Raw genomic sequence first — 107,291 nt, forward strand, 5'->3', positions numbered from 1 at the left:
GAATCAAGTCTTTTATCAGTTCCCACTGGTTATCGGTTAAGTCTGTGGGGTATGATTTCTTTGTTGCTTCCATAAGGCTGTCTTTGTTTTTGTATATTGACAGGCTATACCTTTGGGAGCTTTTTTTCACCTTTTTTTATTGCCAAAAACTTCTCAAACACGCTCTTAACTATTTTAATTCAACGCCTTGCTTTGCAAAGCGTTGAATTTGGTTTATTCAGGTAAAAAATCGGGATTTAGAGTCTGTTCTTGGCTAAAAGGTGATTCAGAGGGAAAAGTAGAAATATTTAAACCTGTTTCAATGGCGGCTTTTCTGCGCCCTTCTTGATAGCATTCATCAAAGACTTGTTTTAAATGTGGTTTGAGGCTTGGGCTTACTTTGATGGCTTTGAGAATGCGACTACGGTGTTCATCAATGGTATATTGCCAACTAGAAGTCCTTTTATTAACTTGATATTGATATTTGAGCAGGTGCATCAATAGCACTTCTAAATTACTTTCTAAAGCAACTTTTTCTTTTCGCGCCATTGATTCAATTTCTTCTAAAAGGTTCTCAATATCTAAATTTTCTAGTTTCCCTGTGCGGAGTTGTTCGCTAGTCATTTCTAACCACAGTAGGTAGTCCTGTTCGTAGACTCTATTTAAAGCTGGTTTTACATTTGCGATTGTCATCAGAGTTGCTCCATTGACGATGTTTTTATTCTACTGTAGACCCTACCTAACAGGTAATTTACGGATGCGAATACTCTCATCTTGGATTGTAATCGCAGAACCTTCTTTTAAGGATTCTTCTATTTGAGGCAGTACATCTAACAGTTTTTGGGTCACGATGTCGGGTTTTGCTGATGAAAGGCGCAAGGTGATTAAGCTGGGCTGACTGTATCTGCTAAGTGCTACTAACATTGAGAAGTCTAAATCTTGAGTCAGTACAACCCAGTTTTCACTTCTGGCAAATTCTAAAATCTGGCAAATTCTAAAATATTGATGTCTGGTGCGTTGGCAGGTAAGACTTCTGAGCTACGCATAATTTCATAGCCTTGTTTTTGCAGGTCTGCAACTGTTTTGGGTGAGATGTGAACATCTGCAAGTAAACGGATACTTTTCACGCGAGAACACCGTGAGTTTGATCTGAGACTGCCCAAGCTGCATAGTTGAGGACTTGTCTGATGTCTTCAAGTTCTAGCTCAGGATAGGCTTCTAAAATTTCTGGGACGGATAGGTCGCTGGCTAAAAGTTTGAGAATAAAGGCTACGGTAATTCTCAATCCTCTGACAGTCGGCTGTCCGAGACAGACATCTGGTTTAATGACAATTCGATCTAATCCTAGAGTTTTCATTTTTGTTGCTCAACGATTATTTTATGGTTGGTTGCGACGAATAAGTTCTATATTAGATAATTTTAGTAATGGTTTTGTGGCAGGTTTTATTTTTACTAATTTAGAAGAAGATAATTTAGCAGCAATCAGGCTCAATCAGCTTAAAGAGCCTCACCCCCATTAGCGTAACGTTCCGTAAAAGAATGCGCCACCATTTTGGAGATCACCTCAGCCAAGCCACCGCTAACATTAGCGCGGTGTCGCCATAAAATTGCACCCGTATTAGCATCCGTCTCAAAGCCATCGGGACAGGGACATTCACGGATCAACATTTCAATCGCAATGCAACCAATCGCATAAACATCACTGGCAAACCGCGTTTTACCCGCCGTCTGCTCATCAGGCATATAGCCCTCAGTGCCAAGCGCCCATGTAATCCCCACCTCTGAGTTGATGGTAGGTTTTTTCACCAGTCTCACACCGCCAAAGTCCGTCAGTACCAATTTTCCATTTACACTACTGCGGATGATATTCTCTGGCTTGAGATCGCGGTGAATTACCCTTTTTTAGGCTTTCTGCTTCTGACCTAAATAGCTGGCGCGTTTTTTGAATGAGTTGGGGTTCAGTCGGCAAAACCAACTGCTTAACCACACATAAGCCTGCACCAACCCCAACGTGGAGATCCTTGGCTAAAAAAGTCGCTCCAGAAGCACCTTGACCAAGGTTGTCAATAATTAGAAAGCGATCGCCTTTGAGTTTTTGCCCTTTCATGACCAAATTCCTACACCAAGCCGCCACACGTTAGCATATCACGATGTTTTGGCAGTCCTGCAACCGTTGCGGCGATCCCTCTAGTGTGTTGTATAGGCATGGCTCAACCAAGTTTTGCTGGCTGTGTGGATTTAGTTTAACTCATTTTAGGATATACTTAGGCTATACATTTTTGCAATAATAATTATCAAAAGTTATGTTGGTCAAAGTTCAGAAATGGGGGAATAGTCAGGGAATTAGACTCAGTAAAGAGGTTTTAGCTGAGGCTAATATTTTGGTTGGTGATGCACTAGAGATTGTCACCACCAAGGAGCAGATTGTAATCAAACCTATCCGTAAGATCCGAGGTAAGTACGATCTTAAAGATCTAGTTTCCCAAATTCCCTCTAACTATAAGATTCCAGAAGAGGATTGGGGATCGCCTGTAGGTTTGGAAGTTTGGTAAATGGCTAGTTACATTCCCAAAAAGGGCGATTTGATTATCCTCACTTTCGATCCGCAGTCTGGGCATGAGCAGAAAGGTCGGCGACCTGCTTTGGTGGTGAGTAATACGCTGTTTAATCAGCATACGGGTTTGGCAATTGTCTGTCCGATTACAAATACGAAGCGCGATTTTCCTTTTCATGTGACGATCTCTAACAGTAAAAAGCTAACTGGCTATGTGATGGTGGAACAGGTGAAGTCTATCGATTACAAGTCGAGAAAGGTAAAGTTGATAGAGGCTGCTTCAGATGACCTTCTGGATGAGGTTTTGAGTATTTTGGATGCTTGTATTTATTGAATGTCGCCTAATACCAAATCACAAAATGGCTACGCCATTTTGTGATTTTAAAACCCTTACTGGGTTTGGTTTTTAATTCCCAAAAGTGTAGCCACACTTTTGGGAATTGGTATAAATCACGATAGCAGCAAGCCATCACAAGCTTTTTTGTTGTATAGCTGTCGCCAAGTGTATTAGGACATAAACCCCAAGAATTGATTGGCGGCGCGAAGCGCCGCCAATCAATTCTTGGGGTTTGATTTGTCCTAAGTCAAGTGACTGTAGCTATAAAGCAAGATACTTAGATAAACTAATAATTAGTATTCCGCATATTTGTAATCTAGAAGACATCGATTTTGAACATGGCTATGTCAGACTTTGATCATTAATCTACGGCAACCCAATCGGGTAACGAGTATATTCAAGGAGCCATCCATGAGCAAATATAGCCGCCTAAGTACTTCGCCTTCCGCCGCATTGAAAGCGAAGCTTGACTATCCAGTAATCGATACCGATATCCATACTAACGACTTCACTCCCGACTTTGAAGACTACATAGCTAACTATGGCGGTTCCAAATTAGTTGATGAACTGCGTAAAGCGGAATTTGGTCGCCTCAATCCTAAGTCTGAAGGTAAAGACTGGTATCAACAAACCCCCGAAGAGCGTCAATATCACCGTACTTTGCGATCGCCTTGGTGGGCTAGAGTTACCAAGAACACTTTGGATCTTGCTACCTATACTCTTCCTTCTCTACTCGCCGAACGCCTTGCTGAGCAAGGTTCTGATTATTCAGTACTTTTCCCTAACAACGTGTTAGCGGCGGCTGGTGCTAGTAATGAGAATCGTCAAGCTCTACAACGGGCGATTAATCACTACCATGCTGACCTCTATCGCAAATATAGCGATCGCCTTACACCTGTAGCGGGAATTCTTTTGAACACGCCTGAAGAAGCGATCGAGGAGCTAGAATTTGCGGTCAATACTTTGGGCTTGAAGGTAATCAATATCCCCGGTGGTGTCAAGCGTCCCATTAAGGCGATCGCTGATAAATATCCCGCCGACAAGTATCCTGAAATCGCGCGTCATGCTTCCTACATTGATTTCTACGGTATCGATAGCGAGTATGACTACGATCCCTTCTGGGCAAAGGTTGTCGAACTAGGCGTACCCATCGCCACCCATTACGGTAGCCAAGGTTGGACGGGGCGCTCTTCCATCAGCAACTACATGAACAACCACATCGGACATTTTGCCGATGGTTCCGAAGCTTTTGCCAAGGCTCTGTTCTTTGGTGGTGTCACCAAGCGCTTCCCACAATTGCGTGTGGCTCTGCTCGAAGGTGGTGCGGATTGGGGCGCTCATGTTTATATTCACTTGGTCGATCGCTTCTTAAAGCGCAACCTTGAAGGTTTGAAGAACTACGATCCAACTGAAGCTAATGCTGATGAGTTGCTTGATATCTTCGAGAAATATGGTCAAGAATTGACGAAGGGCAGATCCTTCACTAAAGAAGAATTGCTCCAAACCGTTCTCGGTTCTTCGTTCCTACGCCATAGCCGTTCTCCTGTCGGTGATGAGCTAGAAGACTTCGGCAAGGCAGGTATTGAGAAGATTGAAGATATTCGCGATCGCTGGGTCGATAACTTCTACTTTGGCTCTGAGTCTGACGATCGCACAATTGCGGCTGCTTTCAATGACAAGGCAAATCCCTTGGGTGTGAAGATCAACGCGATCTACTCCTCCGATGTCGGTCACTGGGATGTTCCCGATCTTACTCAGCCTCTTGCTGAAAGCTGGAGCTTGGTAGAAGAAGGTGTGATTACAGAAGCTGATTTCAAGGCTTATGTATTCTCAAATCCTTACAAGTTCTACACTCAAGCTAATGCGAACTTCTTCAAGGGTACGCAGATTGAAGCGAAGTTGAACAAGTTTCAACCTACCACTGCTGCTGCAAAACCTGTACAGAAAGTAGCTGTTTCCGTTTAGCGATCGCTGCTCTATAAATTTTTATTCCTTGAACTCCAAAATTTTAATCAGTTAGGAAAAGCTTCTAAGAGCAGGGCTTTTCCTAACTGATTTTATGCGAATCGGAAAAATTGGTAACACTTTAGAGGCAAAGCATTCCCGCAACAATCTATCTCTGATAATGGGATGTTATTGAATTCAAAAATACTTCAATGTGTAATTTTTGATTGTGACGGAACTCTCGTTGATAGTGAGTTGTGTTGCTTCGAGCGCTCCTTTGGAAAAGATCGATCAAGCTCTACGAATAACCAATTTAAGTAGTTTTTTTGGTTGTAATATCTTTAGCTCCTATATAGTGCAAAGCTGGAAGCCAGAACCAGATTTGTTTCTTCATGCTGCTAAAACTATGAATTATCAGCCAGCAGAATGTGCTGTAGTTGAAGATAGTGAGGTCGGTTTGATCGCAGCTACAAGAGCTGGGATGAAAACCTATTTCTTTAATCCAGAAAACTTAGCGCCGCCAATCAATAATGTTATCTCTTTCAATAATATGAAACAGTTACCGTCATTATTAAGGTGAATTGTATGTCTATAGTTCTCTGTGGTGGCTGTCTTTGTGGAGCAGTGAAATATGAATATGACGGCGAGTTAGGTGCAGCCAACTATTGTCATTGCCGTGACTGTAAACGAGTGACGGGTAGTGCTTTCAATATTGGTGTTCGCCTTCAAGCTGAAAAACTGCATATCACTGGTCAGGTGAAATCCTTTACTAAAAATGGAACTAGCGGCAATGCGATCGCCCGTGAGTTCTGTCCTGAATGCGGTTCACCCCTTTTCACAAGAGCGCCATCAAGCCCTGAATTTGTCTGGCTCAGAGCAGGAAGCTTGGATGATTCTAGTTTGATCAAACCGATTTATCAAAGCTGGACTGATTCAGCCGTGCCTTGGGCATATATCGCTGACAATTTACCCAAATATTCTGGCAATCGCTTTGTTTCCTAAGAGATCCCCCTCAATCCCCCTTGTAAAGGGGGAAGAAGATAATTAATTGATTCTCCCCCCTTTACAAGGGCTGGGGGGGATCTAAACTTCAAAACGCAGACAAAAATACTTTAATCGACACAATATTTATGACAATTCCCTACATAAAATTTGGTAACACTGGTTTAACTGTCTCCAAACTCGTCCTCGGTACGATGACCTTTGGACTGCAAACCGATGAAGAGACTTCCATCAAAATTCTCGATACTTCTGCTGAAGCGGGAATCAACTTTCTCGATACCGCCGATGTTTATCCCCTAGGTGGTGGACTTACGAACGCAGGACGCACCGAAGAAATTATCGGACGCTGGTTGAAAGGAAAACGCGATCGCTTTATTTTGGCAACTAAGGCAGTCGGTAAAGTCGGTAATGCTCCTTGGGATCAAGGCTCATCACGCAAACATTTATTTGATGCGATCGATCTTTCTCTGCGCCGCTTGCAGACCGATTATGTCGATCTTTATCAACTCCATTCCGATGATACGAATACACCCCTTGATGAAACTATTGAAGCTTTGGATGCGATCGTCAAATCGGGCAAAGTTCGCTATATCGGTGTTTCTAATTTTCTTGCCTATCGCCTCAGCCGTGCTTTGGGCAAAGCGGACACGCGCAGATTGACCAGATTTATCTCCGTGCAACCTCGCTATAATCTCCTATTTCGTCAAATCGAAAGAGAACTCTTGCCCCTCGCCCAAGAAGAAGGATTAGCCGTAATTCCTTACAATCCTCTTGCGGGTGGATTGCTGACGGGTAAACATAATCCTAATCAAGAACCAGCATCAGGAACACGCTTTACTCTGGCTGCTGCTGCCAAGGTCTATCAAGATCGCTATTGGCGCGATCGCGAATTTAGCACTGTCCAAAAATTACAGGATGTGGCAAAGGAAGCGGGAATTCCCCTCACTACCTTGTCCCTTGCTTGGGTATTGGCAAATCCGATCATCACCGCACCGATTATTGGCGCGAGTCGCCCTGAACAGCTTGCCGATAATTTCAAGGCGTTAGAAATCCAGTTAGATACTGACTTAAAAGCCAAGCTAGATCATATTTCGGCTGAATATCGCCTCGGTGATGCCTTGCGGTAATTTGAGAGTTTTGATTTTGTCTACGGCAAAATCAAAACTCTAGTTGGGTTGAATTTTTAGGAACTTAAATGACCACAAAAAATCGTTCGTCACATCGTAAAAGTTTCAAACATAATTTGCGATCGCATCTCAGATCCCAAGCGTTTCAACGCGCCGCCGATGCTCCCGATCTTCCCGCGACTCCTTTCCGTTTTGTCTGGTATTTTGTCAGTCAATTTCGCTGGTGGTATGTGGCGATGGTGGCTCTCGAAGCGCTCCATGCCATTTGTGGGATTATGCTCCCCTTTGCGATCGGCGAGATTATGCGTGGTGTTACTAGAGCTAGTCAGCATGGCGCAGGGATAGAAGCGATTTGGAATCCTTTCATTTTGTTCGCCTTTTTAAGCATTGGTGAAGTGATCTTTGGCAAAACCTCTGGGCTAGTGATGATTTTGCTACAGCCCGTTTTGCGGCAGCATGTAGCCCGAAATCTTTACGCCTATTTACAGCACCATTCCCATCGCTACATTAGCAACAGTTTCGCAGGAGCCTTAGCCCATCGCATTGGCGAAACTTCCCTTGGCGTTGCCCGCACTTTATATTCTCTCATTTTTGATTTCATGCCTGTGGGTATTGTGATGACAGTGGCGATCGCTCTACTAGCTCGCGTAAATTCAGGACTAGCCCTATTTGTGGGTATTTGGGCTTTTTCCTTTGTTTCCGTATCCTACTGGCTTGCCTCCCGCAGTCGTCCCTACGAGCTAGCTGCATCCTCCGCAAGAAGTGAAACGATCGGACAGATTGTCGATACTGTGACTAATCTCAGCAGTGTGCGTTTATTTGCTCGATTGGGTTTTGAGCGCAAGTATTTACGCGATCGCCATGCGGTCGAACTCAAGGATGTGAGAAGAGCGAACTGGTATTCGGAGCGTGTAAAATTGTTCCAATTCATCGCAGGAGCCGCCCTCAAAATTGGTACGCTTTACTATGCCCTGACCCTATGGAGTCAAGGGAAAATCGAAGTTGCAGATTTTGTGATGGCAAGTAGTATTGCACTTTTGATTATTTCTGAAGCGAAGAATTTGAGTCGTCGCTTTTTAGAATTTTTTGAGCATATTGGCAATGTCAGCAATGGCGTGTATACAATCATTCAGCCCCATGAAATTGTCGATCGCGATCGCCCAATTAACCACTACATTAACCAAGGTAAAATTGAATTTTTTGATGTGGAATTTAGCTATTCCGAGGAAAAGAAAGTTTTTGATCGCCTTTCAGTGACAATTGAATCGGGGCAAAGAGTAGGATTAGTGGGGTTATCGGGTTCGGGCAAATCTACTTTTGTAAATTTAGTATTGCGCCTCTTCGATCCACAATCGGGACGGATCGCGATCGATGGTGTGGATATTCGCGACATGACCCAAGAAGCTCTCCATGCCCAAATCAGCCTCATTCCTCAAGATCCTTCCTTATTCCATCGCACGCTCCTCGAAAATATTCGCTATGGGCGTTTAGAGGCAAGCGATCGGGAAGTAGTGGAAGCCGCAAAAAAAGCTAATGCCCATGAATTTATCGAACAAATTCGCGAAGGCTATGACTCAATGGTGGGAGAGCGTGGTGTCAAGCTATCGGGTGGTCAGCGTCAAAGAATTGCGATCGCCAGAGTCATTCTCAAAGATGCACCAATTCTGATTCTCGATGAAGCCACTTCCAGCCTTGATTCGATTACCGAACGCGCCATTCAAGATACTCTCGACAAAGAGATGAATGGTAAAACCGTCATTGTCGTAGCGCACCGTCTTTCCACAATTTCCCATTTAGATCGAATTTTAGTATTCCATCATGGACAAATCATCGAAGATGGTTCCCATACAGACTTGCTAGCGCTAAAAGGAGCATACCATCGTCTATGGCAGATGCAAGCAGGCGGATTCTTACCTGAAAATCTTAGCGATCGCGATTTCCCTAATCAACCTCAAAATAATGGTTCTAAAAACGGTTTTCAAATTGGTGCGATCGCCTCTCATTCTAGTTCCGAGTTAATTCAAGATTAGAAATTTGATTAGCTTTCTTTTTTAGCTTTCTTTTTTAGCTTTCTTTTTATGTCGATGTTTTGTTTCTCCCTCATTTTGTATACCAGTTAACTTGCATTTTATTTTGACCCGTGGGAAGATTATTGATATAAACTACGGTATTTACGTGTATATTTAGTAGATTATTTAGAATCCTTAATTTACAAAGGATATACAGAATTTACAGAATTTTCCATAACTCGCTAGACAAGTCCATGAAAGAACTGCCTCCATTGTTTAAGGTCTTCACTCGCCCTGATCAAATCCAAAAAATTAAACGACGATCGCTATTATTTTCCGCTGCCTATAGCCTTGTTTTATCCACTGCTTTAATTGGTTGCGCATCCACTCCTACAGCCTCAACTTCAACCGATTCTAAAACTGGATCAACATCACCTACCGCAAAAACTACTGAAGCCAGCAAACCTACTGCTAGTGCGGAGAAAAAAGTCATTCGGATTGTGCGCTCTAAACAACTCACAGCTTTAGCAGTTCTAGAGAAACAAGGTACATTAGAAAAAGCCTTTCAACCCCTTGGCTATGAAGTGAAATGGGCGGAATTTACCGCAGGACCTCAACAACTTGAAGCCTTGAATGCTAATGGGCTCGATATTGCTTCTACTGCTGAATCACCACCTGTATTTTCCCAAGCCGCAGGTAGTCCGCTTGTCTATTTAGGAGCCACAGCAACTAATGGCAAACCCGTAGCGCTCTTAGTCGCCAAAGATTCGACCTATAAAAGTGCGGCTGATCTTAAAGGCAAAAAGATTGCTTTCCAGAAAGCATCAATCGGTCACTACTTAGCGGTCAAAGCTTTTGAGAAAGAAGGGCTATCCAATAGTGATTTTGAATCTATCTTTTTACCTCCTGCCGATGCCAGCGCCGCTTTTAGTCAAGGCAAAGTTGATGGTTGGTTCATCTGGGATCCCTTCGTCACTCGTACAGAATTAAGTGGGATTGGACGAGTATTACTTGATGGAGAAAAGCTCCGTGATACTCGTAACTTCTACACTACAACTCGTAAATATTATGAGGGGAATAAAGATGCCATTAAGCTTTTCTTTGAAGAGCTAGAAAAGGCTGATGCATGGGTAAAAGCAAATCCTAAGGAAGTTGCCGCTCTACTAAGTGATGTCACTAAAGTTGATGCACCCATCTTAGAAAAGATGCACGCTAAGTATGAATATGGCTTGCGTCCAATTACTGAAGATGTGATTAAGGAGCAAGAGAAAGTAGCTGAGTTTTGGTTCAAATATAAGTTGATTCCGAATAAGCCCGATGTTCGTGCTGGCTTCTTAAAACCTGAAGAGTACGAATACATTACTCCCAAAAATGTACTTGCACTTGCCAAAGAAACCAAGTCTTAATCTGTAACCTCAAACCAAATTTTCTGATTACCAATTTGGAATATTGCACTTAAAAATATGACTGTCACCCTTCCCGCGATCGCTTTAAATACAGCACAGGAGGTAAGTATTACGCCTCTAGATGCACCTTTAGGAGCCGTCGTTACTGGTTTAGATGCGAGTAAACCTGTCGATCCCACCACGATTTTGCGCCTCAAGCAAGCCCATCGCAACTATCACATTCTCATTTTTAAAAATCAGAAATTAACTGACGAGCAGCTCAAGAATTTTGCCTATTACTTTGGCGATCTATTCGTTCCCCTTGACGAAACTCCCGTCCTCGCTTCTAAAACAGGGTTTACACCAGTGGTCATTCCCGTAGCAAATATCGAAGGTGGTTTTACGGGAACTGGAGAACTTTCTTTTCATGCCGATCACCATTGGACACCCTATCCTTCAAGTGGTTCATTTCTTTATGCCGAAGAAGTAACAACTAAGGGGGGTGAAACAGCTTGGCTCAACCTCAATCTTGCCTATGAATCCCTCGATGCTGAAACTAAGGAACGGATTAAAGATTTACAGTTGATTACCTACAATCCCTTTGTTCGCAATCCTAATTCGCCTAGGCGCTTATATCGCACTGATACGAGCACGCCACTGGTCGCCCCTGTATTTCCCCATCCCCTTGTGCGTACTCATCCTGAAAGTGGATTAAAGGTTCTCAGTCTCGGCTATGAAACAGAAGTATCCTTAGTGGGAGTTGATCCAGAGGAAGGTTCGGCGCTCATTGCTCAATTACGCCAGCATCTCAACCAGTCCAAGTTCTATTACGAGCATAAGTGGTCTGTGGGCGATATTGTGTATTGGGATAACCAATCAACTCTGCATCGTCGCACTGCCTTCGATCCTAGTGAACGCAGAGTCCTGAAGCGCATTAGCCTTGCTGGTAGCCGTCCATTTTAGATAATTTTGGGCAGGCAAATTCTTAGATTTCCCTGCCCAAAATTATAGTTAATAAATAGTTAATAAGTAGCTAGGCATAAGTAAACTTAAACCCTAGAAGAGGATACCGCCCGCGCAGCGGGCGGTATCCTCTCTGGTTTTATTTTTTAATTATGCCGAACTACTTACCAATTCACGAAAGTGTGAGAACACTTTTGGGAATTAAGAACTAAACCTAGTAAAGGTTTGCAAGTTAAGAAATGGCTACGCCATTTCTTAACTTGGTGTAAGAAGCAATATTAGCCTTGTTCGGAGCTGTTATCTTTCATGGTCACATTGGTTAAGCAAATTCAACAATCTCAACGAAACTCAATCTTCAAACAAATTACCCTATTGGTAATTCCTAGTGTGATAGCCCTATCAACTGCTTTAACGAGTTGTAGCAATTCTTCAAACCAAGGGGCGATATCGCCCCCATCGACCTCTAAGAATGAAGCAAAACCAGTTGTCATCAAAACCAAAGTGGTTCGTTTGGGCTATCAGACTGCTGGCGATATCGTCAAGGTCAAAGGAGTCCTAGAAAAGCGACTAGAGCCACTGGGCGTAAAGGTTGAATGGTCGCAGTTCGCCGCTGGTCCTCAATTGATGGAAGCACTTAATGTGGGCAAGATCGATCTGGGCTCTGTCGGTGAGACCCCACCAATTTTTGCCCAAGCCGCAGGTTCTTCACTAGTGTATGTTTCAGGGCGTAGACCTAGTGAAGGCAAGGGAAGCGCAATTATTGTTCAGAAAGATTCACCCATCAAGAGTGTTGCTGACCTCAAGGGACAAAAAGTCGTTTTCCAAAAGGGTTCCGCTTCCCATTACCTATTGATTAAGGCATTAGATGAAGTGGGGCTCAAGTATAGCGATATTCAGGCTGTAACCTTGCCTCCTGTAGATGCGAGAGAAGCGTTTATTCAAGGTCGAATTGATGCTTGGGTAACATGGGATCCTTATTTGGCTTTCGTGCAGTCAAAAGCTGAAGCGCGTGTGCTTAGGGATGCGAACAAGATTGCAACTCAAGGGGGATTTTATATTGCCTCGCGTAGTTTTGCGACCGAAAATCCTGAGGCATTGCGAATTATTTTAGAAGAGATTGACAAAAATGGTGAATGGGCTGAAGCAAACCGTCCTGAAGTTGTGAAGTTAGTCGCTCCAATCCTGAAGATCGATCCCCAAATTTATGAGATTGTTTCTAGCCGTGCGAGCTATCGCTTGCGTGCTATCACTCCTCAAGTACTAGAGGAACAGCAAAATATTGCCGATTTGTTCACGCAAGAGAAAGTGATTCCCAAGAAGATCGATATCAAGGATGCGGCTCTAACAACCGAGCAGTATGCTGCGATTATCCCTGAATCCCTCAAAATTGTAGCTAACAAGTAAAGCATACCTAGAAGAGCATATCGCCCACTATGCGATCGCTACAATCTCTGGTTTTGGTTTTTAATACACAATATTTCACGCAGTATATACGCATTATAAATTATGACTACTGGAACTATTAATCCAACTCAAGATAATCCAACTCAAGATAACTCTAAGATTCGGACCTCTCGCGTACAGATCGCTAATGGTGATTTGCTAATTGATGCTTACCTTGCCGAACCCGATCGCGTAGGTACTTTCCCCGCAGTGGTTGTTGTACAAGAGATCTTTGGTGTGAATATTCATATTCGGGAGGTAGCGGAACGTTTGGCAAAGGAAGGATATGTGGCGATCGCCCCTGCCCTATTTCAACGCACTGCTCCTAATTTTGAGTCAAATTATGCCCCTGAAGATATCCAAGTAGGACGAGGGTTGAAGGATCGGACTAAGGCGGATGAAATCCTTGGCGATATTCAAGCAGCGATCGCTTATCTCAAGGGCTTGCCTAAGGTCAAGGGTGAAGCGATCGGCGCGATTGGCTTCTGCTTTGGGGGGCATGTGGTGTATTTGACTGCGACATTACCAGAGATTAAAGCAACTGCCTCCTTTTATGGTGGCGGTATTCCTAGCTCTACTCTTGGCAACTCTAGCGGCGAACCGACGATTAACCGTACTGCGGAAATTAAAGCACCAATCTATGCTTTCTTTGGTGAAGAAGATCAGGGAATTCCGCTTACGGATGTGGATAAGATAGAATCAGCTTTAGTGGCAGCAAAAATCTCCCATAAAATTTTTCGATATGCCAAGGCTGGTCATGGTTTCTTCTGCGATCGTCGGGGCAGTTACCATCCCGAAGCGGCGGCGGATGCTTGGACTCATGTTTTGGAATTGTTTCAAGAGAATCTAAAGTAAAGAACCTTATTTTGATAGAGCAGCAAAGCTGCTCTATCAAAATAAATATCAATAAATGGCGAAATGGTGCGCAAAATCAGTGAAAGCATTATTACCTAAAGAATTTGCCGATCGCTTAGAACCACATTTGATACCAAGTTAAGAAATGGCTACGCCATTTCTTAACTTGGTATTAATTAGCTAGGTTCAATTAAATATAACTACCAAAAAGCCTAAAGTGTAAACTGCGCGTACACTTTAGGCTTTTTGCGGTTAATTATGCCCAGCTACTTAGTTATTTATACTTAAGATTTAAGATATAGTGATACTTCATCTTCATTTCATTTTTTGGCTTTAAGCTTTTATTTAGCCAATAAATTTCCATATTATGCATCTTAAGAAACTTAACATCTTATCCCATAGCTTAGGTTTAGCAGCGATCGCCTCGATGGCAACAGTTGCCCTATCAGCCTGTAATGCCACACCTAATCCTGAAGCATCTTCTAGCCCAGCAGCTACACCTGCTATTGTCCCTAGCTCTAGCCCTATGGCTAAGGTGACGCTGCACAATGGAGGTAATATGCACATGGCAATGGATTTGGGAATAGCTGATGCGAACTTTGATCTGCGCTTTATCGATGCGATGATTCCCCATCATCAAGGAGCCTTAGAGATGGCAAAAGACGCTAAGGGCAAATCTCAACGTCCTGAAATTCAAAAGCTAGCTGATGAAATTATTAAGGCACAAACTAAAGAGATTGCCAATCTGCAAGCTTGGCGCAAACAATGGTATCCCTCGGCTAGTGATATGCCGATGGCATATAATGCCCAGATGGGACATATGATGGAGATGAGTCCTGATCAAATCAAGGGCATGATGATGAGACAAGATTTAGGGGCAAAGGATGCCGAATTCGATTTCAGGTTTATCAATGCCATGATTCCGCATCATGAAGGGGCTGTGTTAATGGCAAAAGATGCATCAACTAAGTCTACCCGAACAGAAATTAAGAAGCTTGCCCAAGATATTATTTCTTCACAACAAGTAGAAATCAAGCAAATGCAGGAATGGAAGAAAGCTTGGTATAAAAAATAAGTAGCTTTGCTGCGCTCAGCCAGAGATTTCTGAGCGCAGTCGAAGTTTACTATCTATCGAAATACTGAACTAGGCTTCCGAGCAGTTAACCATCCAAGGAATTCCAAAGCGATCGACAAACATGCCAAACCGTTTAGCCCAGAAGGTTTCCTGAAGCGGCATCCTTATTGTTCCACTGTCTGCCAATGCCTGAAATACTCGTTCTGCTTCAGTTACATCTTCAAATTGAAGATTGACGTAGAAACCCTGTGGTTTTTCTAAGTAATCAGAGGGAGCATCAGAACCCATCAAAACGATGTCACCAATGGTTAATTGGGCATGGAGAATTTTATCGCGCCATGCTTCGGCAGTTTGTTCTGCCATAGGTGATTCGCCGTGGGTCATCATCATTACGATTTTGCCACCCAAACACTGCTCGTAAAATTTAAAGGCGGCTTCACATTGACCATTGAAGGTTAGATAGGGATTCAATTGCATAATGTACTCCTTAGGTTAATAAATTAGGTTAATCAATGATTGCGAGATCTATGCGTAGGACGCTTAAAACAGGCTGAATGCTTAAACTTTGAGCTTTTCCGCCGCTGCACGGATGCGTTCTTCCTGTTCCCGAAGTGCGGGTGTAAATTCGTCGCCAAAATCTGCCGCCTCAAAAAGCGGACGAATCTCAATCTCTGATTCTGATGGCATGGGATTGGGACAGCGTTTGACCCAAGCGATCGCCTCTTCCATCGACTGTACTTGCCAGATCCAGTAGCCAGCCACTAGCTCCTTTGTCTCTGTGAATGGTCCATCGATGACGCTGCGATTTGCTCCTGAAAATCTTACCCGCACTCCCTTCGAGCTAGGGTGTAGACCATCCCCAGCTAGCATAATTCCTGCTTTGACCAATTCTTCGTTGAATTTACCCATGTCAGTTAGCAGTTGTTCGCTGGGCATCACGCCAGCTTCTGAGTCTTTGGTCGCTTTGACCATAACCATAACTTTCATCTTTCAATCTCCTATTTACTATTGCTATGTAAGTAGCTAGGCGCAATTGAATATAAAACCCCCAAAGCTGTGGCGCACGCGCAGCGTGCGCCACAGCTTTGGTTTTTGTTTTTTTATTATGCTTAGCTACTTAGAGTTAAGAGAGGCTCAACCTTTGCTTCATGATCTAGTCGAATGGGATGACAAGCGATCGACAGATTGAGCAATTTTTCTAGAAAAGTTTTTAAAAAGCTGATGAGAAATTAGAAGCGCGTTCTGTTTATGGAGACTACTTGTCTGATGGCAAGTCTGACAGCTCTAGAATTGGGCGAATTTCAACTGTGCCTTTATGAACTGAGGGAATGCGTTCGGCGATCGCGATCGCTTCTTCGAGATTGGTCGCATCGATCAAGAAGTAGCCACCGAGTTGTTCCCGTGTTTCAGCAAAGGGACCATCAGTTACCATCCGTTTGCCGTCACGCATCCTCACACTAGTTGCTTTGGCAACGGATTGTAGTGGTGAAGCGCCCAAGTATTGTCCGTTCGCATTCAGTTCTTGGGTGAGATGCACTGACTCCTTAAAGCATTGCTCTCTCTCATTTTCTGTCCATGCAGTTTCGTCGATGTAAACGAGCAATATATATTTCATGATTGATCCTCTTGACCTATAATTAGTGTACACTAATCATAGGTCAATCTCCAAATGAGTTACATGCAAACCCAAACCAAGGAAATTTTTGAAAGCCTTGCTTTGCAAGGCTTTCAAAAATTTCCTTGTGGTTCGTTTGATTGATAATTGCTATATATTTCAGGATCGATCGCTAAATATTTGTTGCGAGCTAATGCTTGCGCCGATAATGCGCTGTCATGAACTGCTGCCACTTGCCATCATCACCAAGAATCTGCGATCGCATGATCCGATGATCATCACTAACAAACTCAATGATGTCCTGATACTTGGCGATCGCACTCTGGCTAAAGTTTAGTCCTTCTGTATCGAGTGTGAGAATCTTTTCAGACTCATCAAGAGCGCCATTGTAAATCCAGAGATGCGTCATCATTGAGCCGATAAACGTTCCCACATACCGATTGATTTTTGGGTCATAGCCTAACGTCATAATGGTCTTGCCAAGATTACCGTCTGGCATCTCACACTCGCCTTCTGCCAACACCCAAAGCCCGCCAAGCGATCGGACTATCTCCGTTCCTTGATTCTTCGATGGTGGTTGGTCATCTCCCATCATACATTCGACTTCCGAAATCCATTCACCAACGAATTTATCGAGCCACTGATGTTCTTTTTGAGGTTCAGTGTCCATATTTTTCTCCTAGTTTTGCTCCTAAATGGTTAATCAGATTTTTCCAGTCTTCTCTTACAGATCTCGCGCGGCAACCATTGCATTAATCTGCTCATCAGCGCCCCGAATCTCAAAGGCTCCGTTGCGAACTCCTGGGTGTTGGGACATCAATTGGATGGCATGGTTCAGATCTCTAGCTTCAAGAAAGAGGATACCGCCTAGATGTTCCTTCGTTTCAGCGTAGGGACCATCGGTAATCGTGACCTTCCCGTTCTGATACCTTAGCGTTGTGGCATTACGGATACTTTGGAGAGCTTCGCCACCAACAAAGTGTCCGCCTCGGCGTAGCTCATCGTCATAGGCGAAATATTCCTCCATTAGAGTAGTGCGATCGCTTTCGGTCATTTGCTCCCATTGCGCCTCATCCATATATCCAAGGCATATAAATTTCATCGTTGCCTCCAGAGTTTTAGCTAAAATTAGCTACCTTCATCTTGTAGTCGTTTGGTGAAGCTATAAATCGACAAGGCGGCAAAATATTTTTTGTTAGACAACTAAAGGCGGCGCGAAGCGCCGCCTTTAGTTGTCTTTTTAATTTAATTCTTGGAGACGCTTTTCGAGAAACCGCCGCTCTGGTTCTTGCTTAACGAGTATAAGGGCGCGTTGGTAAGATTCTCTTGCCTCTGACTTTCTGCCCAAGCGCCGACAGAGATCGGCTTTTGCGGCATGGGCTAAGTGGTAATCGGCTAAATCGCCATTCGCTAAGATCGCATCGATCCGTTGCAATCCCGCTAGAAAACCATCCCGCATCGCCACTGCCACGGCTCTATTTAAATCCACCACTGGTGATGGCTCTGCTCGCATGAGTAGGTCATACAAGGCGACAATCTGTGCCCAGTCCGTTGCCTCAGCACTTGTGGCTTCAGAATGTACTGCGGCGATCGCTGCCTGAATTGTGTAGGAGCCGAACTGTGGCGATGACAGCGCTTGCCGCACCAGTGTCCTACCTTCGGCAATATATGCTTGGTTCCAGAGGGAGCGATCCTGATCTTCTAGCAGAATTAAATCTCCTGTGGCAGATGTGCGGGCAGTACGTCGCGATTCTTGCATGAGCATCAGGGCTAACAATCCGATCGCTTCCGCATCGGGTAATAGCTCCACGACTAATCGCCCTAAGCGAATTGCTTCTTCTGAGAGATCGGTTCTCGTTAATGCTGTCCCCGATGAAGCGGCGTATCCTTCGTTAAACACCAAGTAGATCGTTTGCAATACTGTATCTAAGCGATCGGGTAGTTCAGCGATCGCGGGTACTTGATAGGGAATATGCGCGTCGCGAATTTTTGCTTTGGCGCGGACGATGCGCTGGGCTAAGGTGGGAGGCGCGATCAGAAAGGCACTGGCAATTTCTTCGGTGGTAAGTCCACAGACTTCTCGAAGGGTTAAGGCAACTTGAGCTTCTCGCGATAGGGCTGGATGGCAGCAGGTGAAGATTAGGCGCAGGCGATCGTCTTCGACATCCTCATCCTCTGTAACTGAGTTATCGCTTGTGTCGAGATGTTGAGCTAGTTCCGCTAAAGATGCATCAAAGCGAGTACGGCGACGAATCGTATCAATGGCTTTGAAGCGTCCCACGGAGACAAGCCAAGCTTTAGGATTGGCAGGGATGCCGTCACGCAGCCATTGTTTGACGGCTACGGCGAAGGCTTCATGCATCGCTTCTTCTGCAAGGTCAAAGTCGCCAATTAAGCGAATCAGAGTAGCAAAAATACTGCGAGATTCTTGACGATAAACCTCATTGACGCGATCGCGGATCTGACGAGCATTGTTCTCATTCATTTTCTCATTCATAAAGTGCGATTGTGATTGCTGCGGATGCTAAAATTGCTGATATCGTCCGCACATGGTTCCAGACTGTCCAATTGGCAAGATAATTAGCCCATAGACTCGCACCATTAGCACTATCTGGATCGGCGATCGCTAGGGCTTCATTTAGCGGCACATTGAACAAGATCGTTACGCCAAATGCCCCGACAAGATAGAACAGGCTGCCGATGAGTAAGTAAGCGGACTTGGATGGATACCAGTTTAACAGTGAAGCTCCAGCTATAAAAATACAGGTCACGGCTGTTCCCACAAATATGCCCATGAATAACGGATTGATCGCCGTAATATTGATGGATTGCATAGCAGTCATCCCTTCCTTCGGTTGAAGTCTGGCAAGAGCATTCATGACAAAAGTCGAGAAAGCGAAGAAGACCCCAGCCACAAGCCCACAGCCCAATGCGGAGAAAAGTTTCAATACAAAATAATGTTGTGGAGTGAATTGCATCATTTTTCTTTCTAATTCTTAAGTAGCTAGGCATAAGTAAGACCAATTTCCAAAATGGCGTTGCCATTTTGGAAATCTCAAAACCCTAATGGGTTTGGTGTTTAATTCACAAAAGTGTTGTCACACTTTCGTGAATTGGTAACCCAGAAGAGCATACCGCCCGCGTAGCGGGCGGTATGCTCTCTGTTTTTGTTTTTTTATTATGCCGAACTACTTAATCATTTACCATTAACCGTCGCTTCCATCAATCTACAAAGCTCATGTAGGTGAAATATAGCCTTTAACCTACCCTCAATCGCATCGGGGAGTAATTTAAATCCCAACTTCCGACAGATACTTTGCATTTTGTAATTGCTATTGAGAATATAACCCACGATCGCTTCCAATTGCTCCTCCTTGCCAATTTCCAGTAGCCGAGTTAGTAGTTCTGTTCCCAGACCCTGATTTTGATAGCGATCGCTAACGATTAACGCAAATTCAGCTTCGTTTGTACCATGCAATTTACTTAGCCTTGCTACGGCTAATATCTCATGTTCTAAATTTTGGAGATTTTGAGCATCGGCTTTACGATCGGCGACAAGAATCATTTCGCGATCGTAATCGATAAAGCAAATACGAGTCAACCGTTCATGGGCGATGCGTTTATTTAATTTCACCATATGGGCATAACGCAAGTAGACGCTTTCTTCGGAAAGGTTTTGGTGAAACTGCACCATGAGAGGTTCATCTTCGGGACGGATCGGACGAATATTTAAGCGATCGCCCTTGCGCGATTCCCAATGCTGAACATATTTAGTGGGATAGGGGCGAATTGCAGGCAGTGGGCGATCAGCAAAGGATGATTGAGTATGCAGCAGTATCCGAGCATCTAAAGCAATCATTCCTTCGGGGGAAACTAGCAAAGGATTGATATCAATTTCGCGGATCTGGGGCTGTTCGACTATTAACTGACTGAAGCTCACCAACAACTGTTCAAGTTTTGCCATATCGATCGCTTTTCTTCCCCGAATGCCTTGTAATGCTTGATAAATGCGGGTTTGCTCCATCATGCGCCGCGCTAGTGTCGTGTTTAAGGGCGGTAAGGCAAGCGATCGATCTTGAAACACTTCTACCAATTGCCCTCCCATACCAAATAATATTACTGCCCCAAATTGCGGATCGAGGCTACTACCCAAAATTAGTTCATAACCTTCCATTTTGATCATCGGCTGCACAGTTACCCCTAAAAATGCCGCAGGATCAATGGAATTCACTTTTGATTTAATCTGGGCAAACGCACGGCTAACGTCAGCAGCATCGGCTAGATTTAGACGGACACCACCGACATCAGTTTTGTGGGTAATAATTTCTGAATGGAGCTTTAGAACGACGGGATAGCCGAAGCGATCGGCGATTTCTACGGCTTCCAGATCGCTCTTGGCAATTTCTGTCGCAATCGTGGGAAGACCATAGGCGGCAAGAAGTTGTTTCGATTCATGTTCCGTTAATAGCGTGCGATCGCTCTTAATTGCCTTAGCCAGAATTTGCTCTACCAAACGGCGATCGGGTGTGAACCAATCCGAATCCGCAGGTAACGATGGAGTTTCATAAATACCGCGCAGATTATAGCTATAGCGCCACATATAGTTAAACAGTCGCACGGCGGTGTCTGGATAGGGAAAGGTGGGAATATTCGCTTGATTGAGAATCTGCGTACCTGCGGCTACTTCATGACCACCCATCCAACTTGAGAGAATTGGCTTGCCTAGTTGACTATACGCCTTCAGCTTTTCGGCGGTTTGGGTAGGATCGGTCATCGCTTGGGGAGTCAGAATTACTAATAACCCATCACTATTGGGATCTTCAGCGACTACTTCTAAGGTCTGGGCATAGCGATCGCAACTGGCATCACCGAGAATATCAATGGGATTGTGATGACTCCATTGCGCGGGCAAAAAGCGATCAAGTTCTGTTAGAGTTTCGGGTGCTAGTTCCGATAATGCACCGCCACCACTAATGAGCGCATCGGTAGCGATCGCCCCAGGTCCCCCAGCGTTAGTGACAATCGAAAGCCGATTTCCCTTTGGGCGCGGTTGCTTCGCCAGAATTTCCGCCATATCAAATAGGTCAGAAATTGTATGGACTCGCAACACCCCACAGCGACGGAAAGCGGCATTCAGCACTTCATCGCGACCAGTCAAAGCCCCTGTATGGGAAGCGGCGGCTTTTGCGGCGGCTTCCGTATGTCCAACTTTCAGAACAATGATGGGTTTATCCATTGCCACCTCCCGCGCCGCCGAGAGAAATGCATGGGCATCACCAATGGATTCCATATATAAAACAATGCTGTTGGTATGGGGATCGTCGCCAAGATATTCAATCAGATCTCCCCAACCCACATCCAACATCGATCCAATGGAAACGAAGGCACTAAAACCCACATTTTCCCCCAAACTCCAATCCAAAATCGAAGTACAAAGCGCACCACTTTGACTAATAAAGGCGACATTTCCCGCCCGAGCGATCGCCCCTGCAAAGGTAGCATTTAAGCCCCCAAGCGGATTCATTAAACCAAGACAGTTGGGGCCAATAATTCGCATCCCTCCTTTTCTAGCTTCCGTTAAAATTTCTCGCTCTAACGCCGCCCCCGCTTCACCGATTTCTTTAAAGCCAGCCGAAACAATAATTGCACCTTTTACTCCTACCGCCACACATTCGCGAATCACCTGTGGAACTGTCGCCGCAGGGGTGGCAATTACTGCCAGATCGACAACTTCTGGAACATTGGCAATGTCTGGATAGGACTTGATGCCCAAGATGCTATGACGTTGGGGATTGACTGGAAAAACTGTGCCACCAAAGGGACTACGAATCAAATTCCATAGCAACGTACGCCCAACACTTCCTTCCCTTTCACTTGCACCAATCACTGCCACGGAGCGAGGGTGAAATATGCAATCAAGGGGATGACGTTGCCCCTTCCAAATATCATGGGCAGGGTCGTTACATTCCAGTAATTTATTCTGCATAGTATCCTCCTAAAAAGCCTACGACTTAAACAACCCAAATATTGTTTAAACTTGCTTAGAATTACCCCCAAACAGATATTCAGCTAGTGTTAAATCTTAATTATTCTGATTGCATCTTCGGCATGACTTGATATTCCCAATTGTAGTCATTACGGAGAGACTGCACAGTTAACTTTTGTAATAAATAAGCTGGCATTTCCTGAGGAACTGAGTATTAAACCTACAATAGAAGTAGCGATAAAACATCAGTATAGTCAGTATAAATTGTATAGATTATATAGATTGTTGTGGCGCTGTAAATTAAATCTATTAGCTTATCATCCATTAGAGGCAAAGCTATGTATCTCGAATGGCAAGGATTTACGGAAGGTATTTGGACAAGGGAAGTTAACGTTAGAGACTTTATCCAAAAGAATTACAGTCCCTATGAAGGTAATGCTGAGTTTTTGACTGCACCGACGACTAGAACTCAGCAACTTTGGCATGAGGTTTCGGAACTGATGAAAGCAGAACGCCAAAAGGGAATATTGGATGCAGACACAAAGATCCCGACCTCAATTACGGCGCATGATGCGGGATATATCGATCGCGAGTTAGAACAAATTGTTGGATTGCAAACTGATCAGCCTTTAAAACGAGCGATCATGCCCTATGGTGGTATTCGCGTGGTCAAAGCGGGGCTAGCCGCCTATGGCTATGAACTTGATCCTCAGACTGAAGAAGTTTTTACTAAATATCGTAAAACCCATAATGATGGCGTGTTTGATGTCTATACCAATGAAATGCGGAAGGCAAGAAAATCGGGGATCATCACTGGTTTACCCGATGCCTACGGAAGGGGACGGATCATTGGTGACTATCGTCGTGTGGCTCTCTATGGAGTCGATCGCCTAATTGACGACAAGAAGACGCAGAAAGAATCCCTTGATGTCGATGTGATGGATGAAGAAACCATTCGTCTCAGGGAGGAGCTATCGGAACAAATCAGGGCGCTGTTTGAACTCAAGGAAATGGCAGCGAAGTATGGCTTTGATATTGGTCGTCCTGCTATGACCGCCAAAGAAGCGGTGCAATGGCTGTATTTTGGCTATCTCGGTGCAGTCAAAGAACAAAATGGGGCAGCAATGTCCCTCGGTCGAGTTTCAACGTTTTTAGACATATATTTTGATCGCGATTTACGCAATGGTTTGATCGCCGAAACTGAATTACAGGAACTCATCGATCATTTTGTGATGAAGTTGCGCATGGTGCGGTTCTTGCGTACGCCTGACTACAATGACCTATTCTCAGGCGATCCCACATGGGTGACGGAAGCGATCGGCGGTATGAGTGCGGATGGTCGGACTTTAGTGACCAAAAATAGCTATCGTTTTTTGCATACTCTCTCCAATCTGGGAGCAGCACCAGAACCTAATCTCACCGTTTTATGGTCAGAGCATTTACCCGAAAACTTCAAACAGTTCTGCGCCAAGATTTCTAGCGACACTAGTTCCATTCAGTATGAAAATGACGATCTGATGCGTCCCACCTATGGCGATGACTATGCGATCGCCTGTTGCGTATCGGTGATGCGAATTGGTAAACAGATGCAGTTCTTTGGTGCGCGGGTGAACTTAGCGAAGACGCTGCTCTATGCGATTAACGGTGGTAAGGATGAGAAGTCTGGGGATCAAGTCGCTCCCAACTTTGCACCAATTACCAGTGAGTATCTAGATTATCAAGAAGTCAACGATCGCTTGCAGCAAATGATGTCATGGCTGGCGAAGGCTTATATTAATACGCTCAATGTCATTCACTATATGCATGACAAGTATTGCTACGAGCGGATCGAAATGGCGTTGCACGATCGCGATGTCTATCGGACGATGGCTTGTGGGATCGCTGGTTTATCAGTAATTACCGATTCCCTCTCGGCAATTAAACATGCCAAGGTGAAAGTAATTCGCAACGAGCAGGGCTTGGCGGTAGATTATGTCACTGAAGGCGAATATCCGCAGTATGGCAATAACGACGATCGCGCCGATAATATCGCGATCGACCTTGTGGCAAGGTTCATGAACGAAATTCGTAAGCATCCCACCTATCGCCATGCGGTTCCCACCCAGTCAGTGCTGACGATTACTTCCAATGTCGTCTATGGCAAAAAAACGGGTAACACTCCCGATGGGCGCAGGGCTGGCGAACCCTTTGCTCCAGGAGCGAATCCCATGCATGGACGCGATCACTGTGGTGCGATCGCTTCGCTCTCATCGGTATCGAAATTACCCTACAGCGACTGTCAAGATGGTATTTCTAATACTTTCTCGATAGTACCCATGGCGCTAGGTAGACAGGAAAGCGATCGCACCAATAATCTGGTTGGGTTGCTAGATGGCTATTTCCACGATGGCGGTCATCATATTAATGTGAATGCGATCGATCGCAGTACCCTACTCGATGCGATGGAACATCCTGAAAACTATCCACAGCTTACAATTCGAGTTTCGGGCTATGCGGTGAACTTTATTAAGCTCACCCGTGAGCAGCAGATGGATGTAATTAAGCGCACGTTCCATGAACGTGTCTAGTTTTAACAATTGTCGCTTTGCGACAATTGTTAAAAACACAGAGGAAATATCATGTCGGGAACTGGACGCATTCATTCAATCGAAACTCTTGGGACAGTTGACGGACCTGGAATCAGATTTATCGTTTTCACTCAAGGCTGTCCCCTCCGCTGTCTCTATTGCCATAATCCCGATTGTCGGAACGCCCATGATGGGAAGGAAGTCACCGTCGATTATCTAATTGATGAAATTACCAAATGCAAATCCTACATCCGCAAAGGAGGCGTAACCGTAAGTGGTGGTGAACCCCTAATGCAACCTGAATTTACCAGAGAGATCTTCAAGCGTTGCCATCAACTAGGTTTGCATACGGCTCTTGACACATCGGGTTATTGTGCGATCGAGGTAGCAAAACCAGTTCTTGAGGAAACCGACTTGGTTCTTCTCGATATAAAGTCCTATATTCCTGAACTTTATTACCAATTGACCAGTGTTTCAGTCGCACCAACTTTAGCGATCGCCAAATATCTCAGTGATATCAATAAGCCTGTATGGATCAGGTTCGTTCTAGTCCCCCATCTCACCGATAATCTGACTAATATCAATCAACTTGCCGATTTTATTGCCACCCTTAAAAATGTCGAAAGATTGGAAGTTCTACCGTTTCATAAGATGGGCGAATATAAATGGGAGCAATTGGGATTACCCTATGCCCTCAAAGATACGCCACCTGCGCCTCCCGAACTGGTGCAGCAAACGGTTGATATATTTTGCGATCGCGGAATTAATGCACTGGGGGCGGTAGGGATTTAGATGGTTTTATTTAGCGGTTAGCGGTTAGCTTTTAGCGGTTAGCTTTGTAAGTTTGGTTATTGGTTATTGGTAGTTGGTGATTGGTGATTGGTGATTGGTATCAGATTTCTAATTCTAGTGTAGTTAAAAAGCTAAGAGCTAATGGCTAAAAGCTAAAAGCTAAAAGCTAATGGCTAATAGCTAAGGGCTAATTGCTAAAAAACAAAAATGAGGAGTATTTACAAATGAAAGTTACGAATGTTGAAGAATTGGAATTGTTGATTCAGAGGGTGAAAGTTGCCCAAGCGGAATATGCGAATTTTAGCCAAGAGCAGGTCGATCGCATTTTCAAACAGGCGGCGCTGGCAGCGAATGCGGCGCGGATTCCTTTGGCGAAGGCGGCGGTAAAAGAATCGGGAATGGGGGTAATCGAAGATAAGGCGATCAAGAATCACTTTGCTTCGGAAATGATTTACAACAAGTATAAGAACGATAAAACCTGTGGGGTGATTGAATCGGACAAGCATTTTGGCTATGAACGCATTGCTGAACCTGTAGGGCTGTTAGCGGGGATCGTACCTGTGACTAATCCCACTTCTACGACTATCTTTAAGTCTCTGATTGCACTCAAGACCCGTAACGGCATCATCTTCTCGCCCCATCCCCATGCTAAGGAATGCACGATCGCCGCAGCGAAAATCGTTCTTGATGCTGCCGTAGCCGCAGGTGCGCCTCCCGATATTATCGGCTGGATTGATGAGCCGACCGTACCGCTTTCTCAAGCCCTGATGCAAAACCCGAATATTAAACTAATTTTGGCAACGGGGGGACCTGGCATGGTCAAGGCGGCTTACTCTTCGGGGCATCCTTCCATCGGTGTTGGTGCTGGGAATACGCCTGCGATTATCGATGAAACCGCCCATATTCAGATGGCAGTAAGTTCGATCATTCTCAGTAAAACCTTTGACAATGGCACGATTTGCGCTTCTGAACAGTCGGTGGTGGTAGTTGATGCAATTTATGAGACGGTGCGCGAGGAGTTTATCAAACGCGGGGCGTATTTCCTGAATGTAGAAGAACGGGATCAAATTCGCAAGGTGATTTTGACCGATGGACGCTTGAATGCTGCGATCGTTGGACAGTCGGTACTCAAAATTGCGGAGATTGCAGGTTTTAAGATTCCTGAGAATACAAGGGTTTTGATTGGTGAAGTAGAAGCGATTTCTAAGGATGAACCCTTTGCCTTTGAGAAGCTTTCGCCAATTTTAGCGATGTATCGCGCTCAGGATTTCCATGATGCTGTCGATAAGGCTGAAGAATTAGTTCTATTTGGTGGACATGGACATACTTCGGTTCTCTATACTGCTCCTAGCAATCATGAGCATATTCACTACTTTGAGCACAAGCTAGAAACCTCACGGGTGTTGATTAATACGCCATCTTCACAGGGGGCGATCGGCGATCTCTATAACTTCCGTCTCGATCCATCGCTGACCCTTGGTTGTGGTAGCTGGGGCGGTAACTCGGTTTCGGCAAATGTGACTCCCCATCATTTGTTAAATATCAAAACCGCCGCCGAACGCCGTGAGAATATGCTCTGGTTTCGCATCCCACCCAAGATTTACTTCAAAGCTGGCTGCTTGCCTGTCGCTTTGCGCGATCTCATGGGTCGAAAACGCGCCTTGATCGTCACCGATCGCCCTTTGTTTGAATTGGGCTTAACCAAAGAAGTCACTGACAGTTTAGAAGAAATCGGCATTGCTCACTATACCTTTTATGATGTCGAACCCGATCCTTCGCTTGCTACAGTCCGTAAAGGATTAGCAATCTGTAACAGTTTCCATCCCGATGTAATTATTGCCTTTGGTGGCGGTTCGCCCATGGATGCTGCCAAAATCATGTGGCTGCTTTACGAACATCCCGATATTGAATTTGAAGGTTTGGCAATGCGATTTATGGATATTCGCAAGCGGGTTTATGAGTTGCCACCTTTGGGCGCGAAAGCAATGATGGTCGCGATCCCCACCACATCGGGAACTGGGTCAGAAGTTACGCCTTTTGCTGTCGTCACCGATGAGAAATCTGGGATCAAATATCCCCTTGCCGACTATGCCCTGACCCCGAATATGGCGATCGTCGATCCCGAACTGACGATGAATATTCCCAAACGGTTAACGGCCTATGGCGGTATTGATGCCCTCACCCATGCGATCGAGGCTTACGTTTCCGTACTTGCTTCGGAATATACCAATGGCTTAGCTCTCGAAGCAATTCGTTTGTTGTTCAAGTATCTGCCTAGTGCTTACAAAAATGGAGCCAAAGATCCTAAAGCGCGGGAAAAAGTTCATTATGCCGCCACGATCGCAGGGATGGCTTTTGCGAATGCTTTCTTAGGAGTATGTCACTCGATCGCGCACCAATTGGGCGGCACTTGTCATATTGCTCACGGTTTAGCCAATGCGCTGATGATTTCCCACGTGATTCGCTACAATGCGACCGATACTCCCTTTAAGCAAGCAATTTTCTCGCAAAATAAATATCCCAATAGTAAATGGCGCTATGCCCAGATTGCTAATTATCTAAATTTGGGTGGTGATACCGATGATGAAAAAGTAGAAAGATTGATTGCGGCCGTAGAAGATCTCAAACGCCAAGTGGATATTCCGAAAACCATTAAGGATGTTCTTGACGAACAGGGGATGAGCCAAGATTATTTCATGGCTCATGTGGAAGAAATGGCAGATCGAGCCTTTGACGATCAATGTACGGGCGCAAATCCTCGCTATCCATTAATTGCCGATCTCAAGCAATTAATGCTACAAGCATAGAGAAAATATGAGTGGTAAGTAGTTCGGCATAATTAAAAACCAAACCCAGAAGAGAGTACCGCCCGCGTAGCGGGTGGTACTCTCTTCTGGGTTTTAAGTTTACTTATGCTGAACTACTTATTGCCTAGCTAACGAGCGACTGTAACTTGGAACAAGCTTTAGAAATTGCCTCAATGCTTCCAGGGTTGACTAATCCGTAATAGTCAAAGGTGTAAACGCGATCGCTAGTTACGGCATCAAGCTTATTCCAAAAAGGAGCCTCTTTAAGTTTATTGATTGCACCATCGCCCATATCAACCAGAATTAGAACTTTGGGATTTGCTTCTAAAACCTTCTCAGCAGAAAGAGTAATGTAACCGCGTTGGGGGCTTTGACCTTGTAACTCGGCAGCCGCGTTATTAATTTGGAACTGGGTTAGCAAATCACCTGCCCAACTATTTTTGTTAGGTGCTAGGATTGGTTGCGAACTGACTAAGACGAGAGTTGAATCGGGTTTAGTGGCTTTTTGGGCAATTAAAGACTGATAGGATTTAATCAGCGCAGTGGGTTCAGCCTTGATTTCAGTAGCGATCTCTTTAGTCAATTCCTCTAATGATTTCCAGCTAGTAATACTAGAAGTCATTGTCCTAATACCCAGCCCTTTTAGCTTTTCCAGAACTTGATCATGGAATCCAGTTGCACCAATTACCAAGTCAGGTTTAAGAGCAATAATTTTCTCTAAATTTGGCGGTGTTTGCCCTTCGCTGACTTGGGTGATTTTGGAGATTTCAGCATTCTCTCTCAACAAGCGACTTCCAGGGATACCGACTAATTTGGTTTTATCTAAGCGATAGATAATATCTGCTGACAGCGAAGTTAAGGCAACCACTTTAGAAGCAACCGTAGGTTTGACTTCGGTTGTTTGAGGACTATTAGCTATTGGAGCCGTAGATTGGGAAGGGATAGCTGGATTGCAAGCTACGGTGAATATGGCGATTAGGGTAATAATTACCCAATTTCTGAGCGATCGCATGAATTGAAATACTCGATAAATCATCTTTATTTAATATAGCGGTTAGAGTTTTAAAAACCGTTTTTTGTGGGGCGGCTTTGCCGCCCCACAAAAAACACACCTATTTATTTAGGACATTAGCGATCGCCTGTTTCTGCTCATCGTCATAGCCCCATTTTTCAAAGAATGCTGCATACTCTCCACTGTTTGAGGTTGCTGAATTCAGCATCTGGCTGGCAATTGCGCAGACTTCGGGTAGATCGACCTTCTCGATTAACAAAACCGTGCGTTTAGCCACGCGATCAGAATCATCGGCTTGATCGGGGCTTCCATTGCGTCGGTGGGTAATTGCCATTGCGGTGGACATGGCGAGATTTTTGACCAGCAATTCCGCGATCGCATTAGGTTCAGCTTGCAATGCTTGAATGATTGCAGGGCTGGGATTGTCGGCGAGTTCCCATTCTCCTGTTAAGAAGCAAACAAAAAAGCCTCTGGCTCCATTGGAAGTTTTGACAAGGTTGGTAATTTCTGATTGCAGTTGAGCGTCATCAAGATATTTACGCGCAAGTAAAGTCTCAGTATAGGCGATCGCTTCTTCAAAGGTCAGTGGTTGCTCAGTTGCTTTTTTAGGTTGCAGCAAACTGATTATGTGACCTTCGGGCGATCGCATGGCGGCAACTTTGCCAAAGGAAGGTTCGCGCACACGACCTTGTAAGGATGCACCGAGGGACTCTAATTTAGCGATCGTTTCCAGCAAATCAGCGACATGAAAACTGAGGATAGGCGATCCGCCGACTTCGGCTTGATTTTCAGCACCATGAATGATGATTTTTGTCCCATTTGCATCTAACTCTGCCATGTTGGGACTTGCATTGACTACCGTTAGCCCTAAGCCTTCCTGATAGAACTTCACCGCCGCAGGCACATCTTGGATCATCAGCATAATGTGACGGAATTGAATAGTCATTTTTAATTTCTCCTTTAGTATGGGGGGCACTTTGCGCTACTTGTATTTAGAACTTATATTTAGAATACGAACGTTAATCCAGCCCTTACACTGATTCCTGGTTGAGCATATCTGGCGAGATCGCTCGGAGCAGGAGCCGTGATTAGAGGACGGACATCGGAATAGAGGAAATACTGATTATTGAGTAGATTGAATACACCAAGGTTGAGAGTTAATCTTGGGGTGATTTTGTAAAATCCTGTCAAGTCAACAACTGTATAACCTTGAGGGGTGTAGGAATTTGCAGGGCGATCGCTGGCTAGTCGAGGTTGCCCTGCAAAAGTGGCAATCAAATCCGCACCCCAAATATTTTCGGGAGCGCGATAGCGCAAGCCTGTCACTAACTTGAGCGGATCGATGGTGTCAAGGGGTTGATTTGTGGTCAGATTATCGCCAATGGTTAATCCGAGCGCGGCGATTAGGCTAAGTCCATCATTTTCAGGACTAAATTTGTACTCTCCGCCCAGCTCAAAGCCATAGGTAATCGCACGCGCCACATTTTGAGTTTGAAATAGATTGACACCAGGAATGCCATTTACAGTCGCAATTCCTGCGGAAGCATTGGACTGAATGAAGTTATTGTAACTATTGTAAAATCCCGTCAAACTCGCTTTTAACTGTGGATAGTCGGCTCTGATTCCTATCTCAAAGGTGTCACTGGTCTCTGGTTTCAAATTCGGATTGGAGAGAGTTTGATAACGAAAGCCAGGGCTGGTGAGATTGGTGAATCCAGAGTTGATTTCGCTATATAAGGGAGTCCGAAAGCCCTTGGCATAACGCCCTACTAATGTCCATTCTGGAGTAGTTTGCCAGACAAATCCAAGACTAGGAGATATTGCCGAGTCATTAAAATTAGCGGCTACTACACTAGGAGAATTGCGAAGATAAAGTTCGTCCAATGTCGTATTCAGTTGATAGGAGTCAAATCGAATCCCTGGAATGAGAGTGAAGGTATTACTAAGAGCGATTTCGTTTTGAGCATAGATCCCTAAACGAAAAGTACTGGAATCTGGAAAATCCTTGACAGGAAAGTTATCTGCACCAACAACATTGGTAGTGAGAATATTTGTGCCAGCAGCATTAAAGCGGTTTTCGACACCATTGCGGACTCTCTCGTTCCGAGTATTGGAAATATCAATACCATAGGTTAATTGGTTCAGAATCTCATTGATTTTGAAGCGGCTTTGTAGTTGGACTTCAGCACCCAAGACTTGATCGAGAAAGCGGTTATTGAGACTTCGCACCCGTCTTTGATCGACACCAGCACCAGTTCGCACAAAGTCTTGAGTACGGAACTCAGTTACTTCGGCATTTTGATAATACAACTGAGCTTTTGCAGCATTCAAAAATCCTGTGCTGTTAGGATCGTTGAAGTCATAGGAAATACTAAAGCGATCGCGGGATGTATTGTAATTAACCGTCTCATCCTGTCCGCGAAAGCCTGTGGGACCGAGTAAACCTGCTGCTGTGATCGGCGCAACCGCAAAGTTATCACGATTACGGAAAATCTCCGCCGCAAAGCCAATTTTGCTGTTTTGATCAATACGATAAACCAATTTGCCGATCCAGTTATTACGCGCATTGCTACGGCTATCGACAAACTCATTACCAGTGGGAACCCTTGCCTCGGCTCCATCACGGCGCGTATAGCCAAGCAATCCTTCAAAATTGCCCTCCCGAAATGCGATCGCGGCAGTATTTGTAAAACTGCGATCGGTGGTTTCGTAATTAGTTGATAAACTCGTAACAACCGATTGAGAAGGAATCTTTTTGAGTAAATCCTCTGGGTCAATGGTACGGAAGCTAACTACGCCGCCCAAAGCGTCACTGCCATAAAGTGCCGAAGCGGGACCGCGCACAACTTCTACCCGTTGCAAACTCTCAATATCCACATAGTCGCGCCCAATCGAAGGCGTACCAAAGGAAAACTGTGTGGGAACGCGAATGCCATCATTGAGAATGAGAACGCGATTACCACCTAGCCCACGAATATTAATATCCTGCAATCCATAGCGGCGATCGTTACCCACAGAAACATTTGGTTCATAACGGAAGACATCGCGCAAATCCTGAGATAGAGTTTGATCGAGTTTTTCGGCATCAATGACAGCGATCGAACCAGGGGTTAGGCGGGTTGGTCTAGGGTTTCTAGTGCCAGTGATCGTCATTTCCTCTTCAGGTTCACCATCACGATTAAGACTAAAAAGCTGTCCTTGATTTTTCAACGAGACTTCTTGAGTTGGTGGTTTGCCGATACCAAACACATTGACCCGCAGAGTATTCGCGTCAAGTTGGGTGATGTTGATTTGGCTAATTTCAGCAGTAGGATTGGCGGTGTTAAATTCTTTTTGATCGGGAATTGCCAGTAACGCATTGGGAATATCTGCGATAAGATTATTGCCCTCAATCCGAAATTTATTACTATCAATCTGAAGTGGTCGCCCCTCTGCGGTTTCCAGAACAATCTCTAATCTAGAACTAGTAGGATTAATCTGAACATTGGTAACTTTAACAGTTGATGCTTGGGAAATTTGTGGGGCAAGGGGCTTAAATTCCTTGTTTTCCGTGGGAATTGCTGAATTGTTGGGAACTTTTTCAGCGATCGCTAGTTCTACGAATAAAAGCGATAGGGAAATGCTAAACAATAAGAATGTAGCATTCTTGAGCAGAATGGGATGAAATTTCATTATGATTGTTGATGTCGATTTGATGTCGATAATTTGAGGGGCAAGTTGACGCTTGCCCTTTTTTGTTAGATCCCCCTCAATCCCTCTTATAAAGGGGGAAGAAGAAAATTTAATTAATTCTCCCCTCTTTACAAGGGAGGGCTGGGGGGATCTAATGGGCTGTAGGATCGCGACTCCTAACTAAATTATGAGATGGCGAGAGCAAACAGATCTGTAAACCCACAGGGGTAATGACTGTCACTGCTTCCACATCAAAAACTTCACGGAGATTTTCGGGCGTGATCACATCTGCCGAAGTACCGATCGCTTTGATCACACCATGCTTTAACATGGCTAGGCGATCGCTATAACGCACCGCCAGATTAATGTCATGTAGCACCGTAATAATTGACAATTGGCGCTCTTGGTTGAGATTTTTCAAAAGTTCTAATAGCTCTAACTGATGATGCAAATCCAAAAATGTGGTTGGCTCATCCAGTAAAAGCACCTGTGGATCTTGAGCTAAAGTCAGCGCTAGAAAAGCCCTTTGCCGCTCACCTCCTGAAAGCTGCTCGACGGGGCGATCGCTTAATTCTGTTAATTGAGTTTGGGCGATCGCAGTTTCCACCATTTGCCGATCTTCTAAATCCAAATCCCATTGCCACCAAGGCTGATGGGGAGTGCGTCCAAGGCTGACCAGTTGCCGCACCGTCAAGCCCGATGGGATAGTCTGCTGTTGTGGCAAAATCGCTAACTGTCGTGCTACAGACTGTGCTGATTGTTGATGAATCGCTTTGCCATCCAGTAGCACTGTCCCCGTTTGCGGTGAGAGAATCCGACTACATAATTTCAATAAAGTTGATTTACCCGAACCATTTGCCCCCACTAAACTTAGCCATTCGCCTTTATGGAGAGATAGGGAAACATTCTGCAAAATCGTCTGTTTGCCATAGCCACCGACTAGGTTTTGAGCTTCTAGCAAAGCTTCTGGAAGATTATAGGAATCATGATTATCCATTTCTAACCTCTCTTACCCCGCCGATAGAGCAACCAAATAAATAATGGCGAACCCAGTAGCGCTGTCACTGCACCCACAGGTAATTCCACCGTGCCAAGTCGCGATAATAAATCCGCCAGCGTCAGCACCCATGCGCCACCGATCGCTGAACATGGCAAAATCCAACGGTAGTCAGAACCGACTAACAAGCGGACACCGTGAGGCACAACTAAACCGACAAAACCAATTAGTCCCGCCATACTCACAGCACTTGCCGCCAGTAAACTCGCCACTGCACCAATTGCCAAACGCGATCGCACCAACGAAGTTCCCAAACCCGAAGCCATGTCGTCACCGAGATTGAGTAAATTCAGGGGACGCGCTAATAGACAGCCTGCGATCAGAGCCATTCCCACATAAGGTCCCACATTATTTACCTCAGCCCAGCCGCGCCCATTTAGACTTCCAATCAGCCAATTTAGCGCCGCCTGAATCCTGCCATCATCAGCCAGTAAGAGCAACGTAGTTTGGATTGCACCAAACATGGAACTAATCGCCACACCCGCCAAAATCAAACGCTCAACCGATAGTCCACCACCCAAATAGCCAAGGGTATAAACGAGTATTGCCGTAGCGATCGCGCCAATCCAAGCGCCTAATGGAACCAAAGTTTGGACTACGCCGAGGGTAATCATGGCGATCGCTACGAGTCCAGCACCTGCGGAAATGCCCAACACAAAGGGATCGGCAAGTCCATTTCGCAACATTCCCTGTAGCAAAGCCCCTGACATTCCCAACGCTGCACCGACCACCATCGCCGCAATGATACGCGGTAATCGCAATTCCCAAATAATCGTTTGATTAATTGGTTCGCCTTGATGCCAGAGTGCTTGCCAGAGTTGCTGACCACTAAGGGGTACGGCTCCTCGACATAGAGAAACTGCCATCGTTAGGAACAGTCCAATCGTTAGTAAAACTAATGTGGGCAGGAAGCGATCGCGCAACAGCGAATGATTAAATTTAACTTTCTGAACTATCATCAACCCAAACTAACCTAATAACTACGAATTCTCGGCAATCCTCCATAAAACACCTGACGGATCGATCACAACAAAGTCGCGCATTTTCCATTCTTGCTGTTTTGGGGGAACAACTCTCACATTATACCTTTCAGCAATGTTGCGGTTCTGGACTTCAGCCCACCAGCTATCCACATCTTCAACCAACAAGTGCATCATTAGATTTTCGGCAAGTTCCTTTACATAAAAGTTCTGCAAGAAAAAGCCAATACCTGTATTGCCGACATTAAAAACAGCTAGTTCTGCATCTTCATAAAATATTTCAAAACCAAGATCTAGATAGAATGACTTGGAAAGATTGAAATCTTTAGCAGGAACAAAGGCTCTCAAGTTTATCGCATTTAGGTTATGCACCAAACTCAGACCTCAACAGTGCTACCCACTTTTTCAATCTCTCCTCGGTCAAGATTGACCAGATAAGTTAATTCGGCAAAATGAGCATTTTCAGCCCACCAATCAAATTTAATATTAGGATTTTCAGAGATTTGCATAGATATTTTATGGCGATAAACGGCAACTAAAAATCTCAGCTATTATCATAGCTAATAAGAATTATTTGCAATAAGCTTTATTGTCTAATCCTACTAGAAAACTCCTTATTGAGAATTTCTATCATTAGAATCTTAACAAAACTTAATCATCCAATTCCCTACTTGCTCCATTCGATCTCCAAAATTCTAAATAGCAATCGCTGTCCTGCGTATGTCAGGAGTAGCCATAGGTAAGCGCGATTTTATGATGCATTTAGTCCCTTTCGTAAAATATCAAAGCAATTAATTTCTCATCCCTAGATTTAATCAAATCCTGTACTTCAGTAATTGCCCTAGTAGCATGGGTTAGCGCAGCGTTTGGACTGTCTCTTAGACCAGTAAACTACAGCACTTTGTGCTCAAATCCAAACCAAGAAGATTTTTGAAAGCGTTGCGAAGCAACGCTTTCAAAAAGTTCTTTCTAGCTACTTATTACAGCCAATTACCCACCAAGACAAAGGATGACCAAAAGAATGGATCGGTGAAATTCTTGTCGGAGAGGATAGAAATTTGGGCTTGACGTAATGCTTCAGCTTTGGAAACGTGGGGTTTACCTAAATCTTGGTATAGCTTCACCATTAAACGTGAAGCGACATTATCCTTTACAGGCCAGAGGGTCGCGATCGTCGATCGCGCTCCCGACTTTAACGCTAATCCTGCTAGTCCCAAGACAGCGCGATCGTCGCCTGCGGCCGTATCGCAAGCACTCAACACCAGTAAATCAATGGCTCCTGATTGCCCTGTTTCTCGCTTTTGCAATAGTTCGGACAGCTCGCGGATGTTCAATCTTCCATCCCAAGTTAATAGGAACGTATCTTCTTGTTTAGAACTAAACTGACCGTGGGTAGCTAGATGCACCACATTAGCCGTTTTGGATTCGATACTTTTTGATAAAGCGTTAGGAGTAAATTCTTGATTTAGTAGTTTACTGCCAGAGGTGGATTGAGAAATTGCTACAACCTCTGTCTCCACAGCGGGTAAGGCATTGAAACCATTGCGGGCGGTACTAATACCTGCGACAACCGATCGAATCTGTTTCTGCTCTAGTGATTGAGTCTCTAACAGTTTTAATCCAGGAGATAGGGCTACAGCATAATTTTCAATGAGGTATTGTTTCCCATCGTATAGCGCTGCCATAGGGATTTTTCGTAATAATCCATCTAGCACAAAAACTAGGGTTTGTTTTTCCTTTAGGGCTTGACTGGATACGGCAGGACGAATCAACCAGTTGTAAATTTTCTGGGAAAGTAGTTTCTGACTTTTATTATCAGAAGCAGGGTGAATGGAACCTAGGTACGAACGAATAGTTTGTTCAGCTTCTTCCTTAGGGACGGGGCTACTATAATAGGTCAAAGGCTGTCCTGCGGTAGAGAGAATCACCGCGATCCGATTGGGCAGCATGATGGCATAAACAACGGCAGCCTTGGTATCGATCTGATCGATTTGCAGAGGTTGGGAATTAAGGCAAGATTCTCGGAAGAAATTATCTAGTTCCGCCAGTTGCAGAGCCTCAATTAGTTCGCGTGCTTTAACTAGAGCAGATTGGTCGGGATTCTCATCAATCAGTAGACTAACGAATTCGCGGTATACAGGTTCAATACTTTCTCGGAAAGAAAATTGTACTTCTTGATTGATGCCCACCAGATCGCTGCGAAGATTTTGCAGCGCATCAACTGCTTCCCCATAGGCGGCGATCGCTGCTTGTTTTTGTCCCTGTTGATGGAGCAAGCGACCTAATTTCCATGCTGACTGCGACAGAATATTTTTGGATTGAATAGACTGTGACAGTTGCATAGATTGTTGAAGGAGTCGAATTCCCTCATTGGGTTGTCCGTTATTGGCAACTAGTTGCCCCCATTGCGAGAGGAGATAGGCTTCAGCTTGAGCATCATTGACCTTCCTTGCGGACTGTACCGACTTGTCTAAAAGCTGGATAATTGTGCTAGAGGGAATGGGTTGATCCTGTGGGGGAAGCTTTGAGAGATTGCTCGCAAAGTTAACGATCGCATATAGAGAAGCCCGACTGGGTGGGATCTCGCTGAGTTCTTGCAGGATATTGGGGGCGAGGGTCGCGATGGCTTGGGTCTGCCCCATATTCACATAAACCTGTAATTGGTTGAGTTTTGATTCAATGCGATCGCTGGCTTTGGTTGCAGCTTTCTCCGCTTCGATAAAGTGTTGCAGCGCTACGTCAAAATTGCGCGTATCGGCAGCGTTATTGCCTAAGCCAATGAGAATTGGACTTAATTCATTGAGGGCGTTGAGATTTTTGGCGATCGCTAACCCCCATGACAGGGATTTGTAGCTTGCCTCATTATCGCCTAGCACGCGCAGGGCATTCCCCACGCTCCGTAAGCCGCTCACTTTCAAAAGTGAGTCATCGCTTTTTTCGAGTTGCTGGTTAATGTCATCTAGGATTTGTCGCGATCGCCGATAAAAACCTAAACTTTGTAAAGCCTGAGCCTGATTGATCTCCGTCCCTAGCACACCTTGCACATCGCCTGCTTGCTGGTAGTAACCTTGAGCTTGTTTCCATGTGTCAACCGCCGTTTGCGATTGCCCAATTTGTTGCTGGAGGATGGCTTTAGTATTCAAAATCTGCGCCCAGAGAATTGCATCGACAGGCTTGACTCCATTTAGAATCGCTAAACTTTCGTCAATGCTATTTTGAGCGGCATTCCATTGATTTAATTGCTGGTAAGCCAGCGAGAGATAGCTGAGGGTGAGGGCTTGGTTAGGGCGATCGCCTTGAGAGCCGTAGCTCTGTGCGGTCATCTGCCAAACCTGTACGGCTTCAGCAAATTGCCCCGCATCATATAAATTACGCCCTCGATCTAGACTGCTATTGCTTGAGGTAGCGTTTGAGGATGCGATCAGCGCAGGTGACTCCTGCGGAGTCTTGAGAGAAATCGCATGGGAACGATCTATTCCCAAGGAAAGAGCTAAACAAAGTCCTATTAGTCCTAGCAGACTATAACGGACGATCTTTTTTATCAGCACAAGATTTATCAACACAATAGTGACTCCAAATTATAGGTTAAATGTAGGTATGCCCTTACAGTTGACATCAGAAAACGCTGAAGTAGAAGGATCGGAGCTTGTGGCATAGATTTCCACCTCACCCTTCGCATTGAATCGCCAACCAATAGCTTCCACAATGGGCAGTGCCGCATTCGCCGATTGCTTTTCGGACTGGCTTGTAGTTGCGAGATTATTGGGATTGCGGAGAGATGCGGGGTCGCGGATATCGATCCAAGGATGATTACCGCTGGGGCGATCGCTAGGATTGTCAGCAACTCCGCCGCGACCAGTAACGATAAAGCGACTATTGCCATAGGTTCGGCAACCTTGGACAATGCGCTGACTCGGATCGATCACATCCGTAGGCAATTCGATTAACCCAGCAGCGGGAGTAAAAGTGAGGTTATTAATATTCACCGTGCCACTCAATCCAAATTGCGAACTAGCAGTGATATCGTTATCATCGGTGCGATAAGGACGGTATTTCAACCCAAAGATGCCATTGGTACTAATTTGGATATTCCCCCCATTGCCTTGAAAGGCATTAGCCACTATGTCACTATTGCCTAAACCAATAATGAAAGGACTACTAATCGTAATATTACCGCCATTGCCCTTACCACCCGCTTCCGCCGATAACAAACTTTCATTCCGCAACAAGAGCAATTCCCCAAGGGAGAAATTCAGGTTGCCACCATTACCAAAGTTGGTTTGGGCATTAATTTGGGAAGCACCATTTAAAAATAGCGATCGCGCATTGACTTGAATAGTGCCACCATCACCCGTACCTTGACTGCGACTAGTGATTTGGGAACGATTCCCAAGGGTAATTTGTTGAGCTTCGATGCTAATGTTGCCAGCTTTACCCAGCCCTGATGAAGCTGTAGAAAGTTGGGCATTGTCTGTTAACGCGAGTTGGGAAGTACGTAGGTCTAAGGAACCACTATTACCACTACCTGAGGATTGACTGCTAATGATGCTTCCTCGAACAGTGACATTCTTGGCAGAGATCTCCACATTACCAGCATTGCCACTACCTTGAGTAGATGTAGAGATTTCGGAACCATTGAATAGGGAAAGCGAACCCTTGGGAATGGTGAGATTCACCTCCCCCGCAGATCCAGAGCTAGAGGTATTAGAAGAGACCCTTGCCCGATCCATGATTACATCATCAGCGTTGATGCTAATGTTACCAGCTCGACCGCTTCCAGAGGTGGATGCTGACAGTTCCGCCCCATCTCGTAGGATTAATGACCCAGTGCTGATACCAATGTTGCCAGCATTGCCACTGCTACTGGTGAGCGCCGCAAGGCGGCTATTGTTGCCGATATCAATACCTTGGCTAGCCTTGAGGTTGATATTGCCAGCCAGCCCTGCATTGCTAGTACTACTGGTAATTTGGCTATTATCAAAGCGAATCAATCCGTTACTAGTGAGGGAGACATTGCCAGCGGAGCCCAGCCCTTTGGTATCACTTTCGATGCGACTGTTGTTGAGGGTGAGATTGCCCAAACTATTGATATTGACATCGCCCGAACGTCCTGTGCCATTTGTCGAAATATTAACTGTTCCCGTAAATGGAGTGGAAATGGAAATCTGTTTACTGGTTAGAACCACGGTATCGGCGATCGCTAAATCCCCATGTCCCAAAATCGACACCGACCCCGCCTGAGCGGAAGAGGATGTCGTTAATAATGTCAGTCCCGATATCTGGTTTTGGGCTTCCAATCTAATCGCACCACCATTGCTAGATGTTCCGTTAGGCGCAACAGAGAAAGTATTTAGGCTGCTCTTATTGCCAAGGATATTCCCTTTTGGAGCAATTAGATTGATGTCACCACCATACCCGCTATTACCTCTCAGTGCAATGGATGAGGAATACAGATCCCTCTGGTTAGAAATATTACCGTTAGTTGTAGAAAAGGTAATATGGCCGCCATTGCCACTATTCATAAATCCTAGAGACAAGGAGTATAAATACCCTTGGTTAGAAAGGTTGCCATTATTCGCAGACAAGGTAATATTGCCACCATTGCCACTATTCACTAGCCCGAAGGATAAAGAGTATAAATACCCTTGGTTAGAAAGATTGCCATTATTCGTAGACAAGGTAATATTGCCTCCATTGCCACTATTCATAGCCCCTAGGGAATAGGAGGACAAACTACTCTGATTAAAAAGGTTCCCATTGCTCACAGAAAGTGTAATATTGCCTCCATTGCCACTATTATCAGCTGAGAAGGAATCAGAGGACATACTGCCTTGGCTAAAAAGGTTCCCATTAATCGCAGAAAGGGTGATATCGCCTCCATTACCATTTTTCCCTGAGAACGAAGAGGATAAGGATCCATTAAAAGAGAGATTACCGTTAGTTGCAGAAAGGCTAATTGCACCTCCTTTCCCTGTACCTAGGCTAGTTGCTCCTGAAGATAAGGATCCATTAAAAGAGAGATTACCGTTAGTTGCAGAAAGGCTAATTGCACCTCCTTTCCCTGTACCTGTACCTAGGATAGCTGCTCCTGAAGATAAGGATCCGATAAAAGAGAGATTGCCATTAGTCGTGGCAATCGTGATATCGCCCCCATGCCCACTATTTCCTGTCGAAGTAGTGACTGAGGTCACATCACCATTAATTGAGATATTGCCATTGGCAAGAATGTTGATGCTGCCACCATTCACGCCATCGCCAACAACGGATGACTGTAAACTTCCCGTTACAATATCCCCAGCAGCCTTCAGAATGATGGAACCCCCATCCCCACCCGTAGAATTGGAGGTGTTAATACTGGCAACCCTAATGCTACCAGCAGGCAGTCCCGCCACTGTCCCCGATGTAAAATTGGTGGATCCCACTCCCATTTGGGGCACATTCGCTGTAGGTAAAGTTTTCACCCCTGCTCGTAAAATTGCTGCCCGCTGAGTCGTTAGGGTCATAAAATCTGGGTCACTACTAGGAATGGTGCTATCGGGAGCCGTAATGGTAATATTCCCGGCCTCAATGCTCCCCATCGCTTCCACCTTCAGAGCTACGCCTGTATAGTCTCCAAATACCACATCCCCATGGGCATAAATGATCGGGTCGAATAGGCTGATAAACTTGCCTCGCTTACCTGTTAACGTCTGAAATGAGACATTTCCCCCACTGACAAAATGGGCATCCCCAGAAATACTCCCATTGCTGATCAAGCTCAGATTTCCCCCACTTCGCAAGGCTCCACCACTATTCTTTAAGGCGAGGATATCAACATTCTGATTCCCCTGAATCGTTAGGTTCCTTCCTGCTTGGGCGAGGAATGGTTTTGTCACAGTATCTCGGATTTTTACGGTATCCTGTGCTTTTAAGGTAATATCTCTCCCTGCTATCAATTCTCCTTGCAAATCTAGGCGACCGCCTTCCAGTATTAGATCTGCTCCTGTGGTGAGATTGCTCCGTACTGTTATCGGTGCTGCATTGGCTCCCATCTGTAACCCAATTGGCGAACTAATTGTTAACAATGGTGGGTTATTAGTACTCACCGCACTAAACTCTGTTCCATCAATAAACTTGACGCTATTGGCAGTTGTTCCGACAAACGATCCGCCAATATTTAGCCTTGCATTGGCTCCAAAAATAATCCCATTAGGATTGAGCAGAAACAAACTGACGGGATTGCTGTTATTTGTGGTCTGAATCAAGCCATCAATATTGGAAACATTGCCTCCCGTCACCCGACTAAAAATCGTCGTAATATTTGGTGTGTTAACCAGATTAAAAGTTGCTGAACCTCCTGTCGGCACTGTGAACTGACTAAAACTATGGAATAGATTTGCTCCACTATTAGGTTGATTGCCATTGGTAATCGTAAAGTTGAGATTGTCTGGACTGGTGACTGTTGTTGACAGCGTACCATCGGATGTTACGCTCTGTGCTGCGACAGCTACGGGTAAAAGCATTCCCATTCCCATAAATAGAAAACTGGGATACCACCATAGTCTTTGTTTAAGTCTTTGCCTAATTCTTCGCCTAAAACTCATTGGACATTACCTCTTTAAATAGATTTGGTGCGATCGCTAGGAACCCCCTACAGTCCGTTACGGTTGCTTCTCTTATCGCGCTATTGATAGTATAGATCTCTACTTCGCCCTTGACATTAAGTCGCCAACCCGTAGCTTCTATAATGGGCAGGGTCGCTTTTACTGCTTGCTTTTCGGATTGACTTGCAGTTGCGAGATTATTGGGATTGCGGAAAGATGCGGGATCACGGATATCTGTCCAAGGACGATCGCCACTGCGGCGATCGCTAGGATTTTCGGGCAATCCGCCACGACCTGTAGCGATAAAGCGGCTATTACCATAGGTTAGACAGCCTTGGGCAATGTGCTGACTCGGATCGTCGATATCGCTGGGCAGTTGAATCAATCCAGCGATTGGAGTAAAAGTGAGGTTATTAATATTCACCGTGCCACTCAATCCAAATTGCGAACTTGCCGTGATGTCACTCTCAGGGGTTAATTGCGATCGAAATTTCAATCCAAATAAGCCTTGTGTAGTGATATTGATATTCCCACCCGCTCCAAGTATCGCATTCGCAGTAATATCACTATTTTCCGATGGAACCGCTACGATAAATGCCGCGTTGATGTTGATGTTACCTCCTGTGGCATTCCCTGTGGCATTGGTGCTAATTTGACTGCCATGTCGCAGCAGCAGCACATCAGTGTTAATCGAGATATTGCCGCGATCGCCTGCCGAGACTTCTGAAAGTAGACTTCCCCCTTGTTCGAGCTTGATTTGGTTGGCATTAATGCGCAAGTTCCCAGAATTGCCACCACCTGTATTGCTGACAGAAATTTGTCCATGATCAAGAACATTGAGTTGATTAACCGCTAGATTAACTGAACCAGCATCAGAGGTTGTAGTAGAAACTGCTCTAATGGCGCTTGGAAGAATGCGACCATCAGTTAAGGGTTGGGAATTCCCCTCTAAGGTTAGATTGTTGACTTGTAAGTTAACATTACCCGCCGCACCGTTGCCATCTGTAGAGGAGGTTATTTGTCCACCGTTGAAGACTCTTAAGTTATCTGCTGTTAAGTTAATAGTGCCCCCCGAACCAACTACATTTTTACCTACGGAGGTATTAATGCCAGTCACCAACTGACTAAAAGGCTCGATAACTGGGTCGCTGACAGTGACATCTGTGGCTCGGATAGTGACATTTCCAGCAGTACCATTTCCTGCTAGGGTACTACGAATCGAACCGCCATTACTCAACTTTAATATTCCCGTCTCAATAGCGATATTTCCTCCTTGACCTGTACTCGATGGTTGTATTGAAGTTGTAACCCCAGAGCTTAAAAATCCTGTTCCACCTGCAATTTCAAAAATCTCGGTAGCTTGGATAGAAATATTGCCAGCTTTGCCTAATGTACCTGCAAAAATATCGGAACTGATTAAACCACCATTCACAGTACGCAGTTGAGTAGTTTCAATGGTAATATTGCCACCCTCATTGTTGTTTCCACCAGAAATTAATGTAGTAATATCAGTAGGTAGGTAAATAGTGCCAAAAGCAGGGAATGGATTAGTGCCAAAAACTTCTATATCTGTGGCTTGAATCGTTATATCTCCCGATCTAGAGTTGTTGCCAGAGGTTGTAGATTGAAGCCTAGCTCCATTAGTAATCCGTAAGTTCCTAGTTTCAATCTTTATATCTCCAGCTCGACCTGTTGCTCCACTGTTTATAAATGTTCCTAAACCAAGATTGATTTGTCCTGGACTAGAAGATCCCAATAGGTCAACAAATTCGGTGGTATTAACAATAATTCCCCCACCCTGACCAGATGAAGTAGTAGAACTAATATTTGAGCCATCCTGTAAGGTCAGCCCCCTTCCACGGATATTAATTGCTCCACCATTGGTTCCACTGGTATCAATGGTGGAGGCTTGACTGAGCGAGATATTTCCCCAATTCACAATGCTAGGGTCAGAAGCAAGTTGCCAGCTCGTTTGATTATTGAGGGCGATTTGGGCATTCTGAGCTGCCCAAAGTTCCACTCGTCCATCTGATACGATTAGGTTGGCTCCTGTCATGTCGATTTGACTGCCCACTAAAGCCAAGGTATTTCCTTGAGCCACTTGTAGATTAGCCGTTTTCTGCAAACTAATTGCTCCTGCATTTGCCTCAAGTTGCAACCCAATAGGAGCGCTCACGGTTAATAGGGGCGGCGAGGTGAGGTCGTTGGCGCTAAACTTCACTCCATCACTAAAAATGACACTATTGGCTGTCGTACCGATAAATGATCCGCCAATATTTAGACTAGCATTGGCTCCAAAGATAATTCCATTGGGATTAATTAAAAACAAACTGACGGGATTATTGTTATTAATAGTCTGAATCAAGCCATCAATATTGGAGGCACTTCCTCCCGTCACCCGACTGAAAATCGTCGTAATATTTGGTGTATTTACTAGATTGAAAGTTGCTGAACCTCCCGTCGGTACTGTGAACTGACTAAAACTATGGAATAGATTGCCTCCACTATTGGGCTGATTGCCATTGGTAATCGTAAAGTTGAGATTATCGGGACTGGTGACTGTTGTAGATAGTGTGCCATCGGCTGTCACGCTCTGTGCAGAAACATTTGTGGGTAAAAGCATTCCCAAGAACAGAAAGCTAGACCCACACCACCATAGCCTTTGACTAAAACTCATTGGACATTACCTCTTTAAATAGATTTGGTGCGATCGCTAAGAACCCCCCACAGTCCGTTACGGTTGCTTCTCTTATCGCGCTATTGATAGTATAGATCTCTACTTCGCCCTTGACATTAAGTCGCCAACCCGTAGCTTCTACGATAGGAGGTGTCGCCTTCACCGCTTGCTTTTCGGATTGACTTGTAGTTGCGAGACTATTGAGATTGCGGAAAGATGCGGGATCACGGATATCTGTCCAAGGACGATCGCCACTGCGGCGATCGCTAGGATTATCAGGTAATCCCCCACGACCAGTGGCGACAAAGCGACTATTGCCATAGGTTCGACAACCTTGAGCAATGCGCTGGCTCGGATCATCGATATTGCTAGGCAGTTGAATCAATCCAGCGGTTGGAGTAAAAGCGAGGTTATTAATATTCACCGTGCCACTCAATCCAAATTGCGAACTTGCCGTGATATCGCTCTCAGGGGTCAATTGCGGTCGAAACTTCAGTCCAAATAGACCTTGGGTAGTGATATTGATATTCCCACCCGCTCCAAGTATCGCATTCGCAGTGATATCACTATTTTCCGATGGAACTGCTACGATAAATTTCCCATTGATGTTGATGTTACCTCCTGTGGCATTCCCTGTGGCATTGGTGCTAATTTGACTACCATGCCGCAGCAGCAACACATCAGCGTTAATCGAGATATTACCGCGATCGCCTGCGGAGACTTCCGATCGCAGACTTCCCCCGTAATCCAGTTGAACGCGAGAAGCGCTAACGCTCAAGTTACCTGCATTGCCACCACCAGTATTACTAACAGAAATTTCACCACGATTACGAACATCAAGGCGATCGCCAACTATATTCACCGAACCAGCATCAGCTTTGGTAGAAGAAGTCGCAGCGATCGTACTGGGCAGAATTTGACCATTGGATAAAGTTTTAGAGATACCATCTACCGTAATGTTCTTGACTTGTAGATTGATATTACCCGCAGCAACATTGCCATTGGTTGAAGAGGTAATTTGACCTCCATTAAATAGTCGCAGGCTATCTGCCGTTAGGTTAATATTCCCACCTGTTCCCTCTGAATTAGCCCCGATAGAAACCGTAATACCTCCAGATAATTGAGTAAGACCATCAAGTTCTGGATCGCTGATGGCTACCTCTTTAGCCTGAATGTTAATATTCCCCGCTTTTCCTGTTCCCGATAGCGTATTGCGAACAGTCCCTCCATTAAAGACTTGTAAACTGCCAGTCTCGATGGTGATATTTCCCCCTTCTCCCTTTGTTAGGTCAATTGCCGTAGACACTCCAGATAGCAGTTTGGCAGGTGTATATCCCGATATTATAAGGCTCTCTGTTGCGCGAATCGAAATATCTCCAGCCTTACCCGTAGGAGGAGAGGAAAGACCTAGGTAAACTAGCGATGTACTAACAATTCCCCCATCTTGCACGCGAATCCGCTCTGCATCGATGGTAATTTTGCCACTCTCATTATTAGTGCCAGTAAATAGAACTGTGCTAATAGCTGTCGGCGCATTAGTACCAAATGGATTAGATCCCACTACCTCCACATCTTTAGCTTTAATGATAATATCTCCCGATCGGGAATTGTCACCATTAGAAGAGGACTGAAGCCTAGCTGCATTACTCAACCGTAAACTCCCCGTCTCAACGGTCACATCCCCCGCGCGTCCACTTCCTGGAGCGCCAAACAATATACCCACGGAAGTCGAAATTCCAGGAGAAAATTGACCTGCTTGGGAAGCGCCCAGCAGGTCAACAAAGTCAGTGGTTTGGACGGTAATTCCCTTCCCTTGCCCAGCCAAAGTAATAGAACGAACATTTGAGCCACCCTGCAAGGTTAGCCCCCGTCCACGGATATTAATTGCTCCACCATTGGTTCCACTGGTATCAACTAAGGAGGCTTGACTGAGCGAAATATTCCCCCAATTCACAATGCTAGGATCAGAAGTAAGTTGCCATCTCGCTTGATTATTGAGAGCGATTTGGGCATTCTGCGCTGCCCACATTTCCACTCGTCCATCTGATGCGATTAGGTTGGCTCCTGTCATGTCGATTTGACTGCCCACTAAAGCCAAGGTATTTCCTTGAGCCACTTGTAGATTAGCCGTTTTCTGCAAACTAATTGCTCCTGCATTTGCCTCAAGTTGTAGCCCAATAGGAGCGCTCACAGTTAACAGGGGCGGCGAGGTGAGATCGTTGGCGCTAAACTTCACTCCATCACTAAAAATGACGCTATTGGCTGTCGTACCGATAAATGATCCGCCGATGTTCAAACTGGCATTTTTGCCAAAGATAATTCCATTGGGATTGAGCAGAAACAAACTGACGGGATTATTGTTATTTGTGGTCTGAATCAAGCCATCGATGTTAGAAACACTGCCGCCTGTCACTCGACTAAAAATTGTCGAAATATTTGGTGTGTTCACTAGATTAAAAGTTGCTGAACCTCCCGTTGGCACTGTGAACTGACTAAAACTATGGAATAGATTTGCTCCACTATTGGGCTGATTGCCATTGGTAATCGTAAAGTTGAGATTATCGGGACTGGTGACTGTTGTTGACAGTGTGCCATCGGCTGTTACGCTCTGAGCAGAAACATTTGTGGGTAAAAGCATTCCCAAGAATAGGAAGCTAGAACCGCACCACCATAGCCTTTGACTAAAATTCATTGGACATTACCTCTTTAACTTTAAAAAGCTTTGGTGAGATTGCTAGGAATCCCGCACAGTCAGTTACGGTTGCTTCTCTTATTGCGCTATTAGCAGTGTAGAGATCAACTTCACCCTTGGCATTGATTTGCCAACCCGTAGCTTCTACGATAGGCGGTGCCGCATTCTCGGATTGCTTAACAGTTGCGATAGTATTGGAATTGCGGAGAGAGACTGGGTCGCGGATATCTGTCCAAGGATGATTACCACTGCGGCGATCGCTAGGATTGTCAGCCACTCCGCCGCGACCAGTGACAATAAAGCGGCTATTGCCATAGGTGCGGCAACCTTGGGCAATTCGTTGACTCGGATCGTCGATATCACTGGGCAGTTGAATCAATCCAGCGATCGGAGTAAAAGTGAGATTATTAATATTCACCGTGCCACTCAATCCAAATTGCGAACTTGCGGTGATGTCATTCTCAGGGGTCAATTGCGGACGGAATTTCAGTCCAAATAAACCTTGTGTAGTGATACGGATATTCCCACCTGATCCTCGCACCGCATTCGCAATAATGTCACTGTTCTCTATTCCCACAATCACAGGTGAGTTAATTGTCAAGTTACCACCATTCCCATTACCTGCTGCGGTGGCAGAAATGAGGCTATTGTGACGTAGCAGTAAAAATGATTGCAAGTTTAAGTTAACATCTCCTCCATTACCAGAAGCAGTTGAGGCTAAAATACTACCTTGATTGTCTAGAAAAATTGAATTAGCATTAATCTGCACATCTCCTGCTCTACCAGATCCATCGTTTTTAACTGCAACATACGCTCCATCAGTAATGCGTAACGATGGGGTGTTAATTATGAGTGAACCCGAATCACCACTGGGAATTGGAGGCAATCCATAGATTTGTTGAGTGGCTGCATCCAAAATCTCAGCCGATGAAATGATGCGGCTAGGTACAATTGAATCAACCTGCCGACCCTGAACGTCCACGGAATTCGACGCATTGATGCTTACATTACCCGATGTTCCCTTACCAGCAACAATAGACCCTACTACTCCACCATCTCGAATCACTAAGCGGGCGGTGTTGATCAAAAGATCTCCAGTATCTCCAAGAGCGGTGCTTGCTAAAAGGATTCCACTCGGTGACACGAGCTGGCTGGGGATGTATTCACCAACTTCGATCAAATCTTGAGCTTGGACTCGAATGTTTCCTGTCTTTCCAGTGCCAAATGATATACTGCTCAAAATGCCACGACGCAGAAGCCTCAGATTGCCCGTGGAGAGTGTAATATTGCCTGCATTAGCGGAGTTAAAGGTGATTGTGTAGATCGAGGATGGGTTCGCTGGGCTAGTGGGATTAAAGCCATCTAGCAAGATTGAGTCGGCAACCTTGGCCATAATATTTCCCCCCGATGCTGGAGTATACATCCCAATAATGATATTTCCGCCATCTTGGATGGATACTTGCTTGGCGGAGATGGTAATATCTCCCACTTGTCCAGTACCTAAATTGTCAATTTTGATATAACTTGCATAGCTGCCGTCGCGGACTGTACCAGTCAGATTTAGCGAACCTGCTGCCTTAATAGTAATTCCTCCAGAGGCTTGGGAACCCAAGTTTTGCAGCAAAATAGCGGAACCTTCGCTCAAGCTGATATTCTTCCCATGTACTTGGATAGAACCCTTTGCACCACTGGCATCGAGCAGCGATTGCTGGGCAAGATGAACATCCTGAAATTGCCGCACCGATGAGTAGTCTCCTACCCACCCTGTAGACGTAGCTTTGAGTCCGACCTGTCCATCGCTGACACCACTAACTTCCAGATGTCCACCTCCATTCGTGGTAATAATACCACCTGATAGATTCACCTCGCCACCAATCAGCGCCAGAGTATTACCTCCGTTAACTTGTAACCCAACAGGACTTTGGCTGCGATCGGTGGGGGTAAAAATCCTATCGATTAAGCGATGTCCCGTATTCTGCACAGTAATTCCCTTGGGGTTTTGGGCAAAATCCAGACCGATTGGTGCATTCACTGTCAGTAAAGGTGAACCTGATGGATTCACGGCGCTAAATTCTATTCCATCAACAAACTTGACGCTATTTGCTGTAGTTCCAATAAATGATCCGCCGATATTTAAACTGGCGTTTTTGCCAAAGATAATTCCATTGGGATTGATTAAAAATAAACTTACGGGATTATTGTTATTAATTGTCTGAATCAAGCCATCAATATTGGAGGCACTTCCTCCCGTCACCCGACTGAAAATCGTCGTAATATTTGGTGTATTTACTAGATTGAAAGTTGCTGAACCTCCCGTCGGTACTGTGAACTGACTAAAACTATGGAATAGATTGCCTCCACTATTAGGCTGATTACCATTGGTAATCGTAAAGTTGAGATTATCGGGACTAGTGACTGTAGTAGACAGTGTGCCATCGGCTGTCACGCTCTGTGCAGAAACATTTGTGGGTAAAAGCATTCCCAAGAACAGAAAGCTAGAACCGCACCACCATAGCCTTTGACTAAAATTCATTGGACATTACCTCTTTAACTTTAAAAAGCTTTGGTGAGATCGCTAGGAATCCCGCACAGTCAGTTACGGTTGCTTCTCTTATTGCGCTATTAGCAGTATAGAGATCAACTTCACCCTTGGCATTGATTTGCCAACCCGTAGCTTCTACGATAGGCGGTGTCGCATTCTCGGATTGCTTCACAGTTGCGATAGTATTGGAATTGCGGAGAGAGACTGGGTCGCGGATATCTGTCCAAGGATGATTACCACTGCGGCGATCGCTAGGATTGTCAGCCACTCCGCCGCGACCAGTGACAATAAAGCGGCTATTGCCATAGGTGCGGCAACCTTGGGCAATTCGTTGACTCGGATCGTCGATATCACTGGGCAGTTGAATCAATCCAGCGATCGGAGTAAAAGTAAGGTTATTAATATTCACCGTGCCACTTAGCCCAAATTGCGAACTTGCCGTGATGTCATTCTCAGGGGTCAATTGCGGACGAAACTTCAGTCCAAATAGACCCTGCGTAGTGATATTGATATTCCCCCCCGATCCGCGTACCGCATTCGCAATAATGTCACTATTCTCTATTCCTAAAATCACAGGGGCATTAATGTTGATGTTGCCCCCATTACCATTTCCCCCTGCGGTCGCGGTAATATTGCTGCCATGACGTAGCAATAAGGTATTTGCACGAATATTAATCTGCCCACCCTCTCCAGAATTTGTAGCCGCCGAAATACTTCCAGCGCGATCAAGGGCGATCGCCCCCGCATTAATGAATAGGTTCCCAGCATTACCAATTCCTTGATGACTGACTCGTACCTCGCCCCTATCCGTAATCTGTAAAATTGGGGTATTGATGATTAAGTCACCTGAATTGCCTGTGGGCAGCGCTGATAGACCAAACGCTTTCTGAAAGGCTAAGGGGAGCACCGATGCACTAGCAGAAATAGTTCCTACCTTGCCCGAAGCGGCACTCACGCCACTCACGCTAATTTGCTCTGAAACATTGATCCTGAGGGTTCCAGCATTGCCTTGACCTAAAGTAGAGGCTGAGATACCTGCGCCATTTTGCACCGTCAATTTAGCTGTATTGATCGTAACATTTCCTCCATTACCTCGATTAAAACTGACAGTTCCGATTAAGCTTGCAGAGAAACTGATCGGGGTTTCTCCCTTCATTTCAATAGACTTAGAGGAATCGACCATGACATTTCCCGTTGAGCCCGTACCAAAACTTGCCCCCGTGATAGAACCACCGTCTTGCATTCTCAATTGTTGCGCTGTAACTTGAATATCCCCCGCTCGTCCACTTCCTCTCGTTTCTGACATGATTCCACTGCGAGTGGTTGCAGGATTAAGTGCTGAAAATCCAGAGATTTGAATTGAATCTACTGCTACGGAGATATTGCCTGCTGTTCCAGATCCAAAGGTATGGGTATTAATTCTCCCCCCATCTTCAAGTAACAATCTGGGCGCAGTAATTACCAAATCTCCACCACCTCCTGTGATCGTATCCACCGTTAAGATGCTTTGGGTAAATCCATTAGTGCCAACCCTGCGCATTTCCAAAGACTCACTAGCGTTGATCGAAATATTCCCCGAACCTTGATTTCCTTGATTGGTTAACAAAGCCACAGAACCTTCATTGATACTAATATTTTTGCCTTGGAAGTGGATTGAACCCGCAGGAGAACCACTAGCATTCGCAAGGGCTTGTTTTAAAAATTGGATATTGCCGTACTCTGTTAAATTGCCGTAGTCAAAATTCCAACGAGAGGCTGTCATATTAAGATTAACAGTTCCCGATTTAGCACTACCAATTTCGATGTGACCCGATGGAGCGTTTACAATGCCACCATCTAAAGTAACATCTCCCCCAATCAATGCTAAGGTCTTGCCGATCGCCACCTGTAAGCCGACAGGAGTTGTTCCATTTTGAATGGGAACATTCCCATCAATCAAGCGATGTCCAGTATTTTGAACTGCGATCGCTCCCGCATTACTGCCCATGTTCAAGCCAATTGGTGAGGCAATTGTGAGGAGGGGAGATGCTTGATTGTTAGTAGCACTAAATTCCACGCCATCAGCAAATTTAATACTATTTGCCGTCGTACCGATAAATGATCCGCCAATATTCAAACTGGCATTGGCTCCAAATATAATCCCATTGGGATTGAGCAGAAACAAACTTACGGGATTGTTGTTATTAATTGTCTGAATCAAGCCATCAATATTGGAGGCACTTCCTCCCGTCACCCGACTAAAAATTGTCGAAATATTCGGTGTGTTGACTAAATCAAAGGTTGCTGAACCTCCCGTCGGCACTGAGAACTGACTAAAACTATGAAATAGATTTCCTCCACTATTGGGTTGATTACCATTGGTAATCGTAAAGTTAAGATTGTCGGGACTGGTGACTGTTGTTGACAACGTGCCATCAGCTTTCACGCTCTGCGCAGAAACATTTGTGGGTAAAAGCATTACCAAGAACAGGAAGCTAGAACCACACCACCATAGCCTTTGACTAAAACTCATTGGGCAATACCTCTTTAACTTTAAAAAGATTTGGAAAAAGATTTGGTGCGATCGCTAAAGATCCCGCACAGTCCGTTGCGGTTGTTTCTCTTATGGCGCTATTGATAGTATAGATCTCTACTTCGCCCTTCGGACTGAGTCGCCAACCCGTAGCTTCTACAATGGGCGGTGTCACATTCTCGGATTGCTTTTCGGATTGCTTTTCAGATTGCTTTTCGGATTTATTAGCAATTGCTAAAGTATTGGGATTGCGGAAAGCGGCAGGATCGCGGATATCTGTCCAAGGATGATTACCACTGCGGCGATCGCTAGGATTGTCAGCCACGCCGCCGCGACCAGTGACGATAAAGCGACTATTGCCATAGGTGCGACAGCCTTGAGCAATGCGCTGACTCGGATCATCGATATTGCTGGGCAGTTGAATCAATCCAGCGCTCGGAGTAAAAGCGAGGTTATTAATATTCACTGTGCCACTTAGCCCAAATTGCGAACTTGCCGTGATATCGCTCTCAGGGGTTAATTGCGATCGAAATTTCAATCCAAATAAGCCTTGGGTAGTGATATTGATATTCCCACCCGCTCCAAGTATCGCATTCGCAGTAATATCACTATTTTCCGATGGAACTGCTACGATAAATTTCCCATTGATGTTGATGTTACCTCCTGTGGCATTCCCTGTGGCATTGGTACTAATTTGACTGCCATGCCGCAGTAGCAGCACATCAGAGTTAATCGAGATATTACCGCGATCGCCTGCGGAGACTTCCGATCGCAGACTGCCACCATAATCCAGTTGAACGCGAGAAGAGCTAACGCTCAAGTTACCTGCATTTCCACCACCAGTATTACTAACAGAAAGTTCTGCCCCATTGCGGACATCGAGGCGATCGCCAACTATATTCACCGAACCAGCATCGGATTTGGTAGAAGAAGTCGCGGCGATCGCGCTGGGCAGAATTTGACCATTGGATAGGGGCTGAGAGATTCCCTCTACTGTAATGTTTTTGACTTGCAGATTAATACTACCCGCAGCACCATTGCCATTGCTTGAAGAGGTGATTTGTCCGCCATTGAATAGCTGCAGGCTATCTGCCGTTAGGGTGATAGCCCCACCTGAACCAACGGCAGTGGTTCCCATCGCAGCGGTAATACCCCCAGGTTCTTGATCGAGTACATCAATGACAGGGTCGCTGACTGCCACATCCTTCGCATGAATAGTAATGTTGCCTGCTCGTCCAGTTCCCGATAGAGTAGAGCGAATGGTTCCGCCGTTATAAAGTTGCAAATTTCCCACATCAATCGAGATGTTGCCTGATTCGCCCTCTGTATAACCAATTCCCGTACTCACTCCAGATAGCAGTACGGAGGGGGTAAATCCCGATATTACAAGGCTCTCAGTTGCGCGGATCGAGATATCTCCCGCTTTACCCGTAGGAAGAGCGGTAGGATCTATGTCAACCAGCGATGAACTGATGATTCCCCCATCTTGTATGCGTATCCGAGTTGCATCGATAGTAATCTTGCCACTCTCATTATTATTGCCCATAAAGAGATTGGTGGTGATAGCCGTAGGCGCGTCAAAAAATGGATTAGATCCCAATACATTCACATCTGTAGCTTTAACAGTCACATCGCCCGATCGCGAATTATCGCCATTAGAAGAGGACTGAAGCCAAGCGCCATTACTCAACCGTAAACTCCCCGTCTCAACGGTCACATCACCAGCCCGCCCACTTGCTGGAGCGCCAAACAATATACCCACAGAAGTCGAAATTCCAGGACCAAATTGACCAATATCAGAAGCGCCCATCAGGTCAACAAATTCTGTAGTTTGGACGTTAATCCCCTTCCCTTGCCCAGCCGAAGTAATAGAACTAATATTTGAGCCATCCTGCAAGGTCAGACCCCTTCCACGGATATTAATTGCTCCGCCATTGGTTCCACTGGTATCAACTAAGGAGACTTGACTGAGCGAAATATTCCCCCAATTCACAATGCTAGGATCAGAAGAAAGCTGCCATCTCGCTTGATTATGGAGAGCGATTTGGGCATTCTGCGCTGCCCACATTTCCACTTGTCCATCTGATGCGATCAGGTTGGCTCCTGTCATGTCGATTTGACTGCCCACTAAAGCCAAGGTGTTTCCTTGAGCCACTTGTAGATTAGCCGTTTTCTGCAAACTAATTGCTCCTGCATTTGCCTCAAGTTGCAGCCCTATAGGAGCGCTCACGGTTAACAGGGGTGGCGAGGTGAGATCGTTTGCCCTAAACTTCACTCCATCACTAAAAATGACGCTATTGGCTGTCGTACCGATAAATGATCCACCAATATTGAGACTAGCATTGGCTCCAAAGATAATTCCATTGGGATTGAGCAGAAACAAACTTACGGGATTATTGTTATTAATTGTCTGAATCAAGCCATCAATATTGGAGGCACTTCCTCCCGTCACCCGACTGAAAATCGTCGTAATATTTGGCGTATTTACTAGATTAAAAGTTGCTGAACCTCCCGTCGGTACTGAGAACTGACTAAAACTATGGAATAGATTGCCTCCATTACTGGGCTGATTGCCATTGGTAATCGTAAAGTTGAGATTGTCGGGACTGGTGACTGTTGTTGAGAGTGTGCCATCAGCTTTCACGCTCTGCGCAGAAACATTTGTGGGTAAAAGCATTCCCAAGAACAGGAAGCTAGAACCGCACCACCATAGTCTTTGGCTAAAACTCATTGGAGACTACCTCTTTAACTTTAAAAAGATTTGGAAAAAGATTTGGGGCGATCGCTAAAAATCCCGCACAGTCCGTTGCGGTTGTTTCTCTTGTGGCATTATTGGTCGCATAGATCTCCACTTCGCCCTTGCCATTTAGTCGCCAACCCGTAGCTTCTACAATGGGCGGTGTCCCATTCGCCGCTTGCTTTACGGATTGATTTTCGGATTGATTTTCGGATTGGCTGCCGATCGCTAAAGCATTGGGACTGCGGAAAGCAGAAGGATCGCGAATATCGATCCAAGGATGATTACCGCTGGGGCGATCGCTAGGATTGTCAGCCACTCCGCCGCGACCAGTAACGATAAAGCGACTATTGCCATAGGTGCGGCAACCTTGGACAATGCGCTGACTCGGATCGATCACATCCGTAGGCAATTCGATTAACCCAGCAGCGGGAGTAAAAGTGAGGTTATTAATATTCACCGTGCCACTCAATCCAAATTGAGAACTAGCCGTGATATCGTTATCCTCGGTGCGGTAAGGTCGGTATTTCAACCCAAAGATGCCATTGGTACTAATTTGGATATTCCCCCCATTGCCTTGAAAGGCATTAGCCACTATGTCACTATTGCCTAAACCAATAATGAAAGGACTACTAATCGTAATATTACCGCCATTGCCCTTACCACCCGCTTCCGCCGATAACAAACTTTCATTCCGCAACAAGAGCAATTCCCCAAGGGAGAAATTCAGGTTGCCACCATTACCAAAGTTGGTTTGGGCATTGATTTGGGAAGCACCATCTAAAAATAGCGATCGCGCATTGACTTGAATAGTGCCACCATCACCCGTACCTTGACTGCGACTAGTGATTTGGGAACTATTCCCAAGGGTGACTTGTTGAGCCTCGATGTTAATGTTGCCAGCTTTACCCAGCCCTGACGAAGCTGTAGAAAGCTCCGCATTATCTGTTAACGCGAGTTGGGAAGTACGTAGATCTAAGGAACCACTATTACCACTACCTGAGGATTGACTGCTAATGATGCTTCCTCGAACAGTGACATTCTTGGCAGAGATCTCCACATTACCAGCATTGCCACTACCCTGAGTGGATGTAGAGATTTCAGAACCATTGAATAGGGAAAGCGAACCCTTGGGAATGGTGAGCTTCACCTCCCCCGCAGATCCAGAGCTAGAGGTATTAGAAGAAACCCTTGCCCGATCCATGATTAAATCATCTGCATGGATGTTAATATTACCCGCTCGCCCACTCCCAGAGGAGGATGCCGACAGTTCCGCCCCATCTCGTAAGGTTAATGCCCCAGTGCTGATATCAATGTTGCCAGCATTACCACTGCTACTGGTGAGCGCCGCAAGGCGGCTATTGTTGCCGATATCAATACCTTGGCTAGCCTTGAGGTTGATGTTGCCAGCCAGCCCTGCATTGCTAGTACTACTGGTAATTTGGCTATTATCAAAGCGAATCAATCCGCTACTAGTGAGGGAGACATTGCCAGCGGAATCCAGCCCCTTGGTATCACTTTCGATGCGACTGTTGTTGAGGGTGAGATTGCCCAAACTATTGATATTGACATCGCCCGAACGTCCTGTGCCATTTGTTGAAATATTAACCGTTCCAAAAAATGGAATGGAAATAGAAATTTGTTTACTGGTTAGAACCACGGTATCGGCGATCGCTAAATTCCCATGTCCCAAAATCGATACCGACCCTGCCTGAGCGGAAGAGGATGTCGTTAGTAATGTCAGTCCAGATATCTGATTTTGGGCTTCCAATCTAATCGAACCACCATTGCTAGATGTTCCATTAGGCGCAACAGAGAAAGTATATAGACTGCTCATATTGCCGAGGATATCCCCTTTGGGGGCAATTAGATTGATGTCGCCGCCATACCCACTATTACCTCCCACTGCAAAGGATGAGGAGTACAGATCCCTCTGGTTAGAAAGATTGCCATTATTCGCAGAAAAGGTAATATTGCCGCCATTGCCGCTATTCATATCCCCTTGAGACAAGGAGAATAAATACCCTTGGTTAGAAAGATTGCCATTGCTCGCAGAAAAGGTAATATTGCCCCCATTGCCACTATTCCTATACCCAAGAGCCAAGGAGTACAAATCCCCTTGGTTAGAAAGATTGCCATTGCTCACAGAAAGGCTAATATGACCACCATTGCCGCTATTCAATATTCCCAAGGAATAGGAGTACAAAACACTCTGGTTAGAAAGATTGCCATTGCTCACAGAAAGGGTGATATTGCCTCCATTGCCGCTATTATTATTTGAGAAGACATCAGAGCCTATATAACCACCTTGGGTCAAAAGGTTGCCATTAGTCGTAGCAATGCTAATATCCCCTCCATTACCATTATCACCGTAGTACTCAGATACCAAATAGCCATTAACAGAGAGATTACCGTTAGTTGTCGAAAGGCTAATTGCACCTCCTTTCCCTGTACCTTCGCTAAATGCTGATGAAGACAAGTATCCATTGACAGAGAGATTACCGTTAGTTGTCGAAAGGCTAATTGCACCTCCATTCGCTACTGTATTTGTACCATAGCCATTTGCTCCTGAAGATAAGTATCCACTATTAATAGAGAGATTTCCATTAGTCGTGGCAATCGTGATATCGCCCCCATGCCCACTATTTCCTGTCAAAGTAGTGTCTGAGGTCACATCACCATTAATTGAGATATTGCCATTGGCAAGAATGTTGATGCTGCCACCATTCACACCATTGCCAAAAGCGGATGACTGCAAAGCTCCCGTTACAATATCCCCAGTAGCCTTCAGAATGATGGAACCACCATCCCCACCCGTATAATTGGAAGTGTTAATACTGGCAACCCTAATGCTCCCAGCAGGCAGTCCCGCCACTGTCCCCGTCGTAAAATTGGTTAAACCCATTCCCAGTTGGGGAATATTGGATGTAGGTAAAGTTTTCACCCCTGCTCGTAAAATTGCCGCCCGCTGAGTCGTGAGAGTCATAAAATCTGGGTCACTACTAGGAATGGTGCTATCGGGAGCCGTAATGGTAATATTCCCGGCCTCAATGCTCCCCATCGCTTCCACCTTCAGAGCTACGCCTGTATAGTCTCCAAATACCACATCCCCATGGGCATAAATGATCGGGTCGAATAGGCTGATAAACTTGCCTCGCTTACCTGTTAACGTCTGAAATGAGACATTTCCCCCACTGACAAAATGGGCATCCCCAGAAATATTCCCATTGCTGATCAAGCTCAGATCTCCCCCACTGCGTAATGCTCCGCCACTATTCTTTAAGGCGAGAATATCAATATTCTGATTCCCCTGAATGATCAGGTTCCTTCCTGCTTGGGCGAGGAATGGTGTTGTCACAGTATCTCGGATTTTTACGGTATCCTGTGCTTTTAAGGTAATATCTCTCCCTGCTATCAATTCTCCTTGCAAATCTAGGTGACCACCTTCCAGTATTAGATCCAGCCCTGTGGTGAGATTGCTCCGTACTGTTATCGGTGCTGCATTTGCTCCCATCTGTAACCCAATTGGCGAACTAATTGTTAGCAATGGTGGGCTATTGGTGTTTACCGCACTAAACTCTGTTCCATCAATAAACTTGACGCTATTGGCTGTAGTTCCGACAAACGATCCGCCAATATTTAATCTTGCATTGGCTCCAAAAATAATCCCATTAGGATTGAGCAAAAACAAACTTACGGGATTATGGCTATTTGTGGTCTGAATCAAGCCATCAATATTGGAAACATTGCCTCCTGTCACCCGACTAAAAATCGTCGTAATATTTGGTGTGTTAACCAGATTAAAAGTTGCTGAACCTCCTGTCGGCACTGAGAATTGGCTAAAACTATGGAATAGATTGCCTCCATTACTGGGCTGATTGCCATTGGTAATCGTAAAGTTGAGATTATCGGGACTGGCGACTGTTGTTGACAGTGTGCCATCGGCTTTCACGCTCTGTGCAGAAACATTTGTGGGTAAAAGCATTCCCAAAAACAGAAAGCTAGAACCACACCACCATAGTCTTTGCCTAAAACTCATTGGACATTACCTCTTTCAAAAGATTTTCTTGGGATCGCCAATAATCCTGCACAATCAGTTACAGGTGCTTCTCTTGCTAGGTTATTAGCAGCATAGATATCTACCTCACCCTTCGCATTTAGTTGCCAACCAGTAGCTTCCACAATGAGTGTCTTCGCATTCTCAGGTTGCTTTTCGGATTGCTTTACAGTTGCAAGATTATTGGGACTGCGGAAAGCAGAAGGATCACGGATATCCGTCCAAGGACGATCGCCACTACGGCGATCGCTGGGATTTTCGGGCAATCCGCCGCGACCTGTGGCGATAAAGCGGCTATTGCCATAGGTGCGACAGCCTTGGGCAATGCGCTGACTCGGATCGTCGATATTGCTGGGTAGTTGAATCAATCCAGCGCTCGGAGTAAAAGCGAGGTTATTAATATTCACCGTGCCGCTTAGCCCAAATTGCGAACTTGCCGTGATATCGCTCTCAGGGGTTAATTGCGGACGAAATTTCAATCCAAATAAGCCTTGGGTAGTGATATTGATATTCCCACCCGCTCCAAGTATCGCATTCGCAGTAATATCACTATTCTCTGATGGAACTGCTACGATAAATTTCCCATTGATGTTGATGTTACCTCCTGTGGCATTCCCTGTGGCATTGGTGCTAATTTGACTGCTATGCCGCAGCAGCAGCACATCAGCATTAATCGAGATATTGCCGCGATCGCCTGCGGAGACTTCTGATCGCAGACTGCCACCATAATCCAGTTGAACGCGAGAAGAGCTAACGCTCAAGTTACCTGCATTGCCACCACCAGTATTACTAACAGAAATTTCCGCCCCATTACGAACATCAAGGCGATCGCCAACTATATTGACCGAACCAGCATCGGATTTGGTAGAAGAAGTCGCGGCGATCGTGCTGGGCAGAATTTGACCATTGGATAGGGTTTTAGAGACACTATCTACTGTAATGTTCTTGACTTGTAGATTGATATTACCCGCAGCCCCATTGCCATTAGTTGAAGAGGTAATTTGTCCGCCATTGAATAGCCGCAGGCTGTCTGCCGTCAGGGAAATACTCCCACCTGAGCCTACCGCTTTAGCCCCCAGAGAAACCGTAATACCTCCAGGTAAACTGCTGAGAGCATCAATTTCTGGATCACTGACGGTCACCTCTTTAGCTTGAATGTTAATATTCCCCGCTTTTCCTTTTCCCGATAGCGTACTCCTTACAGTCCCTCCGTTAAAGATTTGCAAACGTCCCACATCAATCGAGATATTTCCCGCTTCCCCATCTGTTGCCCCAATTCTACTACTCACTCCAGATAGCAGTTTGTCAGGTGTATATCCCGATATTGTAAGACTCTCAGTGGCGCGAATCGAAATATCTCCAGCCTTACCCGTAGGACGAACAGGACTTACGACAACCAAAGCCGTACTGATAATTCCCCCATCTTGCACACGAATCCGCTCTGCATCGATGGTAATCTTGCCACTCTCATTATTAGTGCCCACAAAGAGGTTAGCGTTTATAGCGGTAGGCGAGATAACAAATGGATTAGATCCCAATATATCCAGATCTTTAGCTTTAACAGTCACATCGCCCGATCGCGAATTGTCGCCATTAGAAGAGGACTGAAGCCAAGCGCCATTACTCAACCGTAAACTCCCTGTCTCAACGGTCACATCACCAGCCCGCCCACTTGCTGGAGCGCCAAACAATATACCCACAGAAGTCGAAATTCCAGGAGCAAATTGACCTGCTTGGGAAGCGCCCAGCAGGTCAACAAAGTCTGTGGTTTGGACGTTAATCCCCTTCCCTTGCCCAGCCGAAGTAATAGAACTAATATTTGAGCCACCCTGCAAGGTCAGCCCCCGTCCACGGATATTAATTGCTCCACCATTGGTTCCACTGGTATCAACCAAGGAGACTTGACTGAGCGAAATATTTCCCCAATTCACAATGCTAGGGTCAGAAGCAAGTTGCCATCTCGCTTGATTATTGAGAGCGATTTGGGCATTCTGAGCTGCCCACATTTCCACTCGTCCATCTGATGCGATTAGGTTTGCTCCTGTCATGTCGATTTGACTGCCCACTAAAGCCAAGGTATTGCCTTGGGCTACTTGTAGGTTAGCCGTTTTCTGCAAACTAATTGCTCCTGCATTTGCCTCAAGTTGTAGCCCAATAGGAGCGCTCACGGTTAACAGGGGCGGCGAGGTGAGATCGTTGGCGCTAAACTTCACTCCATCACTAAAAATGACGCTATTGGCTGTCGTACCGATAAATGATCCACCAATATTTAGACTGGCGTTTTTGCCAAAGATAATTCCATTGGGATTGAGCAGAAACAAACTCACAGGATTGCTATTATTTGTGGTCTGAATCAAGCCATCAATATTGGAGGCACTTCCTCCCGTCACCCGACTGAAAATCGTCGTAATATTTGGCGTATTTACTAGATTGAAAGTTGCTGAACCTCCCGTCGGTACTGAGAACTGACTAAAACTATGGAATAGATTTGCTCCATTACTGGGCTGATTGCCATTGGTAATCGTAAAGTTAAGATTGTCGGGACTGGTGACTGTTGTTGACATTGTGCCATCGGCTGTTATGGATTGTGCTGTGACAGCTATGGGTAAAAGCATTCCCCAGAATAGAAAGGTGGAACTATACCACCATAGTCTTTGCCTAAAATTCATTGGATAATATCTCTCTAAAGTGATTTGGGGCGATCGCTAAAAATCCCGTACAATCCGTTACGGTTGTTTCTCTTGCTAGGTTATTCGCAGCATAGATATCTACCTCACCCTTGGCATTTAGTTGCCAGCCCGTAGCTTCCACTATGAATGTTTTCGCATTCTCAGATTGCTTTTCAGATTGCTTTTCCGATTGCTTTACAGATTGCTTTTCAGTTGCTAAAGATGCGAGATTGCGAATATCTGTCCAAGGATGATTGCCACTGCGGCGATCGCTGGGATTTTCGGGTAATCCACCGCGACCAGTGACGATAAAGCGACTATTGCCATAGGTTCGGCAACCTTGGGCAATGCGCTGACTCGGATCGTCGATATCACTGGGCAGTTGAATCAATCCAGCGGTCGGAGTAAAAGCAAGGTTACTGATATTCACCGTGCCACTCAATCCAAATTGCGAACTTGCCGTGATGTCATTCTCCGAGGTCAATTGTGGACGAAACTTCAATCCAAATAGACCCTGCGTAGTGATATTGATATTCCCACCCGATCCGCGTATCGCATTCGCAATAATGTCACTGTTCTCTATTCCCACAATGACAGGTGAGTTAATTGTCAAGTTACCACCATTGCCATTACCTGCTGCGGTGGCAGAAATGAGGCTATTGTGACGTAGTAGTAAAAATGATTGCAAGTTTAAGTTAACATCTCCTCCATTACCAGAAGCAGTTGAGGCTAAAATACTGCCTTGATTGTCTAGAAAAATTGAATTAGCATTAATCTGCACATCTCCTGCTCTACCAGATCCATCATTTAAGACGCTGACAGAGGCTTCATTGGTGATGCGTAACGACGGAGTGTTAATCGTGAGTGAGCCTGCATCACCACTGGGAATCGGAGGTAATCCAAGAGCTGCTTGTGTTACTGGATCGGAAATTTTCGCAGTTGAAGCAATGCGGCTAGGATTGACCGATCCTAATTTTCCCTGTAGAACAACAGACTCTAACGCATTAATCATTACGTTGCCTGATGAACCTATGCTAGAGGCGTTAGACCCAACCAATGCACCATCACGAACCACTAGTCTGGAGGTGTTAACGAATATGCTATTTGCATTTCCAGAGCCAAGTGTCAATGTGGAGAGTGTAGTAGCCCCGAATATAATAGGATTGATACCTGCAATTTCGATCAAGTCTTGAGCAGTGATTTGCACTCTTCCCGACTGTCCAGAAGCAAAGGTAAAAGAAGTAATAGCACCACCGTTCAAAATTTTCAAATTTCCTGTTGATACGGTAATGTCGCTTGCTTGAGCAGAGTTGACTGTACTGGTTACGATCGCAGAAGAAAGGACTGGATTAGACGCAACATAACCATCAATCAGGATCGAACCTCCGACATTCACGACAACATTCCCACCAGTTACAGGAACAAATGTCTGGGTATTAATGGTTCCACCATCGGAGAGGAGTAGCTGCGCGGCGGAAATTGCTATATCACCCGTCTGACTGTTGCCCAGATTGTCAATTCTGATCATGCTTGGATATATGCTATTGGCTGTATTCTTGGCGAGATTAAGGGTTTCAGTGGCTCGAACGGTAATGCCTCCAGCAGTCTGTGCGCCAAAGTTTTGCAGCAAGGCGGTAGAACCTTCAGTCAAGTTGATATTGCGTCCTTGGATTTGGATTGAGCCATTGTTGCCACTGGTATCAAGCAATGATTGTTGGGCTAGGTGAATATCGTTAAACTGCTGCACTGAGACATAATCTCCCACCCATCCTGTCACCGTGGGATTGAGTTTGACGAACCCATTACTGACACTGCCCACTTCCACATGTCCGCCTCCATTAACCGATGCGATGCCACCAGAAAAGTTCACTCCGCTCCCAATCAGGGCAAGTGTATTCCCTGCCGCAACTTGTAACCCAATCGGATTTTGGCTGCGATTCACTGGCTGAAACAAGTTTTCGATCAGGCGATGTCCCGTATTCTGCACAGTAATTCCCTTGGAGTTTTGCCCAAAATCTAGACCGATTGGAGCATTCACTGTCAGTAAAGGTGAAGCTGATGGATTCACGGCACTAAATTCTGTTCCATCAACAAACTTGATGCTATTTGCCGTCGTAGCAATAAACGATCCACCAATATTCAAGCTGGCATTTTTGCCAAAGATAATCCCATTGGGATTGAGCAGAAACAAACTTACGGGATTATTGTTATTAATAGTCTGAATCAAGCCATCAATATTGGAGGCACTTCCTCCCGTCACCCGACTGAAAATCGTCGTAATATTTGGCGTATTTACTAGATTGAAAGTTGCTGAACCTCCCGTCGGTACTGAGAACTGACTAAAACTATGGAATAGATTTGCTCCATTACTGGGCTGATTGCCATTAGTAATCGTAAAGTTAAGATTGTCGGGACTGGTGACTGTTGTTGACAGCGTGCCATCGGCTGTTATGGATTGTGCTGTGGCAGCTATGGGTAAAAACATTCCCCAGAATAGAAAGGTGGAACTATACCACCATAGTCTTTGCCTAAAATTCATTGGGAACTACCTCTTTAACTTTAAAAAGATTTGGGGCGATCGCTAAAAATCCCGTACAATCCGTTACAGTTGTTTCTCTTGTGGCATGATTGGCTGCATAGATATCCACTTCACCCTTGGCATTGATTTGCCAACCCGTGGCTTCTACGATGGGCGGTGTCGCAATCTCTGATTGTTTTTCGTGCTTTACAGATTGGCTCACTAAAGCATTGGGACTGCGGAAAGTGGCGGGGTCGCGAATATCCGTCCAAGGATGATTACCACTGCGGCGATCGCTAGGATCTTCGGGCAATCCGCCACGACCTGTGGCGACAAAGCGACTATTGCCATAGGTTCGACAACCCTGAGCAATGCGCTGACTCGGATCGTCGATATTGCTAGGTAGTTGAATCAATCCAGCGGTCGGAGTAAAAGCGAGGTTACTGATATTTACTGTGCCACTCAATCCAAATTGCGAACTTGCCGTGATGTCATTCTCAGGGGTTAATTGTGGACGAAACTTCAGTCCAAATAGCCCCTGCGTAGTGATATTGATATTCCCACCTGCTCCGCGTATCGCATTCGCAATAATGTCACTGTTCTCTATTCCTAAAATCACAGGGGAGTTAATACTAATATTGCCGCCATTGCCAGCCCCCCCCGCTTCAGCGCTGATGAGACTACCGTGACGCAGCAATAAGAGATCGCGGACTTGTAGGTTAATATTGCCACCTTCACCAACTTTGGTAGAAGTAGAGAGGCGACCATTATCGAGTTGAATGGTATTCGCGTTAATTGAGAGCGTACCAGCATCACCAAGAACTTGGTTCTCAGCGATCACAGTTCCTCCATTGCGAACCATCAAAGTTGGCGTATTAATTGTGATATTGCCTGCATCCGCTTGAGAAGTAGGATTGTTAGTCAATACAAATGTACGCGCCACCGCACCTATGTAGCTTGGGTTTTGGCTATCTTTCACCCCACTAACATCGATCGACTCCGACGCATTGATCGTGAGACTGCCCGCACTTCCAGTACTCACCGTAGAAACTGAAACCAGTCCACCATCTTGAATTGATAATGTGCGCGTATCGAGCTGAAGATTTCCTGCATGACCAGAACTAAAAGTATTCGCGGATAGGAGACTAATGATTGTCGAATTATTAGGCAGGGCATCCAAACTCGACACCATCACGCTATCAGCAATGACATTGACATTGCCCCCAGTCCCCTTACTAAAGGTTCTCGTGCCAACATTCCCTCCGCCAAAAATAGTCAGTTTATCAGTAGATAGAGATAAATCTCCACCCTGACCAGCGCCAAAGGTAGCAGCGATCAGCACCCCAAATATCGGATTAACAGCAGGATTACCAGATTGAATCCCCCCTACGCCTATTTCCTTCGCTTTAACGGTTATATTGCCACCTTGGGCATTACTGAAGGTACGATCCATCACGATCGCCCCTTTATCAATCATCAGTTGGGGAGTATTAATAAAAATATTGCCCGCTCCTCCAGCAGCCGTAGTTTCATTCACCACACCACTCGAACTAAGAAAATCTGGAGACATCCCAATTACTTGCAAGGATTCTGTGGCATTGATCGTAATATCGCCTGCCTTTTGACTGCCGATGTTTTGGACAACGGCGATCGAACCACCACTGAGACTAACCTGTTTCCCTTGCATTTGAATTGAACCAAGACTAGTACCACGAGATGCTACTAAGGCGCGTTGACTCATCTGAATATTGCCAAAACTAGTAGCCTTGGGATATGCGAGTGTCAATCCTTGCGACGTTGCATCAATATCAACGCTGCCTCCAGTGACACTTCCCAATTCAATTCGCCCACCTAAAGCGGAAATCACACCTCCCTCTAGAGAGATATTTCCACCAACCAAAGCCAGTGTTTGACCAGATTGAACCTGTAAACCGCTTAAATTTAAATTAGTCAGATTGGAAACGGACGATGAGCCATTTAACTTAGAGTTACTACCATTTCCCTGTACGGTGATATTTCCCGAATTGCTTCCCATATTTAAGCCTATTGGCGATGCGACCGTCAGCAGAGGATTAGAAGTGTCGCTAGCAATAAATTCCACCCCATCCGCAAATTTGATACTATTTGCCGTCGTACCGACAAAGGAGCCGCCAATATTTAATCTGGCATTGGCTCCAAAAATAATTCCACTGGGATTGATTAGAAACAAACTTACGGGATTATTGTTATTTGTGGTCTGAATTAAGCCATCAATATTGGAAATACCGCCTCCCGTTACCCGACTAAAAATCGTCGTAATATTCGGCGTGTTCACTAGATTGAAAGTTGCCGAACCTCCCGTCGGCACTGAGAATTGACTAAAACTATGGAATAGATTCGCTCCACTATTGGGCTGATTACCATTGGTAATCGTAAAGTTGAGATTGTCGGGACTGGTGACTGTCGTAGACAGCGTACCATCGGCTGCCACGGGTTGCGCTGCCACAGAACAAGTTAGGGATAGATACCCCAAAAGCAAATTGCCCCCTAGATAAGATAGCCGAAAAATAGAAATCATAGATGTCTTTCCCCTTCTCATATAAAATAAATAAAATTGCCAGACAAATATCTTTAGTAAAATCTTATTAAGAATATTAAAAGAAAATAAAAAATTATTAATTAATTCAGTAAATACTAAGTGACTGGGCATACTTAAAAAAGTAATTAAAACCCGCATTTACATTGTGTGTATCATGGATTTTAGATTTTATACCTAATTGTGACTAGACACTTATAGCACCTTGCTAAATCAATTCCTGCTTAATTTATGAAACAAAAAACTAATCATAGCCAAGGTTTTAGTATTTTATTGTGCCTACGGCAAAACAAAAAAACTGCTATAATTTCCTAGGTCAGTTGGAGGATTCATGTACTATCAAATATTACCTGATTTTACTTATTATGGATTATTAATATCGGCAGACTTAAATTATCTTAAAAAGCAAAGAAATTACTCTTAAATATATGGATTTTTGTAATATTTTGTTGTGTAATTATCTCGCTCGCATCTTGCCATTTACTTTGCCATTCATGAGATCTACGATTATTTTAATAGTTGTAAGTTTGTCTTCAGAATTGTCTGCTATTGAAGCAAGTGAGCTTAATCCTGCATTGAATAAACAAGGATTATTTACACAACTTGTCGATCATGCCGATCATGATCATGTCGATAATGATCATGCCGATAATCATGTCAGAACCAAAGTCAACACAAAGCGCGATGCTCCTCAATTTTCCATACAATCCCCCCTTGAGCAGAGCCTAGGGGAAGAGCCATTGCTTACAGCACAGAGGGTTGATCCTAATCTTTCTAATCCTTTACAACGGATTAATCCCTCTCCTAATCAACCCGCTTTGCCCCAAGAAACATTACCTACATCACCAACCTTAGAGCAGTCAGTACCGAAAGTCCCTGAAGGAACAGAGACTCGTCCAAGCACTTTTCCCGCTAAGTTTTTTGTCAAACAAATTGAGGTGATTGATAGCACGGTATTTACTGCCGAAGAACTGGCTGTAGTGACTAAGCCTTTTACGGGTAGGGAGTTGACTTTCGCGGAATTACTACAGGTGCGATCGGCTATTACTCAGCTTTACATTAGTCGTGGTTATATCTCTTCAGGTGCAATTATTCCTCCCCAAACTATGTCAAATGGGACGATCATAATGCAGGTGATCGAAGGCAGTTTGGAAGAGATTAAAATTACGGGGCTACAACACCTTAATCCCGACTATATTCGGAGCCGTCTGGAATTAGCGGGAGCAAAGCCTTTAAACATCAACCACCTGCTGGAAGGGCTACAATTACTAAAATTAAATCCCTTGATTGAAAATATTTCCGCAGAGTTGCAAACAGGCGATCGCCCTGAAACGCGAATTTTATTAGTGGAAGCTAAGGAAGCTAAAAATTTCAGCGTTATCCCTACATTGGACAATGGGCGATCGCCTAGTGTGGGTAGTTTTCGTCGTCAAATCCAACTCGTTCATGCTAACTTGCTTGGGCTTGGTGATGGGTTGAGATTGGGCTATACCAACACCGATGGAAGCAATGGCTTTGATTTCAGCTACACTATGCCGATTAATCCTAGTAACGGCACGATCCAATTGGCGGCTGGCACTACGACTAGTAATGTAATCGAGTCTCCCTTTGACGTACTCAAAATTTCGGCTGTCTCGAAATATTACGAAGTCACCTATCGCCAACCCTTGATTTTACGCCCCCAAGAGGAGCTAGCCCTAGGGCTGTCATTTTCAAGGCAAGAGAGCCAAACTTCCTTAGGCATTGACAATATTGGACCATTTCCCATCTCTTCTGGCGCGGATAGTCAGGGTAGCACCCGCGTCTCCGCTTTACGTTTCTTCCAAGAATGGACTAAGCGCAATGAACAATCTGTAATCGCTTTTCGCTCTCAATTTAGTTTTGGACTTGGGGGACTATTTAATGCCACTGTAAACCAGCAGGGAGTTCCCGATAGCAACTTTTTTGCTTGGCGCGGGCAAGGGCAATGGGTACAGCTACTTGCCCCAGATACTCTTTTTCTATTGCGGGGAGATATTCAGATCGCCGATCGCACATTACTAACCTTGGAGCAATTTGGATTAGGGGGAGTCACCACTATTCGCGGCTATCGCCAAGATTATCTCTTAACCGATAATGGGGCACAGGTTTCTGCCGAAGTTCGCCTACCAATTTTTAGAGATAACGATTCTAAAGGGATCTTGCAACTAGTACCCTTTATTGATGCGGGGGCTGGTTGGAACAACAATGGCAGCAATCCGAAACCAAATACTTTAGTAGGGATGGGGATGGGGCTATTGTGGCAACAGGGGGAAGCTTTATCGATCCGACTTGACTGGGGCATCCCTCTAGTTAACGTAAATTCGCAGGGCAATAGCTCACAAGAACGGGGCTTATATTTTTCTGCTACGGCCCGTTTTTAAGCCCTTCACCTGTAGGAGAAGGGCTTGAAGGGGGCAAATGGCTTTCAGAAATCTAGTCTTTTTCGGAGGGGATTTCAATTTCATGAACGGGGATTTCAATAGTAAACTCCGTTCCTTCTGCTGAGGTATTGGTTAGCGTCAATCTTCCGCCATGGGTTTCTTCAACTATCTGGCGACTAATGGAAAGCCCGAGCCCACTTCCTTTACCTACGGGCTTAGTGGTAAACAGGGATTCAAATATTTTGGACTGGAAATGGGGAGGGATTCCTAGCCCATTATCTCGAATAACGATCCGCACTTTATCATGCAATTTGGGCTCACAATGGATCCATTCGGTCTTTACCCAAATAGTAGGCTGCTTAGCTTCCCCCCGTTTGACCATTGAGGCAGTGTAACCACTAGAGTGCAACGCATCGATCGCATTGGCTAATAAGTTCATAAATACCTGATTCAACTGTCCCGCATAGCAATCTATTTCGGGCAGCTTTCCATAATCCTTAACGATATGAATTTCGGGGAGTTGATCGACGGGCTTGAGACGATGCCGTAGCAGCATTAGCGTGACTTCAATCCCTTCTTCGATTTTAAATCTCACGCGACGTTCGGTATCAGATCTAGAAAATATGCGCAGAGAATTAGAAATATCCTTAATGCGATCGCATCCTACTCGCAGAGATTTCGTCAGTTTAGGTAAGTCCGCGATCAGAAAGTCTAGATCGATTGATTCAGCATGGTCGAGGATCTTATCGTTTGCCTGAGGAAATTCCGCTTGATAGAGTTGGAGATGATCGAGCAGGTTTGTAAATCCTTCTTGAGCTAAGGATAGGTTGCCGTTGATAAATCCTAAGGGATTGTTAATTTCATGGGCAATTCCCGCCATCAACTGACCAATACTAGACATTTTCTCGCTCTGCACCAGTTGCAATTGGGATCTTTGCAAGGTTTCTAAAGCTTGAGTTAATGCAGCCGTACGTTCTGCAACCTGCTGTTCTAGACGTTGATTTTGTTCAGCGATCGCTTTATTGAGAAAACTCAACCTCAAATGCAGATTAACCCTAGCGATTACTTCTTCTTGTTGAAAAGGTTTTGTAATATAATCAACGGCTCCAAGTTCAAAACCCTTAACTTTTTCCATGGGATCGGCAAGGGCGGTCATAAAGATTACGGGAATATTCTGAGTTTTGGGATTAGATAGCAGAGTCCGACAAGCTTCAAAGCCATCTATTCCTGGCATCATTACATCCATGAGGATGAGATCGGGATTTAGATATTCAGCTTGGGACAGAGCATTTTCGCCATCAATTGCTACTGAGACCGTAAAGCCGTGATTTTCTAGTGTTGTAGACAGTACTTCCAAATTGGTGGGATTATCATCCACAACTAAAATCGTACTCGTTTGCAATTGCTGCGATAGGTTATAAGGCTGATTAAAAGTCATAAAGTTTAAGGATTTTCTAGGGATTGATTTTCTAAGGATTGATCGGTATATTGCTGAATTACCTCTTGCAATCTTTTGATTTGATAGCTACTGGCAAGTTGGCGGAGTGGGGTCGTAAATGGAATAAGATTTGGATTTTTTTGCTCTAGAGTATCCAGTTGTTTAATGAAATTTTTGATTAATCCTTTGAGTGCTAAATCAAGTAAGATCAGTAGATCCTCCGACTCAGGTAAGACGATCGCAGGGGCAGGAATTGATGAAGTCCCCGTAGCGTCGGTAGGGAGATCATTTTCCAGAGAATTTTCCATGGATTCCATCGCATTGATAACTGAACTGCCCGCAAGGGCAGAGGAATGCATGGGTGCTTCGTAGATCCACTCCAAATTTAAATATTTCTTGAGCTTTAAAAATAGATCTTTTGATTGAATTGGTTTGGGAGTGAAGTCCGTACAGCCAGCAGTCAAACTTTCTTGCAGATCGTCATCAAAGCTGCTTGCCGAACAAGCAATGATTGGCACAGAGGCAAATCCCTCTTGCTGACGAAGCCGACGCGCCATCTCAAAACCATCTAAAACTGGCATGACTAGATCGAGCAAGATTAAATCTGGATGATTGGCGATCGCCTGTGCCAATCCTTCTTGACCATCCTTAGCCTCAAACAATTCAAAGCCAATGCTTCGGAGCAAGTTAACCAAAAATGAGCGGTTGTCCGAGCGATCGTCTACAACCAGAATCTTCATTGGAGCCCCTTGATAGCCTGTAATTATTCGATTGGATTGAAATCGATTATTCGCCCAACCCGATGCCAGAGGAAATTCCAGATCGATCCAGAAGGTACTTCCCTCACCTAAACGGCTACGAACTTGAATGGTACTACCCATCAATTGCACGATTTTTTGGCTGATAGCCAAGCCCAGCCCCGTACCTTCAGATTGCTTCTTTTGATCTCCCACTTGTTGAAATGGAGAGAAGAGCTTAGTTAAGTTTTCGTCACTGATGCCTACTCCCGTGTCTTCGACTTGAAAACGCACTGTGGCAAAGGATTGGCTTAGGGCTTCATTGCTTGGAGATGATGACCTCGTTCCCACTAAGGATACCTTCATGGTTACTCCTCCCACATCGGTAAACTTCATGGCATTGCTGAGTAAGTTGAGGAGAACCTGTCGTAGCCTCTTTTCATCGGAGCGAATGCCTCCAGGAATATTGGGGCTAATCTGCACCAGAAAACTTATGTCTTTTTGAGAAGCTCTGACGGTGAAAATTTCGGTCACATCTTCTAAAAAAGCAGGCAGTGGCAAATCGGATATCTCCAATTCAATTTTTCCCGCTTCAACCTTAGCCAGATTTAGGACATCATCGATTAATGTCAGTAGGTGATCGCCACAGCGCTGGATCACCTTAATCCCTTTTTGCCCATCTGCGTCGAGAGATTTAGATCTTTGCAAGATTTGCGCATAGCCAAGGATGCCATTGAGGGGCGTTCTCAACTCATGACTCATATTTGCCAAAAATTCACTCTTAGCGCGATTAGCTTTATCAGCGGCTTGTTTTGCTAATTCAAGGTCGTGGGTGCGTTCTTCAACTTTAACTTCCAAGTTTTTGGAGTAATCGAGGAGTTGATTGTTAAGGATTTCCAACTGTTGATTGGTTAATTCCAACTTTTGTTGTTTATAAGCATTGGTAATGGCGATCGCACTCATAATAAAAGCGCATAAAGGTGGCATGATCGGCACTAAAAGCCCATTCAGAAAACACAAGTAGCTCAAGCTAAATAACAAGCCAATCGATACGAAAGCCCCCCAGACCGCTCGTTCGCCTAAAATTCGCCCTTTGTCTTCGGCAATGCTAATCAAAATCCAAATCCCCCCCGTCCCCAGCATTGCCCAAACCACAATCCAGATTCCCTGCTCGATACTCGACCAACTATGAAGCCCTAATCGACCATCCTTTGCCGAACGAATGAGCTGACTGGCTATATTAGCGTGAACTACAACTCCTGGCGTACTTTTAGTTTGGGCGAGATTATCATAGGGGGTTGCGAAGAAATCATTAGTGCTAGGAGCCGTAGAACCAATTAGCACAATCCGATCGCGAATCAGATTGTCGGGAATCCGTCCTGCTAACACTTCGCGCATAGAAATAGTGGGAAAAGAAGATAGCGAACCTCTCCAATTCAGGAGGATCTGATAGCCACCCAAGTCTTCATTGCTATAGCCTGCTTCCCTATCTCTCATCGGGAGGAAAATGGTTTTCCCCAGCCGAAACTTTTGCTGAGTTGCATCAACAGGTTCTAAGGTAATTTTCTCTGATTCTAGGTACTTTAGAGCCACTTGGGTGGCTAGCCCCGACTTAATCGTTTTGTTATCTCGTTGGTCTTCGGCTGTGAGCAGAGCCCGACGCACTTTCTGATCGCTATCTAAGACCAAATCGGCAAGTGACACCTGTTCTTTCTGTTTTAACACCGCTGGCGGATCGACACGATCGCCAGTCATTTTCTCGACCCCAATCAGGGTCGGCGTGGTTTGAAAGATTTGCAGGAGCTCTTGATGTCCTGGCTCCTCTGGCAAATTGCGATAGAGATCCATCCCAATTACTCGAGGATTTTGCGATCGCAAATTTTCGATTACCTTCGCTAATACGCGATCGGGTACTGGCCAATTGCCTGCTGTTTTGATATCGGTTTCGTCGATCGTCACGATCACGATATTATTTTCGACGGACTCCCCAGGTCGCCATTGAAAGAATTTATCTCGAATCGCCCATTCTAGTAAATTAAAAACACCGAGCAAGTTGCCAACAATGACAATAGCTGAAATGCTAGAACCTATAATTAAGACTCTTTTAGAGTTCCCGATAAATTTTTTGAGTCCTAATCTCATACTTACCTGTGTTTAAATTTTGAGTAGCCTATTTCGCAACATAGAGAAGAAAGATGGTGATTTATAACCATCTTTCCCCCATTTTCCTATAGAAATCTATAGAAATATCGGCTTCACCAAAAGTTTGATTTTACTTTGTGTTACTTTGTGATAGCCAAGCTGGTAAGTTGAGACAGTTGAACGGAATCCAAAAGCTCTTTCCATTCCTTGGCAAGCAATTGATCGTTTGGCTGGGCTGTCCGCAAAGAAGACAGGATTGAGGCACTATCGTACCAAACTCCGTTAGCTGCCAAAATCGATGATTGCTGTAGAGATGTTTTGCCCTCTAAAGATTTAGCGAGATCAGCACTAGGCGTAATCCGCTTAATCCAACCGTCAACAAAGGGACTGTTAGGGGTCAAGTTGCCTTCAAGTTTGAGAGCAAAAAACCACTGATAGTTTTTGTCAACTTCTAGAGCAGGTGCATTCTCAGGCAACTGGATTGCCACAATCCCCGCTTTTCCTGACACTGGCACAGACATCTGATAAATCGTTTGCTTTGATTCATCCTTCAGACTAAAGACCGCCTCTTGAGCAGCACTAGCTGGGAGGTAAACCAAAATCGCAGGATGGGCAGATAAGGTTGTGCCATAGAAGGTTTGAGGTAGGACTGCCGCCATGAAAACAGGGCGATCGCCAATCAAATAAGAGCCATAGGCATTGGTGCGAGAGGCTCCACCTGCTGTGCCAATGGGAGCAGAACTGCTAGGAGGAGGCGTAAAAGAGCTTCTAGATGCCCCACCAGCAGTTTGGGTTGGTGCGGAGCTAGTAGCAGGAGGTACAAAAGTACCGCGAGATGCCCCACCAGTAGTTTGAGTCGGTGCAGAACTGGTAGCAGGAGGTACAAAAGTACCGCGAGATGCCCCACCAGTGGTTTGAGTTGGTGCAGAACTATCCGCAGAAGGTACAAAAGTACCGCGAGATGCCCCACCAGTGGTTTGAGTTGGTGCAGAATTGTCAGCAGGAGGTATAAACCCGCCGCGAGATGCGCCACCAGTAGTTTGGGTTGGTACCGTATTCTCTGGTGGAGGGCTAAACGTGCTGGACTGAGCTGCACTCGGAGAAAATCCGATTGAGCTAGCTAGTAGGGTCATTATTCCTACAACGCTGCCAAATCGTTGATGGTAGCTTGTAATCATTAGAATTCTTCCTTCAAATAAAGTTACGAAAAATCCACTTTTGTTACATGTAATGCGTTTATTTCCATGTGCATTATAAGTTTACCCGTTAATTTTTTTCATGACATCAATTACATGGCAATTCCTTTAATTTCATTACAAAACAAGTCAAATTCAAAAGATATATAAAAAATGCGTAAGAGATATACGAAAAACTTGTTTTGATAGATAGAGTAAACTTTAAAATACTTGCAAGAAATCAATTAAAAATACTATGCAATAATCCCAATTATTTTAGTATAATCAAAAAAATACATCTAAAGGTCAAAATGATTAATCAGCAAGCATTTCAGACATTCTGGATTTACGCTTGATCATGGTGAAATACTGAATAAAAGTGTCTTGTTTTGGTCATTTATACAGTTTATTAAGGAGGGAATTATTGACATAATAATAACATTGAGTAAAGCAATTTTTGAAGAATGACTTTTTAGACAAAAAGAGGAAATATTGATTAAATATTAAAGATTTTTTAATGGCAAGGGCTAGGTAGCTGCGATCAAATATGTCAAATATGTGAGAATAGGCTATGGCATCTCAATTGGGGTTAAATAAATCTTTGTTGTTCAGGGATTGAGAGGATTCAAAGCCAACGTTAGTTGAGGGTAGTCGAATGGGGTAGTCGAATGGGTAGGGCAATTGTAAATTTTGTACCCATCCCCATTTCACTTTCACAAAGAATTGTACCTTGGAGATTCTGGGTTACAAGGTTATAGATAATATGGAGTCCCAACCCACTCCCGCCTTTGTCTCTAGCGGTTGTGAAAAAAGGTTCAAAAATTTTAGCTAAATTTTCATTGGCAATGCCAATTCCGTCGTCGGAGTAAATGATGATTGCTTTGTCGCCTTGCTGGGTAATCGTAAATTGTAACAGCCCGACTTTATCTAAACCCTGATAGGCATGGGTTAAGGAATTTATCACTAAATTGGTAACGATCTGAGACAATGCGCCGGGGTAGCTCTGCATCGTAATATTGGCATTACCTTGGACAATTACTTGGTGGGGCGTATATTTGAGTTGGGGTTCTAGGCTAGTTAAAATCTTTTCAATATAGTCTTTGACGGCAAAGCTTCGTTGTTCTAGGCTCGAACGATCTACGGCAACTTGTTTAAAGTTTTGGATGAGTTCGGCAGCACGATGTAGGTTTGCTGATAGGATTTCACTACTACTTTTGGCTTTTTCTAAATATGCCTGTAAGCTAGATTTTTTAAGTTCGCCACGATTGAAAGAGGCGTTAAATTTATTGGTGGCATTCTCAAGGATAGAAGCTGCCATTAAACTATTGCCAATGGGGGTATTAACTTCATGGGCAATACCAGCCACCATGCTACCAAGGGAGGCATATTTCTCTGATTCCACCAGTTGTTTTTGGGTTGCCTTTAACTCGTCTAGGGTTTTAGCTAATTCGGCATTTTTTTTGTGAATTGCTAGCTCCGCCCTTTTGCGATCGCTAATATCGCGGATCGTAAATAGCACTTCATTGGCTCCACTAACGACAATCCGAATTTCCTCATCGCGGTACTTACCATCAACGCAGATGCAATGTTCGTAGGTTTGTAACTCCCCAGTGCTTATTGCTTGATGGATATAAAAAAGATGGCGATCGCTCAATTCTTGCGGCAGGATTTGAGAAAGATGCTTACCAATATTTTCAATGTCGGGATATAACAACTCGACGCTACTATCAAAGTTAACCTGCCCTAGATAAATTCCATCGCCATTGACATTGAACATCAAGTCGGGAATAACCGAAAAGATAGCGCGTCTACGCGCTTCGCCTGCGCTGAGAGCTTTATAACTCGTGATCACCATCGTCGAAGTAAATAGGGCAAAAAATGCAGGAAAAACTGGAATCCACCATCCCTGTAAAAATAGAATATAGCTAGCAATCAATAGACTCGTCCCTAACCCCGTGATCTCTAGAGCTAACCGAGGGATACGGAAGGTGAATTTCGACCATTTCGGTGGCTTGGCATGGCGACGACTCCAGCACAGTAGACCGCTAGCCAGCGACCAGATGGCAATCCATAGAGTTTCTATCGGTTTTGACCAGACCCGTAAAACTGGACGTTCGCCGAGGGCATTCGCAATTAATTGGCTAGCGATATTGGCATGTAAGGTCACCCCACTAGTGACGGGAAAAGAATTCCCTAAAACCGTGCTGTTATAGGGAGTAATAAAGTAATCGGTGTTACTTTCAGCGGTAATACCGATCAAAACAAGGCGATCGCGAAAGATATCCTGAGGAATATCTCCATTTAAAATTTGCGTTAATGAGACTACAAGAAATCCATCCTGAAAATTGCGAAAGTTCGATAATATCTGGTAGCCACCTAAGGATTGGCGAACATAGCCGCCATCATTTTCTTCCATAGGCGAGAAAATTGCTTTCCCCAATTTATATTGTTGCTTTTGGGAGTCAAGGACTTCTAGTTTAATATTTTCGGCTTTGAGATATTGGAGCGCTAGAGCCGCGCTCAAGCTGGTAATCGTTTTCCCTTGCTTATCTTTTAACGATAACAGTACTCGTCGGATTTTGCCATCACGATCGGGGGGCAAGTCATTGGCTGCAAATTGATTGAGCTTTTCCAAGATTGCAGAAGCAGCCACACCGTCACCTTCTCGATTGGCGATCGCTTTGCGAATACCGATGAGATTGGGTGTGGAGGTATATATACTCAATAGCTCTTGATATCCAGAATTATTTTTTTTCGGTACTGGTAGATCGCGGTAGAGATCTAATCCGATCACTCTAGGTTCCTGCTGTTTGACCGCTTTGAGAAGATTAACGAGGGTGTCGTCGTCAATGGGATAACCAAATTTCTGAATATCCGATTCATTAATTGCGACAATCACAATCCGATTATCTATCGGTTCTGATGGTCGCCACTGAAAGAACAAATCGTATAGGGATAATTCTAGGGGCTGAAGTAAGCCCAAAAAGCGAATTCCTAGTAAGATCCCTGTGGTCATGGGGATAATTACCCAGAGCTCTTTATATTTCCAAATACTTTTTTTGAGAATGCTCCACATAGATAAATTTTAAAATGGATTTGCAGATATGGAGAAATAAATCCCATTTTCCTGTAAGGTTCTCTTTTCTGCGGAAATTCGACTCAGGGGCAAGCCTAAATCGAGCCGAATGGTGAGGCGATCGCTCATTTGAAATCGCAATCCCATGCCTACCGAGACGAGAGTGCTCGGATCAGGGTTTGTATTTGCTCGCTGATTCCATACCGTACCAAAATCACAGAACGGAACAACCTGTAAAAGTCCATTAATGTCGGGAATTTGCAAGATCGGAATCCGTACCTCCGCCGATAAAACTAAGCCATTATCGCTGAGCAATGCATCTTGGCGATACCCCCGCAGGTTATCTTGTCCGCCCAAACTAATTTGTTCCTGAGACAATAGGGGGCGATCGCTAAGTTGGAGATCGGCTCGCAACAGTAGTAGCGTTTGCGGTGCTAGTAGCCGCAAATATTGAGTTTGCCCTCGCCAAGCGAGAAACCGACTATCTGGAGACAGGTCGTTAATGGTGGAGCCAAGGGCATTCAGCCCTAAACTTAGTTGCGATCGCACCGCAAATACCTCTTCAGCACTGCGCTGGACATATTCTTGAAAAAACCGCAACGCCGTAACTTTCGTTTGACCATTATCATCAGCACCAAGAGCAGGAAAAGGAATGAGCCCACCTAGCAATGATGCTGAGCTTTGCCGATGACTCAAGGTTAAGCCTAGGGCGAGATCTTGGGCAGTATTTTGGAGGATGGGTTGACGAATTGTCAATTCGTAATTGCGGGAATTAGAGGCAATATCGAGAATGTTAAATGGAGATTCGATGACATTACTCGATGAGGTTCCCAAACTCAGCCCAATCGTGCCATTGTAAGGATTGAAAGGAATTGTATAACTTGCATCAAAAGCATGGCTACCATCGGTATTGCCATAGGAGAGACTGAGGCGATCTCCTAGCCCTGTTAAATTCGCTTCGATCAGTTGGATTTGGCGGCGTTCGGAGCCGACGCTGGGAGCGCGACTATTATCAAAGGTAATCGGAAGGTTGAAGGTTGAAGCCTCGGTTACCTTAATTTCTAAATCATTTAGTCCTGCCTCCCAACTTGGCGATAAATTTGCCGATATACTCTCAATGAGAGGATTGATTTGTAATAGTCGTAATGCTTCGAGGAGACGATTGCGGTTAAGCGGTTTACCTGTGGCGATCGCAATCCGCGATTGGATATAGCCTGCATTCAGTCTATTCAATCCTATAACCTTAATTCGATCTAATCCCCCTTCAACGATTTGAATCTTAACGGTTCCTGTCTGTAAGTCCTGCTCTGGGAGGTATGCCCCAGAGGTAATATAACCACGCTCTAAATACAGTTCCGTAATCTTGGTTCTAACTTGAAATAATTCGACGATGGAAATTGGCTTATTAGTATAGGGATTAGTGATGTTTTCTAATTCGCGATCGCTAAAAATGCTGCTGCCAATTACTTCAAATTTATTGACTACGATCAATTCAGAATTACTATGGCGAGGTATTTGCGAATCTGATGGCGTTTGGGGCGTTTGGGGATTCTGGAGATTAAATAGGCGATCGGGCGGCGGCAGTGGCAAAGGTTCCGTTGGCGTTTTCGGAGTTATTTTGGGGGCAAGCTCGTTAGGGGTTCCCAAACTAGGAATAGATGGGGATTGAGCTACGATCTCTTGATTGTAGAAGTTTAAGGAAATCACTAATACTGAAATATATATTTTCTTGATTTTCTTGTCTAAAGGTATGGATATGTAATCATATAATGCTTTCACGATAATCACTTGCAGATTTCACTAATTATTTATCGAGAGGAAATATTCTTCATTTGGGCATAATTTAGCTGCATATATTAGTTAATATTCAATGCTAAGATATGATTTACTCATATTTAGCTTTTAGACTTTAAAATTATTTATTCTTAGCTATCCAGTTAACTAGATATATTAACTAGATATATTAACTGGGAATCAAAAACATCAAAAACTGTATCACAGACTACAGGTTTGGGGGGATTTATATTTAATTGCGCCTCGCAGCTTACTTATCTAACATTTAATATTTAATCTAATATTTAATTTAAATATTTAATTTAAATATTTACCATTGATTTTTGAAATACTTACAAACAGGAATTTAGAGAATGAAACACTTGTCATACCCTATCTATATTTCTTATCTAGTTGGTGTATGTCTTTTCCCCAATACATTCTCTGCATCTGCCCAGATCGTTCCAGATCAGACTTTGCCGATCAACTCTATGGTAACTAAAAGTGGGCTAACCTCCACAATTAATGGGGGAACTACTAGGGGAGTTAACCTTTATCATAGTTTTCAAGAATTCTCTATCGCTCCGAATAATACTGCCTATTTTAATAATGCTGTCAATATTGAAAACATCGTAGCGAGAGTTACAGGTGCTTCCATTTCTAACATTGATGGCATCATTAAAGCAAATGGAAAAGCTAATTTATTTTTGCTTAATCCTAATGGTCTTACGTTTGGAACCAATGCCAAACTAGATGTCGGGGGAACTTTTTTGGGTAGTACCGCAGGTAGCCTCAAATTGTCCGATGGCAGCGAATTTAGTGCCACTAATCCCCAAGCCCCCCCCTTGTTAACCACCAGCATTACTCTAGGATTACAGTATGGTGCGAGTAATGCGGGGGCAACGATCGCCAATCTTGGCAATCTGTCAGCCAAACAAGATTTAATCTTAAATGCGGATAGATTAGACCTACAGGGACAGTTACAGGCAGGTCGAAATTTAACCTTACAAGCGCAAAATACGTTAAAAATTCGTGATACAGCGAGCAATCCATTTTGGGCAATTGCGGGTCGAGAAATGCTATTGCAGAGCAATCAATCGATCGATATTTTTGCGTTAAATCATCCTCGCAGTGGTTTTTGGTCGGGAGCAAATATGGTGTTGCGATCGCCCAATCCTGCGATCGGTGACGCACATTTCTTCGCTGGAGGAAACTTAAACATTGAAAATCTCAATGGAACTCTCGGTAATCTCATCAGTCCCAACGATCCCATCATTTTGGTAAATGGCGATGTCAATTTAGGCAACTATACAGGAGCCTCGCTGCATATTCTGGCTGGGGGAAGCGTTACCTTGGGCAATGTGACGATCGCTGCTACGGGCGGTACTAGTACCACCATCAATCCTAGTAATTCAACCCTATTTAATGCCACAAAAAGCTATGCCGATCTCGCCACAGTCTATTTGACTGACTACCAAACAATTAAGAACAGTGACGGCTCAGTTCAGGATGTTGTCCCCATAAAAATCCCTATTACAGTTGATGGGAGCCAGCAAGCAACTTTAGATGTGCGATCGGGGGTAGATTGGGCGCAACTCGGCGGCTTACCAACTAGTCCCCTAGTCTCAGGCGCGATCGCTCCACCTCCTAGTTATAACAATTCTCCGACTAGTGCTGACATCACGATTAATGGCAATATTCGTGTAGATATCCCCAGTGGATTAGTGTTATTGACCAACCAGTTTGCTCCCAACGGTTTACAAGGTAAAATCTCCACCCAAGCAATTGATGTGAGTACAGGTATTGTCGGGGCGAATGCTGGGGATATTCATATCTATGGACGCGGGGACATTGCGCTGAATTCGGACTTAATTGCTTACTCGGAGCCATTGATTGGTAATGCTGGCAATGGTGGCGCGATCGCCATTTCTTCTTACAATGGCGACATTACGACAAGTGCGAATTTATACACTGACTCTTTTACCTTTGTAGGCAATACGGGCAATGGTGGCAAGATTTCGCTATCTTCCTATGCGGGCAATATCATCCTCGATCAGGTGTATTTTGAAGCATCTTCCTACGTTTTCTTGGGTGATTCGGGAAATGCGGGAGATGTTTCTCTCACTTCCCATTCAGGGAATATTATTGTAACGGCTCCCCTGTGGAAATCTCCATCAGTATCCATATTAGGATCTTCAGGCAATGGGGGGAAAGCCTCTGTCGCCACTAATTCTGGCAACATCACAATTCAAGATGCCAACAGTTTCTACGGAGGTACTGGTACTTATTTAGACACGGGGACATACTCTGGTTTTAAATCCTCTGGCAATGGTGGAGCATTTTCCTTAGCTTCCAATTCTGGCAATATTTCGCTGATTAAAGCACCCTTAAATTCCTCTACTGCTTCCTATTCATCATCAAAATCGAATTATGCTGGCAATGGCGGCGCAATTTCCTTAGCAACTGCTTCGGGTGATATTAACCTAAATGACTTAAGCCTATATTCCTACTCTTTTTCACCCTCGGCAAATGCTCGCAATGGCGGCGCAATTTCTTTATATTCTGGCGCTAGAAATATTAATCTGAACAATTCAACATTGTCAGCTTACTCCTTTGCACCTGCGGCCGCTTCTCAAAATGCAGGAACGGTATCGATGTCCACTCCCAAAGGCAACATTGTCAGTGCCTTAACTAGTTATATCTTGTCCTTCTCCATTTCTAAGCTAGGCGCGATTAGTGGCAATGGGGGAGAAGTTAATTTAGTTGCGAAAAATCAGATCAAAAACCTCGGGCTTTTTACCTCATCGGCATTTGGGCGGGCGGGCGCAGTAAATATTAAGGGATTGGGCGATTTAGCGATCGCCGATCTTCAGATCATTACGAGTAAAACGGTCAACTTTCCCCAACGAGCCTACGATATTAACGATCCGAATACTTTCATTAAGACGATTTTTGGTTCTGGACAAAGCGGGCGATCGGGCGATGTCAATGTCATGGGTACGAATAATCTCACCTTTGATAACACATTGATCCTGAGTACGACCCAAGGGCTAGATCCTGCGGGTAATATTTCTATAACTAGCCCGAAGTCCATTGTCTTCCAAAACAGCCAAATCTTGAGTAATACCAGTAGCCTAGGCGATGCAGGTAATATCGCTATTACCGCAGGGCAGGATCTCACCTTCAAAACCAATAGTCAAATTACCGCTCAAACTAGTAGTAATGGGAAAGCTGGCAATATTGACATCAAAGCAGGAAATTCTATGCGCTTTACCGCAGGTACTGGTCTATTTGCTAATACCGCCAAAGGCTCGAAGGGGGATGGTGGCAATATTGCGATCGATGCACAGTATGCCACGCTTCAAGATGGTGCGACGATCGCTGTTGGCAGTTTAGGCGATGGTATTGGTGGCAATATCAATATCTCATCAAATTACCTCTCTCTGTTCAATGGTTCCTCCATAAATGCTTCGACCGCAAGTACTAATGGGGGTAACATCGGTTTGCATATCCCATCGATATTACTTCTGCGCTATGGCAGTGATATTAGTACTACCGCAGGAACCACCAATGCAGGGGGGAATGGGGGCAACATTAATATTAATGCAGGATTTATGATCGGTGTTAAGGGGGAAAATAGCGATATTTTTGCGAATGCTTTTACGGGTAATGGAGGCAATATTAATATCACTACGAATGGTATTTATGGATTAGAATTTCGATCGCAACTGACTCCCTTTAGTGATATTACTGCTAGTTCCCAATTTGGATTGCAGGGCAATGTAAAGGTGACGACCCTAGACATCGATCCTAGTCACGGGCTAACTGCTTTACCAATTAATCTCATCGATCCATCAAGACAAATTAGTCAGACTTGTGGAGTGGGTGGCAAATTATCTAGTCACGATAGTAGCTTTACGGTTTTGGGTAGAGGCGGTTTACCCAAAAGCCCTAGCGACGAGCTTTCCAGCCCACAACCCTTGGTAGAATTAGCTGAGCTTTTGCCCCGTGCCAATAATAGTGCTGCCAATAATAGTGCCGCCAATAATAGTGCCAATAATTCAACCTTCGGATTGCAAACGCAACCAGAAATAAAATCAGATATCAAACCAGAAATAACTAAAGAATTTCCCAAAGCTATTATTGAGGCAAATGCGATCGCTAGAGATAGTCGTGGCAAGTTGCGATTAATTGCGGCGGCGAACCCGCTTAGCCCTGCCATCCCTGAGCTTTCTTGTACCAAATAACTTAAAGAACAGGTTTATGAGCTATTCAAAGCCCAAAAGCAGCAAGCTCCTCCGCTATCTCATTATGGGGCTATGCGCAGCAATAATTACCATCCTCTTAGGATGGAATGTGCAACCCAGTCAGACCCAAAATATTTCTAAAGATATTCCTAAAGATATTCCCAAAAATATTACCAAAGACATTCCCAAACCCTCTGGACAAGACTCACTTAACGTTTCGGGTATCTCTATCAGTCAATCTAATCCTGTCGCGATCGTCGATATCGGAAAACAATATTATCAATCAGGACAATATGCTCAGGCGATCGCGACTTGGCAACAGGCTGCCGATATCTATGCCAAACAAGGCGATCGCCTCAATCAAGCTGTTGTCAGCCAAAATCTTGCCTTAGCCCATCAACAGCTCGGTCATTGGCAAGAGTCAGAACAATCAATTTTACTTAGTTTAGAAATTTTCCAATCCCATCTCCCACAACCTAAATTACTGGCGCAGGCTCTCAATATTCAGGGGAGTATCCAGATCGCGCAGGGCAAGGCACAAGAAGCATTAGCCACTTGGCAAAGAGCCGCAGTTATTTACGAACAGATCGGAGATAAAGATGGAGCCATTCGCAACAAAATTAATCAAAGTCAAGCCATGCGATCGCTTGGGCTCTATCCCAAAGCCAAAGATCTCCTCAACCAAGTTCAATCGGCGCTTCAAGAGCTTCCAGCCTCTTCCCTAAAACTTGCTAGTCTGATCGAACTCGGTGATACCCTGCGTCTCAATGGAGATTTCGCTGAAGCTACGACAATCCTGAAAGAAAGTCTAGCGATCGCCCAAAAGCTCAACGATAAGCCAACTATTGCCGAGATTTTCCTTGGGTTGGGTAACGTCAACTCCAGCCAACTGGAGGCTACAAGTGCAGGAGATAGTAGAGAGCGTCAGCAAAAGAGTACCGAAGCGATCGCCTATTATCAACAGGCTGCTCAAATTACGACCCGTCCCATCACTCAGGTAAAAGCCCAAATAAACCAATTGCGCCTTGAAATTGGGTTAAAACAATTTGAGACCGTCAAGAGACTATTACCGACGATCCAAGCCCAGTTACAGGATCTCCCTCCCAGTCGGGCTTCGGTATATGCGAGGGTGGGTTTTGCCCAAGATTTAATGAAGCTAAACTCTGGAGCAAGCGATCGCCAAATTGCCGCCCAATTACTTGCTAAGGCGGCGCAACAATCCCAAGCAATGGGTGATCCCAGAGCCGAATCCTATGCGATCGGTTATCTAGGAGAACTCTACGAACGCTCCCAACAATTTACGGAAGCTCAGGGACTCACCGAAAAAGCGCTTATTCTCGCCCAAAATCATAATGCCGCTGACATTGCCTATCGCTGGCAGTGGCAGTTAGGAAGGATTTTTAAAGCCCAAGGTAAACAGTCTCAGGCGATCGCTGCTTACAATGAAACCGTCAGCACCCTTACTTCTATTCGCGGTGATCTGGTCTCGAGCAATGCCGACATTCAATTTTCCTTTCGTGATGGGGTCGAGCCTATCTACCGCCAGCTCGTAGACCTGCTCATGACCCATGAAAAAGGGCAAGCATTAAGCCAAGAAAATCTCATCGCCGCCCGTAAAGCGATCGAATCTCTGCAAATCGCAGAATTAGATAATTTCTTTAAAGAAGCTTGCCTGAAAGGACTTTCGACCCAAGTTGACGAAGTCGATGCTCATGCAGCCGTCATTTACCCCATCGTTTTGCCCGATCGGGTAGAAGTGATCGTTTCGCTTCCCGATCGTTCCCTCATCCATCGCACCACCACAATTTCCCAAGATAGCCTCAACCGACTGTTGAGCGAACTGTGGCGATCGCTAAGGCGCACATCCCTTGAGACCGATATTCAAACAAACTCAGAGAAAACCTACAATATCCTCATTGGCAAAGAACTTGAAGCTATATTCACCACCCATAAAATTCAAACTCTCGTATTCGTTCTCGATGGAGCCCTGCGAAATCTGCCCATGGCAGTTCTCTATGATGGTAAACAGTACTTAATGGAGAAATACAATCTGGCTGTCACTCCAGGATTGCAACTTCTCGATCCCCACCCCCTCAAGCGTCAGCAACTAGAAGTGTTTATCGGTGGCTTGAGCAAAGGAACGCAAAATTTTAGTGCATTACCTAATGTCGAAAGAGAAATTCAGCAAATTGCGTCCTTAGTATCCGCTCCAACCCCATTGCTCAATGAAACCTTTATCAGCGAATCTATCAAAACCCAAATCAGTAAAAATTCCTTTCGAGTAGTTCATTTAGCCACCCACGGTGAATTTAGTTCTGACGCGGCGAAAACCTTTATTTTGACTTGGAATAATCGCCTTGGAGTCAAACAGCTAGGAGATTTGCTACAAACCAGAGATCGCGACCAACTAAATCCCATTGAGCTATTGGTACTCAGTGCTTGCAAAACTGCCAAAGGCGATAATCGCGCCACCTTGGGTCTGGCGGGGCTGGCGGTGCGATCGGGGGCGAGGAGCACGATCGCCAGTTTGTGGTCAGTTGAGGATAGTGCCACAGCCACCTTTATGGAAAAGTTTTATCAAGAACTCATGCTCCTCCAAACCACTAAAGCCAATGCTTTACGAAAAGCGCAAATCGGGCTTTTAAACAATCCCCAATTTACTCACCCCTTTTACTGGGCTCCCTTTGTCCTCGTGGGCAATTGGTTATAAAGCCCTATAGAGGCGGCGCGAAGCGCCGCCTCTATAGGGCTTTATTTACAGACTTAAAGTAGCTAGGCGCAGTTAAATATAAAATCCAAAAACCTGTAGCGCACGCGCAGCGTGCGCTACAGGTTTTGATTCTGGGTTTTAATTATGCCTAGCTACTTATACCAAATCACAAAATGGCGTAGCCATTTTGTGATTTTAAAACCCTTACTGGGTTTGGCTTTCAATTCCCAAAAGTGTAGCCACACTTTTGGGAATTGGTATTAGTTACTTTTAGGGCAGCATTTTGACGTAACCATAAAAAAACTAGTAAACTGTTTAATAGTAAGATTTTTGTAATATCCTTGATTTTTTAGAATTATTGTGCGTCGTTGATTCTGTGGCTGCTAGTTTTTTCGTCGGACAAGTCTACTTTCATCAATTAATTTAGTTAATTCAGTTAATGCTTCTAGGAATAAGGCTATGTTTCCCAAATTACTTTATCGGCACTTTTATCGGCACTTTTACCGCTACTTAGTATTTTTAGCGATCGCGACTCTTTGGAAAGTCACCCCGTTTTCTAATTTTGTCGCAGGTGCTAACGCACAAACCTTTGAGCCACCCGTAAACAATCCTGCACCCACAACAACCATTGGTGGTGGCAGACGTGGCAGCGATGGACAATGCTTAAAGGACTTAAAGGCTCTAGACCTACATCAGAAAGATCTCAAAGCAAAGTCTTCCGTAGAGCATCAGATTACGCCGCTACTTCCCCCAAACCAATTTGGGTTGACGATCTCATCCAATCCTCGATTTTTCGCCTACATTCCCAAAACTAATGCGATCGCGGTCGAGTTTACGCTTGAGAATCCCCAAGGTAAAGGGATCGCCCGTAAAAGAATTGATCTCACAACTACTCCCAGCGTTGTTAACGTTCAATTCGATCGCTTATCCCTAGAAATCGGCAAGGATTATAAATGGCTAGTTTCCCTAGTATGCGAAACTGGTGATCCTGAAGATCATTTTGCTGAGGGTCTCATTCGACGCATCCAACCTGAGCCAAGTATGCTTGCCAAATTAGAAAAGGCAACCGCGATCGATCGAGTGTATATATACGCAAAGTTTGGTATTTGGTATGAAGCGATCGCTAACCTTGCTAATCTGCGTCTATCCCAGCCCAATAATGCTGAACTCCGAAACAATTGGTTGAATCTACTCACATCATCCAATCTCGCGCCCTTAGCCAACAGTCCTCTCAAAAACTAAGTCGAATTAGTTATCAAAAACTAGTCACAAATAAAGCACAATGTCTACAGATGCCGATTCTACAGATTCCGATGAGTTGATTTTCTTAGAAGAAGATGATGAAAAGGTATCTCATGTAGATGAAAAGCCAGACAATCTATCCAATCTATCTACTGTTGGCATTGTTGGGGAGCATAGCCATGAGTCTCATGTCATCAATCGAGCCATAGAGATCAAAAGTAGCGCGACTTGGAAAATCCTAATTTGTGATGACGATCGATCCGTGCATAATGTAACCAGATTAGCTCTAGAGGAGTTTAGGTTTGCGGGCAAAGGATTGGAGATATTTTCGGCGTTCTCTGGTACTGAGGGCATCGAGATTGTCGAGCAGCATCCTGACATCGCGGTGATCCTGCAAGATGTAATTATGGAGACGAATGACGCAGGGTTACATACTGTCAAATATATTCGCGAAGTCTTACAAAATCCCTTGGTAAGGATAATTCTCCGTACGGGGCAGCCATCAGAATTCCCTGAATCTTCAGTAATCTTAAACTATGACATCAATGACTATAAATCAAAAACTGAATTAACGGAACAAAAGCTCTTTACATCCCTAGTAGCCAGCTTAAGAAGCTATAGCACGATCATTAGTCTTGCCGAAAGTAGACAAAAGCTTGCCGCACTAAATTCCCAGCTTCAAACTTTTAATCAAAACTTAGAAAATCTCGTTCGAGAACGCACTATAGAACTCGAAATTGCCAAGGAAGCTGCGGATAGTGCCAATAAAGCCAAAAGTCAATTTCTTACGAATATGAGTCACGAACTCAGAACTCCCCTCAATGGAATTCTTGGCTATGCACAAGTTCTAAAAACAAGTGACGATCCGATTAAAAATCAAAAGGGTTTAGACATCATTCAACGTAGTGGCAATCACTTGCTAACTCTGATTAACGATATTCTCGACCTGTCCAAAATTGAAGCTGGTAAATTAGAGCTTGAGTACGAACCTTTTTACTTAAATGGATTGCTTACTGAGCTACTGGATACATTTAAGGTACAAGCAAGCAAGCAAAAAGTAGAAATTGTCTATCAGACTATCGGGCAAATCCCCAAACTAGTTTATGGTGATGCGCGGCGCTTGCGTCAAGTTCTATTTAACTTGATGGGCAATGCTATCAAATTCACCAGTGAAGGGGTGGTTTCTTTGACTGTCCAAGACCTAGGCAGTAACAAAATTCGCTTTGACATTATTGATAGTGGTGTGGGGATTGCCTCGGAAGACTTGTCTAAGATATTTGAATCCTTTGAACAGGTTGGCGATCCTAAGGATATGCAATCGGGGACGGGGCTGGGTTTATCCATCAGTCAAAAGCTAGTTGCCTTGATGGGAGGCGAACTAAATGTTTCCAGTGCTTTAGGGGAAGGGAGTAATTTTTGGTTAGAGATTGACTTACCTAATTATGTAAGTCCGACACCGATTAATTTGGATGCTGAGGAGGGATATCACGATGCGATTCCTTCGGAGATGTCCTCACCGCCATCTTTTGCATCTCAGGCGATCGCTAGTTTTGCCAAACCAAGTCGCCGAATCCTATTAAATTTCCTAGAGCTTGCCAAAAATGGTGATTTCGACGCTCTCCAAGAAACTGCACGAGATTTACAAAAGTCGGATGCTTGCTTACAAATTTTTACTGGAGAAATAATAGAGTTGCTGAAGGGTCGCCAACTTGACAAGATTTTGAGTTATCTCTATGCACAGATGAAAGAAGGTCAAAACCCTTGATGTACGCCCAGCATCGGTCAAGTTTTTTTGGCTTAGCAAACCTTACGTTGCTATAGCCAAAACCAGTATGATAAGTAGCTAAGAGCGTACCGCCCGCGTAGCGGGCGGTACGCTCTCTGGTTTTGGTTTTTATGCCGAACTACTTATTGCTGTTTTGTGAAATAACGAGGTGAATTTAATGGCGATCGCATTACCAAAAAAAATCATGCTGCTAGGCTCTGGGGAACTGGGTAAGGAGTTTGTAATAGCGGCGAAAAGACTCGGTAATACAGTGATTGCGGTCGATCGCTATGATAATGCGCCAGCGATGCAGGTTGCCGATGTTCGAGAAGTCATTTCGATGTTGGATGGCGAAGCCCTCGAAGCCGTCGTCAAAAAACATCAACCCGATCTAATCGTGCCCGAAGTAGAGGCAATCCGCACCGAAAAACTGATCGAGATGGAAGCGCAGGGCTACAAGGTCATTCCCACAGCTACAGCCACCAACTTCACGATGAATCGCGATCGCATTCGTGATTTAGCCAGTAATGAGTTGGGCTTGCGTACTGCCAAATATGCCTATGCTACTAGCCTTGAGGAACTGAAAACCGTTGCCGACGACATTGGGTTTCCGAACGTAATTAAACCCGTCATGTCTTCTTCTGGCAAGGGACAATCTGTCGTTAATTCTCGCGATGAACTAGAGAAGGCTTGGGATTATGCGATCGCGGGAGCGCGAGGCGATACTGCCAAAATCATCATTGAAGAATTTATTAATTTTGAAGTCGAAATTACTCTGTTAACGATCCGTCAATGGCAGGGAGAGACTTTATTTTGTGAAGCGATCGGGCATCGGCAAGAACGCGGTGACTACCAAGAATCATGGCAACCCGTGGGCTTAACTGCGAATCAAGTCAAAGACGCACAGGACATTGCTCGTAAAGTCACCGATAAACTTGGCGGGGCAGGGATTTTCGGCGTAGAATTTTTTATCACCAAGGATGAAGTAATTTTTTCGGAACTGTCTCCCCGTCCCCACGATACGGGAATGGTTACCCTCATCTCCCAAAATCTCAACGAATTTGAACTTCATTTACGCGCTATTTTAGGCTTACCCATTCCCACAATTGAATTGCTCAGTCCATCTGCTAGTGCGGTCATTCTTGCTAGCGAAACAAGCAATGAGATTTCCTTTACAGGTGTAGAAGAAGCTCTGGCGATTCCTAACGTAGAAATTCGTTTATTTGGCAAACCAGATTCCCGTCCCTACCGACGCATGGGCGTGGCTTTAGCGAAGGGGAAAGATGCCGCCGATTCTCGGCAAAAGGCAACAGAAGCCGCATCTAAGGTTAAAATCAATGATTTCCCTTCATAATTAAGTAGCTAGGCGCAATTAAATATAAAACCCAAAAGCCTATGGCTCACGCGCAGCGTGAGCCATAGGCTTTTGGGTTTTAATTTTGTTTACCAATTTGTTTACCAATTTGTTTACCAACTTAAGATGCGGCAAATTTCTGAAAAGAGTTTGAGCGGATAAAAGGGTTTGGCGATCGCCCCCTTTACTCTTAATTTGGCGATCGCTTGCGGTTCAGTTAAATCTGCGCGAGATGTCAATAAAATAACAGGAATATGGGAAACTTGAGGGTTGGCTTCTAGTTGTTTCAGGAAGGAGAAACCATCCATGTTTGGCATGATGATATCGAGAATAATTAAGTCAGGATTAATTTCTGCGGCTAAGACTAATCCTTCCTTCCCCGATTTTGTGGTAACAGTGCGACAGCCATGGAGCAATTCTAGGCAGGTTTGCAAGATGTCACAAATGAAAGTTTCATCATCGACTACTAAAATTGTTTTGTTAGATTGAATATTCACTTTAAGTATCACAGTCTAAGTACTGAATATCCCAATATAGTAATTGCTTAAAATGAGAACAATATGAGGAAACGAAATCCGATCACCAACCTAAGATTTGGGCAATGCGATCGGCGATCGCCATCGGATCGAAGGGCTTGGCGATTACCCCGACTACACCTAAATTCTCAAAACATTCGCGATCGCGAGATTGTACCTTAGCAGTCAATAGGATGACGGGAATATGTTGTGTATGGGAATTCGCTTGGAGATTTCGATAGACCTCGATACCGTCCATTTCGGGCATCATCACATCAAGGAGGATCGCATCGGGCTGTAGATCCCCAACAATGCTAAGCCCATCCTTACCAGAATTGACAACGCACACTTGCCAATCTTTAAAGCTTTCTAGACATACGGCAATTACCGCAGCAAGATTGGGTTCATCGTCGATCAGTAAAATTGATTTGGTAGACATAATTGCTCCTAACTAGCTCCTAAATACTTGTGCAAAATAAATTACCGAAACCCGTAAAGTTGCGCCCCTACGGGGCACAACTTTTACCAATTCACGAATACCAATTCATGAAAGTGTGACAACACTTTTGGGAATTAGACACCAAACCCAGTAAGGTTTTGAGATTCCCAAAATGGCAACGCCATTTTGGGAATTGGTATTAAACAACGCGATGGGGAATTGTGAAGAGAAATGTACTTCCCTTGGACAACATACTTTCCACCCAGATTTTGCCTCCATGCTGTTGCACGATACTACGGCAAATGGCTAAACCCAAGCCTGTACCTCCTTTTTGGCGAGCATCAGAAGCATCCACCTGATTAAATCGCTCAAAAATATCTTCTAAATATTCTTCGGGGATGCCTCGACCACAATCGCTAATTTTAAATAGAATTTCCTCTTGATGGGACTCCGCAGTAAGATGTACTTCGCTATGGGGCGGTGAGAACTTAATGGCATTACTGAGCAAATTCACTAAGGTTTGGACTAGGCGATCGCCATCGACCCAAATCTGGATCGATGGCAAATCGCATAAGATCGAGATTTGATTTTTATCGGAGAGAGCTTCCATAGTAGCGATCGCCTGTTGGCACAAATCGGCAACATCATGCCAATGGCGATCGAGGGTGACGCGGCTAGAGCTTAACCTTTCTAAGTCGAGAATATCATTTACTAACCTTACTAATCTCTCTGTATCCGAAACTGCAATATCGAGCATATGTTTAGCATTGTCGGGCTTAGCATCTAATACCCCCGACGCAAGCAATCCCAAGGCTCCACGAATTGAGGCTAAGGGAGTCCGCAACTCATGGCTGACAATGGAAATAAACTCGTTTTTAATTTTGTCTACTTTTAATTTGTCCGTGATATCTTCGCCAATACTGATCGTTCCGACGATTTTATGATCTGGATCTCGCAAAACTGTATTGTTCCAAGCGATGTCTCTTTCTTCTCCCGATTTGGTAATAATGGGATTTTGATAATGGGGATGAAAATCCTTTAAGAAATGTTCTTCAACCAGAGCTTTATCAAAAATCTGATCGATTTCTGCTTGAAGATATTCAGGCAAAAAATTACTAAACCAATTTTTCCCAATTACCTCTTCAAGTTGGTAACCTGCTGTCTCTAAAAAGAAGGAATTAGCATATTCTACGATTCCCTCAGTATTGAGTCCCACCACAATTAAGCGGACGTTATCGAGCAAAGATTGCCAACGACGGTTTGCTTCTCTCAGAGCATTTTCACTAAGCACGTTGGAGGTAATATCGCTAAAAACCATGAGGATCGTGGTGATCGCTCCATGCGCGTCATACTCAGGAATGATATTGATTTTGTAATAGTCTAGCCCCCCTTTGGGCGAAGGGAAGTCTATTTCGTACTCTTGCTGCTCTCCTGTCGCCAGTAATTCGCTGACGCGCTCTTCAGCTATCCGCACATTCTTTTCAGGCATTTTCATTTCGCGAAAGGTTTTGCCTAAAAATTCTGAAGGGGGAATATCAAATGCAGCTTCGGTAGCTGAATTGATGTAAAGAATACGCGATTGTTGATCGAGACGCGCAATTACATTGGGAGAATTCTCGACGAGGGCGATAAATTCCTGTTGGTGTTGAAACAGTTCGGCAGTGCGCTCGTTGACGCGATTTTCTAATTCGGCATTGCTGATCTGGAGATCACGGTAGAGTTCGCCTTGCTGGAGAGCGATCGCAAATTGGACTGACAACTGCTGAAGTAGACGAATATCAGGCTCTTCCCAATGGCGTGACTCAAAACATTGATAGGTGCATAGCAATCCCCATAGCGGATTATCTTGGTTATTGGAGCGGAGAATCGGTACAATCAGGCTAGCCCTTGTCGGGAAGCTTTCCAGCATTCGCAGGTGGCATTCACTGAGATTTGCGGTATACACATCAGGAGCAACAAAAACCCTTCCCTCGCGATATTCTCCACCCATGGTTTCAGGGAAGTATTCATCGCTAAGCTGTCGATGAATACAGCTTTCCCAAGGTGGTAACACCGACTCCGCCACGATCTCCCCACTAAAGTCGGAATTAAACTTATAAATTACGGTGCGATCAGCATTTAAAAAGAGACGGACTTCTCGGACGATCGCTTGAGATACTTCTTCTAAATCAAGATATTGGCGAATATGGAGCGAGATTTTGGCAATTAATAGTTCCTGTTGCTGCGATCGCTGCAATTGACGATTTAATAAAATGCGATCGCCTAATTGCCCGACCCGATTACATAATGACAAGGAGGTAACATCTCCTTTCGCGAGATAGTCAGCCACTCCTAAACGCATGAGCTTTAAGATAACCCTTTCGTCACCCACCTTTCCCGTCAAAACGATCGCATCTAATTTGGGGACGAGGCTATCTTTGCCCATCTCGGCAAGTAGTTCCCAACCCTCGCCATCAGGCAAGAAATAATCAACAAGGGCAATATCAGGTTGATCGGTCTTCCACAATGCCAACCCCTCTGCTAAGGTTTCAGCCTCCCTAATGTTATAGGTATGGGTATGGTCTGATTGCAGATACCGAATATAGGCATGGCGATCGCTTTCCGAATCATCCACAAGCAAAACATTAAGCAAAACATTAATATTGAATGAAGATGAGTTCTGGGTAACCATGCCATTCCTGTAAGTTAGTTAAGTCTATTTTAGAGCGGGTTTGAGAAGGCTTGCTTTAGCTAAAACCAGAGGGCATACCGCCCGCGTAGCGGGCGGTATGCCCTCTGGTTTTGGTTTTTAATTATGCCTAGCTAGATTAACTTCTCCAGCCACAATTATCCGATTTCTACCCATGGTTTTGGCTTGATATAGAGCTACATCCATACCCTTATATAGCAAATTTATACTATTACCATGCTTCGGCCATTCCACTAATCCGCCACTAAAGGTTACATTAAAAGCCTCGCCTGCTGACGATACAAATTCCTGTTGTCTCCAGATGGTCAGTAAATTATTGAGGCGGTCGATCCCCTGCTGACAATCAGCTCCATATAAGCCCACCACAAATTCTTCACCACCCCAGCGCATAGTTATATCCTCACTCCGAAAATGCTGCCGTAAGAGCTTCCCAAATTGTTTGAGAACGCAATCACCCATAATGTGACCATAGCGATCATTGACCTGTTTAAATAAGTCCAGATCTAAAATTGCCAAACAGAAGGTTTGGTGATTGCGCATAGATAAATGGATCAGTTGGTTCAAGCTATGAATACCACGACGATGGGTATATAAGCCCGTGAGCCCGTCAAAATCTGCCGCCTGACGAGATACCAGACTGCGTTCTAAACGACTGAGCAGCCTTGTTTGTAAATCTTCCTCGACAATAGGTTTGCTGAGATAGTCATCTGCGCCAGCCGCAAATACTTGGTGAATAGTATCGCGATCGCTAGAAGATGAGAGAAAGATGATCGGTAAATATTGCCATAGAGAATCAGTCCTGACCGCACGACAGAGGTCAATGCCGCTATAGTCGGGCATACTCAAATCCAGCAGCAGTAGGTCGGGAGAAGTAGATTCTAAAACTTGCCAAAATTGCTTGCAATCTTGGAGCAGCGTCACTTCTAAATCCCATTGAGCCAACAAGATTTGCAAGACCTTTAATATATGGGGATCGTCATCGACAATCATGACTCTAGGGCGATCGTGCCTCTGCCGATGGATTAATTGCGAAATCACACTGAGGACTTCCTCGGTCAAGGCGGGTTTTTCGATAAAGATATGTCCCCCCTTCTTTGCCGTCATAACGCGATCGCTCAAGTCCCCTTTGGCATTGGTAATCAATGTCGGAATATCCATCTGTCTCCGAGACAGCTCATCCAAGAGCAGCAAGCCATCATTACTATCAGCGCTACTATCAGCGCCACCATCAGCATTACCATCAGCGAGTAAGATATCCAATAAAATTATGTCAGGAGGTTCTTGTTCGAGTTTTGCTTTGGCAGTAGCAAGGCTATTAGCCGTTTCTACAACTATTCCCCAAGCTTCGGCATCCCGCTGCATCTCCTGCACAAACTCCACATCGCTATCCACAATCAGCAGCTTAGGAAAACGAGCAAAGTCTCTAGGTTTCTGTACCTTCGTAATGTAGTTCTTAGATATCTTGAGAGGTTCGTTAGCACTAGTTTCTAAATCATCGATCAATGTATGGAGTTGTCCAACATCGTTCTGAGATAAAGGAAAATCATGCTGTAAAAGCTGCTCGATCTGAATAGCGATCGCCGATCCTTGGGGAAATCCTAGAGTTCCAAGGGAGCCTACCAGCCGATGCGCTTCCATACAACCCCGATCGCGCATTTTCAGATCCAAGCTTCCTGCCTCCAAAGCGATCGCCACTTGCCGAAAAAAAGGAATTAATTTGGCGAGGCTCTCCCGTAGTTTTTTAGTAATTTCGGCGATCGCAGCTTTTAATTTAGCTTCCGCAATTTGCTGGGATGTTGGCGTTATAGGACTATGCCGATCTGGAAGCCGACCTGAAATCTGATCTGAAATCTGCTCTGGGGAAGGTTCATTTCTAAGGCGATAGCCCAAACCATATAAAGTCTCAATGGGATCGGCGATCATGCCCGCTGTCTTGAATTTTTGGCGCAATCCCTTAATATGGGTAGTTACTGATTCCTCACTGGGGAAATCCCCCGCCGCCCATACCAAATCTAGTATAGAGCTACGACTAAAGATCTGTTGCGGATGCCTGAGAAGTAACTCTAATATTCCATATTCCTTCTGGGTTAAATGCAAGGGTTTCTGGTTATAGCTAATCGTATTATTCCCAAAATCTAAACAAAGATTCTCCCAAGTTAAGGTTTGTCGCAGTGAATCGCGATTGTGAGCGCGGCGCAATAGCGCCCGAATGCGAGCAATTAGTTCTTGAAATTCGTAGGGTTTTACCACATAGTCATCGGCTCCAGCTTCGAGTCCCATCACGCGATCGCTCATACTATCCTTAGCGGTAAGCAGCAATACTGGAATCATGTAGCCCGATGTCCTTAACTTGGCACATAAATCTATCCCATTGCTATCGGGTAGCATGATATCGAGAACCATCAAGTCATAGGTATAGGTCTCGATATATTGCCATGCAGCTTTTGCATCGGGAGCAATATCAACGGTGTAGGGAAATTCAGCGAGTAGTTGCGCTAGACTCGCCGCAGAAAAGCCATCATCCTCGACTATTAGAATTTTCAAATCTTTCTCCTCTAAGATGATGATTAATACTAAATTACAAAATGGCGTAGCCATTTTGTAATTTTAAAACCCTTACTGGGTTTGGTTTTTAATCCCCAAAATTGTAGCCACATTTTTGGGGATTGGTATAACTAGAAATAAATATCTAAATCGTTTTGCACCTTACTATCCAAAAACATAATGAGGAAATAATGAGGAAACAAATCTTTCAATTACAAATTCGCTCCCACAAATAATAGTCTTACAGCGCATTGCGCTCAAACCCAAACCACAAGGAAATTTTTGAAAGCGTTGCTTCGCAACGCTTTCAAAAATTTCCTTGTGGTTCGTTTAATCGATAATTGCTGTAATACCAAAGCTCAAAATGGCGTAGCCATTTTGAGCTTTGAAATATCGTTGAAATTGCTTAGTTTTTGCGATAATAGCCCTAGAGAATTTCGACAAGTTACCCCTTGAGAAAATGTGCTAAACACCATACTTAGAGGACATTACAAAATCATTAGTCACCTTGGTGGCGGCGGTTTTGGGCAAACCTACTTGGCTGAAGACATTGATTTACCAAAACATCCTATCTGTGTGGTCAAGCAACTCAAACCCACCTCAAAAGAGCCATTTCTTCTGGAAACATCCAAACGCCTCTTCGATCAAGAGGCAGAAGTTCTTTATTCCTTAGGTACTCACGATCGCATTCCGCGTTTGCTCGCCCACTTTCAAGAAGGCGAAGAATTTTATTTAGTCCAAGAATTTGCTGATGGCAAAGATCTTACCCAAGAACTGGGTAAGGGGATCAGACTGCCAGAATCTATGGCGATCACTTTACTGAAAGAGGTTTTAGAAATCCTCGTTTTCGTCCACGGGCACGGTGTGGTTCATCGGGATATCAAACCAGCTAATCTCATTAGGCGGAAATCTGATCGCAAAATTGTACTCATCGATTTTGGGGCAGTTAAAGAAATTGGTGGTCTTGTGGTTGATTCGCAAGGTAACACGAATTTAACGATCTCCATCGGCTCTCCCGGCTATATGCCCACCGAGCAGCTCAATGGCAAACCTCGATTTTGTAGCGATATCTATGCAGTCGGGATGCTGGGCATCCAAGCCATCACGGGCGGCGAACCCAGACTATTTCCTGAAAATCCTGATACTGCCGAATTGCAATGGCGCGATCGCTTGCCCGAAGGTGTTTATTCTCCTGAATTTCTCGACCTTCTCGATCAAATGGTGCGCTACGATTTCCGCCAGCGCTATCAGTCAGCATCGCAAGTACTTGAGGCGATCGCCCAACTACCCAGCCTCACCAATCATGAGTTAAATACGGTAGTAAGCAATGCCACGCAACAGCAACCAATGGCAACCCTGCAAAGCAATCCTGTAGACGATCCTTTAAGCAATTCTCCAACCTCCCGCCCATCCTCACCTTGGACAAATCCCTTTATTATTGCTGGAGGTGTAATTAGTATTTTAGCGATCGCTTTTGTGGTGTTTTCCCAGTTGCATAAGCCCAGTCCAGACCCATTGACTAGTGGCTTACCCAAGCCTCCAACTCCTCCCGAATCTCTAATTCCACCCCAGCCTTCAACACCTTTAATCCCAGCACCACCATCGCCTAGCGCCTCAGAAAATCCTACGCGTAATTCACCCGATGAAAAGCTGATTCAAGAATCGAGAATTCTCTCTACCCTCGGTAAATTCTCCGAAGCGCTCAGCAAGACCGAAGCCGCAATCAAGTTAGATCCCAAAAATCCCAATGCTTGGGAGGCAAAAGGGCGAGTCCTTAGTAGATTGCATCGTGATGAGGAAGCGATCGCCGCTTTTGATAAAACCATCGAGTTAAGACCTAATTCACCTATGGCAAAACAATTTCGTGATGCCTTGCTGTCAACCAATCCCAAACTCAAACCAAAAAAAACATAGATTAAAGAAGAGCATACTGCCCACATATAGCTGTCGCCAAGTGTAAATTGAGTGGCGGCGCTTCGCGCCGCCACTCAATTCTTGGGGTTTGATTTGTCCTCATTCAAGTGACTGTAGCTATAGCAGGCGAGATAATTTCAAACGGGCTGTGAGAAAGGGTTTGCTACGCAAACCCTTCCTCACAGCCCAAAAGTAAAAGCCTTGTGTAGCAAGGCTTTTACTTTTGGGCTGTGAGAAAAAAGCCGCTATAGGAGGAATACATAGGAAGTTAAGCATATTAATATGCAATTTAAGTAGCTCGGCATAAATTAAAAACTAAAACTAGAGAGCATACCGCCCGCGCAGCGGGCGGTATGCTCTTCTGGGTTTTAAGTTTACTTATGCCGAGGTATTTAATATGTAATTTAATGTGCAATTTAATGTGCAATTATGGAAATTTATGAAAATATGCTTACTTATTCGCAAGTAGAACAGGCTTTAATCAAACTTGGATATGCTCCTGATTTCGATCATCCTTCCCATACCAAACTCACCGCTTTAATTCCTATCGATGGATATCAGTCACCAGTCGTATTGGAATTTCGGGAAGGATGGAAAAGTGAGTTAGGAGATGTGGCGCAATTATTACAGGTTGAGTGGCTGATGGATGATCGGGAAAGTGTTTTGATTCTGGATATTAATTCTCTTGAAGCGGTAGATGATACCCCTGCAATTTTGGCTGAGGAAAAAATTATGCTGCGAGAAACCTTTGATCGTATCTTAGAAGCAATCTCCAGTGACGCAATCTCTAGTAACGCAATCTCTAGTAACGCAATCTCTAGTGACGCAATCTCCAGTGACGCAATCTCTAGTTCGTAAGCTGAATTATGGCTATTAATTATGGCTAAGGCTATTCCTGACAAGTGCAAACGCTGTGCGATGCTTTCCGCTCATCAAGCTCAAGAATTACATGGAGGCGATTGCTGGGATCCTGCGGTTTGCTATAGCCGTCGCTCCTATGCTCGCCATCGCGATCGCCGTAATCTCATCCGCGCACGCAAACGCTCAGCCTCGACCCCTGAGTTAACAGTCAATACGGAGGAGTTTGCCAAGATATATTGGGCGGTATTGGTGGTTTATCGTGCAGCGGGAGCCTCAACCCCAATTCATGCGATCGCAGCGCAAGTATGGCAGGGGCAAGACAAGTTTGCTGCGATCGCCCCAATTCACTGTGCTGGCATGACGGCTTCTCAAGTGCACACCTATATCAAAAAGATGTTGGACTTATTGGATTCCCATTATCAAATCAAGAAGTTTGCCAGCCAAGAGCGGCTCGATCCTTGGCTTTGTCCCCTGCGTCCTTGTCCTTGTCATCCTCTTTGAGAATCAGAAAGTTATTGTCATCCAATCTCCCCCTAGGCGATCAAACTTAGGCGATCGAATATAGTTTACCCCATAAATTTACCGAAAATGGAACTAATATACGAGCTTTTTGATTCTAGAGTATTTATACCCCACGGACATTGCTATTTGTGGAATCCCTCGCTGGTATGGCTGCATATTTTATCTGACTTACTCATAGCGATCGCTTACTATTCCATCCCAATTAGTTTAGGTTACTTTGTCCGCAAGCGTGAAGATTTACCTTATCAATGGATTTTTAGATTATTCAGCCTATTTATAATTCTTTGTGGAACTACTCACTTAATAGAGATATGGACGCTTTGGTATCCTGCCTACTGGATATCTGGGATAATCAAAGCCTTGACAGCGATCGTCTCGATTTTTACCGCAGCTAGTTTTGCACCCTTGATTCCTCAACTTCTTGCCTTACCGAGTCATTCTCAATTAGCTGCAATCAATATTGCTTTAGAACGCGAAATTGCAGAACGCAAACAAACCGAACTAGAACTAATCCGCAGTCGCGAGCTTAAAGAAGCAATTTACAATGAATCCGCCGATGCTCTTTTTTTAGTCGATTCTATTAGTTTGCTAATTTTTGATTGCAATCAACGGGCTTTAGAAATGTTTGAAGTCAATCAAAAAGAAGATTTGATTGGTATAGCAGGGCAGACTCTCCAAAAACAACAATTTACCGACGATGAGATTAGTAAGATTGTTGGAGATATGCAGAAGTTCGGCTTTTGGAGCCGTGAAATAGAATATGTCACGAGAAAAGGTAGGTCTTTTTGGGGCAATATCGCTGCCAAGCCGATCAATGTGGCGGGCAAAACGATTAATATGGTTCGGGTTAAGGATATTAGCGATCGCAAGGAATCTGAGGAAAGGATTCGCAGCCTGAATATTGAGCTAGAAGAGAAAGTAAAAGAGCGTACCCTCGAACTATCAAAAGCCAATGCCGCATTAGAAATTGAAGTTGGCGAACGGAAACTTGCACAAGAACGCTTCTACCTCGTCCTCAAAAATTCGCCAATCACCGTTTTTATGCAAGATCGGGAGTTGCGATACACTTGGTTTTATAATCCTGTTTTAAGAACTAATTATGACGAAATCATCGGCAAGAATGATTTCGATCTTTTTCTAGTTCCCGAAGATGCTCAAAGGCTAACTAGCGTCAAGCAACTGGTACTGAACAGTGGGATTGGCGTGAGAGAGGAAGTATTTGTCATGGCTAACGGTCAAAAGCGATACTTCGATCTGACCGTAGAACCTTACCAAGATCGCAATGGAGAATTGAGCGGAATTGGTTGTGTTGCCCTAGACGTTACTTGGCGCAAACAATCAGAAGAGGAGCTAAGATCCGCGTACGAACGTGAGGTCGTATTAACGAAAGAAATACACCATCGCGTGAAAAATAATTTACAAATTGTATCGGGCTTGCTTTATCTGCAATCTAGACAAGTTCAAGATCGGGAAATGCGGGAAATTATCAATAGTAGCCGCAATCGTATTCAGTCTATGGCACTCCTGCATGAAAAACTATATCAATCCAAAAATCTGGAAAATATAGACTTTATCGCATACATCAAAAGTTTAACTCGGAACTTGCAGACTTCCTATGCATCTAAATCCGCCGCAATTTCTTTGAATATAAATGCCGAGCCCCTTGATGTGGATATTGATACTGCCATCTACTGCGGCTTGATCATTAACGAATTAGTCTCTAATTCCTTTAAATATGCTTTCCCAGAAGATCGTACGGGGCAGATTATGATTGAATTCGCGAAACATAGTGATGACTTCTACAACCTCATCGTTCGCGATAATGGGATAGGCATGACCGAGGCGATCGATCTCAAAGATGCGGAGAAATTAGGACTACAGCTTGTTTACTCTCTTGTTACCGAGCAGCTCAAAGGAGAAGTTTTATTAGAAAATTTTCATGGGACAGTTTTTAAAATTTCATTTAAAATTAAAAGTAATTAGGTTTTAACGACTTATGTCGCAACCAAGTAAATTTTTGAAAGCGTTGCTTCGCAACGCTTTCAAAAATTTACTTGGTTTGGGTCTGAGCGCGAAGCGCTGTAAAACCTAACTAATAAAAGAAATCCATGACAACTTTGTAGCAACTTAAGGAAAAAGCTTGTAATGTCAGCGAATAAAATTCTTGTAGTTGAGGACGAAGTAATTACAGCCAGAGTCATTTCTGAAGAGCTAACTGCGTTGGGATATATGGTTACCGATACTGTTACCTCCGACGAAGCCGCTTTAACCAGCGTGTCGCAAAATGCTCCCGACTTGGTATTAATGGATATCATTTTAAGGGGTTCGCCACAAGATGGTATTGCGATCGCCACGATTTTACGCAAAGAATTTAAAATTCCTGTAATTTACATTACTGCCCATACCGATGAAGCCACACTTAACCGCGCCAAAATTTCCGAACCATTTGGCTTTCTTGTAAAACCATTTGATGAGAGAGACTTACGGGTTGTCATAGAAATAGCCATGTACAAGCATCAGATAGAAGGGCAACTGGCAAAAGCGAAGGAAGATGCGGAGGCGGCGACAAGGGCTAAGAGTATGTTTCTCGCGAATATGAGCCATGAGCTAAGAACACCGATGAATGGGGTGTTGGGCAGTACTGAATTACTCGCCGCCACCAAACTAACCACAGAGCAGCAAAATCTCGTGCAAATCATTCAACATAGCGGCAATACTCTACTCGGAATTGTTAACGATATCCTTGATTTCTCTAAAATCGAAGCAGGAATGATGACCTTAGAAGCAAGAGAATTTGTTTTAGAGGATATTTTGTCGTCTATATGCAAGCTCTTAAACAAACAAGCCCAAGATAAGCAGATACAGCTCAATTATGCAATTGCATCCCATCTTCCCAGCAAATTTATTGGTGATAGTACGCGCATGTACCAGATCTTGCTCAATCTGATTGACAATGCAATTAAATTTACACCAAGCGGACATATCGCGATCGCCATTAGCGGTCAATGCCCTAATCATGAAACTGAGCCATACCAACTCACCTTTGCCGTGTGCGATACAGGTATAGGCATTCAACAAGAATATCTAGCTAAACTCTTTCAAGCCTTTACTCAAGCCGATGATTCTATCAGTCGCAGATATGGAGGCACGGGACTAGGTTTAGCCATTACTAAACGTTTAGTAGAATTAATGGGAGGGACAATCTGGGCGGAGAGCGGTGGTCACGTTGGTGGCAATCCACCCTTAAATTGGCTACCCACATTATCCTCACAAGGTTCTATTTTCTATTTTGAGGTCGGTCTATTGGCTAGTTCTACAACCACCCCATCTTCACCCACCCCATCTACAACCACCCAAACCGCAGCCCCAGATGTCTGCGAACTCAAATACGAACTCAAAATTGATGCACCAATGGCAGAGAAATTTCCTCTACGCATTTTATTAGTAGAAGATAACTTCTTCAATCGCAAAATTGCCAGTATCATCCTTGAGAAATTGGGATACCAACCCGATCATGCTAGCAATGGGCTAGAAGCGATCGCCGCTATCCAGCAAAATGTTTATGACTTGGTGTTGATGGATGTGCAGATGCCAGAAATGGATGGCTTGACTGCGACCAAACTAATTCGTCGCGATATCAACTATTATCCTTGGATTGTGGCGATGACTGCCGATGTTTTGCCAGAAGACCGTCAAGCTTGTTTCGATGTCGGGATGAATGATTACCTGAGCAAGCCCTTTAAAGTTCAAGATTTAGTGAGGATATTTTCTGTTTACATCCAGAGTAAGGAAAGCAATCCTACACCCTAAATTCTTATAGCAATTGCCAATCACACGAACCACAAGGGAATTTTTAAAAGCGTTGCAGTGCAACGCTTTTAAAAATTCCCTTAGTTTGGATTTGAGCGCAAAGCGCTGTAACTAAATTCTTAATCTTGGGATGAGCATCACATAAAACTTAAAAAGTTGGCGATTAGTGCATTATAATTTGAAACGGGCTTTGAGAAAGGGTTTGCATAGCAAACCCTTTCTCAAAGCCCAAAAGTAAAAGCCTTGCATAGCAAGGCTTTTACTTTTGGGCTTTTAAAATTTGTCGGCTTAATCCGAACTGACATTAATTAACTGTGCAAGGCGAGTTAATTCTGCCGATGGAATAGAAGCATAAATCGGTAAGTAAAGCACGTTATTCATGAGCTTGGTTGCCGATAATGACTCTTTTGCCAGTGATTTCAAGCTAGTTGTGCCTGTGGTCGAGTCAAATCCTGCCTTTCTTAATTTCTGCATTAGCATCTCTGAATTCTCCATCATCAAAGGAACTACCCAGTAGGAATGCTTCATTGCATTTTTTCCAGGACTAGTAACCAAATTATTCAATAAATTAAGAAACTCGCTAGCAACCTGCGATCGCCTATCATAATAGGACGAATCAAGATGCTCTAAGCGATGTTGTAAAAGTTTGAGCATTCCATTAGGAGGACGATGTCGCAACTGAGCATGAATATCTCCTTTCCGAAAACCACGAGTTAGCGTACTGATAAAATTATTGGCATCTATTTTCAGTAGATCTAAACAAGTGACCAGAAGCCCAAAGATGATAGGAGTAGAAAGAGATTTAAGGCAGAGATATTTGAGTAGTCTTTTAAAAAACCAAAAGCCAGTCTTAACAGGATAGATTTGCTCGATATCACCCATGCGCTGTGCTAAATTTTGATCTTTAACTATAGTGATAGCCCCACCTAAAGCTGAACAGGATTTGATCGGGCCAAAACTGAAAAGGCTGATATCAGCATCAGGATGTCCAAGATAACGAAGCCCATCGAAGGCTTGAGCGCAGTCTTCTACCAGCAAGATATTGTGGTTTTTACATATCTCTACATAACTATCTAGTGGTGCGATCGCACCAAACAGTTGCGCTACAACAAATAGCCGACTTCGACTGGAAATGGATGCTTTGAACAGTTCTAAGGATGGCGCAAGTGTATCTAAGTCAATATCTATGGGAACTGGAATTAAATTATGCTTTTTGACAATCTCTTCCATATGAACTATGTTCACGGCGCTCATCATAATTTCTGAGCCAGAAGGTAAGCATAATGCTTGTAGTAGGAGGTCGAAAGAAGTTCTGGCACAAAGTGTGACCAAAACTTCTTTCGGTGTATGCCAATAGGATTGAATCTGAGCAATTATTTTCGAGCGATCAGACCATGCAAAGGAAGAAAGTAGACCTATACATAAATCTTTAATAGTGATATCTAACTCAATCCGTGGATATACTTTCATGGCGATCGCTCTCAAAGAAGTTGATTTTTTGTTCTGTACCATGCCATAGACGCTCAAGGTTGCTTCGATGTCGGTAAAGTATTAGGAGGCTGCCGACACAAACTATTAATTTATAGGCGAAGGGTGATTGAGTCAAAAGCATGAGACTGGGAGCAGCGATCGCTGCCAATATGGAACTAATCGATGTCGTTCGCCACAGGATGACAGTCCCTACCCAAAGCCCAAATGCTCCTAAGGCTACAATCCAATTAAGAGCCAATAGAACGCCCAAACCAGTCGCTACGGATTTTCCGCCTTTAAAATCAATCCAACATGAATAACTATGTCCCAAAATTACTAATAATGCTGAACTGACTACTAGCCATTCATTCTGGAGTTGCCAATTTATCTCAAAACGATGAGTAAGCAAAGTATTGGCGATGGGTTTAAGTTCACTCGCAGATTGGATTAGGAAGATGGTTGCTGTGCCCTTGATTAAATCAGCCCCAAATACAAAAATGCCTTTATCCTTGCCAATTGTGCGCCAGACATTTGCGGCTCCAGTCGAACCAGACCCATGTTCGCGCATATCAATGCCTGCATTTAGTCCCACCAAATAACCTGTTGGTATCGAGCCTCTTAGTACAGGACAAAAAGTTGCAAAAGTAAGCAGGAAGGGGTTTTATAAGAGATAACCACATCACAAATAAAACCCCCATGAAAGAGATTAACCTATTCCGAGAAATGTTGCTGCAACATTTGCA

68 protein-coding genes and 1 pseudogene are annotated in these 107,291 nt (G+C 44.5%); 26 read left to right on the forward strand and 43 right to left on the reverse strand.

Annotated elements, in window-relative coordinates; translation table 11 throughout:
* Nucleotides 1-213 precede the first annotated feature (213 nt).
* From PseudUWO310_RS03925 to PseudUWO310_RS03945, 6 genes are all read right to left on the reverse strand, one after another.
* The gene (locus tag PseudUWO310_RS03925) at nucleotides 214-672 is read right to left on the reverse strand and encodes a DUF29 domain-containing protein (protein WP_142599190.1); all 459 of its coding nucleotides are present in this window, start codon (nucleotides 670-672) and stop codon (nucleotides 214-216) included.
* Between the two features lie 42 nt (nucleotides 673-714).
* Entirely contained in the window at nucleotides 715-903 is a 189-nt protein-coding gene (locus tag PseudUWO310_RS23515) for a hypothetical protein (RefSeq protein WP_263363374.1), read from the reverse strand.
* A 53-nt stretch (nucleotides 904-956) separates the two neighbouring features.
* Nucleotides 957-1,106, reverse strand: coding sequence for a DUF5615 family PIN-like protein (locus PseudUWO310_RS23520; RefSeq protein ID WP_263363375.1), 150 nt, complete (start codon nucleotides 1,104-1,106; stop codon nucleotides 957-959).
* Nucleotides 1,103-1,336, reverse strand: a complete 234-nt coding sequence (locus tag PseudUWO310_RS03935) for a DUF433 domain-containing protein (protein ID WP_142599192.1) — start codon at nucleotides 1,334-1,336, stop codon at nucleotides 1,103-1,105. The genes PseudUWO310_RS23520 and PseudUWO310_RS03935 overlap by 4 nt, the downstream gene beginning before the upstream one ends.
* Before the next feature lie 140 nt (nucleotides 1,337-1,476).
* The gene (locus PseudUWO310_RS03940; protein ID WP_263363376.1) at nucleotides 1,477-1,818 is read right to left on the reverse strand and encodes a protein kinase domain-containing protein; all 342 of its coding nucleotides are present in this window, start codon (nucleotides 1,816-1,818) and stop codon (nucleotides 1,477-1,479) included.
* Nucleotides 1,819-1,831: 13 nt separating this feature from the next.
* Nucleotides 1,832-2,086: a hypothetical protein gene (locus tag PseudUWO310_RS03945; RefSeq protein ID WP_142599196.1), complete on the reverse strand. Its 255-nt coding sequence runs from the start codon at nucleotides 2,084-2,086 to the stop codon at nucleotides 1,832-1,834.
* 196 nt (nucleotides 2,087-2,282) lie between these two features.
* On the opposite strand from PseudUWO310_RS03945, the gene PseudUWO310_RS03950 reads away from it, so the two are divergent.
* The 12 genes from PseudUWO310_RS03950 to PseudUWO310_RS04005 all read left to right on the forward strand — a co-directional run bounded on the left by PseudUWO310_RS03950 (nucleotide 2,283) and on the right by PseudUWO310_RS04005 (nucleotide 14,673).
* A complete protein-coding gene (locus PseudUWO310_RS03950) occupies nucleotides 2,283-2,531 on the forward strand; it encodes an AbrB/MazE/SpoVT family DNA-binding domain-containing protein (RefSeq protein WP_142599198.1) in 249 nt (82 codons plus the stop codon).
* Nucleotides 2,532-2,867 carry a type II toxin-antitoxin system PemK/MazF family toxin gene (locus PseudUWO310_RS03955; RefSeq protein WP_142599200.1) on the forward strand — a complete coding sequence of 112 codons (336 nt, stop codon included), beginning with the start codon at nucleotides 2,532-2,534 and terminating at the stop codon, nucleotides 2,865-2,867.
* Nucleotides 2,868-3,281: 414 nt separating this feature from the next.
* Nucleotides 3,282-4,835 (forward strand): amidohydrolase family protein, encoded by a 1,554-nt coding sequence (locus tag PseudUWO310_RS03960; RefSeq protein ID WP_142599202.1) that lies wholly within the window; start codon nucleotides 3,282-3,284, stop codon nucleotides 4,833-4,835.
* Nucleotides 4,836-5,091: 256 nt separating this feature from the next.
* Nucleotides 5,092-5,394 (forward strand): HAD-IA family hydrolase, encoded by a 303-nt coding sequence (locus PseudUWO310_RS03965; RefSeq protein ID WP_411729014.1) that lies wholly within the window; start codon nucleotides 5,092-5,094, stop codon nucleotides 5,392-5,394.
* A gap of 5 nt (nucleotides 5,395-5,399) precedes the next feature.
* Nucleotides 5,400-5,816: a GFA family protein gene (locus tag PseudUWO310_RS03970; RefSeq protein WP_142599206.1), complete on the forward strand. Its 417-nt coding sequence runs from the start codon at nucleotides 5,400-5,402 to the stop codon at nucleotides 5,814-5,816.
* Between the two features lie 128 nt (nucleotides 5,817-5,944).
* Nucleotides 5,945-6,943 (forward strand): aldo/keto reductase, encoded by a 999-nt coding sequence (locus PseudUWO310_RS03975; protein WP_142599208.1) that lies wholly within the window; start codon nucleotides 5,945-5,947, stop codon nucleotides 6,941-6,943.
* 68 nt (nucleotides 6,944-7,011) lie between these two features.
* Nucleotides 7,012-8,973 (forward strand): ABC transporter ATP-binding protein, encoded by a 1,962-nt coding sequence (locus PseudUWO310_RS03980; RefSeq protein WP_142599210.1) that lies wholly within the window; start codon nucleotides 7,012-7,014, stop codon nucleotides 8,971-8,973.
* Between the two features lie 233 nt (nucleotides 8,974-9,206).
* Nucleotides 9,207-10,358, forward strand: a complete 1,152-nt coding sequence (locus PseudUWO310_RS03985; RefSeq protein WP_142599212.1) for an aliphatic sulfonate ABC transporter substrate-binding protein — start codon at nucleotides 9,207-9,209, stop codon at nucleotides 10,356-10,358.
* A 57-nt stretch (nucleotides 10,359-10,415) separates the two neighbouring features.
* Nucleotides 10,416-11,300, forward strand: a complete 885-nt coding sequence (locus tag PseudUWO310_RS03990; RefSeq protein WP_142599214.1) for a TauD/TfdA dioxygenase family protein — start codon at nucleotides 10,416-10,418, stop codon at nucleotides 11,298-11,300.
* A gap of 306 nt (nucleotides 11,301-11,606) precedes the next feature.
* Nucleotides 11,607-12,704 (forward strand): sulfonate ABC transporter substrate-binding protein, encoded by a 1,098-nt coding sequence (locus PseudUWO310_RS03995; RefSeq protein WP_142599216.1) that lies wholly within the window; start codon nucleotides 11,607-11,609, stop codon nucleotides 12,702-12,704.
* Between the two features lie 102 nt (nucleotides 12,705-12,806).
* Nucleotides 12,807-13,598, forward strand: coding sequence for a dienelactone hydrolase family protein (locus tag PseudUWO310_RS04000; protein WP_142599218.1), 792 nt, complete (start codon nucleotides 12,807-12,809; stop codon nucleotides 13,596-13,598).
* 367 nt (nucleotides 13,599-13,965) lie between these two features.
* A complete protein-coding gene (locus tag PseudUWO310_RS04005) occupies nucleotides 13,966-14,673 on the forward strand; it encodes a DUF305 domain-containing protein (protein ID WP_142599220.1) in 708 nt (235 codons plus the stop codon).
* Between the two features lie 69 nt (nucleotides 14,674-14,742).
* Here the strand turns inward: PseudUWO310_RS04005 and PseudUWO310_RS04010 are convergent, their stop codons facing one another.
* The 8 genes from PseudUWO310_RS04010 to PseudUWO310_RS04045 form a co-directional block, all read right to left on the reverse strand.
* Entirely contained in the window at nucleotides 14,743-15,150 is a 408-nt protein-coding gene (locus PseudUWO310_RS04010) for a VOC family protein (RefSeq protein ID WP_142599222.1), read from the reverse strand.
* 81 nt (nucleotides 15,151-15,231) lie between these two features.
* Nucleotides 15,232-15,660 carry a YciI family protein gene (locus PseudUWO310_RS04015; RefSeq protein WP_142599224.1) on the reverse strand — a complete coding sequence of 143 codons (429 nt, stop codon included), beginning with the start codon at nucleotides 15,658-15,660 and terminating at the stop codon, nucleotides 15,232-15,234.
* A gap of 268 nt (nucleotides 15,661-15,928) precedes the next feature.
* Nucleotides 15,929-16,288: a YciI family protein gene (locus PseudUWO310_RS04020; protein ID WP_142599226.1), complete on the reverse strand. Its 360-nt coding sequence runs from the start codon at nucleotides 16,286-16,288 to the stop codon at nucleotides 15,929-15,931.
* A gap of 190 nt (nucleotides 16,289-16,478) precedes the next feature.
* Nucleotides 16,479-16,958 carry a DUF1579 domain-containing protein gene (locus PseudUWO310_RS04025; protein WP_142599228.1) on the reverse strand — a complete coding sequence of 160 codons (480 nt, stop codon included), beginning with the start codon at nucleotides 16,956-16,958 and terminating at the stop codon, nucleotides 16,479-16,481.
* A gap of 54 nt (nucleotides 16,959-17,012) precedes the next feature.
* A complete protein-coding gene (locus PseudUWO310_RS04030; RefSeq protein ID WP_142599230.1) occupies nucleotides 17,013-17,390 on the reverse strand; it encodes a YciI family protein in 378 nt (125 codons plus the stop codon).
* A gap of 138 nt (nucleotides 17,391-17,528) precedes the next feature.
* Complete coding sequence (locus PseudUWO310_RS04035; protein ID WP_142599231.1) at nucleotides 17,529-18,773, reverse strand: RNA polymerase sigma factor; 1,245 nt, start codon at nucleotides 18,771-18,773, stop codon at nucleotides 17,529-17,531.
* A gap of 4 nt (nucleotides 18,774-18,777) precedes the next feature.
* On the reverse strand, nucleotides 18,778-19,266 hold the full coding sequence (locus tag PseudUWO310_RS04040) for a DUF1772 domain-containing protein (protein WP_142599307.1): 489 nt from the start codon (nucleotides 19,264-19,266) through the stop codon (nucleotides 18,778-18,780).
* A gap of 218 nt (nucleotides 19,267-19,484) precedes the next feature.
* A complete protein-coding gene (locus PseudUWO310_RS04045; RefSeq protein ID WP_142599234.1) occupies nucleotides 19,485-22,274 on the reverse strand; it encodes a bifunctional acetate--CoA ligase family protein/GNAT family N-acetyltransferase in 2,790 nt (929 codons plus the stop codon).
* Between the two features lie 338 nt (nucleotides 22,275-22,612).
* Here PseudUWO310_RS04045 and pflB point away from each other — a divergent pair, with 338 nt between their 5' ends.
* The 3 genes from pflB to adhE all read left to right on the forward strand — a co-directional run bounded on the left by pflB (nucleotide 22,613) and on the right by adhE (nucleotide 28,440).
* Nucleotides 22,613-24,841 carry a formate C-acetyltransferase gene (pflB, locus tag PseudUWO310_RS04050; protein WP_142599235.1) on the forward strand — a complete coding sequence of 743 codons (2,229 nt, stop codon included), beginning with the start codon at nucleotides 22,613-22,615 and terminating at the stop codon, nucleotides 24,839-24,841.
* 51 nt (nucleotides 24,842-24,892) lie between these two features.
* Nucleotides 24,893-25,633 carry a pyruvate formate-lyase-activating protein gene (gene pflA / locus PseudUWO310_RS04055; protein ID WP_142599237.1) on the forward strand — a complete coding sequence of 247 codons (741 nt, stop codon included), beginning with the start codon at nucleotides 24,893-24,895 and terminating at the stop codon, nucleotides 25,631-25,633.
* 191 nt (nucleotides 25,634-25,824) lie between these two features.
* Complete coding sequence (adhE, locus tag PseudUWO310_RS04060; RefSeq protein ID WP_223805522.1) at nucleotides 25,825-28,440, forward strand: bifunctional acetaldehyde-CoA/alcohol dehydrogenase; 2,616 nt, start codon at nucleotides 25,825-25,827, stop codon at nucleotides 28,438-28,440.
* Between the two features lie 124 nt (nucleotides 28,441-28,564).
* On the opposite strand, the gene PseudUWO310_RS04065 is transcribed toward adhE, so the two are convergent.
* From PseudUWO310_RS04065 to PseudUWO310_RS04155, 18 genes and pseudogenes are all read right to left on the reverse strand, one after another.
* Nucleotides 28,565-29,476: an ABC transporter substrate-binding protein gene (locus PseudUWO310_RS04065; RefSeq protein ID WP_223805523.1), complete on the reverse strand. Its 912-nt coding sequence runs from the start codon at nucleotides 29,474-29,476 to the stop codon at nucleotides 28,565-28,567.
* A 76-nt stretch (nucleotides 29,477-29,552) separates the two neighbouring features.
* Nucleotides 29,553-30,398: a VOC family protein gene (locus PseudUWO310_RS23525; RefSeq protein WP_263363377.1), complete on the reverse strand. Its 846-nt coding sequence runs from the start codon at nucleotides 30,396-30,398 to the stop codon at nucleotides 29,553-29,555.
* A gap of 59 nt (nucleotides 30,399-30,457) precedes the next feature.
* The gene (locus PseudUWO310_RS04080) at nucleotides 30,458-33,124 is read right to left on the reverse strand and encodes a TonB-dependent hemoglobin/transferrin/lactoferrin family receptor (protein WP_142599241.1); all 2,667 of its coding nucleotides are present in this window, start codon (nucleotides 33,122-33,124) and stop codon (nucleotides 30,458-30,460) included.
* 151 nt (nucleotides 33,125-33,275) lie between these two features.
* Entirely contained in the window at nucleotides 33,276-34,121 is an 846-nt protein-coding gene (locus tag PseudUWO310_RS04085; protein ID WP_142599243.1) for an ABC transporter ATP-binding protein, read from the reverse strand.
* Between the two features lie 2 nt (nucleotides 34,122-34,123).
* The gene (locus tag PseudUWO310_RS04090; RefSeq protein WP_142599245.1) at nucleotides 34,124-35,140 is read right to left on the reverse strand and encodes a FecCD family ABC transporter permease; all 1,017 of its coding nucleotides are present in this window, start codon (nucleotides 35,138-35,140) and stop codon (nucleotides 34,124-34,126) included.
* 21 nt (nucleotides 35,141-35,161) lie between these two features.
* Nucleotides 35,162-35,533, reverse strand: a complete 372-nt coding sequence (locus tag PseudUWO310_RS04095; protein WP_142599313.1) for a VOC family protein — start codon at nucleotides 35,531-35,533, stop codon at nucleotides 35,162-35,164.
* 5 nt (nucleotides 35,534-35,538) lie between these two features.
* Nucleotides 35,539-35,670, reverse strand: coding sequence for a hypothetical protein (locus PseudUWO310_RS23530; protein ID WP_263363378.1), 132 nt, complete (start codon nucleotides 35,668-35,670; stop codon nucleotides 35,539-35,541).
* Nucleotides 35,671-36,141: 471 nt separating this feature from the next.
* Nucleotides 36,142-38,724 (reverse strand): CHAT domain-containing protein, encoded by a 2,583-nt coding sequence (locus PseudUWO310_RS04105; RefSeq protein WP_142599247.1) that lies wholly within the window; start codon nucleotides 38,722-38,724, stop codon nucleotides 36,142-36,144.
* Between the two features lie 3,222 nt (nucleotides 38,725-41,946).
* Nucleotides 41,947-42,675: pseudogene (locus PseudUWO310_RS23855) on the reverse strand (filamentous hemagglutinin N-terminal domain-containing protein); the annotation flags it as partial.
* 58 nt (nucleotides 42,676-42,733) lie between these two features.
* The gene (locus tag PseudUWO310_RS04115; protein WP_142599249.1) at nucleotides 42,734-45,421 is read right to left on the reverse strand and encodes a filamentous hemagglutinin N-terminal domain-containing protein; all 2,688 of its coding nucleotides are present in this window, start codon (nucleotides 45,419-45,421) and stop codon (nucleotides 42,734-42,736) included.
* Nucleotides 45,411-48,113: a filamentous hemagglutinin N-terminal domain-containing protein gene (locus tag PseudUWO310_RS04120; protein ID WP_142599251.1), complete on the reverse strand. Its 2,703-nt coding sequence runs from the start codon at nucleotides 48,111-48,113 to the stop codon at nucleotides 45,411-45,413. The genes PseudUWO310_RS04115 and PseudUWO310_RS04120 overlap by 11 nt, the downstream gene beginning before the upstream one ends.
* A complete protein-coding gene (locus PseudUWO310_RS04125; RefSeq protein ID WP_142599253.1) occupies nucleotides 48,103-50,646 on the reverse strand; it encodes a filamentous hemagglutinin N-terminal domain-containing protein in 2,544 nt (847 codons plus the stop codon). The genes PseudUWO310_RS04120 and PseudUWO310_RS04125 overlap by 11 nt, the downstream gene beginning before the upstream one ends.
* A complete protein-coding gene (locus PseudUWO310_RS04130) occupies nucleotides 50,636-53,167 on the reverse strand; it encodes a filamentous hemagglutinin N-terminal domain-containing protein (protein ID WP_223805525.1) in 2,532 nt (843 codons plus the stop codon). Before PseudUWO310_RS04130 ends, PseudUWO310_RS04125 begins: the two co-directional genes overlap by 11 nt.
* Nucleotides 53,157-55,898, reverse strand: a complete 2,742-nt coding sequence (locus tag PseudUWO310_RS04135; protein ID WP_142599255.1) for a filamentous hemagglutinin N-terminal domain-containing protein — start codon at nucleotides 55,896-55,898, stop codon at nucleotides 53,157-53,159. Before PseudUWO310_RS04135 ends, PseudUWO310_RS04130 begins: the two co-directional genes overlap by 11 nt.
* Nucleotides 55,888-59,943 carry a filamentous hemagglutinin N-terminal domain-containing protein gene (locus PseudUWO310_RS23210; protein ID WP_223805526.1) on the reverse strand — a complete coding sequence of 1,352 codons (4,056 nt, stop codon included), beginning with the start codon at nucleotides 59,941-59,943 and terminating at the stop codon, nucleotides 55,888-55,890. The genes PseudUWO310_RS04135 and PseudUWO310_RS23210 overlap by 11 nt, the downstream gene beginning before the upstream one ends.
* On the reverse strand, nucleotides 59,940-62,630 hold the full coding sequence (locus PseudUWO310_RS04145) for a filamentous hemagglutinin N-terminal domain-containing protein (RefSeq protein WP_142599257.1): 2,691 nt from the start codon (nucleotides 62,628-62,630) through the stop codon (nucleotides 59,940-59,942). The genes PseudUWO310_RS23210 and PseudUWO310_RS04145 overlap by 4 nt, the downstream gene beginning before the upstream one ends.
* Nucleotides 62,620-65,169, reverse strand: coding sequence for a filamentous hemagglutinin N-terminal domain-containing protein (locus tag PseudUWO310_RS04150; RefSeq protein WP_142599259.1), 2,550 nt, complete (start codon nucleotides 65,167-65,169; stop codon nucleotides 62,620-62,622). The genes PseudUWO310_RS04145 and PseudUWO310_RS04150 overlap by 11 nt, the downstream gene beginning before the upstream one ends.
* A complete protein-coding gene (locus tag PseudUWO310_RS04155; RefSeq protein ID WP_142599261.1) occupies nucleotides 65,159-67,705 on the reverse strand; it encodes a filamentous hemagglutinin N-terminal domain-containing protein in 2,547 nt (848 codons plus the stop codon). The genes PseudUWO310_RS04150 and PseudUWO310_RS04155 overlap by 11 nt, the downstream gene beginning before the upstream one ends.
* Before the next feature lie 512 nt (nucleotides 67,706-68,217).
* On the opposite strand from PseudUWO310_RS04155, the gene PseudUWO310_RS04160 reads away from it, so the two are divergent.
* Nucleotides 68,218-70,125 carry a ShlB/FhaC/HecB family hemolysin secretion/activation protein gene (locus PseudUWO310_RS04160; protein ID WP_223805527.1) on the forward strand — a complete coding sequence of 636 codons (1,908 nt, stop codon included), beginning with the start codon at nucleotides 68,218-68,220 and terminating at the stop codon, nucleotides 70,123-70,125.
* A gap of 52 nt (nucleotides 70,126-70,177) precedes the next feature.
* On the opposite strand, the gene PseudUWO310_RS04165 is transcribed toward PseudUWO310_RS04160, so the two are convergent.
* The 5 genes from PseudUWO310_RS04165 to PseudUWO310_RS04185 form a co-directional block, all read right to left on the reverse strand.
* On the reverse strand, nucleotides 70,178-71,563 hold the full coding sequence (locus PseudUWO310_RS04165) for a response regulator (protein ID WP_142599265.1): 1,386 nt from the start codon (nucleotides 71,561-71,563) through the stop codon (nucleotides 70,178-70,180).
* A gap of 5 nt (nucleotides 71,564-71,568) precedes the next feature.
* Complete coding sequence (locus PseudUWO310_RS04170) at nucleotides 71,569-74,442, reverse strand: CHASE2 domain-containing protein (RefSeq protein ID WP_142599267.1); 2,874 nt, start codon at nucleotides 74,440-74,442, stop codon at nucleotides 71,569-71,571.
* A gap of 140 nt (nucleotides 74,443-74,582) precedes the next feature.
* Nucleotides 74,583-75,620 (reverse strand): DUF928 domain-containing protein, encoded by a 1,038-nt coding sequence (locus tag PseudUWO310_RS04175; RefSeq protein ID WP_142599269.1) that lies wholly within the window; start codon nucleotides 75,618-75,620, stop codon nucleotides 74,583-74,585.
* Between the two features lie 634 nt (nucleotides 75,621-76,254).
* Nucleotides 76,255-78,693, reverse strand: coding sequence for a CHASE2 domain-containing protein (locus PseudUWO310_RS04180; RefSeq protein ID WP_142599270.1), 2,439 nt, complete (start codon nucleotides 78,691-78,693; stop codon nucleotides 76,255-76,257).
* Between the two features lie 9 nt (nucleotides 78,694-78,702).
* Nucleotides 78,703-80,472: a ShlB/FhaC/HecB family hemolysin secretion/activation protein gene (locus PseudUWO310_RS04185; RefSeq protein ID WP_223805528.1), complete on the reverse strand. Its 1,770-nt coding sequence runs from the start codon at nucleotides 80,470-80,472 to the stop codon at nucleotides 78,703-78,705.
* Nucleotides 80,473-80,840: 368 nt separating this feature from the next.
* Between PseudUWO310_RS04185 and PseudUWO310_RS04190 the strand changes: the two genes are divergently transcribed.
* The 5 genes from PseudUWO310_RS04190 (at nucleotide 80,841) to purT (ending at nucleotide 91,784) form a co-directional block, all read left to right on the forward strand.
* A complete protein-coding gene (locus PseudUWO310_RS04190; RefSeq protein WP_142599274.1) occupies nucleotides 80,841-84,713 on the forward strand; it encodes a filamentous hemagglutinin N-terminal domain-containing protein in 3,873 nt (1,290 codons plus the stop codon).
* 16 nt (nucleotides 84,714-84,729) lie between these two features.
* Entirely contained in the window at nucleotides 84,730-87,423 is a 2,694-nt protein-coding gene (locus tag PseudUWO310_RS04195) for a CHAT domain-containing protein (protein ID WP_142599276.1), read from the forward strand.
* 459 nt (nucleotides 87,424-87,882) lie between these two features.
* The gene (locus tag PseudUWO310_RS04200) at nucleotides 87,883-88,665 is read left to right on the forward strand and encodes a DUF928 domain-containing protein (RefSeq protein WP_142599277.1); all 783 of its coding nucleotides are present in this window, start codon (nucleotides 87,883-87,885) and stop codon (nucleotides 88,663-88,665) included.
* Nucleotides 88,666-88,705: 40 nt separating this feature from the next.
* Entirely contained in the window at nucleotides 88,706-90,430 is a 1,725-nt protein-coding gene (locus tag PseudUWO310_RS04205; protein WP_142599279.1) for an ATP-binding protein, read from the forward strand.
* Between the two features lie 178 nt (nucleotides 90,431-90,608).
* Nucleotides 90,609-91,784 carry a formate-dependent phosphoribosylglycinamide formyltransferase gene (gene purT, locus PseudUWO310_RS04210; RefSeq protein ID WP_142599282.1) on the forward strand — a complete coding sequence of 392 codons (1,176 nt, stop codon included), beginning with the start codon at nucleotides 90,609-90,611 and terminating at the stop codon, nucleotides 91,782-91,784.
* A gap of 113 nt (nucleotides 91,785-91,897) precedes the next feature.
* Here the strand turns inward: purT and PseudUWO310_RS04215 are convergent, their stop codons facing one another.
* The 4 genes from PseudUWO310_RS04215 to PseudUWO310_RS04230 all read right to left on the reverse strand — a co-directional run bounded on the left by PseudUWO310_RS04215 (nucleotide 91,898) and on the right by PseudUWO310_RS04230 (nucleotide 97,971).
* A complete protein-coding gene (locus PseudUWO310_RS04215) occupies nucleotides 91,898-92,281 on the reverse strand; it encodes a response regulator (RefSeq protein WP_142599285.1) in 384 nt (127 codons plus the stop codon).
* A gap of 82 nt (nucleotides 92,282-92,363) precedes the next feature.
* Entirely contained in the window at nucleotides 92,364-92,738 is a 375-nt protein-coding gene (locus tag PseudUWO310_RS04220) for a response regulator (protein ID WP_142599287.1), read from the reverse strand.
* Nucleotides 92,739-92,937: 199 nt separating this feature from the next.
* Nucleotides 92,938-95,409, reverse strand: coding sequence for an ATP-binding protein (locus PseudUWO310_RS04225; RefSeq protein WP_142599289.1), 2,472 nt, complete (start codon nucleotides 95,407-95,409; stop codon nucleotides 92,938-92,940).
* 117 nt (nucleotides 95,410-95,526) lie between these two features.
* Nucleotides 95,527-97,971: a response regulator gene (locus tag PseudUWO310_RS04230; RefSeq protein ID WP_190315900.1), complete on the reverse strand. Its 2,445-nt coding sequence runs from the start codon at nucleotides 97,969-97,971 to the stop codon at nucleotides 95,527-95,529.
* Between the two features lie 462 nt (nucleotides 97,972-98,433).
* Between PseudUWO310_RS04230 and PseudUWO310_RS04235 the strand changes: the two genes are divergently transcribed.
* The 5 genes from PseudUWO310_RS04235 (at nucleotide 98,434) to PseudUWO310_RS04255 (ending at nucleotide 105,078) form a co-directional block, all read left to right on the forward strand.
* Nucleotides 98,434-99,885, forward strand: a complete 1,452-nt coding sequence (locus PseudUWO310_RS04235) for a serine/threonine-protein kinase (RefSeq protein WP_142599293.1) — start codon at nucleotides 98,434-98,436, stop codon at nucleotides 99,883-99,885.
* 447 nt (nucleotides 99,886-100,332) lie between these two features.
* Nucleotides 100,333-100,743 (forward strand): hypothetical protein, encoded by a 411-nt coding sequence (locus PseudUWO310_RS23535; protein ID WP_263363379.1) that lies wholly within the window; start codon nucleotides 100,333-100,335, stop codon nucleotides 100,741-100,743.
* 21 nt (nucleotides 100,744-100,764) lie between these two features.
* Complete coding sequence (locus PseudUWO310_RS04245; protein WP_142599297.1) at nucleotides 100,765-101,247, forward strand: hypothetical protein; 483 nt, start codon at nucleotides 100,765-100,767, stop codon at nucleotides 101,245-101,247.
* 87 nt (nucleotides 101,248-101,334) lie between these two features.
* Nucleotides 101,335-103,251: a histidine kinase dimerization/phosphoacceptor domain -containing protein gene (locus PseudUWO310_RS04250; protein ID WP_142599299.1), complete on the forward strand. Its 1,917-nt coding sequence runs from the start codon at nucleotides 101,335-101,337 to the stop codon at nucleotides 103,249-103,251.
* 162 nt (nucleotides 103,252-103,413) lie between these two features.
* Nucleotides 103,414-105,078, forward strand: coding sequence for a response regulator (locus tag PseudUWO310_RS04255; RefSeq protein ID WP_142599301.1), 1,665 nt, complete (start codon nucleotides 103,414-103,416; stop codon nucleotides 105,076-105,078).
* 288 nt (nucleotides 105,079-105,366) lie between these two features.
* Here PseudUWO310_RS04255 and PseudUWO310_RS04260 read toward each other — a convergent pair whose 3' ends face one another.
* Nucleotides 105,367-106,590, reverse strand: coding sequence for a DegT/DnrJ/EryC1/StrS family aminotransferase (locus PseudUWO310_RS04260; protein WP_223805529.1), 1,224 nt, complete (start codon nucleotides 106,588-106,590; stop codon nucleotides 105,367-105,369).
* Nucleotides 106,526-107,200 (reverse strand): glycerol-3-phosphate 1-O-acyltransferase PlsY, encoded by a 675-nt coding sequence (gene plsY, locus PseudUWO310_RS04265; RefSeq protein ID WP_142599305.1) that lies wholly within the window; start codon nucleotides 107,198-107,200, stop codon nucleotides 106,526-106,528. The genes PseudUWO310_RS04260 and plsY overlap by 65 nt, the downstream gene beginning before the upstream one ends.
* Nucleotides 107,201-107,291 lie beyond the last annotated feature (91 nt).

Source organism: Pseudanabaena sp. UWO310, assembly GCF_006861605.1.
In the GTDB taxonomy this organism is placed as follows: Bacteria; Cyanobacteriota; Cyanobacteriia; order Pseudanabaenales; family Pseudanabaenaceae; genus Pseudanabaena.

Bases quoted from the DNA above. Each gene is read 5' to 3' on its own strand.
- PseudUWO310_RS03925 (WP_142599190.1), bottom strand. From the start codon at position 672: ATGACAATCGCAAATGTAAAACCAGCTTTAAATAGAGTCTACGAACAG.
- PseudUWO310_RS23515 (WP_263363374.1), bottom strand. From the start codon at position 903: ATGTTAGTAGCACTTAGCAGATACAGTCAGCCCAGCTTAATCACCTTG.
- PseudUWO310_RS03935 (WP_142599192.1), bottom strand. From the start codon at position 1,336: ATGAAAACTCTAGGATTAGATCGAATTGTCATTAAACCAGATGTCTGT.
- PseudUWO310_RS03945 (WP_142599196.1), bottom strand. From the start codon at position 2,086: ATGAAAGGGCAAAAACTCAAAGGCGATCGCTTTCTAATTATTGACAAC.
- PseudUWO310_RS03950 (WP_142599198.1), top strand. From the start codon at position 2,283: ATGTTGGTCAAAGTTCAGAAATGGGGGAATAGTCAGGGAATTAGACTC.
- PseudUWO310_RS03955 (WP_142599200.1), top strand. From the start codon at position 2,532: ATGGCTAGTTACATTCCCAAAAAGGGCGATTTGATTATCCTCACTTTC.
- PseudUWO310_RS03960 (WP_142599202.1), top strand. From the start codon at position 3,282: ATGAGCAAATATAGCCGCCTAAGTACTTCGCCTTCCGCCGCATTGAAA.
- PseudUWO310_RS03970 (WP_142599206.1), top strand. From the start codon at position 5,400: ATGTCTATAGTTCTCTGTGGTGGCTGTCTTTGTGGAGCAGTGAAATAT.
- PseudUWO310_RS03975 (WP_142599208.1), top strand. From the start codon at position 5,945: ATGACAATTCCCTACATAAAATTTGGTAACACTGGTTTAACTGTCTCC.
- PseudUWO310_RS03980 (WP_142599210.1), top strand. From the start codon at position 7,012: ATGACCACAAAAAATCGTTCGTCACATCGTAAAAGTTTCAAACATAAT.
- PseudUWO310_RS03985 (WP_142599212.1), top strand. From the start codon at position 9,207: ATGAAAGAACTGCCTCCATTGTTTAAGGTCTTCACTCGCCCTGATCAA.
- PseudUWO310_RS03990 (WP_142599214.1), top strand. From the start codon at position 10,416: ATGACTGTCACCCTTCCCGCGATCGCTTTAAATACAGCACAGGAGGTA.
- PseudUWO310_RS03995 (WP_142599216.1), top strand. From the start codon at position 11,607: ATGGTCACATTGGTTAAGCAAATTCAACAATCTCAACGAAACTCAATC.
- PseudUWO310_RS04000 (WP_142599218.1), top strand. From the start codon at position 12,807: ATGACTACTGGAACTATTAATCCAACTCAAGATAATCCAACTCAAGAT.
- PseudUWO310_RS04005 (WP_142599220.1), top strand. From the start codon at position 13,966: ATGCATCTTAAGAAACTTAACATCTTATCCCATAGCTTAGGTTTAGCA.
- PseudUWO310_RS04010 (WP_142599222.1), bottom strand. From the start codon at position 15,150: ATGCAATTGAATCCCTATCTAACCTTCAATGGTCAATGTGAAGCCGCC.
- PseudUWO310_RS04015 (WP_142599224.1), bottom strand. From the start codon at position 15,660: ATGAAAGTTATGGTTATGGTCAAAGCGACCAAAGACTCAGAAGCTGGC.
- PseudUWO310_RS04020 (WP_142599226.1), bottom strand. From the start codon at position 16,288: ATGAAATATATATTGCTCGTTTACATCGACGAAACTGCATGGACAGAA.
- PseudUWO310_RS04025 (WP_142599228.1), bottom strand. From the start codon at position 16,958: ATGGACACTGAACCTCAAAAAGAACATCAGTGGCTCGATAAATTCGTT.
- PseudUWO310_RS04030 (WP_142599230.1), bottom strand. From the start codon at position 17,390: ATGAAATTTATATGCCTTGGATATATGGATGAGGCGCAATGGGAGCAA.
- PseudUWO310_RS04035 (WP_142599231.1), bottom strand. From the start codon at position 18,773: ATGAATGAGAACAATGCTCGTCAGATCCGCGATCGCGTCAATGAGGTT.
- PseudUWO310_RS04040 (WP_142599307.1), bottom strand. From the start codon at position 19,266: ATGCAATTCACTCCACAACATTATTTTGTATTGAAACTTTTCTCCGCA.
- PseudUWO310_RS04045 (WP_142599234.1), bottom strand. From the start codon at position 22,274: ATGCAGAATAAATTACTGGAATGTAACGACCCTGCCCATGATATTTGG.
- pflB (WP_142599235.1), top strand. From the start codon at position 22,613: ATGTATCTCGAATGGCAAGGATTTACGGAAGGTATTTGGACAAGGGAA.
- pflA (WP_142599237.1), top strand. From the start codon at position 24,893: ATGTCGGGAACTGGACGCATTCATTCAATCGAAACTCTTGGGACAGTT.
- PseudUWO310_RS04065 (WP_223805523.1), bottom strand. From the start codon at position 29,476: ATGATTTATCGAGTATTTCAATTCATGCGATCGCTCAGAAATTGGGTA.
- PseudUWO310_RS23525 (WP_263363377.1), bottom strand. From the start codon at position 30,398: ATGACTATTCAATTCCGTCACATTATGCTGATGATCCAAGATGTGCCT.
- PseudUWO310_RS04080 (WP_142599241.1), bottom strand. From the start codon at position 33,124: ATGAAATTTCATCCCATTCTGCTCAAGAATGCTACATTCTTATTGTTT.
- PseudUWO310_RS04085 (WP_142599243.1), bottom strand. From the start codon at position 34,121: ATGGATAATCATGATTCCTATAATCTTCCAGAAGCTTTGCTAGAAGCT.
- PseudUWO310_RS04090 (WP_142599245.1), bottom strand. From the start codon at position 35,140: ATGATAGTTCAGAAAGTTAAATTTAATCATTCGCTGTTGCGCGATCGC.
- PseudUWO310_RS23530 (WP_263363378.1), bottom strand. From the start codon at position 35,670: ATGCAAATCTCTGAAAATCCTAATATTAAATTTGATTGGTGGGCTGAA.
- PseudUWO310_RS04115 (WP_142599249.1), bottom strand. From the start codon at position 45,421: ATGAGTTTTAGTCAAAGGCTATGGTGGTGTGGGTCTAGCTTTCTGTTC.
- PseudUWO310_RS04120 (WP_142599251.1), bottom strand. From the start codon at position 48,113: ATGAATTTTAGTCAAAGGCTATGGTGGTGCGGTTCTAGCTTCCTATTC.
- PseudUWO310_RS04125 (WP_142599253.1), bottom strand. From the start codon at position 50,646: ATGAATTTTAGTCAAAGGCTATGGTGGTGCGGTTCTAGCTTTCTGTTC.
- PseudUWO310_RS04130 (WP_223805525.1), bottom strand. From the start codon at position 53,167: ATGAGTTTTAGTCAAAGGCTATGGTGGTGTGGTTCTAGCTTCCTGTTC.
- PseudUWO310_RS04135 (WP_142599255.1), bottom strand. From the start codon at position 55,898: ATGAGTTTTAGCCAAAGACTATGGTGGTGCGGTTCTAGCTTCCTGTTC.
- PseudUWO310_RS23210 (WP_223805526.1), bottom strand. From the start codon at position 59,943: ATGAGTTTTAGGCAAAGACTATGGTGGTGTGGTTCTAGCTTTCTGTTT.
- PseudUWO310_RS04145 (WP_142599257.1), bottom strand. From the start codon at position 62,630: ATGAATTTTAGGCAAAGACTATGGTGGTATAGTTCCACCTTTCTATTC.
- PseudUWO310_RS04150 (WP_142599259.1), bottom strand. From the start codon at position 65,169: ATGAATTTTAGGCAAAGACTATGGTGGTATAGTTCCACCTTTCTATTC.
- PseudUWO310_RS04155 (WP_142599261.1), bottom strand. From the start codon at position 67,705: ATGATTTCTATTTTTCGGCTATCTTATCTAGGGGGCAATTTGCTTTTG.
- PseudUWO310_RS04160 (WP_223805527.1), top strand. From the start codon at position 68,218: ATGAGATCTACGATTATTTTAATAGTTGTAAGTTTGTCTTCAGAATTG.
- PseudUWO310_RS04165 (WP_142599265.1), bottom strand. From the start codon at position 71,563: ATGACTTTTAATCAGCCTTATAACCTATCGCAGCAATTGCAAACGAGT.
- PseudUWO310_RS04170 (WP_142599267.1), bottom strand. From the start codon at position 74,442: ATGAGATTAGGACTCAAAAAATTTATCGGGAACTCTAAAAGAGTCTTA.
- PseudUWO310_RS04175 (WP_142599269.1), bottom strand. From the start codon at position 75,620: ATGATTACAAGCTACCATCAACGATTTGGCAGCGTTGTAGGAATAATG.
- PseudUWO310_RS04180 (WP_142599270.1), bottom strand. From the start codon at position 78,693: ATGTGGAGCATTCTCAAAAAAAGTATTTGGAAATATAAAGAGCTCTGG.
- PseudUWO310_RS04190 (WP_142599274.1), top strand. From the start codon at position 80,841: ATGAAACACTTGTCATACCCTATCTATATTTCTTATCTAGTTGGTGTA.
- PseudUWO310_RS04195 (WP_142599276.1), top strand. From the start codon at position 84,730: ATGAGCTATTCAAAGCCCAAAAGCAGCAAGCTCCTCCGCTATCTCATT.
- PseudUWO310_RS04200 (WP_142599277.1), top strand. From the start codon at position 87,883: ATGTTTCCCAAATTACTTTATCGGCACTTTTATCGGCACTTTTACCGC.
- PseudUWO310_RS04205 (WP_142599279.1), top strand. From the start codon at position 88,706: ATGTCTACAGATGCCGATTCTACAGATTCCGATGAGTTGATTTTCTTA.
- purT (WP_142599282.1), top strand. From the start codon at position 90,609: ATGGCGATCGCATTACCAAAAAAAATCATGCTGCTAGGCTCTGGGGAA.
- PseudUWO310_RS04220 (WP_142599287.1), bottom strand. From the start codon at position 92,738: ATGTCTACCAAATCAATTTTACTGATCGACGATGAACCCAATCTTGCT.
- PseudUWO310_RS04225 (WP_142599289.1), bottom strand. From the start codon at position 95,409: ATGGTTACCCAGAACTCATCTTCATTCAATATTAATGTTTTGCTTAAT.
- PseudUWO310_RS23535 (WP_263363379.1), top strand. From the start codon at position 100,333: ATGCTTACTTATTCGCAAGTAGAACAGGCTTTAATCAAACTTGGATAT.
- PseudUWO310_RS04245 (WP_142599297.1), top strand. From the start codon at position 100,765: ATGGCTAAGGCTATTCCTGACAAGTGCAAACGCTGTGCGATGCTTTCC.
- PseudUWO310_RS04250 (WP_142599299.1), top strand. From the start codon at position 101,335: ATGGAACTAATATACGAGCTTTTTGATTCTAGAGTATTTATACCCCAC.
- PseudUWO310_RS04255 (WP_142599301.1), top strand. From the start codon at position 103,414: ATGTCAGCGAATAAAATTCTTGTAGTTGAGGACGAAGTAATTACAGCC.
- PseudUWO310_RS04260 (WP_223805529.1), bottom strand. From the start codon at position 106,590: ATGGTACAGAACAAAAAATCAACTTCTTTGAGAGCGATCGCCATGAAA.